The following is a 111,948-nucleotide window of genomic DNA, read 5'->3' as shown; positions in this document are numbered from 1 at the left end:
CAGCAGGTGAGCTTCGATGGAGCTGTCCACGACGGCGAGGTGTTTGCCGTTGTAGAGGGTGTCGAGCACGGTGACTTCCAGGGAAGCGCTGTTGGTGATCGCCGCTTCGCCGGGTTCCAGGTAGACCTGCACGTCGTACTTCTGCGAGAACGCCTTGAGACGCTGGCAGAAGGCGTCGATGGCATAGCCTTCACCGGTGAAGTGGATGCCGCCGCCGAGGCTGACCCAGTTGACCTTGTGCAGCAGCGCGCCGAAGCGTTCTTCGATGGTGTTCAGCATCTGGTCGAACAGGTTGAAGTCGCCGTTCTCGCAGTTGTTGTGGAACATGAAGCCGGAGATCTGTTCGATCACGCCTTCGATCTTCACCGGGTCCCATTCGCCCAGGCGGCTGAACGGACGCGCCGGGTCGGCCAGCAGGTAGTCGGAGCTGCTCACCTGCGGGTTGACGCGCAGGCCGCGGGTCTTGCCTTCGCTGCGTTCGGCAAAACGCTGCAGCTGGCTGATGGAGTTGAAGATGATCTTGTCGCAGTTATCAAGCATCTCTTCGATTTCGTCGTCGGCCCAGGCCACGCTGTAGGCGTGCGCCTCACCTTCGAACTTCTGGCGACCGAGCTTCAACTCATACAGCGACGACGAGGTAGTGCCGTCCATGTATTCCTGCATCAGGTCGAACACCGACCAGGTGGCAAAGCACTTGAGCGCCAGCAGGGCCTTGGCGCCGGACTGCTCGCGCACGTAAGCAATCTTCTGCATGTTGACCAGAAGCTTCTGTTTATCGATGAGGTAGTACGGCGTTTTGATCATTTTTGAGAGCCTGCGGTGGTGCCTGCCAAAAAAGGACACGCATTGTGCCCGCACTTGGATCGAATCGAAAGGTTAGCCGGCGGATTTTGCACGCCGGTTTTTCAAGCATAGCCCCGGAGTATGACTATCTAAGGATATGCACTGTCCCGGTGTGGGAGGGGGCTTGCTCCCGATAGCGGTGTGTCAGGCACCCTATTGGCGGGCTGATCCACCGCCATCGAGAGCAAGCCCCCTCCCACATTTTGGCCTGTGTGACTTTGCTTCACTGCCATCAAACCGTCATCTCCCCACCACCTTCCTGCCACATTCCGCCGTTACTGTCCTCGCCAATGAGATCGATCTCAAGCGAGTGACCATGACTGATTTGAAAGACGTCGCGCGACTGGCCGGCGTATCCCGCGCGACCGCCGCCCGCACTTTTGCCTCCCCCGACCAGGTGCGCCCGGCGACCCGTGAGCAGGTGTTCGCCGCCGCCCGTGAGTTGGGATTTAGGCCCAACCTGCTCGGGCGCCAACTGCGCCTGCAAACCACCCAGTTGATCGGCGTGGTAGTGCCCAACCTGCTCAACCCGGTGTTCGCCGAGCAGTTCCAGGCCATGGAGCGTGCCGCGCGGTTGCGTGGCTACAGCCTGGTGCTGGCGACCACCGACTACAGCAGCGAGCGCGAGTGCATTGTGGTGGAAGAACTGCTGCGCCAGCGCGTCGATGGCCTGGTGCTGACGGTCACCGATGCCGAAAGCAACAGCGTGCTCAGCAGCCTGAATACCGAAAAAACCCCGTTCGTGCTGGCCTATCACCAACCAAGCAACCCCAACTACAGCGCCGTGTCGGTGGACAACCGCGCGGGCATGGCCTTGGCCACGCGTTACCTGCTGGAGGCCGGTCATCGACGCATCAGCATGGTCGCCGGCCCCGCCTTGCAGTCCGACCGCGCACGCCTGCGCTACGCAGGTTATTGCGATGCGATGAAGGCACACGGCCTCAACAGCCGCGCGGTGATCGAAATGCCCGCGCATACCCAGGCCGACTTCGCCGCCATCCGGCCGTACCTCAACGGCCCCGACGCCCCCAGTGCGCTGGTGTGTTCCAACGATTTCCTGGCTATCAGCCTGATCGCCGAGCTGCGCCGCAATGCCTGGAATGTACCTGGGCAACTGTCGGTGATGGGCTTTGACGGCATCGCCCTCGGCACCCAGATGCACCCGACCTTGTGCAGCGTGGTGCAGCCCATCGCGCTGCTGGCCAGCACGGTGATCGACCAACTGCTGGCACAGATTGCCGGGAATGACCCGGTTTCCCATTGCCTGCCTTGCCATATCCGGCCGGGCGAAAGTACCCAACCGTTTGAGGAGTCCCTTGATGCGCGCATTCAGTAAAACCCTGGCAGCCGTGCTGCTGTGCGGTGTGGCCAGCCTGGCCCAGGCCGCCGACACGGCTATTTGCTACAACTGCCCGCCGGACTGGGCCGACTGGGGCACCCAGCTCAAGGCCATCGCCGCCGACACGGGTGTGCAGGTGCCGCTGGACAACAAGAACTCCGGCCAGTCCCTGGCGCAACTGGTGGCCGAAAAGGCCGCGCCGGTCGCGGACGTGGTGTATTACGGCGTGACCTTCGGCTTGCAGGCGCAAAAGGCCGGCGTGGTCGATGGCTACAAACCCAAGGGCTGGGAGCAGATCCCCGCCGGGTTGAAAGACCCCGCCGGCCAGTGGTTTGCGATCCACTCCGGCACCTTGGGCATCATGGTCAACGTCGATGCATTGGGTGGCCTGCCGGTGCCGCAAAGCTGGGCCGACCTGCTCAAGCCTGAATACAAAGGCATGGTCGGCTACCTGGACCCGTCCAGCGCCTTCGTCGGTTACGTCTCTGCCGTGGCGATCAACCGCGCAATGGGCGGCGACCTGGACAACTTTGCACCGGCCATCGACTACTTCCAGAAACTGGCGAAAAACGCGCCTATCGTGCCCAAGCAGACCGCTTATGCGCGGGTGCTGTCCGGCGAGTTGCCCATCCTGGTGGACTACGATTTCAACGCCTACCGCGCCCGCTACAAAGATAACGCCAACGTCGCCTTCGTGATTCCCACGGAAGGCAGCATCAGCGTGCCTTATGTGATGAGCCTGGTGGCCAACGCGCCGCACCGCGCCAATGGCGAGAAGGTGCTGGACTTCGTGCTGTCGGACCAAGGCCAGGCACTCTGGGCCAAGGCTTACTTGCGCCCGGTACGCCCGGTGACCATGCCGGCCGACGTCGCCGCGCAGTTCCTGCCCGACAGCGATTACGCCCGCGCCGGTGTGGTGGACTATCAGAAAATGGCCGCTGTGCAGGAAGCCTTCGCCGCCCGTTACCTGAACGAGGTCAAGTAAGTGGCTGCATCGGCAAAACAGGCGGCCTGGGCGCTGGCCCCGGCCTTTGCGGTGCTGTTCGCATTCTGGCTGTTGCCGCTGGCGCACTTGATGGTGCTCGGCGCCGAAAGCCGCGACAGCCACGGCAGCGGCTATTGGCAGGTGCTCAGTAGCGCGCAGTATCTGGGCAGCCTGGCGCAGACCTGCGTGCTGGCCATCGTCGTGACGTTCACCGCGTTGTTGATCGGCGGCATCAGCGGCGTGTTCCTTGCGCGCCAGCAGTTTTTCGGGCGTTCGGCGTTGGTGGCCTTGCTCACGTTTCCCCTGGCGTTTCCGGGGGTGGTGGTGGGCTTCCTGGTGATCCTGTTGGCCGGGCGCCAGGGGCTGCTGGCGTCACTGGGCCTGCAGTTGGCCGGTGAGCGCTGGATCTTTGCCTACTCGCTGGCCGGGCTGTTTGTCGGCTACCTGTACTTCTCGATTCCCCGGGTGATCCTCACGGTGATGGCCGCGTGCGAAAGCCTCGACCGCAGCCTGGAAGAGGCCGCGCATTCGCTGGGAGCAGGGCACTGGCGGGTGGTCTGCGACGTGATCGTGCCGGGCCTGGCGCCGGCGTTGGCGTCCTGCGGCGCGATCTGCTTCGCCACGTCCATGGGCGCCTTCGGCACCGCGTTCACCTTGGGCACGCGCCTGAATGTAACGCCGGTGGCGATCTACAATGTATTCACCAACTACGCCAACTTTGCCGTCGCCGCCGCGTTGTCGGTGGTGCTCGGCGCGCTGACCTGGGCGGTGCTGTTGCTCACGCGACGCCTGGTGAAAAATGCGGGGACTGTCTTGTGAAGCGCTCATCGCTGTTTGTGGTTCAACTGCTGTTCACCTTGCTGGTGTGCGCGTTCATGTTGGTGCCGGTGCTGATGTCGTTGCTGGCCGGGTTGACGCGCAATTTCTTCGTCGGCCTGTCCAGCGGCCTGACCTTCGACTGGCTGATCCAGGTATGGCAGGCCTATTCGCCCACCGTATGGCTGTCGTTGCAACTGGCGCTGGCGTGCGCGGTGTGTGTCTGCGTGATCGGCGTGCCGGCGGCGTATGCGCTGGTGCGCATGAACAACCGCTTCAGCCGTGCCTTCGAAGAACTGATGGTGTTGCCGGTGGCGATGCCGGGACTGGCCAGTGCGCTGGCGTTGCTGCTCACCTACGGCCAGTTCGGCACGTTTCGCAGCAGCTGGTTGTTCATCCTGGTGGGCCATGTGTTGTTCACCTTGCCGTTCCTGGCACGTCCGGTGATGGCGGTGATGCAACGCCAGCAACTGCCGGTGCTGGAAGAGGCGGCGGCCAGTCTGGGCGCCGGGCCGATCAAGCGCTTTTTCAGCGTGGTGGTGCCCAACTGCCGGGCGGGGATTCTGGCCGGCGTGCTGATGGTGGTGACCTTGTCGTTGGGCGAATTCAACCTGACCTGGATGCTCCACACACCCATGACCAAGACATTGCCCGTGGGCCTGGCCGACAGCTACGCCTCGGCGCGCCTGGAAATCGCCAGCGCCTACACCCTTATCTTTTTGCTGATGATCGTGCCGCTGCTGATTGCGTTGCAGGCCATCAGCGCTCGTTTGTCCCGTGGAGAGCGTCGATGACCGCTATCACTATCCGCCTGCAAGGCTGTCGCAAGGCGTTCGCCGATGGCACCGTGGCTGTGCATGACCTGAACCTGACCGTCGAAGGCGGTGAAACCCTGGCGATCCTCGGCCCGTCCGGCTGCGGCAAGACCACCACCTTGCGCCTGATTGCCGGCCTGGAACGCCCGGATGTGGGCCAGGTTTTTTTCGGCACCGACGACGTCACCCGCCTGCCCATCGAGCGCCGCGACGTGGGCATGGTGTTCCAGAACTACGCGCTGTTTCCCAACCTCGATGTGGCCGGCAATATCGTCTACGGCTTGAAGATTCGCGGCATGGCGCCGCTGGCGCGGAACAAGCGTTGCGAGGAACTGCTGGAGCTGGTGGGCCTGCAAAATCACGGCAAGCGCAGCATCCACGAATTGTCCGGTGGCCAGCGTCAACGCGTGGCCTTGGCCCGTGCCTTGGCGCCGCGCCCCAAAGTGCTGTTGCTGGATGAACCGCTGGCGGCCCTCGATGCGCAATTGCGCGAACGCTTGCGCAGCGAATTGAATGAACTGCTGCGCGGCCTCGGTATCACCTCGGTATTTGTCACCCACGATCAGGGCGAAGCCATGGCCCTGGGCGATCGTATCCTGGTGATGGAGCACGGCCGCGTCGCGCAACTGGCCAGCCCACGGGAGATCTACCAGAAACCGGCCAATGCGTTCGTCGCCGGTTTTGTCGGCAACCTCAATGCCTTTGCCGTCAGCTCGCGAACCGCCCATGGCCTGAAAGTCTGCGGCGGCGAGTTGCCGTGGCAGGCCGCCGACGTGCCCAACACCGTGTACTGCCGCCCCGAACACCTGCGGGTGATGGAGAGCGAAGGGCACTTGCACGGCCATCTATTGGCGCAGTTTTTCCAGGGCGCCCAAAGCCGCCTGCTGGTGGACGTAGGCGGCCCGCAACCGCTGCTGGTGGACAGCAGCGACAACCACCTGTACGCCGTCGGCGCGCCGATTGCCCTGGCGATTGCGCCGCAAATGTTGTTCACCCTGAATGCGTGAGAGTTTGCTTGTGAATCGTCCGTTTCTTGTTGCGCAAATCAGCGACCTGCACCTTAAAGCCGGCCAGCGCCTGACGTATGGGGTGGTGGATACCTTGGGCGCGCTGCGCCGTGCCGTCGACCATTTGAACGCCAGCCAACCCCGGCCCGATATCGTGGTGGTCAGCGGTGACCTGGTGGACTTCGGTCGCGCCGATGAATACGCCGTGCTGCACCCTGAACTCGCGCGCCTGCACATGCCGTGCTACCTGGTGCCGGGCAACCACGACACACGCGCTCCGTTGCTCGAGGCATTCCGTGATCACGCCTATTTGCCGTTGTCGGCAGAGGGGCCGTTGGACTGGGTGGTGGACGAGCATCCGCTGCGTTTGATCGGCCTGGACTCGACTATCCCGGGAGGGCACGGCGGCCAGCTACTGGACAGCCAATTGCACTGGTTGGACGCGCAACTGGCACGACGGCCGGACGCGCCCACGTTGCTGATCCTGCACCATCCGCCGTTTATCAGCGGCATCGGCCATATGGACCGCGAAGCCTTTATCAACGCCGCCGCACTGGAGCGCGTCGTGGCGCGCCACCCGCAAGTGGAACGCCTGCTGTGCGGGCACCTGCACCGGCCGATGCAGCGACGCTTTGGCGGCAGCTTGAGTTGTGTGTGCCCCGGCACCTCCCATCAGATTGTGCTGGACCTGCAAGACGCCGCGCCCGCGCATTTCAACCTGGAACCGGCGGGGTATTTGTTGCATCGCTGGGATGCGCAACACGGCTTGATCAGCCACAACGGTGTGTTCGGGGATTACCCTGGACCGTATCCGTTTTATGACGCTCATGGATTGATTGACTGAGGTTTACGGAGGTTTCACTTCACTCAACTAGCTAACAACTAAGCAACTGAACAACCGTTAACGCCCCGGTCAACGTCACGTTTGGCCGACGGCATCCTGCTGCCCATTTTTTGCGCCCGGAACTTGGATTCCGCGCCGGAGTTCGTCCTGATGAAAGCCACGTTGAATGTATTAACTGTATTGACCGGCGGCCTGGGCATTGCCCTGAGCCCCTTGGCGTCTGCTGACTTTTTGAGCGACAGCAAAGCCAACTTGAGCATGCGTAACTTCTACTTCAATAACGACAACCGCGACGGCACGGCGGCACCGTCGAAGACCGAAGAGTGGGGCCAGGCCTTTATCCTCAACTACCAGTCGGGCTTCACCGACGGCACCGTCGGCTTTGGCCTGGACGCCATCGGTATGCTCGGCGTGACCCTCGACAGCAGCGCCGCGCGCCATGTCGGCAGCTCGATGATCCCCACCGAAGACGGCAAGGCCACGGACAACTGGGCCCGTGGCGGTGCCACCGCCAAGGCGCGCTTTGCCAAGACCGAAGCGCGCTACGGCTACCAGCGCCCGAACCTGCCGATCCTGGTGAGCAACGACGGCCGCCTGTTGCCGCAGTCGTTCGAAGGCGGGCAAGTCACCAGCAAGGACATCGACAACCTGACCCTGGTCGGCGGCCAGCTTGAGCACACCACCGGTCGCGGCTCCAGCGACCGCAGTGGCCTGGCAGCGGCGGGCGGTACCCAGGAAAGCAATAAATTCACCTACGCCGGTGCGGACTACCAGCTGACCAAGGACCTGATGGTCCAGTACTACTACGCCAACCTCGAAGACTATTACCAACAACACTTCGCTGGACTGATACATGTATTGCCGCTGGGCGAATACGGCTCATTGAAAACCGACCTGCGCTACTTCAATACCCGCTCCGACGGCAAAAACAGCAGTGCTGCCGGCCGTGCCGAAGGCTACAAGCTCGGCGGCTATACCAAGAACGGCAACGGTGAAATCGACAACAACACCTGGAGCGCTGCGTTCATCTACTCCCTGGGTCCGCACGCGATCACCGCCGGCTACCAGCAAGTCTCGGACGACAGCAACTTCGCCCAACTCAACCAGGGCGGCCTGGTGAACAAAGGCGAGGGCGGTGCCAGCCTGTATCTCTACACCGACCGTACCGTGCAGACCTTCATCCAGGCCGGCGAACGCACCGCCTTTGCCCAGTACGCCTACGACTTCGCGTCGCTGGGTGTACCGGGCCTTAAGGCCTCGGTGATGTACCTCAAGGGCGAGCACATCCTCACCACCAGCGGCAACGATGCCAGCGAGTGGGAGCGGGACATCTCGTTGGATTACGTGGTGCAGAGCGGCACATTCAAGAACGTCGGGTTCGGCTGGCGTAACGGCGTGTCACGCAGTGAAGTGGCGCGGGACCAGGACCAGAATCGGGTGTTTGTGAGTTATTCGATTCCGTTGATGTAGTACCGCTGAGCCCCTCACCTCTGTAGGAGCTCGCTCCTACAGGGGGCCGAGTGGGCGCTCAGTGATAGTGCGTGCGTCGCGGTGTCATCGCTGATCTGATGAAAACCGCAGCGCAGATAAAATGCTGCGGCTTCGGGTGTATCGGTAGATAAACGCACATCTTGGAATTTCACTGCGGCGCAATCCAGCAATGCTTGCACCAGAGCCTTACCCACGTTTCGCCCTCGCATTTCGGGAGTAACGTATACCCGGCGCAGTCGGCCCACTGTTGAGCCGGCGTAGGGATCACGGGAAACGCCGCCGACTGCAATCAGTTGCTTCTGGCAAAACACGCCCAAAAGGTACTCGCCCGGTTGCTCGAACCGATTGGCGCCTGCTTCCCACTCTGTGATCAGGCGCGTCAGGAACCTGAACCCTTCGGCAATGGCCTGCGCTTCCAACGTGTGGATCTCGTCTGGGAGTTCTTCCAGTCTACGTATCGAAAGGTCTTCGCTGGAGGGCTTCATAGGGACTCTTTGTGTAGGCCTTGAGCGTTGTTGCGATCTCATAGCTGATTGCGTTGCAGAGGCAACTGCCTTGGGTAATGACATCCCTGTCGGGACCTATCCGAAGTAGCGTGGCTGGCACTGTAGCTGTGGCGAGGCTGGTTTTGATCAAGGGTACTCATTTGAAGATTTGTTTAAGCGCATGGTAAGCGCAGTAGATGGGTGCGAACAGCAATGGATTGATCTATTCATTGCTCACAACATGAGTAGAACTTGTGATCGTCAGGAATAAAATGAGTTTGTCTCACTATGGGTGTATGTCGACAATGGCTGCCATATCTATCGACACTGGAGTTGTAAGTCATGGCAGTCGCTCATTCCCTCGGATTTCCGCGCATTGGACGCGATCGTGAACTGAAAAAAGCGCAGGAAGCGTTCTGGAAGGGCGAGCTTGACGAAGCCGGTCTGCGTGCGGTCGGCCGTGAACTGCGCAAGGCCCACTGGGATCTGCAAAAGCAGGCGGGCATTGAGCTGCTGCCTGCCGGTGATTTCGCCTGGTACGACCAGGTGCTGACCCACTCGCTGATGTTCGGCGTGATTCCCGAACGTTTTCGTCCGACCGATGGCCATGCCACCCTCGACACCCTGTTCGGCATGGCCCGTGGCGTCAGCGACAGCTGCTGCGGCGGTGCCCACGCCCAGGAAATGACCAAGTGGTTCGATACCAACTACCACTACCTGGTGCCTGAATTCAGTGCCGACCAGCAATTCCACCTGGGTTGGGAGCAATTATTCGAAGAGGTGCAGGAAGCCCTCGACCTGGGTCACACCGTCAAGCCGGTGGTGATCGGCCCGCTGACCTACCTGTGGCTGGGCAAGGCCAAGGGCGCTGACTTCGACAAGCTCGACCTGCTTGAGCGCCTGCTGCCGTTGTACGGCCAGATCTTCCAACGCCTGGCCGACCTCGGCGTGGAATGGGTGCAGATCGACGAGCCGATCCTGGTCCTCGACCTGCCGCAGGACTGGAAAAACGCCTTTGAGCGGGCCTACAACCTGATCCAGCGCGACCCACTGAAAAAGCTGGTGGCGACCTACTTCGGTGGCCTGGAAGAGAACCTGGGCCTGGCCGCAAACCTGCCGGTGGATGGCCTGCACATCGACCTGGTGCGTGCGCCGGAGCAGTACCCGACCATCCTTGACCGCCTGCCGGCGTACAAGGTGCTGTCCCTGGGCGTGGTCAACGGCCGTAACGTGTGGCGTTGCGACCTCGAAAACGCCCTGGCCACTTTGCAGCACGCCCATGAGAAATTGGGCGATCGCCTGTGGGTGGCGCCGTCCTGCTCCTTGCTGCACAGCCCGGTGGACCTGGGCCGTGAAGACCAGTTGGATGCCGAGCTGAAAAGCTGGCTGGCGTTCGCCGTGCAAAAATGCGCTGAAGTGGCGGTGCTGGCGCAAGCGGTTAACCAGCCCGAAGCGCCCAACGTCCTCGCCGCCCTGGCTGAAAGCCGCGCCGTGCAGGCGGCCCGCGCTGCCTCTGCGCGTATCCACAAGCCTGCGGTACAAGCGCGTGTGGCGGCGATTACCCGCAAGGACAGCCAGCGCCAGTCGCCGTTTACCCAGCGCATCGAGAAACAACGTGCGGGCCTGAAGCTGCCGCTGTTCCCGACCACCACCATCGGTTCGTTCCCGCAGACCGCCTCAATCCGCTTGGCGCGCCAGTCCTACAAGCAAGGCAAGTTGAGCCAGGCCGAATACGTCGAAGCCATGCACAGCGAGATTCGTCACGCCGTCGAGGTGCAGGAAAACCTCGGCCTGGACGTGCTGGTGCACGGTGAAGCCGAGCGCAACGACATGGTCGAGTACTTCGCCGAGCAGTTGGACGGCTACGTGTTCACCCGCTTTGGCTGGGTGCAGAGCTACGGTTCGCGTTGCGTGAAGCCGGCGGTGATCTTCGGCGACCTGAGCCGCCCGAAGGCGATGACGGTGGAGTGGATCCGCTACGCCCAGGGCCTGACCCGCAGGGTGATGAAGGGCATGCTGACCGGCCCTGTGACCATGCTGATGTGGTCGTTCCCGCGTGAAGACGTGAGCCGCGAAGTGCAGGCCCGCCAACTGGCCCTGGCGATTCGCGACGAAGTGGTCGACCTGGAAGCCGCCGGCATTCATATCGTACAAATTGACGAAGCCGCGTTCCGCGAAGGCCTGCCGTTGCGCCAGGCGCAGTGGCAAGGGTACCTGGACTGGGCCACCGAAGTGTTCCGCCTGTGCGCCTCGGGAGTGCGCGATGAAACCCAGATCCACACGCACATGTGCTACAGCGAGTTCAACGATGTGATCGAGTCCATCGCCGCCATGGATGCCGACGTGATCACCATCGAAACCTCGCGCTCGGACATGGAGTTGCTGGACGCGTTCGAAGCCTTCGCCTACCCCAACGACATCGGCCCGGGCGTCTACGACATCCACTCGCCACGGGTGCCGGATGCCTCGGAAATGGCCAACCTGCTGCGCAAGGCCGCCCAGCGGATTCCCGCCGAGCGCTTGTGGGTGAACCCGGATTGCGGGTTGAAGACACGCGGATGGCCGGAGACGGAGGCGGCGTTGATTCACATGGTCACTGCAGCTCGCCAGCTACGCGCTGAGTTGGCTTGATATCGTAAAAAATGTGGGAGGGGGCAAGTCGTATCGTCGCACCGCCCCTCCCATATTTAGTCCATGTCAGATCAGAGGTATTTGAGCCAGGTAATATCGCGCCGCCGCGCTTTGAGCCCGGCGAACCAGCGCACCGGCGGGTAGAGCGCCAGGGGCAACACCAACGCCACCAGCCACACCGCACTGATATTCTCGAAGCCAAAGTAGTTGCCATGGTTCAGGCCAAACAGCGCAACACACGCGACATACAGCACTTTCAGCACATAAAGATGCAGCAGATAAAAGAACATCGGCGCCGCACCAAACACCGCCAATACGCCGATCCAGCGTCGATGCCCCACGCGTTCAAACGCCAGCAACAGCAACAGCCCAATCCCCAGGGTCAGCGCCAGGAACAGCAGCGAAGGCGGGTACTTGGTGACGTTGAAAAAGCTCATCAGCGTCTGCACGCCGCTGTCATACACCTGCCAGGGCTTCTCGCCGTAGCCATTGAGCGCACGCAACAGCACAAACCCCACCAACGCACTCATACCGCCGACCAGCAAATAGCGCTGGCGCACGGCAGGCAGCGTGGCATTGGCAAACCACGGTCCCAGGCCGTAACCCAGGGCAATCACGCCGATCCACGGCAGTACCGGGTAGGTCGTGCGCAGGCGCAGGGTGTCGGACACGTCAATCCAACTGCGTTCATGCAGGATCGTCCACGGAGTATGCAGCGCCGAGCCTGGATCGAAGTGCAACCCATCCAGCAGGTTGTGCCCGCCGATGATCACCAGCGCCAGCCCGATCAACAGCAGGCGCGGCAACCACACCAGGGCGGCGAGGGCGAGCATGCTAATGCCAATCGCCCAGATCACCTGGAGGTAGATCACACTGGGCGGCAGTTGGAAGGTCCAGGCGAAGTTGACCAGGGTGAATTCCAGCACTACCAGGAAAAGCCCGCGCTTGAACAGGAACGCCGACACATCGCGCCGGCCCTGGTATTTCTGGCCGTATAAAAACGCGGACAAGCCCGTGAGCAACACAAACACCGGCGCGCACAGGTGGGCGAGGGTGCGGCTTATGAACAGTGCGGGCTCGGTGCTGTCGATGCTCATCGGGTCGCTGACTTGCCGATGCAGCAGGAAGGTTTCGCGCACGTGGTCGAGTAGCATGAACAGGATCACCAGGCCGCGAAGGGCGTCGATGGAGAGCAGGCGTTGGCGCAGGGGAACGGCATCGGTCATGGGCAGGATCACAGGGCAGGGCGGAAAGTTGGCGTTATCCTATAACATTAATTTGCGCGTTGCCGTGCTTCGTTGTCCAGACTAGAATGCGATCAATTCTTAATTACTCCTTGGCCTCGGCGCCGGTGACTTGCATGTCGTCCCCCCTCAAACTGCCTATCAAGGACCTGTACTGCGAACACCACGGATGGTTGTATCGCTGGCTTGACCGCAAGCTGGGCAATGCCAGCGACGCGGCCGACCTGGCCCACGACACCTTCATGCGCCTGCTGACTCGTCAGGGCAGCGTGGGTTTTGGCAGCGAGCCGCGCGCTTTGCTCACCCATATCGCCAAGGGACTGATGATCGACAGCTGGCGGCGCCAGGAAGTCGAACGGGCCTACCTCGAGACCATCGCCCACCTGCCCGAGCAGCAAGTACCGTCGCCGGAAACCTGCTGGTTGATCCTCGAAGCGCTGTACCGCATCGAAGCCATGTTGCGCGATCTGCCCGAGAAAACCCGCCAGGCCTTCCTGATGTCGCAGATCGACGGTCTCACCTACCAGCAGGTCGCTGACGAATTGAAGGTGTCGCTGGCCTCGGTCAAGCGCTACATGCGCGATGCGTTCCTCGCATGCCTGAGCGTGGCATGAACCCGTCGATCGACCCGCTGATCCTCGGTGAAGCCGCCGACTGGATGGTGCAACTGCAATCTGGCAGCGCCACCGACGAGGATCGCCGTGCCATCGCCCAATGGCAGTGCCGCAGTGCCCAGCACGCCCAGGCCTGGCAACGGGCGGAGGCGATCCTCGGCGATTTCAACAGTGTGCCCGGCGCGATTGCCGGGGACACCCTCAAGCGCATTGGCCGTAAGAGATCCTTCGGCCGGCGCCAGGCCCTCGGGCTGTTGCTGCTGGCGGGGCCGGCAAGCTGGCTGGCCTTGCAGCACAAGCCCTGGCAGGCATGGACCGCCGACCAGCACACCGCCATCGGCGAACAACGCAACCTTACGCTACCGGATGGCACGCGGCTGCTGATCAACACCGCCAGCTCGCTGAATATCGCCTACACCGACAACGTGCGGCGTATCGAGTTGTTGCAAGGCGAAGTCATGATCACCACGGCCCAGGACCCTGCGCCGACTCATCGTCCGTTTATCGTGCAGACCCGCCACGGCACCGCCCGCGCACTGGGCACGCATTTCAGTGTGCGGGTCGGTGAGCAGAGCAGCCGCGTGGCGGTGGTCGACGGGGCGGTGGAAATGCTGCCGCAGCATGCCAGCCGTGGGCTGATTCTCAAGGCCGGCGAGCAGAGCGCGTTCGGCAGCGACAGCGTGGCGGCGCTGGCGCCGCTGGATGTTGGCGCGCTGAGCTGGGAGAACGGCATGTTGCTGGCGCAGCAGATGCGCCTGGCGGATTTGCTTGAGGAGTTGGGCCGCTACCGGCATGGCGTGTTGCGCTGCGACGCCAGTGTGGCCGGGCTGAGCGTGTCCGGCGCGTTCCCGTTGCGTGACACCGATGCCAGCCTGCGTCTTTTGCAGGAAACCCTGCCGGTAACCATCAGCAGCTTGACCGGCTACTGGGTAACGATTGAGCCACGCTGAAATTTTTACCCGTTCGCTGATACCTTTTTCGTTGTCGCCCGGTGTAGGGGAGAACCCTCAACTTTGCACCGTGCCGACAGGAATGCCCATGACCTTCACACCACACCCCATCCGCCCTTTGAAGGCATTGACCCTGGCTGTCGCGCTGGCGGCCATTGCGCCGCTGCACAGCGCCATGGCTGACGAGGCGGCGACCAGCGCGGCGCGCAGCTACCAGATCGCGCCTGGGCCATTGGGTAATGTATTGGCGCAGTTTGCGGCGCTGTCGGGCGTGCCGTTGTCGTTTGACGCCACGTTGCTCAATGATCAGCGGAGCACAGGTTTGCAGGGCAGCTACACCGCACAATCGGGCTTTATGCAGTTGCTGCAAGGGAGCGGCTATACGCTGCAAAGCGCCGGCAGCAATGGCTACACCGTCGTGCCACAGGCCACTGGCGACGCGCTGGAGCTGGGCGCCACCACCATCAGCGGTGAAGGCGGGGCGCAGGCGGATACTTACGGCGGCGGGCAGGTGGCGCGTTCGGCACGGCTCGGCGTGTTGGGCAATCGCTCGATCAGTGATGTGCCGTTCAGCGTGGTCAGCTACACCGCCAAGACCATCGCCGACCAGCAGGCACGCACCGTCGGGGATGTGCTGCTCAACGACGCCTCGGTGCGCCAGTCATCCGGCTTCGGCAACTTCTCCCAGGTGTTCACCATCCGTGGCCTGCCCTTAAACACCGATGACATTGCCTTCAACGGCCTGTACGGCGTGCTGCCCCGGCAAATCATCACCACCGAGGCGCTGGAGCGCGTCGAGTTGTTCAAAGGCCCCAATGCCTTCGTCAATGGTGTATCGCCCGCTGGCAGCGGCATTGGCGGCAGCGTCAACCTGGTGCCCAAGCGTGCCGAAGACATCGCCACCCGCAGCGTCACCCTCGACACCACCACCGACGGGCAGTCCGGTGGTCACCTTGATCTGGGCCAACGCTTTGGCGAGGACAACCGCTTCGGCGCGCGGGTCAACCTGGCCAGGCATGGCGGCGACACAGCCATCGATGATGAATTCAAAAGCTCGCAACTGGTGGCCGTGGCCCTGGATTACCGTGGCGATCGCCTGCGCCTGTCCACTGACTTCGGCTATCAGAAAGAGCGCATCAACAACGGCCGTTCCGTGGTCTACCCCAACGGCACCCAGGTACCCAAGGCGCCGTCGGCCAAGAATAACTATGCGCAGGACTGGAGTTGGTCGGAGCTGGAGGACACCTACGGCATGTTCAATGCCGAGTACGACCTGAATGAAACCTGGACGGTCTATGTCGGTGGCGGTGCCAAGCACACACGCGAGAATGGTCAGTATTCGTCGTTGTATGTGGGCAACGATGGCAGCGGTCGCGTAGGCTTTTTGTACTCGCCCCATGATGAAGACAACAAGAGCGCCATGGCCGGCCTGAACGGGCATTTCAACACGGGGCCGGTGACCCATCGGGTCAACTTCGGTTTGTCCGGTATTTGGGGTGAGCAGCGTTCAGCATTTGAGGCGATCCAGCAGGGCACCCGTCGGCCGGGCAATCTGTACAACCCGACCCAGGTACCACGCCCGACCGTGACTTACTTTGGCAGCGATATCCACGACCCGCGCATCGTCGGTAAGAATCGCATCAAGAGTGCCGCCGTTTCGGACACGCTGGGTTTCATTGATGATCGCGTGTTGTTGACCGTTGGCGTACGTCGCCAGACCATCGAAGTGGATGGCTGGAACACCACGAGCGGTGCGCGCACCGCAAACTATGGCGAGTCCATTACCACGCCGGTGTATGGGCTTGTGGTCAAGCCTTGGGAGCACGTGTCGTTCTATGCCAATCGGATTGAGGGGCTGGCCCAGGGACCCACGGTGCCGACGGCTGTCGACATCACCAACAGCGGCGACGTATTTCCACCCAGTCGCAGTAAACAGACAGAAGCCGGGGTCAAGCTCGATTGGGAAAACTACGGTGCGACCCTCGGCGTATACCGCATCGAACAGCCCAACAGCGCGACCAACAATAACCCCGGTAGTGTGACGCCGCAGTTTCCCAACGGTACGCGGACGTTCAATGTCGACGGCGAGCAAATCAACAAAGGCGTCGAACTCAACGTGTTCGGCGAACCCCTCGACGGCCTGCGTCTGTTGGCCGGCGCCACGTGGATGCACACCGAATTGCAGAACACCTCCAACGGTCTTAGCGACGGCAACCGTGCCGCCGGCGTGCCGCGTTTCCAGTATAACCTGGGGGCCGACTGGGACATCCCGGGCCTCCAGGGCGCCGCCGTCAACGCGCGGATGCTGCGTACCGGGGGGGAATACGTCAACGCCACCAACACCCTGAACATCCCGGCCTGGACCCGCGTCGATCTCGGCGCCCGCTACGGCTTCAAGGCTGATGACAAGTACATCACTTTGCGCGCCAATGTCGAAAACGTGGCGAACAAAGCGTACTGGGCGTCGGCGTCGACGGCCAATAACTACCTGACCCAGGGCGAGCCGCGTACGGTGAAGCTGTCGGCGACGGTGGACTTCTAAGCGGTAAACACGGTCCACTGTAGGCGCGAGCGTGCTCGCGCCTACAGGAGAATAAAATGAACACGCCACAGACCGTTATCGACTTCTGGAAAAGTGCCGGCCCCAAACGCTGGTTCGCCAAGGACGATGCCTTCGACGCCACCTTCCGCGAGACCTTCCACGCCACCCACCTGCAAGCCGCCCGGCGCGAGCTGGAAAGCTGGCTGGATTCAGCCGAAGGCGCCTTGGCCTTGCTGGTCCTGCTCGACCAATACCCACGCAATGCCTTTCGCGGCACGGCGCACATGTTCGCCACCGACCCGCTGGCACGCCTGTATGCCCAGCGCATGGTGGACGCCGGGCTCGACCAGCAGGTTGAGCCGGCATTGCGCGCGTTCTGTTATTTGCCGTTCGAACACTCGGAAGACCCAAGGGACCAGCAACGCTCCCTGATCCTCAACCAGCAGCTGGACGCCAACACTTACCGCTGGGCCAAGGAACACGCGCAGATCATCGAGCGCTTCGGGCGTTTCCCCCATCGTAATGCGGTGCTAGCCAGGGTCACCACGGATGAAGAACGCGCCTTTCTGGACAAGGGCGGGTTTGCCGGTTAACCCGCTATTCCGTCCAGGAATGCCCCCATAAAAACAGCGCATTGTCTTTCCCGCCGCACATCTCGTAGCGTAGGGCTTCACCCAAGGAGCCCCGCCATGAACCAGCCCCCGTTACGCCTCTACGTTGATTCGCTCTACACCAGCCCGTACGCGATGTCGGTGTTCGTTACCCTGCGGGAAAAAGGCCTGGCCTTCGACCTGGTCACCCTGGACCTGGATGCCGCGCAAAACCAGACGGCCGATTTTGCCCGGTTGTCCGTGACCCAGCGGGTGCCGACCTTGGTGGAAGGCGATTTTGCCTTGTCGGAATCCTCCGCGATTACCGAATACCTGGACCAGGCCTACCCCGAGACAGCCGTGTACCCGGCCGATCCAAAACAGCGGGCGAGGGCGCGACAGGTACAGGCGTGGCTGCGCAGTGACTTGCTGCCGATTCGCCAGGAGCGTTCGACCCTGGTGGTGTTTTATGGGCAGAAAATGCCGCCGTTGTCAGCCGACGCCCAAGGGGCAGCCCGGCGCTTGATCAGTGCGGCACAGGCGCTGTTGGCGGGCAACCCTTCGTACCTGTTCGGTGAGTGGTGCATTGCTGATGTGGACCTGGCGGTGATGCTCAATCGCCTGATCCTCAACGGTGACAGCGTACCCACCGAGCTGGTGGCCTATGCAGAACGCCAGTGGTGCCGGCCGTCTGTGCAGGAATGGGTCAACCTGCGACGTCCTGCGCTGTAGCGTTTGCAGTCATTTGCATGACGCGCCGGTCCAGGTCTTCCCAATCGGCCATGCCCAGCACTCGCGTGGTGTTCAAGCCGCGCAGGTAGCCGCGCAATTGTTGGGCACTGGCATAGGCCTGGTCTGGGTCGGCGCCCGGATTCTGCAGCACGTATTCATAGTCGGCCAGGTAATCGGCGACTCGCTCGCGAAACTCCGGCAAGACAGCTTCGCGAATACGGTCGAAGGTTTTCTGGTGGGGCTTCATGGCGGCTCCTTATAAATTTTATCGCGACACTATCGCTTCAGATAATAGTCACCATCACGCATTGCAAGTTCTGTTTTTGCAGGGAAAGCGCAAAATTGCTTCATCGAAACGCTGTTCAAGGAAATGCGTGATGAGGACGATTATTCAGCTTGGTTTAATGATTCTGATGCTCGGCACCGTGCTGGTGAATAATGCGGCCATCGCCGGTGAACTGCATACAGGCCATTTGCTACCTATCGTCGGTAGCGTAGACTCCCTGCAGCGTGCGCAATCGGTGGGCGTGTTGTTAAGCGATAACACCCGCGACAACCTCAGCTACCTTGAACGCTACCACGACATGGCCTTGAATGGCGCCAGGGATGCCCTTGACGGACGTATCCGCGAGGCGTTCGTCAACAGCTCCGACCCGGAACTGGCCATTGATTGGTTGATGAACTCGCTGCAGGGAACCTTTTTGTCGGTGACGGTCTACGACAACTTGGATGCCCTGGTGCAGGCTCGCCCCGACGTGGTGGTGATGCTCGATACCCATAACCAACTGCTGACCCCGCGCAACGATCAGGTCGAGGCGCGCTTTATCGCGCGGTTCTATGACGCGGACCTGCAATACATCGCCAAGGCCGAAGGCTCGGTGCACAGGCAGGTGCCCTCGGTGTGGGTGCACGACAAGGCCGCACCGGAGATTGCCGCGCGGATCGAGCAGCAGCGGGATGTGCAGCTCGATGCGTTGAAGCAGTTCGATGCCTCGCTCAAGGCGCTGGTTCGCGCGGGTTGATGTGAACCTTTATTTTTAGACTCAGGATTTTTTCATGCGCTCTTTTTTCGTACCGGTCGCTGCCTCGTTGCTGGCCGGTTGTGTTTCTGCTCCTAACAAGCCGACCCTGATCCTGCAAACCAGCAAGAGCCCCGAAGCCTATGTGCAATGCGTGCTCCCCAAGCTGGAAAAACACGGGATCACCTCGACCGTGACGCAGAACTCGCGCCACGCCAGGGTGGTGTTGACCAGCAAAATTGCTGCCGATGACGTGCTGGAAGTTTATAAGGCCGGGGACGGCGGCAAAGTGTTTTTGTATGAGCGCAAACCGCTGGCGTCGACCATCACGCCGTCGCGGCTTGAACAGGTTGCGCAGGACTGCAGATAACCAATGTGGGAGGGAGCAAGCCCCCTCCCACATTTGGATCTGCATAAGGCCTAAGGTCTGGCTTCGTTGCTGAAGTTGTTGACGGTTTTGACCAGCCCTTGAGCCGCCAGCGCCACCAACTCCCCACCTTTCTCCACCGTCGCCAGCGCCGGGTCCGAGCCCATGCGCCCGTCTGGGAAGCGTGCGCGGAAGTCCAGGGCTTCACGGATCGGCCCGGTGTTGGCGATTTGCGGGGAGTAGTCGGCCGACTTGATCGCGTCCGGGTACGCCCACTGCGTCACTGCGATCTCCGAAGGCGTCGCATGGCTGCCATGGCCCACCGGGAATTGGCGGTGCGCCAGGTCAGTGACGCCTTCCAGGTCCCACCAGTTCACCAGCTTCAACGCAAACCCGGCAGGGCGACGGCCGAAGCTCGCCTCGGCGTACAGCTCGGAAAACGCCGCTTCAATCGTGGCGATATTGCCACCGTGACCGTTCAGAAACAGGATCTTGTCGAAACCATGCCCGGCCAGCGAGCGCACCCAGTCGCCAATCGCAGCGATAAAGGTGGAAGGGCGCAGGGAAATGGTGCCGGGGAAGCCCAGGTGGTGCTGGGCCATGCCGATATTGAAGGTCGGGCCGATGAGGATGTCGGCGTGCTTTTGCGCCTCATGGGCGATGATTTCCGGGCACATCCAGTCGGTGCCCAGCAGGCCGGTGGGGCCGTGTTGTTCGTTGGAGCCGATGGGGATCACCACCGTGCGGCTGCGTTCCAGGAACTGCCCGATCTCGATCCAGGTCGATTGATGTAGAAGCATGCGAAGCTCTCTTTTATCTGTGGGGACAGGCTAACCGCCACGGATTGTACGACTACTCGCCACCTGTTGGGGTTTGCAATTGAGGTACGTCGAGGACTTCAACCAGCGTTGGTCGGGGTACCACGAAAACATGAACTGCCCGTCCTTGAGCTTGTCCACCACCTGGCGCGCCACCTGTGGACGCACGGCCGGGCAACCCTGGCTGCGGCCGATGCGGCCTTCGCGCTTGCTCCACAAGGGGCTGACGTAGTCGGCGGCGTGAATCACGATGGCGCGGTCGCGGGCCTGGTCGTTGAATCCCGGTTCCAGGCCGTCCATGCGCAGCGAATAGCCATGGGTGCCCAAGTAGCTTTCCTGGGTGCGGAACAGGCCCAGGCTGGATTGGTGGCTGCCTTCGAGGTTGGAGAACTGGGTGGCGAAGTTTTCCCCGGATTTGGCACCGTGGGCCACCAGGTCGCGCAGCACCAGGGTTTTCTTGCGCAGGTCGAAGATCCACAGCCGACGGGCGGTCGAAGGCTGGGAGTAGTCAATCACGGCCAGGCGCTCGGAGCGTTCTTCGCCATTATTGACCGCGCATTGCACGGCGTTCAGGGCGCTTTTCAGTACAGCGGGATTGAGTTCTGGAGCCGACCGCGCCAGGCTGCTATACAAGGAAGGAGGGTTGCCATTGGCGGCGAGCGCAGAATTGCTCAGTAAAGCCAGGCCCACGGTGGCCAAACCGAGGCGACACATAAAAGTCAGCATCTACAGTACATCTCCCCCGCTGTGGATTGGAGCAAAGTCATTGTTCAAAAAACACGCATGTTACTTGAGCATTTGCTTGCTCGTTGCACCATTGGTCGCGACAGCCGATGCGCTGCCGGTGCAGCCGTTGCTCGTTACGACCCCCGCGCCGCTTGACCTGGCTCCGGTGCAACAAGCCCTGGCGCAGTTGCCCAGTGTCTGTCCCGGCCTGGCATCGCAGATCGATGCGCCGGCCCTTGCGCGCCTGCAAGCGTTCTATCAGCAACAAGGCGATGCACCGTTGTGGGCGGATGAGACGCGCCGCCAAGCGCTCCAGACTCAGTTGCTGATGCTCGCCGACGACGGCCTGGACCCCACCCACTATAGTCTGCCTGCGGCGGATGCCACGGCCAACGTGTTGTGCAGCGACATCGGCAGCAGCCAGCACTACCTGCAAGCCCTGCAGGATCTGCACTACGGACGCCTGCAGCAATCGCGCTTCGAACCGCTGTGGCATTCGCAGCCGCCCACCCGTGACCCCAACACCGAAGTGCTGGCCCTCGCTGCCGTCGGCCTGCAGGACATGGCGCAAGCCTTTGACCAGGCACGCCCCAGCGCCGATCTTTACCGCAGCCTGCGCAACGCCTATTCCATGGTGCGTCTGCAACCCTTGCCCCATTGGGACCCGGTCGGCAGCGGCCCGTTATTGCGTCCCGGCATGGAAGACCCGCGCGTCCCGGAACTGGCCCGTCGGCTCCACAGCGGTGGCTACCTGCCCGTCGAACCCAAGGGCGCGGGCACACAATACGGTCCGGAACTGGTCACGGCGGTGAAAGCCTTCCAGCTCAGCCACTCCTTGCAATCGGACGGTGTGATCGGCGCCGGCACGGTGGCCGAACTCAATATCAGCCCGGCCATGCGCCGTGAACAACTGCGCATCAACCTCGAGCGTTTCCGCTGGCTGGCCCAGGACCTGGAGCCCGAAGGCGTGCTGGTCAACGTCGCCGCAGCGCAACTGAGCGTGTACCAGAGCGGCATCCCGGTGTGGCAAACCCGCCTGCAAGTGGGTCGCGCCGAACGCCAGACGCCGCTGCTCAAGTCTCGCATCACCCGGCTGACCCTCAACCCCACCTGGACCATCCCGCCCACCATCATGCGTGAGGACAAACTCCCGGCCATCCGGCTCAACCCCGAATACCTGCGCCAGCAAAACCTGCAAGTGCTCGACGCCGAAGGCAACCCGCTGGCGCCGGAAAATATCGACTGGGCGCGCCCCGGCAATATCCTGCTGCGCCAGGAAGCCGGCCCGCGCAACCCGCTGGGCAAGATCGTGATGCGCTTCCCCAACCCGTACTCGGTGTACCTGCACGACACCCCGAGCCAACCGCTGTTCACCAAAGGCCCACGGGCGTTCAGCTCCGGTTGCGTCAGGGTTGAACAACCGTTGCTGCTGCGCGACCTGCTGGTCAGCCCGGCTGAACGCGCGCGCACCGATGAACTGCTGGCCACCGGCGTGACCCATGAATTCCGGCTGGCCACCCCGGTGCCGGTGCTGTTGGGTTACTGGACGGTGCAGGTCGACGCCCAGGGTGACCTTGTGTACGCGCCGGATATTTATGGGCGCGACCTGGTGTTGATGAAGGCGATGGGGAGTGTCCTCTAGGGCATTGCCGTGTGGGCGACGATTAACGCGACGGCCTCGGTGGCTGTCACGGAGGCCGTGTCCAGGGTCAACACGGGTGGGTCCCAGCGCTCGTACTCGTGCGCCGACACCGACTGCCAAGTCGGCGGCGTCAACCCAGGAATGTCGCCCGTACGGCTTTCCACCCGGCGCTGGTGTTCCTGCGAGTCTGTGCACACCACCTGAATATTGATCAGCTCCACCTCTGCCTTCGCGGCCATTGCTGTCCAGGCTGCCCGACTTTCCTGCACCGGGTTCACGCAATCGGCGACGACCCTATGGCCCAACTGCAAGTTACTCAGCGCCAGCGCATTCGCCACGCCGTAACCGCTGGCACCGACATCACCCGCCAATACGCCCGCGTCGCGAATCGCCTGCTCGATCACATCGATGCGCAGGTAAACCGCACCGGTCTGGCGCGCCAACTCGCGGGCAATCGTGGTTTTGCCGGTGCCGGGCAGGCCGCTGAAGACGATAAGCATGCTTGACTCTCGATAAGGTTGGGTCGGTTCAGGGTATCCTCCAGTTCCCCCACCGGTCGACCCCAGGACAGTCCATGACCTTGCCGTTCACAAAGATGCACGCCCATGGCGACGACTTCATCATCATCGACCGCCGTGGCCTGGACGACCCTGTCACCCCCGAGGTCGCCCGCCGCCTGGGCAATCGCCACACCGGCATTGGCTTCAATCAACTGGCCGTGGTGCTCGACTGCGAAGACGCCGCCGCGCGCATCAAGTTCTGGAACCCCAACGGCACGCCGCTGCAAACCTGTGGCAGCGCCACGCGTGGAGTGGCCGACCGCTTGATGCATGAAACCCGCAGCGATTCGGTTGTGCTGCGCACTGACCGTGGCCTGCTGACCTGTGTGCGCGAGGCGGGGCGGCGGGTGTCGGTGGACATGGGCGCGCCGTCGCTGGACTGGTCGGCCGTGCCGCTGGCCGAGGCCATGGATACGTGTACGTTACCGCTGGCGGGCAACCCGGCGGCGTGCAGCATGGGCAACCCCCATTGCACGTTTTTTGTGGCCGACATCGACGCCATCGACCCGGCCGCCGTGGGCCCGGCGCTGGAAATTCACCCGCTGTTCCCGGCCAGGACCAATGTGCATTTCGTGCAGGTGCTCGACCGTGGGCATATCCGCCTGCGCATCTGGGAGCGTGGCGGCGGCGTGCCGCTGGGTTCCGGTTCGTGTTGTTGCGGCGCGGTGGTCAATGGCATCCGCCGTGGCTTGCTGGATGCCACGGTGCAGGTGGAGTGCGACGGCGGTACGGTCACTGTGCGCTGGGACGGGCAGGGCGGTGTGGTGTTGACGGGCAGCGTGGAGCCGATCATGCAGGGCAGTGCCTACCTGCTCTGAAACGTCACCGTAAAGGTGGTGCCGGCAGTGGCACAGGAACTCACCGCCACATCGCCGCCATGCACCTTGGCCAACTCCCGCACGATATACAGGCCCAGGCCCACGCTGCGCACGTCGCTTCCTTGGTCGGTGCCACGGGTCATGGGCTCGAACAGCCCGGCCAGCAAACCTGCCGGAATCGCCGTGCCGTGGTTGTGCACCGCCACTTCGCAAGCGCTGTCAGCCAGGCGCGAGGTGATGGTGATCGGCCGTTGCGGGTCACCATAGGCCACGCTGTTGGCCACCAGGTTGCCGATGATCTGCTGCACGCGATCGGCATCCAGGCAGGCGTCGCCACTGCCTTGTGCTTGATGCACCAGCGTTGCCTTGGGGAACGCCACACGCAGTTCGTCCACCGCGCGATGGATCACCTCATGCAGGTCCAGCGGCGCCGCCTTGATGGTGATGCCCTGGCCGACCCGTGCCTGGGTAAAGTCCAGCAGGTCGGCGATCATGCGTTGCGCGCGCTCGGAGGACTGGCCGATATGCCCCAGCAGTTGGCGCTCCTTGGGCGTACGTTCGCCACGGCTGAGAAAGTCCGAGGCCATGCGAATCGCCGTGAGCGGGTTTTTCAGATCATGGCTGACAATCGCCACCATCTGCTCGGCAAACAGGGCGCGACGCTGGGCGATGGCGTAGGCCTCGTTCAGTTCGGCCTGGGCTTGTTGCAGCGCGACTTCGGTGGCGGTTTTTTCCTGCAACAGCGCTTCGGCCAGGTTGCGTGCGTTGAGCAACTCGCGCTCGTACTTGTCGCGGTCGGTGGTGCCGAACAGCGCCAGGTCGTACACCACGACGCCGGCCTGTTCACGTTTGTTGCCGTTGAGCAGCACGGTCAGCTTGTGCCCATCGCGGTGCAGCAGGTCCAGCTTTACCTCGGTGACGCTGCCGTGCATGCGCAGCATCGGCGCCAGGTGGGTCTGGTGGAAGATCTTCCCGCCCATGCTCAGCAGGTCCTGGAAGCGCCGGCCTTGCAGCTCGGCGAGGCTGAACCCCAGCCAGTCGCTGAAGCGCGCGTTGGCCTGCTGGATCGTGCCATCTTCCGTGGTGACGGCCAGGGCGCAGGCGGCGCTGTCGAACAGATCAGCCGGCACGCGCTGCCATCCACGGCACCAGGAAGGCATCCATGGCCGCCGCGCAGGCCTGCGGCGCGCTCATGTGCGGGCAATGGCCGACGTTGTCCACCAGGCAATAGGTGCTGTTGGGCAGCACGCTGTGCAGGTATTCACCCACGGCCACCGGGGCGATCAGGTCGTCACTCGATTGCAGGATCAGCACCGGGGTGGGCAGGCCGATCACGTCCTGGCGGTTGTCCGACATAAAGGTCACTCGCGCAAACTGCTTGGCGATGTCCGGCTCGGTGCGGCAGAAACTCTCGGTCAACTCGTCGCTCAGCGCCGGTTGGCCGGGGGCGCCCATGATCACAGGGGCCATGGCGCTGGACCAGCCGAGGTAGTTGCTGTCGAGGGTGTCGAGCAGGTCGTCGATGTCGGCGCGCTTGAAACCGCCCACGTAGCCGTCGGCATCGATATAGCGAGGCGAGGGGCCGATCATCACGTGGGCGGCGACACGGCCGGGGGCCAGGCGGTCGGCGAGGGTGCCGATCATCGCACTGACCGAGTGCCCCACCAGGATCACCGGGCCCTCGGCAAAGGCGTCGATGATCTCGTTCAAGTCGCGGGCATAGCCGTCCAGCGTGCTGTACTTGGCCTTGTCAAAGGCGTTGAGGTCGGAGAGACCGGCGCCCGTCAGGTCATACAGCACCACGCGAAAACGCTCTTTGAACTGCGGCGCGAGGTAGTTCCACATGGCCTGGTTGCAGCCAAAACCATGGGAAAACACCAGGGTTGAGTGCCCGTCACCCATCACGTTGACGTTGTTGCGCTGGAGTAGGCCCATGGGGATCTCGAAATTATGGCGTATTGCTAGGTGTGCTGCAGTTTAGATAGTCGATGGCTTTGGGTCACGCCTTATAGCGCTGATAGGGTAAAGTCGGCGCCTTCAGGAAGAAACTTCAGGTAACAAACATGATGCGGTGGTTGCGGCAATCCGTCTTGATTCTGCTGGTATTGATGTCCACCGGCCTGTTTATCACCGCCCAGGCCGACACGTCGCCCATCGGCGTGGCCCTCGACCAGCGGGTGATCGACCTCACCAATACCCTCGACGCCGACACCACCACCCGCCTGAAAGACCAACTCGCCGCCCTCGAACAGCGCAAAGGCGCGCAGGTTGGCGTGTTGCTGGTGCCCACCACCGGTGGCGCGAGCATCGAGGACTACGCCAACCAACTATTCCGCGCCTGGAAACTGGGACGCAAGGACATCAACGACGGCATCCTGCTGGTGGTGGCCAAGGACGACCGCAAAGTGCGCATCGAGGTGGGCTATGGCCTGGAGGGCACGGTGACCGACCTGCTGGCCCATCGGATTATCGAAGAGCACATCACCCCGGCGTTTCGCCAGGGCGACTATGCCGGCGGTGTCGAGCAGGGCGTGAACGACCTGGTTGTCCTGGTGGATGGCGGTGACTTGCCGCAAGTGGCCGGGCACGGCGGCAGTCTTGAGGCGCTTGCGGTGTTGCTGGCGTTTGTGTGCGGTGCCGTCGGCGGCGTGCTGGTCGCGGCGCGCAAGCTGGGCTGGCGGGGGGCGCTGATCGCCACGGCAGCCGTTACCGTGGCGCTGGTGGCATTCGCCGGCGGCCGGGAATGGCCGATGTACCTGCTGGTACTGCCCTTGACCCTCCTGATCGGCGGCGCCACCTTCGGCGCCTTGTGGCTGGCGCGCACGGCGTTCTACTGCGTGATAGGGCTGTTGGCCTATATCGTCGGGGTGGTGATCGCCAACCGGTTCGTGGAGGTCAGTTATATCCATTGGCTGGTGTGGCCGTTTGGCGCGGCGTTGGTGCTGGGCTTGTGCCTCGGGTTGTTCTTCGTCATCAGGGCATCCTGGAAAAAGAGCCCGCGCTTTTTCCTCCTGCGTGCGCTGGCAGTCATGGCCATCTACGTCGCTGCGGGGACACTGTTGGGGCACGGGTATCAGGGCTGGATCGTGGCGATTCCAGTGGCCTCCTTTGTGGCGTTTATCGTGTTTGTGCAGAGCATTGCCAGTTCCGGCTCGGGGTCCGGTTCGGGCGGTGGCTCCGGTTCGGGTTCCAGTTGCTCCAGCTCCAGCAGCAGTTCCTCGGGGGGCGGTGGTTCCAGTGGCGGTGGCGGGGCGTCGGGGAGTTGGTAATCGGAGCTTGTTCTGCGTGACGCCAGGCTGCAAACGGCTGTCTGGCAAAGCCCGGAACGTTACAGCCGCTTGGACAGAAACACGCGACTGCTGCCTGCCGGTTCACAAGGGACCTCCCCGAACCGCACCCAACCATGCTTTTCATAAAACCCCGGGGCCTGAAAACTGAGGGTGTAGAGCACCGCGTTCGCGCAGCCGCGCCGCCGGGCTTCGTGCTCAAAGGCGTTCAGCAACCGGCTGCCGAGGCCCGTGCCGCGCAGGGTTTCGGGCAGATGGAACAGGTCGAGAAAGGCCATACCCAAGGTGGTTTTGCCGGTAATGCCGCCGACGATCTGCCGGGTGTCGGGGTCTTTGATCAATACCGTCAGTGGCAGGCGGTCGTTGTAGCCGGCAATACCTTCGTTGAACGCCGCGAGGCCGTTGCCGAGAATGCGCTCGGCGTCGGGGTTGGGTTGGTCGCTGATTTCTATAAGCGCTGCGGTCATCGCGAAACCCTCCGGTGGTTAAAGCGTCATCACCATCTCATGCCACGCCATGCCGCCATGATCCGAGGGTGAAGGGCGCACATAGGTGTAGCCCATGCGGGTGTACAACGGCACATGCTGTTCCTTGCACATCAGGTGAATCGTGCGCTTGTCCATCGCGCGCATGCGCTGCACGAACTCGGTCATCAACACCTTGGAATACCCCTTGCCCTGATGCGCCGGGTCGACCACCACCGACATGATCACCACATTCGGCGCCTCGGCCGAATGCCCCACCAGTTCCTTGAACGCCTCGTCCGACATCACCACTTCATGGGCGCAGCCGCCGTTGATAAAACCCACCACCTCGCCCTCGGCCTCCAGGATCAAAAAGCCTTGCGGGTATAGCGCAATGCGGGTGGCGATCTTTTCCAGGGTCGCGGCTTCGTCGCCCTCGTAGGCGGTGATTTCAATCGCGTAGCAACGGGCAGCGTCGGCGGGGAGGGCGTTGCGTAAGGTGAGGGCGGGCATGGGCGTTTCCTGGGGCGTTGAGCGAAAGGCCACATCATAACGGCCTCGCTGGGACTCTGCGCAGAACACAGATCGAAATTGTGGGAGGGGGCTTGCCCCCGATGGCGGCGTGTCAGTTAACCCATTTATAACTGACCCACCGCTATCGGGGGCAAGCCCCCTCCCACAGTTTTGTCCGCGCCAGGCTTGGTGGTGGGTGCTGTTTCCGATGCATGTTGGTCAGGGCCATCGAGGTCAAGAGGCAGTGTGGAGCCCGCCAAAGCGGGCTTCCTCACCGCTCAAGTCACATCAACTCACCGCAGGCGAATCAAACCCTCGCCGCTCGATCACCGTAAACACATCCGCCACATCCTGGACCATGATCCGGGCGGTATTGGCGACGGTGTTGATGTCGTGCTCGGCATAGTCGGACACGTTGGAACAGGCCATCAGGTGCAGATAGGCGAGGGCGGCGTTGAGACGCTCACTGGCGCAGGCATGCAGCTCGCTGAGTGGGGCGTCGCTGTCGATCAGCAGCACGGGGTAGTCGGTTGCGGTTTGGGACATGGGGGTGAAGCGGCGGGGCGGGTGTTGAGTTGTCATGGTAATAATCCTCAAGAAAGAATAATTGCCACCGTTTTGCTGCGAAACAAAGGGGGTGGCAGCTGTGCGCGGGTTCGCAGACCGGGGATTATTACCAGAACCCGGCAGACCCGAAGGTCTCCCACGCACAACCGCCATAAAACGAGAGGCAGCCGTGAATCGGCTGCGTCGGGTTTGACGGTACTGGTAATAATTGTGAGGGCTGCGAAACCCTGTCGCTGACCAAAGCCGGCGACGGGGCGAACTATAAAGTGCCGTCAGCCGAGGTGCAACCGACTGGCAGAACGACTGCATCGGCCTAAGGGATTGATAAGATTAAACTGCCAAAGCGGGAGCAAACGCCCTCACCTCCGTTATTCATTCACCCCGGCGGGCAATGAAAACCCATGAAGGAAGGACCCCATGCTGGAAATAAAACGCGCCACCCCCACCGACGCCAACGCCGCTTTTGACATCCGCCGCGCAGCCATCCGTAGCCAATGCATCGGCGCCTACGCCGCCGAACACATGGCGCTCTGGACCCGTGGCAAGGCCGAGGACGGCTACAGCGCGCTGATGGAAAAACCGTTCTACCTGGGCTGGCTGAACGGTGAGCCGATCGCTACCGGCATGCTTGACCCGGCCAACCACGAAGTCGGCGCGCTGTTCGTGTTGCCCGCATTCACCGGACGCGGGCATGGCAAGGCGATGCTGGATCACCTTGAGCAGGTCGCACGGGAACTGGCGATTGAAGAGGTGGTGCTGGACGCGACGTTGAATGCCGCGAGTTTTTATCGCGCGTGTGGCTACGTGGGGGATGAGCAGGCGATTTACCACTCGCCGTCGGGGTTGCAGTTGGCGTGCATTCCGATGAAAAAGCAGATTGGTTGAAACGGTGTACTGGCCAAAAAGCGCTATTTGCTTGTTACGCAATAATCTGCTCCGCCCGTCACCCTCAAAGTCTGGTCAATAACCGGCGATGTTATAGTCCCGGCGCTTTTTTACCTTTTGATCGCGCCGGGAGGCCCCAGGAGACTCCGCATGAACCTCTACACTGCAGGCTACGAAGGACTGTCTATCGACGCATTCATCGCGCGACTCAAGCAGGCTGGGATCGACAAGGTGCTGGATGTGCGTGAATACCCGCTGTCGCGAAAAAAAGGCTTCTCCAAAAATGCCTTTGCCCAATGCCTGGCTGCGGAGGGGATCGCCTATGAGCACATCCGGCCGCTCGGCTGCCCGAAGCCCATACGCAGGCAATTCAAGGAAGACGGTAATTGGGCCACCTATGCGCGTGAGTTCAGGGCTTATATCCGCACCCAAGGCACGGTGTTGAGCGAGCTGCTTTGCAGTGCGGCTGAACAGCGGGTCTGCATGGTCTGCTATGAGGCGGACGCAAGTTTTTGCCATCGCAGTTTGATTGCCGAAGCCGCGCAGGAAGTGGAGCCGTCGCTGGAAGCTCAGCATCTGTCGGTCAAAACAACGCTATTTGTTGATCGTCTTCGTTCTGTCGCTTAGGCGGATAGATCAAGCTTACGATCAGCCACTGTTTGGGAAAACGATGGATCGTGCCCATCAACAGCATGAGGTCTTTGTCGGGTAGATCGGTTTCCAGCTTGTGCCGAAAGGGGGCCTCCCAACCTTTTGCGCCGTGTTTGCGATACACGTTTCTGAAGAGTTGACTGGCTTCCCAGTCGACAATTTTGTGGATATGGGTTTTCAGTTCACCGTCGACCAAACACTCATAAACGTAATGAAAGTCGAAGGGCACTTTCTCCAGGCGCTTGATGCTGGCGTGTTCCTGCTCTTCAAACAGGCTGGGTTGGCGTTGCATCGATTGCAGCTTGTCAATTTCCTCTGGGGTCCATTCTGTAGAGGCTGATTTCTGGATGCGTAATGCTGCGATGCGTGCCGGCCTGATCAGGCCTAGCGTGACGTTATGCTCAATCCTGGCCTTTTCCAGTGCGTCAAAATTTTCATAAACCATCAGTCTGTCCAGCAATACTCGTCTTTCGTACCAATCGCCTGCGGGCAGGGTCCTGCCCACACAAATACTGTCCACGCCGATCTTATGGCTTTCTGGTCTGCGGTCCGCCGGGCTGCGTTCTATAGAGGCTTCGATCCATTGCCACTTGGCAAACTGCTGATCACTGGTCACCAAGCGAAACGGTACGGGATACAACCGTATGAGATTGCCGTCCTCATCCATCCCCGCAACGCAGGATGTTTCGGCATATTTTGCGCTCGGGGAAGGGTAGGTTTTGCACAGGATCAAGATTCGAACTTTGCGTTTCATGGGGGCCATATCCAGAAGTCTTTTCTGAACTGTATCCAGGCATCGGAAAGCTGCCAGACAGACTTGTAACGGCGCATGCACACATGACAAAGCACTTCGATTCCTGATGCTACACCGCCACCCGTGCCGATAAGTCAGCTCCCGCCGGGGATCTCCATCAGTGACGCAAATGCGCGCGCAAGCTCCCGATCACCTGCTCAACCGACAGCCCTTTGATCACCGGCGGCATCAGGCTTTCACCCAACTCCCGCCACACAAACAGCGTCAGTTCCGCGCCATCGGTGAGCGTTTTTGCCAGGTCCTGCGAACCCAAATCCTGCAACCGCCGATAACGCTCATCCCGCCAGAATGCTTCCTCCACCCAGTCATACACCGGGATGAAATGAAAGTGCAGCGGGAACCCCGGCATATGCCCATAGCGGCTGATATACAACCACTTGGGCTTGAGTTGCGCTTCCATGGCGCGCTGGGTTTTTGCCAGCAGTCCACCCAATTCGGCTAACGCTGCCTCCGGCATATCGGCGAGGGAATCAATCGGCGCCTTGGCGCCCAGCATCAGGTAACCCGGCAGCTTCGACGTCAGGTGATGGTTGAGCAGCCAGTGCTCGGTCTCAAACAGGATGTAGGCGGGGTCGATCTGCATCAGCACGCGTCCTTGGGAGCAGGGTGGGCAGGATAACAAGCACGCTAGCCTGTATCCCACAAAACCACGGGATCTGTGTCTATCGCGCACGTTGTCGGGTGGATAGCCTCAGGCCACGTTAACTGACGACCGAGCAAACCATGGAACTCACCGCTGTCCCGTTTGGCATCACCGACTGGTCCACCGTCGAACCCGAGCTTCACCCCGGCGTTACCGGCAGTGCCTCATGGCGCACCCGCCACTTCGGCACCACCCGCGTGCGCAGGGTCGATTACAGCCCCGGTTACCTGGCCGATCACTGGTGCACGCGCGGGCATGTGCTGCTGTGCCTGGAAGGCGAGTTGCACACAGAGTTGGAAGACGGCCGCCAGTTCACGCTGACGGCCGGGATGAGTTACCAGGTGGGCAATGACATGGAGGGGCATCGTTCATCCACTGCCACGGGGGCCAAGCTGTTTATTGTGGATTAAACCTGCAAACCCTTCGAAAACATGGGGACTTTCTCTATCGCAGTGGCAATCTAATGGCTACACTCTGCGCCGGGGCCTGCCCCTGCTGGCGCCTAACGCAGCGTAAGTCGTTTAAATCGTACGCTGCCTAAGGGCCAACCCATGATCGACCGTTTCATGCTCTTGCTGGTGCCCGCCTCATTGGCGGTGTGCACCTCCTTCGCAGTGGCCGCTGATAGCGAGCCGCTGTCGCCACGCTTTGACATCACCCGCTTTGAAGTGCGCGGCAATACGCTGCTGCCGGCCAGTGCGCTGGCGCAAACGGTGGCGCCGTTCGAGGGGGCCCAACGCGACTTCAGCGACGTGGCCAAGGCCCAGGAGGCGCTCGAAGACACCTTCCATCGGCTCGGCTATCCCCTAGTGCGCGTCGACTTGCCCGAGCAGGAATTGAATGGCGGCGTGGTGATACTGGATGTGGTGCAGGTACGGATTGGCCAGGTGACAGTCGCCGGTAACCGGCATTTCAGCACCGCCAACGTGCGCCAGTCGCTGCCGGCGCTGCAGGAAGGCACCTCGCCTGACCTGGCGGCGGTGTCCAAGAGCCTCAAGTTGGCCAACGAGAACCCGGCCAAGCAGACCGTGATGAAGCTCAAGAGCAGCGCCGCCAGCGATACGGTGGACGCCGAACTGCAGGTGAGCGATGAGTCACCGTGGAACGCGGCCCTCAACCTGGATAACAGCGGCTCGAAGGAAACCGGGCGGACCTACATCGGCGCCGTGCTGCAAAACGCCAATATGTTCGGCCGCGACCAGGTGATGAGCCTGCAATACACCACCACGGTGGAGAAGCCCGAGCGGGTCAGTGTCTACGGCCTGGGCTACCACCTGCCGCTGTATGCGCTGGGCGACTCCTTGGACTTGTTCACCAGCTACTCGGACGTCGACAGCGGCACCGTGACGGCCGGCATCTTCGACCTGGCCGTGAGCGGCCGTGGCACGATCTTCGGCACGCGCTACAACCACAACCTGGCGACGGTGGGCAATTACCAATCCAAGCTGGTCTATGGCGTCGACTACAAGGCCTATAAAAGCAGCCTGGAACTGTTCGATGTGCAACTGGGCAACGACATTACCGTGCACCCCATCAGCCTGGGGTATCAGGGCACCTGGGTGCGGGTGGATGGCGACGCGAACATCGGCCTGTCGCTGTTGCACAACATTCCAGGCGGGTCCAAGGGGCAGCAGCGCGATTTCGACCTGGCGCGCGCCCATGCGCGGGATGACTACACAGCGTTGCGGTTCGCGACGAGCATCACGCAGATCCTGCCGGCCGCCTGGCAGTTGCGCGCGGCGTTGAACGGCCAGTACACCAAGGATGCCCTGGTGCCCGGCGAGCAGTTTGGCGCCGGCGGGGCGGCGTCGGTGCGCGGCTTCCGTGAACGCGAGGTGAGCAACGACTCGGGTGTGGTCGGCAACCTCGAAGCCTACACGCCGCCGCTGTGCCTGGGCGGCAGCTGGCAGTGCCGTGCCCTGGCGTTCTATGACGCCGGTTACCTGACCCGTAACAACGCACTGCCCGGCGAGTTCGAGCACATCAGCCTGAGCAGCACCGGCTTAGGCGTGCGCCTGATCTACCGGCGCAACCTCAATCTGCAAATGGATTACGGCCATGCCTTGCACGCCGAAGCCAGTGAAACCCAGCGCGGCGATGATCGCCTGCATGTCCGTCTCAGCCTGGCCTTTTGAGGGTGCCATGACATTCAAACTTACCTTGATGGCGCTCTCCCTGGTGATGGCAACCAGCGCGGCGGCGGCCCCGGTCAACCCGGTGATCGTCAACGGCCAGGTGACATTCACCCAGGATGGCAACACCCTGAGCGTCACCAACAGCCCCAATGCAATCATCAACTGGTCGAGCTTTTCCATCGCCCAGGGCGAGCTGGTGCGTTTTCTGCAACAGAGCAGCAACAGCAGCGTGCTCAACCGCATCACCGGCCAGGACCCCAGCGTGATCCTCGGCACCTTGCAGTCCAACGGGCGGGTGTTCCTGATCAACCCCAACGGCATCGTGTTTGGTGCCGGTGCGCAGATCAATGTCGGCGGCCTGGTGGCGTCGAGCCTGGCGATTTCCAACGCGGACTTCCTCTCGGGCAACCGACGTTTCTCCGCTGACGGGCCGGCTGGCCAGGTCAGCAACCAGGGCGCGATTACCACGCCGTCGGGGGGCCAGGTGTACCTGATCGCGCCGGACGTGAACAACACCGGCATCATCACCACGCCCCAGGGCGAAACCGTGCTGGCGGCGGGGCACTCGGTGCAGTTGGTGGACTCCACTAATCCGGGCATGCACGTGGTGGTGTCGGCGGAACAGGACCAGGCGCTGAACCTGGGTACCGTGATCGCCCAGGGCGGCAACATTGGTATCTACGGCGCGCTTGTCAACCAGCGCGGCACGCTGAACGCCAACAGTGCCGTGGTCGGCGCCAACGGCAAGGTGGTGCTCAAGTCCAGCCGCACCACCTTGCTCGAAGCCGGTAGCAGCACCACCGCCATGGGCGTTGATTGCGGCGGCGACATCCAGGTGCTGGGCGAGCAGGTCGGCGTAATGGGCAATGCGCGCATCGATGCCAGCGGCCAACGCGGCGGTGGCCGGGTGCTGATTGGCGGTGACTACCAGGGCAAGAACCCGGCCGTCCTGAATGCCAAACAAAGTTATGTGAGCCAGGAGGCGCGAATTTCCGCCGACGCCCTGGCCAGTGGCGACGGCGGCAAGATCATCGTGTGGGGCACTGACACCGCGCGCGTCTACGGCACGCTGTCGGCCCGCGGCGGGGCGGCCTCGGGCAAGGGCGGCCTGGTCGAGACGTCCGGGCATTTCCTCGATGTGGCGGGTGCACGGGTCGACACGCGCGCGGCCAACGGCACAGCGGGCTTCTGGCAGTTGGACCCGGCGAATATCCTGGTCACCTCGTTCCTGTCCGGCCCTTCGGCGTCCCTGGGGGACGTGGCGGCCTTCGCCAATGCGCCGGGCACAGACAGTGAAATCGATGCCGACCTGCTGTCCAACGCGACCTCCAATGTGTTGCTGCAAGCCACCCACGACATCACGTTCTACACAGGCGTCAACAACACCAACACTGGTGTCGGCCTTACGGCCCAGGCGGGCAACGACATCCATGTCAATTCGCTGATCCAGTTCAGTGGGGATATCACCCTGGCCGCCAACCATGACGGTGCGGGCACGGCCAGCGGCAGAGGGAGGGTGTTTACCGAGGGGCAGCCAACTGCTGGCGGTCGCTTGACGATCACTGACGTCGACCGGCCGCCGGTCGAGAATCCGGTGCCTGTCGCAGTGCCGCCCCGCTCAGATATGTGTACGTTGGCGCCGAACTCGGCGTTGTGCCAGGTGCTGTCGCCGCCGACGACGAATAAGCCGGTCAAACCGGTGTATCAGGCTGCGACTGAGGTCATTGCCACGATCAATAAAACGTCGCCCGGCATTTCGGGCGATAGCTTCCCGACATATGGACAAATCGATAATTCCTCAGAAACCAAGGAAGTCGCTACTAATACTCAGGACGGTAAAGAAAATGCGCCCAAAAAAATGTACTGCAATTAACGCGCTGCTGGTGCTGACACTGCTGAGTGCAGCGACCTGGGTTCAGGCCGCCCCCGTGGCCGGTACCGTGATTCATCTGAGCGGGCCGTTGTTCGTCAAGAAGCTCGACGGCAGCATGCGCGTACTGGGTGAGCAGTCGGGGGTGGAAGTCGGCGATACCTTGTCGACCCAGGGTAAGGGCTACGCGCAAGTGCGCCTGGGCGACGACAGCTTGTTGACCTTGCAACCGGGGACCGTGCTCAGCGTGGACGCGTTTGCCTACGACGTGAATACGCCTGGCGCTGATGCCGCAGTGTTCACCCTGAAACAGGGCGGGTTGCGCTCCGATGGCGGGTTGCTGGGCAAGCGCAGCCAGGATCGCTCGACGTTGATCACGCCCGGCGGCCGGATCGGCCTGCAATCGGCCAGCGTGGTGGTGTTTTACCAGCCGGCGGCAGTCGTGGCGACGCGTGCTTCGTCCCGGCTGAACAGCCTGGCGGCGGGGTTGGCGTCATCGGCCGGGCAGGCTGATGCTTCTAACACGGCCTTTGTCGCTGCGGTTTCGGCGCGCTATGTGTATCGCCTGGCTGATGTCCTGGCCTCGGTCGAGTCATGGGCGGCGCAAGGCAAAGCGTCGCTTGCGGCGGTAGTGCCTGCGTTTATGTCAGGGTCTTCCAGTGTGCCGGTGCTGCCGCCAGGTTTGTACGTGGAGGTTATCGACGGTCAGGTCATCTTGGCTAACAAGGGCGGTATGCAGGGTTTCAACGCCGGCCAGTTTGGATTTACGCAAAGCATCGCGACTCCTCCGGGGCTATTACCGAAGAACCCTGGTCTTCCGTTCACTGTGCCGGCCTCATTCTTTTCTAACGTGCCGAAGGCCAATACGGGCAGCGGATCGAGTGCGGTTGAGTGCCAGGTGCGCTAAGCCGGGTGGACCCCGGCGAGCCCATCAATGCATCTTGCTATGGTCCATGCCATCCAGCCCACGCGCCTTGGCCTGGACCTCAACGGTCTGCTTCTCGCCCTTGGCGTCCTGCACCGTCAGGGTCAGCGGCACCTGGTCGCCTTCCTTGATCTGACCGGTCAGGCCCATCAGCATCACGTGGTAACCGTCCGGGTCAAGCTTGACCGCCTTGCCCGCCGGCAGGGCCACCGAGTCCACCGGGCCCATGCGCATCACGTCGTCCTTCATGCTCATCTCATGGATCTGCACGTCCTTGGCCACCGGTGAGGCCACGCTGAGCAGCTTGCTGTCGCTGTCGGCGGTCACGGTCATGAACGCGCCGCTGGACGGTTGGCCCGGCACCGAGGCGCGCACCCAGGCGTCGGTCACTTGCACCTGGGCACTGGCGTGGGCGGCGAGGCCCAGCAGGGTCAGGCCAAAGGAGAAGCGCTTGAGGTGTTGAACGGCAGTCATTAGCAGACCTCCATGACGGTGAGCAGGTCTTCTGCGCACTCTTTAGCGGTAAGGGATGCCTGCAAACCCAGGCGCAGGTTGCCACGGGTGTCGAAGACAAAACTGGTGGCCGTATGGGACAGGGTGTAGGTGTCGCCGGCGGGGATCTTTTCATAAAAGATCCCGAATTCCTTGGCGGCCACGGCGATTTCTTCCGGGGTGCCGTACAGCGCTTCAAAGCTGGGGTCGAAGGCCTTGACGTACTTGTCGAGAATCTCCGGCGTGTCGCGTTCCGGGTCCAGGGTGATAAAGATCACCTGCATGATCTCGCCGTCACGGCCCATCAGCTTCTTGGCCTGGGCGGCGCGGGCGAGGGTGGTCGGGCACACGGCCGGGCACTGGGTGAAACCGAAGAACACCACCGGCATCAGGCCACGGTAGGAACTGAGGGTGACGGTGTCGCCCTCGGTGTTCTTGAGCTTGAAGGTGCGGCCCATGATCTTGTCGCTCAAGTCCTTGCCGTACTTGAAGTTCAATCTGGGGCTGTTGTCACAACCGGCCAGCAGGCCCAGACCCAACAGGCCCATGCCGGTCAGGACCTTGCGGCGGGTGAATAACGTACTCATCAACGGTGCATCCTGTGAAACGCCCGCATTGCGCGAAATCAACTCGGCAGGCTTTGAATAGGAGTAAACGAGGAGGGCGCCAAGTCTACCAACCCTGGCCAGCCCGCGTAATCTGCGACGTTCTGCCACAGGGGCACACCGAATTTCATCCTTTTGCGGCGCTGGTGGTAGAGTCGCCGCCATGAAATCGAGCCGCCCCGACCGTTCCCTGATCGTCTGGACCCTGTACTTCTGCGTGCTGATGAACCTGTTCGTGTGCGGTTTGGGCCATGGCCAGATGATGGGCCAACAGCTCAATGGGATCGGTGGCGCGTTCTGCGCGGTGGACGGCAAACAGGCGCCACTTTCCGACAAAGGGCTGGGCGCGCCGTCTTCCAGTAACATCTCGAACTACTTTGCCTGCCCGGTGTGCAACGCGGTGACCGTCGCGCTGGTGTTCCTGATCGGCCTGGCCTGGTTGCTGGGCCTGGGGCAAACCCCACGCCCGGCCCATGAGCGGCGCAACAAGGCGCCGCCGCGTTATTCCTGGCCCTCGGCCAACCCCCGCGCCTCTCCCGCATTCTGACGTGTGCCTTGGGCCTCCTGTGACCAGGGGGCGTTCTATCGTCACGACTGTGAGTGCGCTTTATGAACCATCACTTGCCTGCAGGCGCCAGCCGCCTGGTCAGCCAGGCGTCCCGTCGCCCGCGCGTGGAACCGGCACGGCCGGACTACCCAAGCAATGCCCGCTGCTTTGTGCACCTGGATGCACGCCTGTTGCCGTATTGGCACACCGTGTTCGACATCTGTCCGACGCTGCTCAAGCTCGACCCGCCCGAAGGCCTGAACCTGTTTCGCAGCTTCATGACCTGGGCCTATCGCAACCAGCCGGCCCAGGACTGGACCTGGCACCTGAACGTGTGCCGTTGGCTGCTGGCGTCGCCGTATCGCGGGCGGATTGATGAAGAACCCATCGAAACCTTCATGGCCGCCGCGGCGGCGCGTTGGATCAGTACGGATGACAGCCAGGCCCAGGGGGTGGTCCTGGCCTGGCAAGGCTTGACGGTGTTCGATTGGAAGGGCGCGCGCATTCTCGCCGCTGAACAACAGGCACTCCCTGTCACGGAATGGGATTTTGCCTGGTGTCCGCTCGCCTCCTCAGGTGTATTCCAGGGCTGGTTGCCGGTGCCTTGAGCGCTGCACAGTGGATCGGGATTGTTACGTAAACCGCAAAAGTGATTGACGGTTTCAGCGGCTGTTTCCCCAAGGCCCAAGGCTATACCGTGCGCGCACCCGTTGAGTGCAGCACCACCCGACCGACAAACAACAGGGTTGGGCTGTAACGGGGTCGCCTCAATCACTTCACGGAGCCTTCATGAAACACACCACGTGCCTGGCGCTCGCCGTCTCCCTCGGCGCCGCGCAGCAGGCGGCTGCATCGGGTTTTATCGATGACAGCAAAGCCACCCTCGACCTGCGCAATTTCTATTACAACCAGGACACCCGTAACACCAGGGCGCCGTCGGACAAGGAGTGGGGCCAGGCCTTCATGTTCAACTACCAGTCCGGTTTCACCGATGGCCTGGTGGGCTTCGGCCTGGACCTGCAAGCGCTGTATGGCCTGCGCCTGGACGCCTCTGGGCGCGCCGGCAAGGTCGGTGAAGGCAACACCCCCGGCAGCGTCTTCCCGTTGTCCGATGGCAAGGCTGCCAATGACTTCAGCAAGACCGGCGCCACCGGCAAGGTGCGCATCTCAAAAACCCAGCTCAAGGTCGGCACCTTGGTGCCGAAGATGCCGGTGCTGATGTCCGAAGACGGCCGCTTGTTGCCGCAGACGTTCCGTGGCTATCAGGTCGACTCCAAGGACCTTAAGGACTTCAACCTGATCGCCGGCAAAATGGAGCAGGTGCTCGACCGTAACTCCAGCAACGGCCAGGGCATGTCGATCGCCGGTGCCAACGACCCGGCCAAGGGCACGTTCAGCAATCAGTTCTACTACGGCGGGGTGGATTACGCCCTGAGCAAGCAACTGCAAGTGCAGTACTACTACGCGACCCTGGAGAATTTCTACCAACAACATTTTTTCGGCCTGGTGCACAACTGGCAGTTGCCGGTGGGGCAGCTCAAGACCGATCTGCGTTACTTCTACAGCACCGCCGACGGCAAGAACGGCAGCGCCGCCGGGCGCGGTGAAGGCTATGTGAGTTCCGGGTATTACGCGCCCGGCGTCAACTCGGGCAAGGTCGACAACCGCCTGTGGAGCGCGATGTTGACCTATGGCGTGTACGGGCATTCCGTTGGCCTGGGGTATCAGAAAACCACCGGTGAAAGTGACTTCCCCCACATCAACCAGGGCCAGGGTCGTTCGCTGTACCTGATCACCAATGCCCAGTCGCTGAAGTTCGTCAACGCCGGCGAACAGGCCACGGTGGGTAACTACACCTATGACTTTACCGGCCTGGGCATTCCGGGCCTGAAGTCGAGCGTGACCTATATCCACGGCAGCAACATCCGTGCGGCGCGCCGCGACAACAGCGAGTGGGAGCGCGATTTGCGTGTCGACTACGTGATCCCCACGGGTACGTTCAAGGGCCTGGGCCTGACTTGGCGCAGCGCTGTGCTGCGCGGCAATGACACCGCCGACAAGGATGAGACGCGGCTGATCGTCAGCTACAGCCTGCCGTTGCTGTAAGCCAGGCAGGAGCAACGCTTGATCGGCATCAAGGCCGCCCCGTGCGCCAGCCCGCACACTGGACTCCCGACGGCCGGTCCCTCCGCGAGGCTCCCATGCTCTACCTCCTGTTGTTATTGGCCCATCTGTTCGCCGCGTTGATTTTTATCGGCACGGTGTTCTTCGAAGTACTGATCCTGGGGCACCTGCACCAGCACTTGCCGATTCGGGTGATGGTGCAGGTGGAGCAGGGTGTCGCCCGACGGGCTCGGGTGTTGATGCCGTGGGTGTTGCTGGTGCTGTTCGGCGCCGGGCTCGGCATGGTCTGGCTGCGTTACCTGCCGGCGTTGTCGGCACCTTTGGCGTCCTCGTTCGGCACGTTGCTGGGCCTCAAGTTGATCCTGGCCGCCAGTGTGCTGCTGCACTTTCTGGTCACCATGGCGCGGATGCGCTGGGGCAAGGTCAGTGCGCGCTACAGCCGCTTCATTCACCTGAGCCTGTTCGCGCACATGGTCGCCATTGTGCTGCTGGCCAAGGGCATGTTTTACCTGAGCTGGTAACGACCTTGATGCACATCAAGGTGCGCGCAGCGGTCGCACCGGACAATGGACCACCGCCGCCCGCTCCGGAGTCCGTCATGCGCACCCATATTCATCCCACCCGCTTTCGTCAGGATCAGGGCGTGTTGGACCTGGCCTGCCAGACGGACACGCGCCGCTTCCATGCCGGCGTCGGTTCCCTCGACCTGCTGCGCGCCCTGCGCGACAGCCGCCAGCGCCAGCGGCCCCTGGCGTTGAACCTGCATTGGCCGGCAGCTGACGCCGGCACCGACTACCTGCACAGCCTCGCCCAGGAAATCCAGTTGATCGGCTGCCAGCTCGGCCCGCGCCAACCGGTCGAACACTTTCACCTGCGCGGCACAACGCCGACGATCGAGCAGGTGCGCACGTTGCTGGAACACCTGCACAGCCGCTTCAACTTTTTCGACCACGACCGTGGCGACTACCGTATCGACCTCGACCCCTGGCACATGGACTGGGCGACCCTGGGCCTGCTGCGCGAACAGGGGTTCAACCACGCCAGCATCGGCGTGCCGGACGCCCGCCGCGATGACCCGCTGTGCCAGGCGCGGTACCAGGACCCGGCGCCCATCGAGTCGCTGGTGGATGCGGCGCGTACCTTCGGCTTTCGCTCGGTGAACATCGACCTCGGCTACGGCCATGCCTGGCAGACGCCGGCCAGTTTCGAGCTGAAACTGGCCAGCCTGATTGCCCTGGAGCCCGACCGCCTGCAACTGTTCGATTACGCCCAGCCACCGGTGCGTTACCAGGGCCGACAACCTCAGGCGTTTTGCAGCGCGGCGGATAAGAGCGCGATGCGCCGCAGCGGCTTTGAGCGCCTGGCCGCCGCGGGGTATCACTACATCGGCCTGGGGCAGTTCGCCCGCGCCGATGATGACCTCAAACAGGCCCAGGAGCGCGGTCGCCTCAGCCGTAACTGCGAAGGCTTTACCCTGCACGGTTATTGCGACCACATCGGCTTTGGTCTGGGCGCCATCAGCCAGATCGACACATTGTGTGCGCAGAACACGGCGGTCCTGCCGCACTACCGTGAGCAGTTGGCCAGTGGTCAACCGGCCACGTGCCGAGGCTGGTTTCGCGAGGCGGCCGACCCGGTGCGCCTGCATGTCGCCGAACGCCTGGCCTGTGACCTGGAACTGAATATCCAGGCGGTGGAGCGGCGTTACGGCCTGGTATTCAGGCGTTATTTCGCCAACCTCTGGCCGCTGCTGGAGGCCTTGCACCGCGACGGGCTGCTCGAGTTGTCGCCTACGTTTATCTGGCTGCTGCCCGCGGGCCTGCCCCAGGTGGATGCCATCTGCGCATTGTTCGAACGGGCGGCGCTCGCCACGCCCGTCAGCGCCAACGACGAGGTGATCGACCATGACGGCGTTTGAATTCGACCGTGCCCTGGTGCACAAATACGACCGCCCGGGGCCGCGCTACACCTCATACCCGACCGCGCCGCAGTTCAACAGCGCGTTTGCCCTGGACGACTATCACCAGGCCGTGCGCGCCAGTCACCAACTCGCCGCGCCCAAGGCGTTGTCGGTGTACATCCACATTCCGTTCTGCCAGAGCCTTTGCTACTACTGCGGCTGCCACAAGATCATCACCCGCAAGACCCATCGCGCCGTCGAGTATGTGGCGTACCTCAAGCGCGAGATCCAGATGCAGGGCGCGCTGTTCGAGCGCTCGCGACGCCTGACCCAATTGCACCTGGGCGGCGGCACACCGACCTATCTGGACGATGCGCAACTGGCCGAACTGATGGCCTGCCTGGCGGACAACTTCAGCCTGGATGACAGCGACGCCCATGAGTTCTCCATCGAGGTCGACCCGCGCACCATCAGCGTCGAGCGCATCAACACCCTGCGCCGGCTGGGCTTCAATCGCCTGAGCTTCGGCGTGCAGGACTTCGACCCCGACGTACAGGCCGCCGTGAATCGCGTGCAAAGCGAAGCGCAGATCCTGCAACTGGTGGCCGCGGCCCGCGAGGCCCGCTTCAAATCGGTGAGTGTCGACCTGATCTACGGCCTGCCCCTGCAAACCGTGGCCAGCTTCGACGTGACCCTGAGCAAGCTGATTGCCCTGCGCCCCGACCGGGTGGCCGCCTACAGCTACGCGCACCTGCCAAGCCAGATCCGCGCCCAGCGCATGATCCGCCCCGAAGACATGCCACCCCCGGCACGCAAGCTGGAACTGCTGGAACTGACTATCCGCCGTCTTACCGAGGCCGGGTATGTCTACATCGGCATGGACCATTTCGCCCTGCCCGACGATGAACTGGCACTGGCCCGCGTCAATGGCAGCCTGCAACGCAACTTTCAGGGTTACTCCACCCATGCCGATTGCGACCTGATTGGCCTGGGCGTGTCGGCCATCGGCAAGGTCGGCGACAGCTACAGCCAGAGCGTCAAGGAGCTGTCCCAGTACTATGCGCGCATCGATGCGGGCATGCTGCCGGTGCAACGCGGTTACCGGCTCAACCCCGACGACGTACTGCGTCGCGAGGTGATCAATGGCCTGATGTGCGACGGCCGCGTCGATGTCGCCCAGGTCGAAGCGGCCCATGGCATTCGTTTCAACGACTATTTTGCCCAAGCGTTGACGCAGTTGGACGAGCAAGTGGCGGACGGGCTGTTGCTGGTCCAGGACGACGCGCTGCAACTGCTGCCCAAAGGTCAACTGATGGTGCGCAGCGTGGCCATGGCCTTCGACGCTTACCTGGGCGGCGCACACAAAGGCCAATTCTCCCGCACCGTCTGACCCACCACGCAGCCCGGTAGCAGTGTGTCAGCCAACACCTCTACCAACCCGGCCACCGCCATCGAAGCCTCGCTAGAGCTCGACATCTCCCACAGGGACCCGCGGTGGTCCCGAGATCCATAGCCGGGCCACTTTCTACCTGCCAACTGCGATCAAAATGTGGGAGGGGGCTTGCTCCCGATAGCGGTGGGTCAGCCAGCACCTCTATCAACTGTGCCGCCGCCATCGAAGCCTCGCTAAAGCTCGACATCTCCCACAGGGGACCCGCGGTGCTCCCGAGATCTATAGCCTGGTCACTTTCTACCTGCCAACTGCGATCAAAATGTGGGAGGGAGCTTGCTCCCGATAGCGGTGGGGCAGCCAGCACCTCTATCAACTGTGCCACCGCCATCGAAGCCTCGCTAAAGCTCGACATCTCCCACAGGGGACCCGCGGTGTTCTCGAGATATATAGCCGGGTCACTTTCTACCTGCCAACTGCGATCAAAATGTGGGAGGGGGCTTGCTCCCGATAGCGGTGGGTCAGCCAGCACCTCTATCAACTGTGCCACCGCCATCGAAGCCTCGCTAAAGCTCGACATCTCCCACAGGGGACCCGCGGTGCTCTCGAGATCTATAGCCGGGTCACTTTCTACCTGCCAACCACGATCAAATGTGGGAGGGGCGGTGCGACGATTCGACTTGCTCCCGATAGCAGTGGGTCAGCCAGCACCTCTATCAACTGTGCCGCCGCCATCGAAGCCTCGCTAAAGCTCGACATCTCCCACAGGGGACCCGCGGTGCTCTCGAGATATATAGCCGGGCCACTTTCTACCTGCCAACTGCGATCAAAATGTGGGAGGGGGCTTGCTCCCGATAGCGGTGGGTCAGCCAGCACCTCTATCAACTGTGCCGCCGTCATCGAAGCCTCGCTAAAGCTCGACATCTCCCACAGGGGACCCGCGGTGCTCTCGAGATCTATAGCCGGGCCACTTTCTACCTGCCAGCCGCGATCAAAATGTGGGAGGGGGCTTGCTCCCGATAGCAGTGGGTCAGCCAGCACCTCTATCAACTGTGCCGCCGTCATCGAAGCCTCGCTAAAGCTCGACATCTCCCACAGGGGGACCCGCAGTGCTCTCGAGATCTATAGCCGGGTCACTTTCTACCTGCCAGCCGCGATCAAAATGTGGGAGGGGCGGTGCGACGATTCGACTTGCTCCCGATAGCGGTGGGTCAGCCAGCACCTCTATCAACTGTGCCGCCGCTATCGAAGCCTCGCTAAAGCTCGACATCTCCCACAGGGATCAGCGGTGCTCCCGAGATCTATAGCCGGGCCACTTTCTACCTGCCAACCGCGATCAAAATGTGGGAGGGGGCTTGCTCCCGATGAGGGAGTGTCAGTCACTTATTTTTTAACTGACCCGGCGCTATCGGGGGCAAGCCCCCTCCCACATTTGGACTGCAGTGTGCCTGTCAAATATCAAACAATTGGAGCCCATCCCATGGCCTTTACCCTTGAATTGGAAGAGTGGGTCGGCAGTGCCTGGCACCGCTTTATTGCCCGACGCGCCAGCGTCGATTTTCCGCACGCGCGGGTCGATCTGGTCGACCGCCAGCACAGCCTGGCCGTATTGTTCCGCGCCTTGGGTGGTGCCAGCGGGATCGCCCTCGAAGCCTCCAGCGAACGCGACCTGCTGCTGCGCCGCAACCTGTTGATGCGCATCGCCGGCACCTGCAAGCACGCGGCCTCCTGCGATGGCAATCGTCTGCGCCTGCCGTCGAGCCTGGCGGTGTACCCCACCGTCGCGTTGAACCTGGAGTTGTACCGCTGGCTGGCGCTGTTGGCCGCCCATGCAGGCCCCATGACCCATTGGGCCCGGGACAACCAACGCTGCACCTGGACCTGCCGCCCGCCGACGTCGATGACATCCCCCTCGGCGAGGGCATCAAGCTGCCCGAGTGGGACTACCGCCAACAATGCCTGCAACCTGGTTTCGTCAATCTGCAACTGATGCAGCCACGTGCCGATGCACCGCAACCGTTACCGGCCCGATTACTCGGCCCGGCCCAGCGCCTGCGCCGTCAATTCCAGCAACTGCGCACCGACCGCCAATGGCTGCGCCAGCAACCTCAAGGCGCGGAACTGGACCTGCAAGCCTGGGTGGATTTCCACGTGCAACGCCAACACGGCGCCTGCACCGAACGCGGCTTGTACCAGGAGCAGCGTCACACACGACGAGACCTGGCATGCCTGCTGCTGGCGGACCTGTCGATGTCCACCGACGCGCATTTGAACGACGAGCAAAAGGTCATCGACGTGATCCGCGACAGCCTGTTGCTGTTTGGTGAAAGCCTGGCCGGGTTGGGAGATGCGTTTGCGCTGTATGGCTTCTCGTCCCTGCGCCGCCATCAGGTGCGCCTGCAACAGCTCAAGACGTTCGAGCAAGCCTATGACGACCGCACGCGTGGCTGTATCCAGGCGCTCAAACCGGGTTACTACACGCGCATGGGCGCCGCTATTCGCCAAGCCACCCACCTGCTGGGGGCGTGCAAACAGCGGCGCAAGTTGTTGTTGCTACTGACTGATGGCAAACCCAATGACCTGGATCTGTATGAGGGCCGCTACGGGGTTGAAGACACCCGTCAGGCAGTGGTCGAGGCGCGGCGCCAGGGCCTGATTCCGTTCTGCATCACCATCGACAAACAGGCCGGGGACTACTTGCCCTACATGTTCGGTGCTCATGGCTACACCCTGATCCGTCAACCGGAGCAGTTGCCGCTGCGGTTGCCCCAGCTGTACCGGCAACTGACCGAGGGTCAGTAGAAGTCGCGCGGCAACCAGAAGAACATCGCGATGCAAAACAGCGTCAGGCTCAGGCAGAACCACTGGAAGCGCCGCAAGCGAAGGGCCTGTACGCCGGCGTCCGAGGCGGGCAGGGCCATGCCGCAATCCGTGCACTGCTCATGCTTGTCGGCATTGCGCTGTTGGCAGTACAGGCAGGTTTTCACTCGAATTGCTCCAGGCGCAGCCGGTCCAGAATGGCGATCTGGCGCCCGTCCTGGGTGATGATCTTTTCATCGATCAGGCGCCGGATAATCCGCGAAAAGGTCTCCGGCTGGATCGACAGGTGCCCGGCAATCAACTGCTTGGCCATGGGCAGTTCGAACGTGGCGTCGGTGCTGTGCAGGCGCATCAGTTGGGTCAGCAGGTAGCGCACCACGCGGTGGGTGGCGTTTTTCAGTGACAGGGTTTCGATCTCGTTGACCCGCTGGTGCAAGCGCACGCACAACGTGCCGAGCAGGGCGAAGGTCAGGCGGCTGTTGCTGTGCAGCAGGCGCATGTAGGTGGCGTTGGACAAACGGTACAACTGGGTGGGGCACACCGCTTCGGCGCAGGCCACGTAGTTGGGAGTGTCCATCAGCATCATGGCTTCGGCGAAGGTCTGGCGCTCGCCGATCACTTCGAAGACCTTCTCCTGGCCGTCGGGGGTCAAGCGGTAGATCTTCACCGCACCGGCAATCACGAAGTAAAACGCATCGGCCGGTTCGCCTTGGCGGAACAGCGGCTCGCCCTTGTCGATACTCAGCAACTGGCTGTTGCCCATCAGCTCGTTGAGTTCTTCGTCGTTCAGCGGTTCGAACAGGTGATGGCTGCGCAGGATCTGGTGGTGCACGCGATGCAGCACCATGCCCGGTTCCTTGAACAGCAGCGGGGCGTTCACACCAACACCAGCGAAAGCCCGCTGGCGGCGGCCAGCATGGAGCCGAGAATCACAAACCAGGCGAGGGGGACATAGGCGTTTTTCATCATGGCTCCGGGGTGCGGTGTGGATATAGGCGCGAGGGTAATCCCTTGCCCCCGATAGCGACTTGATCTACGACAAGGGCAATGCACGCCCATCGGCGCAAGATTGCCGCAGTCCTGAAGGGAGACCGTGTTATGCAAGTGCTCGATCGGCGCAAGGCAATGTCGATTACCCCGTTGTTTCGCCTGGCCTTCCGGCCATTCTTCCTCGGCGCCTGTGTATTGGCGGCGCTGGCAATCCCCTTGTGGCTGCTGGCCCTGGGCGGGCACCTCGGCACCTGGCAACCCGCCGGCGGCTGGCTGGCCTGGCATCGGCATGAACTGCTGTTCGGCTTTTGCCTGGCGATCATCGCCGGCTTCCTGCTCACGGCAGTGCAGACCTGGACCGGCCGCCCAGGCATCAGCGGCAATGCCCTGGCGCTGCTTGCCGGTGTGTGGCTGGCCGCGCGCCTGGGGTGGCTGTTCAACCTGCACTGGCCGCTGCTGGCGGTGCTGGAGCTGACCTTCCCCCTGGCCGTGGCCGGCGTGATGGGCTGGACCCTGTGGCAGGTACGCCAGAAGCGCAACTACCCGATCGTGCTGGTGCTGGCGCTGCTGACCGTGGCCGATGCGCTGTCGCTGTATGGCTTGCTGCGCAATGACCCAGGCCTGCAACGCCAGGCGGTGCTCACCGGCCTGTGGCTGGTGGCGGCGATGATGGGCTTGATCGGCGGGCGGGTGATTCCGTTTTTCACCCAGCGCGGTCTGGGCCGGGTCGAGGCGGTCAAACCCTGGCCATGGCTGGACCGGGCGTTGCTCGGGGCTTCGCTGCTGGTCGCCGTGCTGTATGCCGCCGGGCCTGCGCTGGCCGCCAACCCAGGGATCGGCCTGCTGTTCGCCGCCCTTGGACTGGGGCACTTATTGCGCCTGGTGCGCTGGCATGATCGCGGGCTGTGGCGGGTGCCGTTGCTCTGGTCGTTGCACCTGGCGTACGCCTGGCTCGCTGTGGCCTGCCTGGGCATGGCGCTGTGGCACTTCGGCGCGCCCCTCAATCCCAGCCTGGCCGTGCATGCATTGACCATCGGCGCCATGGCCGGACTGATCCTGGCGATGATCGCCCGCGTCAGTCTGGGCCACACCGGCCGCCCGTTGCAGCCGCCCGCAGGGATGACCCTGGCCTTTGGGCTGCTGAACCTGGCATGTGTGTGCCGGGTGGTGCTGGTACTGCTGTTGCCGATGGCCGCGTTGTGGCTGGCGGGTGTGTGCTGGACCGTCGGGCTCGGCCTGTACCTGTGGCGGTATGGCCCGATGCTGTGGCAGGCACGGGTCGATGGGCATCCAGGCTAGGAGGACGTCATGCTTTATTCCACCTTGTTGATCGTGCATCTGCTGGCGGCGATTGCGTTTATCGGCACGCTGTTTTTCGAAGTGGTGATCTGGCACAGAGCCCGTGAGGAACTGGCCTGGTCCGCGCAGTTCACCTCCGACCACGCCATTGCACGGCGTTCGCGCCAGGTACTGCACGGCGTGGTGGTGTTGCTGTACGGCGCGGGCATCGGCCTGGCCTGGCACTATCGCGGGCTGTTGGCGGTACCTTGGGCCAGCCATTTCGCGGCGCTGCTGAGCCTGAAAATCCTGCTGGCCCTGAGCATCATCGGCCATTACCTGTGGCTGGCGTACCTGCTGAGTCACCAGCGCTTGAGCCCGAGGCGTGCGACGTGGATTCGTCGCAGCATCCTGGGGCATATGGTCGTGATCGTGATCGTGGCCAAGCTGATGTTGCGTTGATCAGGCAGGCGGATGTGGTCGCGCAGGTGTTGCTGCGGTAATGGAGCGAGATTCAGGGCAGGCTGATAGGTATCTGATGTATAGAGATCAAATGTGGGAGGGGCGGTGCGACGATTCGACTTGCTCCTGATGGCGTCCTTCGGGTCGACCATTTTTTTGGGGTGGGCCGAGTGCATATCCGTTGCTGCGGTAACGGCCACTTAGGGTTCCGCTCTTACAGCGGGTCACTTTTGGAAAAGAGCCCCAAAAGTAACCAAAAGGGCTCTTGCCCCAACACTCGGCACCTCGCTTAGGCTCGGTGTGCCCTCACTCCGGCTTGAATCCGTGGGCCGCCGTCATGGGCCATCCTTGGCCCAGGACGGCTAACCCGGCGTCCTGCCGGGTTACCCACGGATTCAAGCCTGCGTTCGGCCAGCGTGTTTGACGGGGCGCCTAGGATCAAGATCAAAAGCCAGAGCCAGAGCCAGAGCCAGAGCCAGAGCCAGAGCCAGAGCCAGAGCAACAGCAACAGCAACGCGATCCGTTGTGTAGCCCCCCACACCTCAAGCAATCACATGCGGCGTCATGCCACGGGCGAATGTTGATCGTGGTCAAGGGATAACGGCGCGGTAGTTCCCACACTGTGGCGAACTTTCTGGAGGACCGCGTCATGCCCCTGTCTCTTGCGCAATTGCGCCGCAACTACACCCTTTATGGCCTGCGTGATGACTTGGTGCAGGACGATCCCTTGGTGCTGTTCGGCCAGTGGCTGGATCAGGCGCGTAAAACCGAGGTGCCTCCGGCGGAGGCCAATAGCATGGCGCTGGCCACCGTGGACAGCCAGGGCCATGCGCATTGCCGCATCCTGCTGCTCAAGGGGTTCAGTGCCGAGGGCTTTTTCTTTTTTGGGCATTACCAGAGTGCCAAGGGCGAGGAGTTGGCGAGCAACCCTCATGCGGCCATGACGTTTTTCTGGCCGGGGCTGGAGCGTCAGGTGCGTATCGAAGGCCCGGTGGTGCGGGCGGAGGCGCAGTTGTCGGACGATTATTTCGATGCGCGCCCGGCTGCCAGTCAATTGGGTGCCTGGGCCTCGCCGCAAAGCCAGCCCCTTAGCCATCGCAGCGAGTTGGAAAGCCGCCTGCGTGACGTCACCGAGCGTTTCGCCGGGCAGCAACCGCCGCGGCCCGAGCATTGGGGCGGCTACCGCCTGCAACCGCAGCGCATCGAGTTCTGGCAGGGCCGGCCCGACCGTCTGCATGACCGTCTCGACTACCGCCTGCATGCCGGCACGTGGCAGCGCACGCGCCTGGCCCCCTGAACGAGATACCTCCTTGGAGGAATAGGCCCTGCGCCCGTTGCGGCGCAGGCTGACGGCAACTTTCTTCACGCCTGGAGCCTTGATCATGGCCCATTTGAAACAACGCACTTTCGTGCCCCTGAACATCGCCGTGCTGACCATCAGTGACACCCGTACCCTCGACACCGACACCTCCGGCCAGACCCTGGTGGACCGCCTCGAAAGTGCCGGGCATGTGCTCATCGACCGTGGCCTGGTGATCGACGACGTCTACCAGATTCGTGCGCAAGTCTCGCTGTGGATCGCCGACCCCGAGGTGCAAGTGGTGCTGATGACCGGCGGCACCGGTTTCACTGCCCGTGACAACACGCCACAGGCGGTGTTGCCGTTGCTGGACAAACATGTCGAAGGCTTCGGTGAGCTGTTCCGCCAGGTGTCCCTGGCCGAGATCGGCACCTCCACCTTGCAGTCCCGCGCGTTGGCCGGCATCAGCAACGGCGTGCTGGTGTGCTGCATGCCGGGCTCGCCGGGCGCGTGTCGCACCGGCTGGGACCAGATCCTGGCGGGGCAGTTGGACAGCCGCACCGGCCCGTGCAATTTCGTGCCGCACCTCAAGCCCCAGCCCGAGCAAATCCTGCAAGCCTGCGAGTCGCGTTCATGAGTGCCTCGGTGTGTGACAGCGGCCACCTGATGCCGGTGGACGAGGCCATCGCCACGCTGCTGGCCCAGGCGCCGCCACCGCCGAGCACCCAGGTGATTGGCCTGGAGCAGGCGCTGGGGCGAGTGGTCGCTGAAGAGTTGTTCTCTCCCCTGGATTTGCCCGGTTTCGACAACAGCGCCATGGACGGCTACGCCCTGCGCGCCGAGGACGTGCCGGCCGAAGGCGGCTACCTGATGCTCGCCGGGCGCATTGCGGCGGGGCAGCACAGCAAGGTGAGCGTGCAGGCCGGGCAGGCCGTGCGCATCTTTACCGGTGCGCCGCTACCGCCTGGTGCTGACACGGTGGTGCCCCAGGAGCGTTGCCGCCTGTACGGCCAGCGCATCTGGTGCCCGCCGGTACGTCTCGGCGAACATGTGCGCAAGCAGGGTGAAGAGCTGCAGCGCGGGCAGACCCTGATTGCCGTCGGCAAGCGCCTGCGCGCCCAGGACATCGGCTTGCTCGCCTCGGCCGGCATCCCTCGGTTGAAAGTCTATCGCCCGCTGCGGGTGTGCCTGCTCAGCAGCGGCAACGAGCTGCGTGATCCGGGCGAGGCGCTGGTGCCGGGGCAGATCTACAACAGCAACCGCTATGCCCTGGCCGCGTTATTGCGTGGCTGGGGCGTGGACGTGCACGACTACGGCGTGATGGCGGATGAACTGGCCGCCAGCCGTGATGCGCTGGCCCTGGCCTCATCCGAGTGCGACCTGTTGCTGACCTCTGCGGGTGTGTCGGTGGGGGAGGAGGACCATCTCAAGCAGGTCATCGAAGAACTCGGCCGCGTGGACTTCTGGCGGCTGGCGATTCAGCCCGGCAAGCCCCTGGCGTTTGGCGAAGTGGCGGGCAAACCGTGGCTGGGCCTGCCCGGTAACCCGTCGGCGGCGCTGATCACCGCGTTGGTGGTGGTGCGTCCGTTCCTGCTGCGCGCCCAAGGTATGGAGCGGGTGCTGCCGGTGCCGATCCAGGTGCCGGCCGCGTTTGAATGGCTCAAACCCAATAAGCGCCGCCAGTACCTGCGCGCACGCCTGAGCCCCGGCGAAGACGGGCAACTGCGCGCCGTGCTGCACCCCCAGCAAAGCTCGGCGATGCTGACCGCCGCCTGTTGGGCCGATGGCCTGGTGATCGTCGAGCGTGAGCATCAGGTGCTCAAGGATGAACCGGTGCCGTTTGTGTCTTTCGCTGAATTTCTCTGAGGAGCCCCCATGCAACTGGTCTGCCCGGCAGGCAACCTGCCTGCGCTCAAAGCCGCCGTGCGCCAAGGCGCCGATGCGGTGTATGTCGGTTTTCGCGATGACACCAATGCCCGGCATTTCGCCGGGTTGAACATGGACGACAAACAGTTCGACGGTGCCGTCGCCTTTATTCGCCAGCACCAGCGCAAGCTGTACGTGGCGGTCAATACTTACCCGCAACCGAAGATCTGGGCACGCTGGCAACGCGCCGTCGACCGCGCGGCGGACCACGGCGTGGACGCCCTGATCGCCGCCGACCCCGGCGTGCTTGACTACGCCAGTCGCCAGCATCCGCACATGGCCTTGCACCTGTCGGTACAGGGGTCGGCCACCCACGCGGCGGCGCTGAAGTTCTATGCCGAGCGCTACGGCATTCGCCGCGCGGTATTGCCCCGTGTGCTGTCCCTGGCCCAGGTCAAACAGGTGGCGGCGAGCAGCCCGGTGCCCATCGAAGTGTTCGGTTTTGGCAGCCTGTGCATCATGGCCGAGGGGCGTTGCCACTTGTCTTCCTACATCACCGGCGAGTCGCCCAACCTGTGCGGCGTGTGCTCGCCGGCCAAGGCGGTACGCTGGAGCGAAGATGCCGAGGGCTTGAGCGCGCGCCTGAGCGACGTGCTGATCGACCGCTACACGCCCGACGAACCCGCCGGCTATCCGACCCTGTGCAAGGGCCGCTTCCTGGTCGGCGGCAAGCGCTTCCATGCCCTTGAAGAACCCACCAGCCTCGACACCCTCGACCTGGTGCCGGAGCTCAGCGCCATCGGTGTCGAAGCGGTCAAGATTGAAGGCCGGCAACGCAGCCCGGCGTATGTGGAACAAGTCACCCGGGTCTGGCGCGCCGCGCTCGACGCCCACCGCAGCGCGCCGGCCAGCTTTGTGGTCAAGGACCAATGGCGCCAGGTGCTGGCCGGGTTATCCGAAGGCAGCCAGACCACACTCGGCGCCTACCATCGTGCATGGCAGTGAGGAGACACAGATGAAACTCAGCCTGGGACCGGTGCTGTTTTATTGGGATAAGGAACACCTGGGGCGCTTTTACTCGGACATGGCCGGCTTGCCTCTGGACGTGATTTACCTGGGCGAAACCGTGTGCGCCAAACGCCGCGCGTTTTCCCTGGACCATTGGTTGGGTCTGGGCCGGGAGCTGCAAACCTACAGCTCGGCGCAGATCGTGTTGTCGAGCCTGACCCTGATCGAAGCCGCCTCCGAACTCTCGAGCCTGCGCCGCCTGTGTGACAACGGCGAGTTGCTGGTGGAGGCCAATGACATGGGCGCGGTGCAGATGCTGATTGAGCGCAAACTGCCCTTTGTCGGCGGCCCGGCGCTCAACCTCTACAACGGTCACGCGCTGGTGCAACTGCTCGACGCGGGCATGCAACGCTGGGTGCCGCCGGTGGAATGCTCCCAGGGCCTGATCGGCGACGTGCTGGAACAGGTGCGCGAATTGGGCCGGCCATTGCCCGAAGTGGAGATATTCGCCTACGGCCATTTGCCCCTGGCCTACTCGGCGCGTTGCTTCACCGCCCGTGCAGAGAACCGCCCCAAGGACGACTGCCAGTTCTGCTGCATCAACTACCCCGACGGCATGGCGCTGACCAGCCAGGAAGGGCAGGCGTTGTTCACCTTGAATGGCATTCAGACCATGTCGGCCGACGTTACCAACCTGCTGGCCGATTACCCCGGCCTGGTGTCCTGTGGTGCGAACCTGTTGCGCCTGAGCCCCCGGGCCGAAGGCATGGTCGAGGTGGTGCGCGCCTTCGACCACGTGCGCCAGGGCGCCACGCCGCCGCTGTATGTCGATGGCTGCAACGGCTACTGGCACGGCCAGGCGGGTATGTTGCGGGTTGAGGAGGTGGGGCTGTGTTGAGTCGTAAACAATGGCTGCTCAAGGGGGCCGACCGGTTGTTGCCGTTGATCCGCCGCGTGCCGTTTGGCGTGCAGCGCCTGGCCTTGCAGCAAGCCCTCAACCGCTGCCTGGCCGAGCCCCTGCGCGACGGTGGGTTTGACCTGCTGCGTGGGCGTTGGATGTGTTTGCGTATTCCTGACCTGGGGTTGTGCTGGTACCTGACCTTGGCGCGGGACGGGTTGCGGATTGCGCAAAAGGCCGAGGCGCAGGTAAGCATCAGTGGCAACTGGCGGGAGTTCTTGTTGCTCGCCAGCCGGCAGGAAGATCCGGATACGTTGTTCTTTCGGCGCCGGTTGGTGATTGAGGGGGATACGGAGTTGGGGTTGGGGTTGAAGAATTTGATCGACAGTTTGGACCCGGATGTGTTGCCGCCTTGGTTGTGGCGGAACTTGGAGCGGGCGGGGCGGGGGGTGGTGGTTTGATCGGTTTGTTTGGGCCGGACTCGGTCAAAAATATGGGAGGGGGCTTGCCCCCGATGAGGGCGTGTCAGTCACTTATTTGCTAACTGACCCGACGCCATCGGGGGCACTGAATCAACCAGCCTGGTAACCCATCAACTGTTCTTCGCACACGATCCGAATGGTGCGCCGCTGCACCTCGATCAACCCGCCTTCCACCAGCCGGTGCAGGATCCTTGAAAAGGTCTCCGGCTGGATCCCCAGCTTCGACGCCACCAGGCGCTTGGGCACTTGCAGCACCACCTCGCCACTCAGCGCATCGCGCTCCTGGAACAGGAAGTTGATCACCCGGCGGCTGGCGTTGGCCAGGGTCAGGGTGTCGATGTCCTTGAGGCGTTGGTGCAGGTGGATGCTCATGCTGGCGAGGATTGCCAGGCAAATTTTCGGCTGGTCTTCCAGGGCCCGGCGGTAGTGCTGGCCTTCGATGCTGACCAGCACGCTGTCTTTGAGCGCTGTGGCGCTCACCGGATAGGCCTTGGCCTGGGTGAACAGCAGCGCTTCGGCAAAGGTCTGGCCGGGCTGGATGACTTCCACCAGGTGTTCCTGGCCTTCACCCGTGACCCGATGCAACTTGATCTGGCCGCTGACCAGCAGGAAAAAACGCTCAGCCGCGTCGCCCTGATGCATCAAGGGCGCATGGCCGGGCAGGCGCTTGAGATTGGCCAGGGTGCAGACGTCCTGGAAGGTTTTTTCCGGGAGCTGGCTGAACAGGTGATGGCGACGCAGGGTCAGGACGATGTGGGGATGGGTGAGCATGTTTGGGCCTCCGCAATGGGGTAGCGTAGGGGGCTTGGCGCGGGGTTGATATGCCTCTGTGGGGGTACCTCTTGCGGGGTTTGTGTGAAAAATGTGAGAGGGGGCTTGCCCCCGATGAGGGAGTGTCAGTCACTTATTTTTTAACTGACCCGGCGCTATCGGGGGCAAGGCCCCCTCCCACATTTGGATCTCCATATATCAGATGGGCCTCGGTCTGCTTTTGCTCTGCTTTTGCTCTGCTTTTGCTCTGTTTTTGCTCTGGCTTTTGATCTTGATCCTGGGCGCCCCGTCAAACACGCTGGCCGAACGCAGGCTTGAATCCGTGGGTAACCCGGCAGGACGCCGGGTTAGCCGTCCTGGGCCAAGGATGGCCCATGACGGCGGCCCACGGATTCAAGCCGGAGTGAGGGCACACCGAGCCTAGGCGAGGTGCCGAGTGTTGGGGCAAGAGCCCTTTTGGTTACTTTTGGGGCTCTTTTCCAAAAGTGACCCGCCGTAAGGGCGGAACCCTAAGCCGCCGTTACCTAAATAACGGATATGTACTCAATCCCCCCAAAAACCTCACCCCGCCTGCCGCAAATGCTCCATCGCCCAAACCGCCGCCTCCACCCGCGACCGCAACCCCAACTTATGCAGCAAATTCTTCACATGCACCTTCACCGTCCCTTCGGTAATCCCCAACTTATGCCCGATCACCTTGTTGCTGTACCCACTGGCAATCGTCCTCAGCACCTGCCGTTCCCGCTCGGTCAACTCCACCGCCGCATGGGGTTGCGGCGAGCGCAGCGCCTGGGCCAGCACCCGCGTCAACCCGGGGCTGATCACCAGCGCGCCATGCAACGCATCACGGATGTACGTCACTACCAGTTCCGGCTCCATGTCCTTGAGCAGATAGCCATTGGCATCCAGCCGCAACGCATCACGAATATCGTCTTCAGCGTCGGACACGGTAAACAGCAACACCTTGCCGCCATAGTTCATGGCCCGCAGGCGGCGCAGGGTTTCGAGGCCGTTCATGTGCGGCATGTTGTTGTCCAGCAGCACCAGGTCCGGTTGCAGCGCGTCGATCTGGTCCAGGGCTTCCTGGCCGTTGCCGGCTTCGCCGACCACGTGCAGGTCGTCTTCCAGTTCAAGCATCTGGCGCATGCCGTGGCGCATCATCGGGTGGTCGTCGACCAGCAGGATACGGTGGCGAGTGGCTGTGTTCATGCGTGGGTGCCTTGTAGGGGTTGCCCGAGAAATTCCGGGTGAAAGCGCAGTTGCACCCGCGTGCCTTGGGGCTCGCGGGGGCTGATGTCGAGGTGGCCGTGCAGGCTGCGGGCGCGCTCGTCCATGATGGTCAGGCCGTGGTGTTCACGTCTGTCGACCTCTTCGCAAAAGCCACGGCCGTCGTCTTCGATGCTCAGGCTCACGGTCTCGCCCTCTTGGCGCAGTTGCAGCCAGGCGTTTTGCGCATGGGCATGGCGCAGGCAGTTGGACAGCGCCTCGCGGGTGATTTGCAACATGTGGATCTGTTCACTGGCCGACAGCTGGAAGGCCAGGGCGTCCACATGCAGGTGCACCTGGAATTCGCCACGCCGCGAAAACTCCTCGGCGGTGTCCTGCAGTTCCTGCACCAGCCCGGCATCGTGGATTTGCAGGCGGAACGTGGTGAGCAATTCGCGCAGTTGGCGGTAGGCGTTGTTCAGCCCCTCGCGCAGTTCGGCCGTGACGGTGGCCAGGGTCTCCACCGGTTCGCCACGGCGGATCAGGGTTTGCATGCGGCTGACTTGCAGCTTCATGTACGACAGCGCCTGGGCCAGGGAATCGTGCAGTTCGCGGGCGATGATGGTGCGTTCGTCGAGCAGCAGCAGGCGGTGGTCCTGTTCACGCTGGCGCTTGAGCGACAGCGAGGTGCCGATCAGGTTGGCCAGGGCCTGGATCAGTTGTTTTTCCCAATCCTGGGGGGGATGTCCATCGTCGAAGTGGGCCTTGAGTTCGCCCAGTTCCGAGCCCTGGTTGCTGATGCTGAACACCTGCGGGAGCGCCACTTTGTGTTTCTGGCACGTCGCGCAATCACCGATGGCGCAGACGTTGCGGCTATCCCCACCATGCAGCGAGAGCATCTGCTGGGCCGGCGCGAGGAAGTGCCCTTGCAGGCACAGCGACAGGCGCAGCCCCGGCAGGCGTTTCTGGAAGCGCCGGATCAATTCATCCAGGCCCTCGGCATTCGCCAGGCGCGTGGCCAGGCTGCGGCTGCTCTGGTAGAGCAGTTCGAGGGCGGCGTTGGCTTGTTGCAGGTTGAGGGTTTTCTGCCGCACCTGGCTCTCCAGGGTGCTGTGGGATTGTTCAATGGTCTCGGCCATGGCGTTGAAGCTCAGGGCCAGTTGCCCCAACTCGTCTTCGGAGCGGTGGTTGACCCGGGTCTTGAAGTCGCCGTCACGAAAGCGCCGGGTCGCGTGCACCAGTTCTTCCAGGGGGTTGACCACGCCGTACTGCAATTCATACAGGCCGATCAGCAGGATGATCAGCGTGCTGAACAGTGCCAGCCCCTGGATACCCTGCTGCCAGCCTTGTTTCTGTTCGCTCTGTTGCTGCAACAGGCTGACGAACTGGTTGAGTTGATCGACAAAACCTGGCGCGCTGGCCTGGAACAGCACCGCATCGCCGCGTGCCAGGGCCGGGTGCAGGTCATCGTTCCAGCGCTGCTGGATCTGTTGGTAGCTCTGGAGCAGGGCGCTGCGCGGGCCGTCTTCGAGCACCGCCTTGAGCGATTGGCTGTCGAGGCGCCCTTGCAGGCTGTGGATGATGGTGTCGATCTCGTCGGCCGGGGCACCGGCGGCGAGTTTCCAGCTGAGGTGGTAGGTCTCCATGCGCACCGAACCGGCGGTGTTGATGGCGGCCGCGTCGCCCTGGCTGAACCAGGCGATCAAGCCGGCGCTCAAGGAACTGGCGAGGGCGAGGATGGCGATCAGGATCACCGCCAGCCCGGCGCGAGCGGGCAGGGAGCTGCGCAGCCAGTTAAACATGGTGGCGTAAGTGAAGGGGGTTGGAAGCCTGCATGGCGGCACCTGCAAAGGGAAAAGGGCTGAAAAACCGCAATCCCTGGCGCACTACCTCTAAAGAATTGCCGGCCAACCCTCCCACGGGAAAATACCGGCACAAGAGACCAATCCATTGATAAATAAAGACTTTCTCTTGTTATTGGGACTACCTCCTTAGAGGTATGTGGGGCCAGCATAGCCCCATACCCCCCAGGCGGACGTTGATCTGGGTCAAGTTCCACGGGGGTGCCGCCCCTAACCTGCGCCCATGAAATCACTTTCTGGAGCGCATACCGTGACTCAACCCCGTATGAGACAGGGCCTGGTGCTGGGCATGAGCACCCTGGCCTTCACCGTCTGCTTTATGGTGTGGATGATGTTCGCCGTGTTGGGCGTACCCATCAAAGAGCTGTTGCAACTCAACGAAACCCAGTTCGGCCTGTTGGCCGCCACGCCGGTGTTGACCGGTTCCCTGGTGCGCTTGCCCCTGGGCCTGCTGACTGATCGCTTCGGCGGGCGCATCGTGTTCTTCCTGTTGATGCTCGCCTGTGTGCTGCCGCTGTACCTGATCACCTACGCCACCGCCTATTGGCAGTTCCTGGTGCTGGGCCTGTTCGTCGGCCTGGCCGGCGGTTCGTTTTCGGTGGGCATCGCTTACGTCGCCAAGTGGTTCGACAAAGAGAACCAGGGCTTTGCCATGGGCGTGTTCGGCGCCGGCAACGCGGGCGCCGCCGTCACCAAGTTTCTGGCCCCGGCGCTGATCGCCCTCGGCACCTGGCACCTGGTGCCCAAGGTGTTCGGCGCGATCCTGTTTATCACCGCGCTGCTGTTCTGGTTCCTTACCAGCGAGAACAAGGCGCACCGCAGTGCCGGCGGCGCCACCCTGCGCCAGCAGTTGCTGTGCCTGAAAGACCCGGCCGTGTGGCGCTACTGCCAGTACTACTCGATTGTGTTCGGCGGCTATGTGGCCCTGGCGCTGTGGATGACCAAGTACTACGTGCAGGAATACGGCTTCAGCCTGCAAAGCGCCGCGTTGCTGGCCGCGTGTTTCTCCCTGCCGGGCGGCGTGCTGCGTGCGGTGGGCGGCTGGATGTCCGACCGCTGGGGCGCCCAGAGCGTGACCTGGTGGGTGCTGTGGGTGAGCTGGATCTGCCTGTTCCTGCTCAGCTACCCGCAGACCCAATTGCAGGTGCAGACCGTCAACGGTCCCCTGGATTTCCACATCGGCCTCAACGCCACCCTGTTCACCGTGCTGCTGTTCGTGATGGGCATCGCCTTCGCGTTCGGCAAGGCCTCGGTGTTCAAGTACATCGCCAATGACTACCCACAGAACATGGGCGCGGTGTCCGGCATCGTCGGCCTGGCCGGTGGCCTGGGCGGCTTTGTGCTGCCGATCCTGTTTGGCGCCCTGGTGGACCTCACCGGCGTGCGCTCGTCCTGCTTCATGTTGATGTACGGCGTGGTCTGGGTGTCCCTGACCTGGATGTACTTCGGCGAAATGCGCAAGCAACCGCTGTTGGGCAAAACCGCCCAACCTCTCCAAGGAGAATGAACATGTCCATCGCGCAAAAGCCCGGCTCGGGGCCGGTGATCCACGACTGGCGCCCTGAAGACCCTGCGTTTTGGGGCGCCAGCGGCAAGAAGACCGCGACCCGCAACCTGTGGATCTCGATCCCTGCGCTGTTGCTGGCCTTCGCCGTGTGGATGGTGTGGAGCACGGTGATCGTGCGCCTGAACGCCATCGGCTTTACGTTCACCACCGACCAGCTGTTCTGGCTGGCAGCGTTGCCTGGCTTGTCCGGTGCCACCTTGCGGGTGTTCTACTCGTTCATGGTGCCGATCTTCGGCGGCCGCCGCTGGACCGCCCTGAGCACCGCGTCGCTGCTGCTGCCGTCGCTGTGGATGGGCTTTGCGGTGCAAGACCCCAACACACCCTACAGCGTGTTTGTACTGATCGCGCTGCTGTGCGGTTTCGGCGGCGGCAACTTCGCCTCGAGCATGTCCAACATCAGCTTCTTCTACCCCAAGTCGCAGCAAGGCACGGCCCTGGGCCTGAACGCCGGCCTCGGCAACCTGGGGGTGTCGGTGATGCAGTTCTGCGTCCCGCTGGTAATCACGTTCGGCGTGTTCGGCCTGGTGGGCGGTCAACCGCAAACCTTGCCGGATGGCAGTCAACTGTGGCTGCAGAACGCCGGTTTTATCTGGGTGCCGTTTATCCTCACCGTCACCGTGGCGGCCTGGTTCGGCATGAATGACCTGTCCAGCGCCCGTGCTTCGTTCAGCGAGCAGGCGGTGATCTTCAAGCGCAAGCACAACTGGCTGATGTGCTGGTTGTACCTGGCGACTTTCGGCTCATTCATCGGCTTTTCGGCGGCGTTCCCGCTGCTGATCAAGACCTCGTTCCCTGACGTGGTGGCACTGAAATTCGCCTTCCTCGGCCCACTGGTCGGTGCCCTGGTGCGCCCACTCGGCGGCTGGCTGGCGGACAAAATGGGCGGCGCACGGGTGACCTTGTGGAACTTCGTGCTGATGATCGTGATGGTGTTCGGCGTGCTGCACTTTTTGCCGGTGAACGGGCAGGGCGGCAGCTTCTACGGTTTCCTCGGCATGTTCATGCTGCTGTTCATCACCACCGGCGTCGGCAACGGCTCCACCTTCCGCATGATCCCGGTGATCTTCCGCACCCAGCACGAGAAGGCCAGTGCCGGTAAATCCGCCGCCGAGCGCGAGCAGGCGATCAAGGATGCCGGCAAGGAATCCGCCGCCGTGCTGGGCTTCAGCTCGGCCATGGGCGCCTTCGGTGCGTTCTTCATTCCCAAGTCCTTCGGCACGTCCATGGCCGCCACCGGCAGCCCGGCGATGGCCTTCTACATGTTTGTCGGTTTCTACCTGAGCTGCATCGTCGTGACCTGGTGGTGGTACGCCCGCAAAGGCTGCGCCACACCCTGCTGATCGACCACGAATTCGCGGGGCAACGCACCCCACGGCACGCCTGATGAGGAAAGCATCATGAGTCACTTATTGGATCAACTGCGGTTCTTCAACCGCAAGCAAAACGAATTCTCCGACGGTCACGGCGAGACCCGCAAGGAGTCCCGCGACTGGGAAAACGTCTACCGCTCGCGCTGGCAGTACGACAAGATCGTGCGCTCCACCCACGGCGTGAACTGCACCGGCTCGTGCTCGTGGAAGATCTACGTGAAGAACGGCCTGATCACCTGGGAAACCCAGCAGACCGACTACCCGCGCACCCGCAACGACCTGCCCAATCATGAGCCGCGCGGCTGCCCACGGGGTGCCAGTTACAGCTGGTACATCTACAGCGCCAACCGCCTCAAGTACCCGAAGATCCGCAAGCCGCTGCTCAAGCTGTGGCGTGACGCGCGCCAGACCCTGTCGCCGGTCGAGGCGTGGGCGAGCATCGTCGAGGACAAGGTCAAGGCCGACTCCTACAAGAGCAAACGCGGTATGGGCGGTTTCATTCGCTCGAACTGGGAGGAGGTCAACGAGATCATCGCCGCCTCCAACGTCTACACCATCAAGCAGTACGGCCCGGACCGCATCGTCGGCTTCTCGCCGATCCCGGCCATGTCGATGGTCAGCTACGCGGCGGGTTCGCGTTACCTGTCGCTGATCGGCGGCGTGTGCCTGAGCTTCTACGATTGGTACTGCGACCTGCCACCGGCCTCGCCGATGGTGTGGGGCGAGCAGACCGACGTGCCGGAATCGGCCGACTGGTACAACTCCAACTACATCATCGCCTGGGGGTCCAACGTTCCGCAGACCCGTACCCCGGACGCGCACTTCTTCACCGAGGTGCGCTACAAGGGCACCAAGACCGTGGCCATCACCCCGGACTATTCGGAAGTGGCCAAGCTCACCGACCTGTGGCTCAACCCCAAGCAGGGCACCGACGCCGCGTTGGCCCAGGCCTTCAACCATGTGATCTTCAAGGAATTTCACCTGGATAAACCGAGCGCCTACTTCACCGACTACGCCAAGCGCTTTACCGACTTGCCGGTGCTGGTGATGCTCAAGCCGATGACCGGGTTCGCGCCCGGCGCCGGCTTCCAGCCTGACCGCTTCCTGCGTGCCTCGGACCTCACCGGCAACCTCGGCCAGGACAACAACCCGGAATGGAAAACCATCGCCCTCGACGAGAGCGGTGAACTGGTGTCGCCACAAGGGTCCATCGGCTACCGCTGGGGCGAGAAGGGCAAGTGGAACATCCTCGCGAAGGAGGGCGGTGAAGGCCGCGCCATCGACCTGAAACTCAGCCTGATCGGTGACGACGTCGCCGAAGTGGCCTTCCCGTATTTTGCCGGCGAAGCCCACGAGCACTTCCAGCACGTGGCCGGCGATGCCGTGCAGTTCCGCCGCGTGCCGGTGCACAGCGTGACCCTGGACGACGGCAGCGTGGCCAAAGTGGCGACGGTGTTCGACTTGTCCGCCGCCAACCTGGCCATCGACCGTGGCCTGGGCGGCCAGAACGTGGCCAAGGACTACGACGACGCCAGCGTACCGGGCACCCCGGCGTGGCAGGAAGCGATCACCGGCGTCAGCCGCGAGAAAGCCATCCAGATCGCCCGTGAGTTCGCCGACAACGCCGACAAGACCAAGGGCCGTTCGATGATCATCGTCGGCGCGGCGATGAACCACTGGTACCACATGGACATGAACTACCGCGGGCTGATCAATATGCTCATGCTCTGCGGTTGCGTCGGCCAGACCGGCGGCGGCTGGGCCCACTACGTCGGCCAGGAAAAACTGCGCCCGCAATGCGGCTGGCTGCCCCTGGCCTTCGGCCTCGACTGGAACCGCCCACCACGCCAGATGAACGGCACCAGCTTCTTCTACGGCCACAGCTCGCAATGGCGCCACGAGAAGATGAGCATGCACGACGTGCTCTCGCCCCTGGCCGACAAGTCGCAGTTCCCGGAACACGCCCTGGACTACAACATCCGCGCCGAACGCGCCGGCTGGTTGCCGAGTGCGCCACAGCTCAACACCAACCCGCTGCACATTTGCCGTGATGCGGCCGCCGCCGGCATGACGCCGAAAGACTACGTGGTCAAGTCCTGGCAGGACGGCAGCCTGCGCTTTGCCTGCGAACAGCCGGACAGTCCGGTGAACTTCCCGCGCAACATGTTTATCTGGCGCTCCAACCTGCTCGGTTCCTCGGGCAAGGGCCATGAGTACATGCTCAAGTACCTGTTGGGCACCAAGAACGGCGTGATGAACGAAGACATCGGCCACAGCACCGAATGCAAGCCCACCGAGGCCGAATGGGTCGAGGACGGCGCCATCGGCAAGCTTGACCTGGTGACCACCCTGGACTTCCGCATGTCCTCAACCTGCGTGTACTCCGACATCGTCTTGCCGACTGCCACCTGGTACGAAAAAGACGACATGAACACCTCGGACATGCACCCGTTCATTCACCCGTTGTCGGCGGCCATCGACCCTGCGTGGGAGTCGCGCTCCGACTGGGAAATCTACAAGGGCATCGCCAAGGCGTTCTCGGCCATGTCGGTCGGCCACCTGGGCGTGGAGCAAGACCTGGTCACCGTACCGTTGATGCACGACAGCGTCGGCGAACTGGCCCAGCCGTTTGGCGGCACCGACTGGAAAAGCGCCGGTGTGGCGCCGGTTCCGGGCAAGAACGCGCCGAACATGGCGGTGGTGGAACGGGACTACCCGAACATCTACAAGCAGTTCTCGTCGCTGGGCCCGATGCTGGAAAAACTCGGCAACGGCGGCAAGGGCATCAACTGGAACACCGATGAAGAGGTCGAGTTCCTCGGCGAGCTGAACCATCACGAAAGCGATGCGGGTATCAGCCACGGCCGGCCGAAAATCGACACGGCCATCGACGCCGCCGAAGTGATCCTGTCCCTGGCCCCGGAAACCAACGGCAAGGTCGCCTTGAAAGCCTGGGCCGCGCTGTCGGAATTCACCGGCATCGACCACAGCCACCTGGCGATCTCCAAGGCCCACGAAGCGATTCGCTTCCGCGACATCCAGGCGCAGCCGCGCAAGATCATCTCCAGCCCGACCTGGTCAGGCCTGGAAGACGAGCACGTGAGCTACAACGCCGGCTACACCAACGTCCATGAAAACATCCCATGGCGCACCATCACCGGCCGCCAGCAGTTCTACCAGGATCACCCGTGGATGCAGGCGTTCGGCGAGCAGCTGATGAGCTACCGGCCACCAGTCAACACCCGCACCATCGAAGGCGTGAAGGGCAAGCGCAGCAATGGCGAGACCGAGATCGTGCTGAACTGGATCACCCCGCACCAGAAGTGGGGCATCCACAGCACCTACAGCGACAACCTGCTGATGCTCACCCTGAGCCGTGGCGGACCGATCGTGTGGCTCTCGGAAATCGACGCCAAGCGCGCCGGCATCGAAGACAACGACTGGATCGAATGCTTCAACGTCAACGGCGCATTGACCGCTCGTGCGGTGGTCAGCCAGCGCGTCAAGGAAGGCATGGTGATGATGTACCACGCCCAGGAACGCATCGTGAACGTGCCGGGTTCGGAAACCACCAAGACCCGTGGCGGCCACCATAACTCGGTGACCCGCGTGGTGCTCAAGCCGACCCACATGATCGGCGGCTATGCCCAGCAGGCCTACGGTTTCAACTACTACGGCACGGTCGGTTGCAACCGCGATGAGTTTGTCGTGGTGCGCAAGATGGCCAAGGTCGACTGGCTCGATGGCTCCAGCGGTGATGATTTGCCGCGCCCATTGCCGACTGACATCGAGGAGAACTGAGATGAAAATTCGCTCACAGATCGGCATGGTCCTCAACCTGGACAAATGCATCGGCTGCCACACCTGTTCCATCACCTGCAAAAACGTGTGGACCAGCCGTGAAGGCATGGAATACGCCTGGTTCAACAACGTCGAGTCCAAGCCCGGCATCGGCTACCCCAAGGAGTGGGAAAACCAGGACAAGTGGAAGGGCGGCTGGGTGCGCAACGCCAACGGCTCGATCAACCCACGCATCGGCGGCAAGTTCCGCGTGTTGGCGAACATCTTCGCCAACCCCGACCTGCCAAGCCTGGACGACTACTACGAGCCGTTCGACTTCGACTATCAGCACTTGCACACCGCGCCATTGGGCGAGCACCAGCCGACCGCACGCCCGCGTTCGCTGGTGTCCGGCAAGCGCATGGAAAAGATCGAGTGGGGCCCGAACTGGGAGGAAATCCTCGGCACCGAATTCGCCAAGCGCCGCAAGGACAAGAACTTCGACCAGATCCAGGCCGACATTTATGGCGAGTACGAAAACACCTTCATGATGTACCTGCCGCGCCTGTGTGAGCACTGCCTCAACCCGGCGTGTGCGGCATCGTGCCCGAGCGGTGCGATCTACAAGCGTGAAGAAGACGGCATCGTGCTGATCGACCAGGAGAAGTGCCGGGGCTGGCGCATGTGCATCAGCGGCTGCCCGTACAAGAAAATCTACTTCAATTGGAAGAGCGGCAAGTCCGAGAAGTGCATCTTCTGCTACCCGCGTATCGAAGCCGGTATGCCGACCGTGTGCGCCGAAACCTGCGTGGGTCGGATTCGCTACCTCGGTGTGTTGCTGTACGACGCCGACCGCATCAGCGAAGTGGCAAGCACCGCCAACGAGCAGGACCTGTACGAGAAGCAACTGGAAATCTTCCTCGACCCGAATGACCCGGCGGTGATTCGCCAGGCCCTGGCCGATGGCGTGCCGCAGTCGGTGATCGACTCGGCCCAGCGTTCGCCGGTGTACAAAATGGCCGTCGACTGGAAGTTGGCGCTGCCGCTGCACCCGGAATACCGCACCTTGCCGATGGTCTGGTACGTGCCGCCGCTGTCACCGATCCAGAACGCCGCTGCTGCCGGCACCGTGGGCATGAACGGGGTGATCCCGGATGTGGATAGCCTGCGTATTCCGCTGCGTTACCTGGCGAATATGCTCACCGCCGGCGATGAAAAACCGGTCAAGCGTGCACTCAAGCGCCTGTTGGCGATGCGCGCCTACAAACGCTCCCAGCAAGTCGATGGCGTGCAGGACCTGCAAGTGCTCGAAGACGTCGGCCTGAGCGTTGAACAGGTGGAAGAGATGTACCGCTACCTGGCCATTGCCAACTACGAAGATCGCTTCGTGGTACCGAGCGCCCACCGTGAAGACGCCATGAGCGACGCGTTCGCCGAACGTTCCGGGTGTGGTTTCAGCTTCGGCAGCGGTTGCAGCGGCAGCTCCGACACCAACATGTTCGGCGCCAAGAAAGCCAACCGCCGTGACGTGCTGAAAACCGTCCAGATCTGGGAGGACTGAGCCATGCGCATTCTTAAAGTGATTTCGTTGCTGCTGGACTATCCCACTGAAACCTTGGTGAACGGCCGCGACGAACTGGAACAGGCGATTCTCGAATCGCGGGAAATCAGCCCCAAGCAGCGCGGTGCGTTGTTCGAGCTGCTGGAACTGATCTGCGCCAATGACCTGATGGACGGCCAGGAACACTACGGCGCGCTGTTTGGCCGGGGGCGTTCGCTGTCGCTGTTGTTGTTCGAACACGTGCACGGCGAGTCCCGCGACCGCGGTCAGGCCATGGTCGACATGATGGCCCAGTACGAAGAAGCCGGCTTCGCCATTGGCGTCAAGGAGCTGCCGGACTACATCCCGTTGTACCTGGAGTTCCTGTCCACCCGCGAAGACATCGAGGCCCGCGAGGGCCTGGCGGATGTGGCGCACCTGTTGGCCTTGCTCGCTGCGCGTCTGGACGAGCGTGAGAGCGGCTATGCCGGTTGCTTCCGTGCGCTGTTGCAGATTGCCGGCGCCGAGCCGCACCAGGCCGTGGCCGAACTGCGCGCCCAGGTCGCCGCCGAACCGCGCGACGACTCCCTCGAAGCCCTGGACAAAATCTGGGAAGAGGAAGCGGTGGACTTTATGCAGGCTGAGCAACAGGACCGCTGCAGTTCAATGCCGAGCAGTCCGGGCAAGGCCCGCGAAGAAAGCGCGGTGCCGTTGCACTGGGTGGATTTTCAGCAAGAAGGCCGGGCCGCAGCGCCCGCCGGGGAGGTGGGTAATGTCTAAGTGGAATTTGCTGGTATTCGGGGTGTACCCCTATGTGGCCCTGGCGATCTGCCTGTTGGGCAGTTGGGCGCGGTTCGACCTGTCGCAGTACACCTGGAAGGCCGGATCCAGCCAGATGCTCAACAACCGGGGCATGCGCGTGGCGAGCAACTTCTTCCACATCGGCGTGCTGTTCGTGCTGGCCGGGCATTTTGTCGGCCTGCTGACCCCGGCGTCGGTCTACCACCATGTGATCAGCACTGAGAACAAGCAGTTGCTGGCGATGGTCTCGGGTGGCTTCTTCGGACTGCTGTGCCTGGTGGGCTTGCTGATGCTGGTCAAGCGCCGCCTGGGTGACCCGCGCGTGCGGGCTACCTCGAGCCCGTCGGACATCCTGATCCTGCTGGTGCTGCTGGCGCAGCTGGTGCTGGGCTTGCTGACCATCGTCGCGTCCACCGGGCATATGGACGGCTCGGTGATGGTGATGCTCGCCGACTGGGCGCAGAACGTGGTGCTGTTGCGGCCGGTGGAAGCGGCCGAGTCGATTGCGCCGGTGTCGCTGATCTACAAGGCCCACGTGGCGCTGGGCTTGACCCTGTTTGTGCTGTTCCCGTTTACCCGCTTGGTGCACATGGTCAGCGCGCCTATCTGGTACCTGGGGCGTCGTTATCAAATCGTGCGGCAGAAGTACTGAGGAGAACGTCATGAGTACAGGATGCGGATGTGGTGGCGGTAACGGCGGCAGCGGTGGTTGCGGCTCGTCGGCCAAAGAACCGGTGGTGGCCGAGGGTGTGGCCCAGGCTTCTTTCGAGGAGATCAAGGCGCCGGAGTTGATCGCCAGCAGTGAACAGGAATGGCCGATCATCAGCGTCAACGGCGTGGCGGTCACGCCCGAGGCCATGGCCCTGGAGTTGCAGTACCACCCGGCCGACAGCCGCGAGGAAGCGGTGTACCTGGCCGCCCGCGCGCTGGTGATCCGCGAGCTGTTGCAACAGCGGATCGCCGAGCTGGGCCTGGCGGTGGAGATCGCCGCCGGCGAGAACGAAGAAGAAGCCGCCACGCGCCTGCTGCTGGAGCGTGAGGTGACGGTGCCCGACTGCGACGAGGCGACCTGTGTGCGCTACTTCGAGAACAACCGCGGGCGCTTTCACAGCGCGCCGTTGCTGGCGGCGCGGCACATCCTGCTCGAATGCGCGCCGGACGACGCCGAGGCGCGCCACCTGGCGCGCACCCAGGCCGAAGTCCTGCTGCTGAGCCTGGAAGAACAACCGGGCCAATTTGCCGAACTGGCGCTCAAGTACTCGGCTTGCCCGTCCAAGGCCCAGGGCGGTTCATTGGGCCAGGTGAGCAAAGGCCAGACCGTGCCCGAGCTGGAGCGCCAGCTGTTCACCCTGGCCCCAGGCCTGGCCGCCAAGCCGCTGGAGAGCCGTTACGGCTGGCATGTGATCAGTGTCGACCAACGTATCGAAGGCCAGCCGTTGCCGTATGAAGCGGTAGCCGTCGCGATTCGCACCCAGTTGCAGCAAGGGGTGTGGCAGAAAGCATTGGTGCAGTACCTGCAAACCCTGATCGGCGCAGCGGACATCCGTGGCATCGCGCTGCAGGGCGCCGACTCACCGTTGGTGCAGTGACATGAGCCTGGTGGATGGGGTGGGCCGTTCGATCGATTACCTGCGCTTGTCGGTGACCGACCGTTGCGATTTTCGCTGTGTGTACTGCATGGCGAAAAACATGACATTCCTGCCGCGCCAGCAGGTGCTGACCCTGGAAGAACTGGAACGCCTTGCCGCGCTGTTTGTGGGGCAGGGCGTACGCAAGATCCGCCTGACCGGGGGCGAGCCCCTGATTCGCCCGGGCATTGTCGGCTTGTGCCGCAACATCGCGGCGCTGCCGGGCTTGCGTGAACTGGTGATGACCAGCAATGGCTCGCAGTTGGCGCGACTGGCGCGGCCGTTGGTGGAGGCGGGGGTCAAGCGCATGAACATCAGCCTTGACAGCCTGGATACGCAGCGCTTTCGCGCAATTACCCGCAACGGTGATCTGCGCCAGGTGCTGGACGGTATCGAGGCCGCGCGGGAGGCGGGGTTCGAGCGGGTCAAGCTCAGCTGCGTGGTGATGAAGGGGCGCAATTTTGACGAGGTCCCGGCGTTGGTGCGGTATGCCATTGACCATGGTGTCGACATCAGTTTTATCGAGGAAATGCCCCTGGGGGACGTCGGGCGGTCGCGGGGGGAGACGTTCTGCTCCAGCGATGAAGTACGGGCGGTGATTGCCCGTGAGCATGGGCTGATCGATAGCACCGAGAACAGCGGAGGGCCAGCGCGGTATGTGCGATTGGCGGGGCACCCTGGGACCCGGGTGGGGTTTATTTCGCCTAATTCGCATAATTTCTGTGGCAGTTGTAATCGGGTACGAATGACAGTGGAAGGGCAGTTGCTGTTGTGCCTGGGGCAGGAGGATGCGCTGGATTTTCGCGCTTTGTTACGGCGCTATCCGTTGGCGGATGGGCCGTTGGTTGAGGCGCTGCACAGGGGGTTGAAGGGCAAGCCGTTGCGGCATGATTTCAGTGGGGCGGGGGAGGTGCAGGTGGTGCGGTTTATGAATATGAGTGGGGGGTGAGTGCATACCCATTACTTCGGCCTGCCGGGTTAGCTACGCTCCAAAGCTTGTGTTCGGCCAGCGTGTTTGACGGGGCGATTTGAGATCAAAAGCCAAAGCGCGGCGGCCTTAGAGCCGACCGCAGTTGTGTCTGGTGTACTCGGTAAAAAATGTGGGAGGGGGCTTGCCCCCGATGAGGGAGTGTCAGTCACTTATTTTTTACTGACCCGGCGCTATCGGGGGCAAGCCCCCTCCCACATTTGGATCTCCATATATCAGATGGACTTCGGTCTGCTTTTGCTCTGCTTTTGCTCTGGCTTTTGATCTTGATCCTGGGCGCCCCGTCAAACACGCTGGCCGAACGCAGGCTTGAATCCGTGGGTAACCCGGCAGGACGCCGGGTTAGCCGTCCTGGGCCAAGGATGGCCCATGACGGCGGCCCACGGATTCAAGCCGGAGTGAGGGCACACCGAGCCTAGGCGAGGTGCCGAGTGTTGGGGCAAGAGCCCTTTGGTTACTTTGGGGCTCTTTTCCAAAGTGACCCGCCGTAAGGGCGGAACCCTAAGCCGCCGTTACCCAAATAACGGATATACCCCCAATCAAAAAACCTTGACCCCGATCAAGGGACCCCCACCCCATTCTCCGTAACCTCACTGCATCTTGTGTCTTAAAGCCTAAAAACATCTATATGTAGTGCCTGGAGCCCGGAAAATGCAAAACACGCTCACCCCGTTGGTCAGCACCCGCCTACACAAACGCGACGGCAGCCTGGTCCCCTTCAACGCCGAAAAAATCCACCACGCCCTGATCGCCGCCGGCACCGCCACCGGCGAGTACCAGGAGGCCGACGTCGACCTGTTACTGGGCGCCGTCCTGGCCCGCCTGAGGGGCATCGAACACCTGGACGTCGAACAAATCCAGGACAGCGTCGAACGCGTACTGATGGACGCCGGCTACTTCCTCTCCATGCGCGCCTATATCGTCTACCGCGAACAACACGGCCGCCTGCGTCGCGACCGCAAGACCCTGGTGGAAGTCGCCACCTCGATGAACGAATACCTCGACCGCGAAGACTGGCGCGTGCAAGCCAATGCCAACCAGGGCTACTCCCTGGGTGGGCTGGTGTTGAACGTGTCGGGCAAGGTCACCGCCAACTATTGGCTCGACGAGGTCTACAGCCAGCAGATCGGTCGCGCGCACCGCGAGGCGGATTTGCATATCCATGACCTGGACATGCTCGCCGGTTATTGCGCCGGCTGGTCGCTGCGTTCACTGCTGCACGAAGGCCTTAATGGTGTGCCGGGCCGTGTCGAAGCGGGGCCGCCCAAGCACTTGAGCAGCGCCCTGGGGCAGATGGTCAACTTCCTCGGCACCCTGCAAAACGAATGGGCCGGCGCCCAGGCGTTCAGTTCGTTCGATACCTACCTGGCGCCCTATGTGCGCAAGGATCAACTGAGCTACGCCGAGGTGCGCCAGGCGGTGCAGGAGTTTATCTACAACCTCAACGTACCGTCGCGCTGGGGCACCCAGACGCCGTTTACCAACCTGACCTTCGACTGGGTGTGCCCGGAAGATCTGCGCGAGCAGGTGCCGGTGATCGGGGGTGAGGAAATGCCGTTTGCCTATGGCGACCTGCAAGCGGAAATGGAGCTGATCAACCGCGCCTATATCGAAGTGATGCAGGCCGGCGATGCCAAGGGCCGGGTGTTCACCTTCCCGATTCCCACCTACAACATTACCCACGACTTCCCTTGGGACAGCGAGAACGCCGACCGTCTGTTCGAGATGACCGCGCGCTACGGCCTGCCGTATTTCCAGAACTTCCTCAATTCCGATATGCAACCCAACCAGGTGCGCTCGATGTGCTGCCGCCTGCAACTGGACGTGCGCGAGCTGCTCAAGCGCGGCGGGGGGTTGTTCGGTTCGGCGGAGCAGACCGGCAGCCTCGGCGTGGTGACGATCAACTGCGCGCGCCTGGGTTACCTGTTCAAGGGCGACACCTCAGGCCTGTTGCAACGCCTGGACAGCCTGATGGACATGGCCATGGAAAGCCTGGAGGTCAAGCGCAAGGTGATCCAGCACCATATGGACGCCGGCTTGTACCCGTACACCAAGCGTTACCTCGGCACCTTGCGCAATCACTTCTCCACCATCGGCCTCAACGGCATGCACGAGATGCTGCGCAATTTCACCGGCGACGAGCAGGGCATGCACACCGAAGAGGGCCGCGCGTTTGCCCTCAAGCTGCTCGACCATGTACGCGCCACCTTGCTGCGCTTCCAGGAAGACACCGGCCACCTCTACAACCTCGAAGCCACGCCGGCGGAAGGCACCACCTACCGCTTCGCCAAGGAAGACCGCAAGCGCTATCCGGACATCCTGCAGGCCGGCAGCGACGTCGCGCCGTACTACACCAACTCCTCGCAATTGCCGGTGGGCTTTACCCAAGACCCCTTCGAAGCCCTGGAGCTGCAAGACGAACTGCAATGCAAATACACCGGCGGCACCGTGTTGCACCTGTACATGGCCGAGCAGATTTCCTCGGCCCAGGCCTGCAAGCAACTGGTGCGCAAGGCGTTGGGGCGTTTCCGCCTGCCGTACCTGACGATCACCCCGACGTTCTCGATCTGCCCGGTGCACGGCTACCTCGCCGGTGAGCATGAGTTCTGTCCCAAGTGCGATGAAGTGCTGGCACTTGCCGCTGCGCATTGAACCGATCTTCCAACCCGCAAGGAGATTCACCATGCAAACATCCCAGCCACAACGTCAGCGCTGCGAAGTCTGGACCCGGGTGATGGGCTATCACCGGCCCGTGTCGGCGTTCAATCCCGGCAAACAATCCGAGCACAAGGAACGGGTGCATTTCACTGAAACGGCCGCCGTGGCCGGGCGCCAATGAGTCGAGCGCTACGGATCGGGGGCCTGGTGCCCCTGACCACCCTCGACTACCCCGGCATGCTCGCCTGTGTGCTGTTTTGCCAGGGCTGTGCCTGGCGCTGTCGTTACTGCCACAACCCGGACCTGATCCCACCGCGCGGCAGCACGGAGGTGGATTGGCGCCGGGTGTTGCTGTTTTTGCAGCGGCGCAAGGACCTGCTCGACGCCGTGGTGTTCAGTGGTGGCGAGCCGACCTTGCAGGAAGGCTTGCCGGCGGCCATGGATGAAGTGCGGGCGATGGGCTTTCGCGTCGGCCTGCACAGTGCCGGGATCAAGCCGGCAGGATTTGCCAATGCGTTGCGCCATGCCGACTGGGTCGGTTTTGACGTCAAGGCGCTGGCCGAGGATTGCCAGTTGATTACCCAGGTCAGGAACAGCGGTGCCGCCAACTGGCGCAGCCTCGACACCCTGTTGGCCAGCGGTGTGGAATACGAGTGCCGCACCACGGTGCATTGGCATTTGATCGACCCCCCTCGGTTGTTGTTGCTGGCCCAGCGTTTGCAAGCCAACGGTGTGCAACGCTTTGCGGTGCAAATGGTGCGCACGGCCAGCATGCTCGATGCGCAATTGTCGAGCTCACCGGCACAGGCCGCATTGCCGGAGTTATGGGGCCGATTGCGCGAATTGTTTCCTGCTTTTGTATTGCGAGGGTGATGCGTGCCCTCAGCGGATTTTTATAGATGCTGCCCATGACGGGCAGGTTTTCATCAGGGAATAGCACAATGAAGCAATTAACCACGGCACAACGCATTGTCATCGGTTTCGCGATTGCGCCGTTGGCGCTGGCCGGCTTGGTGTTTTACGCCCTTCACGACCTGGCAACCCTCAAGCAGCAATCCGAGCAGATCGTGCAGCAGGACTGGCCCAGGATCGCGCCGATCATGGTGATTGCCACCGGGGTGCGCGATAACGGGCGCAACACCCGCGACCTGCTGATCGACCAGGACAACCAACAGGCCCAGGCCTCCATCGGCACCACGCGCGAACGCATCACCCAGGCGTTCGCTACCCTTGAGCCGCTGCTCGACACCGCTGAAGGCAAGGCGGCCTATGCCACCTTGAAAACCCACCGTGAGGCCTACGTGGCGGCCTTCACCCAGGTGCAGGCGCTGATCCGACAGGGCGCGCGCGAGCAGGGCCTGGCCCAGCTCAAGCAACAGGTGATGCCCGCCGAGTTGGAAGTGTTCAAGAGCCTGGATGCGTTGATGGCCATGCAGGGGCGGCTGTTCGCCGAGCGCCAGCAGGCGGCGCAAATCCTCTATGACGAGGCCCGACGCAATATGCTCGGGCTGTTCCTGCTGTGCCTGGCCCTGGTGGTGGCGGCGGCGGTGATCGTCACGCGCAGCGTCACCCGGCCGCTGGGCGGCGAGCCGGATGAAGTGGCGCGGGTGTTGAGCCACATCGCCGAGGGTGACCTGACCATCGAGGTGCCGTTGGGCAACAGTATCGACGGCAGTGTGATGCGCAATCTGCATCAGATGCAGCAGAACCTTAACCAGATGGTCCGGCATATCGCGGCGTCGGTGGACGGCGTGGCCAGTTCGTCGGAAGAGTTGAGCGCGGTCAGCAGCCAGACCAGCAGCAGCCTGCAGTTGCAGGGCCAGGAAATCGAACAGGCCGCCACCGCGGTGAATGAAATGACTGCCGCCGTCGACGAAGTGGCACGCAATGCCGTGAGCACCAGCGAAGCCTCGCGCCTGTCGGAGCAGACCGCCCAGCGTGGACAGGCGCAGGTGCAGGAAACCGTGGCGTCGATCAACACCTTGGCCACCGGTGTGGTGGAAACCTCGGAGCGTATCCAGCAACTGGCCGGCCGCGTGCAAGACATCAGCAGCGTGCTCGAAGTGATCCGCAGCATTGCCGACCAGACCAACCTGTTGGCGTTGAACGCGGCCATCGAAGCGGCCCGCGCCGGGGATGCCGGGCGAGGGTTTGCGGTGGTCGCCGATGAAGTGCGCGCACTGGCCCATCGCACCCAGACCTCGACCCATGAGATCGAGCAGATGATCGGCAATATCCGCCAGGACACCGAACACGCCGTGGCCGCCATGCACAGCAGCAGTGAACGGGTACAGGCGACCTTGAACGTGGCGCAACGCTCGGGAGAGGCGCTGGACGAAATCACCCGGTCGATCTCGCAGATCAACGAACGCAATATGATGATTGCCAGCGCCACCGAAGAACAGGCATTGGTGGCGCGGGAAGTGGATCGCAACCTGGTGGGCATTCGCAACCTGTCGCAGCAGGTGTTGCAGGGCGCGATACACACCGAAACGGCAGGGCATGACCTGGCCGGGATGGCGGGGACGCTGCATCAGACGGTGGCGCGGTTCAAGGTGTAACTTCGGCTGGTGCGGTCAAAACTGTGGGAGGGGGCTTGCCCCCGATGAGGGTGGGTCAGTGATACTTGGGTTGACTGACTCACCGCTATCGGGGGCAAGCTCCCTCCCACATTAGGATCTCCATATATCAGATGGACCTCGGTCTGCTTTTGCTCTGGCTTTTGATCTTGATCCTAGGCGCCCCGTTAACCACGCTGGCCGAACGCAGGCTTGAATCCGTGGGTAACCCGGCAGGACGCCGGGTTAGCCGTCCTGGGCCAGGGATGGCCCATGACGGCGGCCCACGGATTCAAGCCGGAGTGAGGGCATACCGAGCCTAGGCGAGGTACCGAGTGGTGGGGCAAGAGCCCTTTGGTTACTTTGGGGCTCTTTTCCAAAGTGACCCGCCGTAAGGGCGGAACCCTAAGCAGCCGTGACCGCAACAATGGATATGTACTTATTCCAACCCCAACGACATGGTCGGCCCGAAGGCCGCCACGGGAGCAAGCGCCCGCGCCACAGATACCCATGCTCATCGGGGGCAAGCCCCCTCCCACATCTGGATCGGTGTGCATCAGCCAGCCCACCCCCAGAACTGCAACCACCAGCCACACCCCACCAGCCCATTACTCAGCAGTACGCACAACCACCCGAGGCAACGGCGCCGGGTTTCCAGCTCCTGGAGCTGCCGCCACCCCAACCACAAGCACCAGCCAATCGCGGCGCTCAGCATCAGTGTGCGCGCCGGTTGCACCCACGCCAATGCCAACCCTTCATAACGCAACAACTTCACCGTCGTCGCCGACAGCCCCAGGAACAGCCCTGCACCACCCAGGGGCGTGAGCGTCAGTGCCAAGGGCCGAAACAGTGCGCGATCTCCGGCCACATACGCGGCCAGGCGCAGCAGCAGCCAGCAGCCACCGCCGATCAGCAGTGCGCTGCCACCCAGGTACAGCACGATGCACAGGCCATCGAGCCAGCTGAAGCTGTCGTTGAGTTGTGGGTAGTGGGTGAGCAGCCACCAGGGCGCGTTGTCTTGCAGCAGCCATACCCAGTCGCGGCTCACCAGCCATTCGGCGAGTGTCTGTTTCAGCGCGATAAACCACGGGCTTACGGTCCACTGGAACGCGCCCATGGCCAGGCCGATCACGCCAAACAGCAGCAGGCGCGTATCCCATGGCGAGCCGGGTTGGCGCGGTGCCTGCAGAATCTCTTGATTGCACGAGCGGGCGATAAGTTGCACCGCGCCGCGTTGCCCGCTGCAACGGCCACAGGCGTGGCAGTCGCTGGCGCCTTGCAGGCGGCGGATGTCCAGGAGTGGCGCGCAGTTGGGCAGAGGCAGGCGCGGGGCGCTGTTGGCTTTCCAGCGTTGTTCATCCACGGCGAAATGCAGCGGCGCCATGCGGGCGAGCAGGGCGAACACGCCGCTCACCGGGCACAGGTAACGGCACCACACGCGCTTGCCGCGCACGAATAACAGGCCGACCACCACCGCCGCCAACGTCGAGCCGCCCAGGATCAGCAACGCCGCCTGGGCGTAGTCGTACACACTGATCAACTGGCCGTAGAGCGTGGTGAGGCAAAAGCCCAGGGTCGGCCAGCCGCCCCAACGCAGCCAGCGCGGTATGCCCAGGCCGCGCCCGTGCTGGCTGGCCCATTCGCTCAGTGAACCTTCCGGGCACAGCACACCGCACCACAGGCGCCCGAACAGCACCATCGACAGCAACACGAACGGCCACCAGATCCCCCAGAAGATAAATTGCGCGAGCAGCGTCAGGTTGTTCACCACACGCGCCTGGCTATCCGGCAACGGCAGCAGGGTGGGCAGCACCAGCAATACGGCGTAGACCAGCACCACCGCCCATTGCATGGCACGGATCAGCCGGGCATGGCGGCGCATGCCATCGCCCAGTTGCTGCAGCCAACTCATGCCGCGTGCCGGGCGCGACGCAGGCCGTTGCCCACCCAGAGCCAGTAGCCGAGCAGTACCAACACGGTGATAAGGCTGGGGGCCGCGCGGTAGCCGGCAAAGTCGGCCAGCAGTGCGCCGAGGCCATGGCTGTCACTGAGCAGTGCGCTGCTGTCCCAGCGGCTGTCACCGAAGGCGGCGTAGGCCCACTCGGGCATGTCCATGCCCAGCAGTTGCCCGCTGATGCGATCCACGGCCGCCACCAGCAATGCACCGCCGAGCAGCAACAGCAGCGCCTCGCTGAGGGCGAAAAACAGTGACCAGGAGATAAAGCGCCGACTGCCGCGCAACAGCAGCACGGTGAGCCCTGCCAATGCCAGGCCGAGCACGCCGCCGACGGCGAACAGGCCTTGCGCCTCCTCGTGCAGGCGCGCCCCGGCACCATACAAAAACACCACGGTTTCACTGCCTTCGCGGCTCACCGCCAGCAGCGCCAGTAACAGCACGCCCCAGCCGCCCTGGCGCGCCAGGCGCTCATCGGCTTCGCGTACCAGGGTGTGTTTGAGCGTGGCCGCGTTGCGGTGCATCCAGAACACCATCTGCACCATCAAGCCGCTGGCCAACAGGGTCAGCGCCGCTTGCAGCCACTCGCCCTGTGGACCGGTCATGGTGTCACCGGCCCACAGCATCAAACCGGCCAGACCGGCCGAACACAACAACCCCAGCAGCACCCCGGCCCAGAGGAAGTGGGCCAGTTGCGCATGGCCGGCCTGGCGGCTGATCCAGGCCTGCAGAATGCCGATCACCAGCAGGGCCTCGACGCTTTCACGCCAGACAATAAACATCGATTGGTTCATCAACGGCTCCTATTCGGCGAGGATGCTGCCTTCGGGCAACTGTGGGTTGAACTCGTCGAAGAACGGGTACAACCCCGGCTTGAGCGGGTGGATCACCACAAAGGTGGTCACCCCCGCAGACAACACCTTCTCCACCCGCAGGGGCGTGCTTTCGAATTCGGCCGGGCCTTGGCCGATGTTCTTGAGCACGATCTTGAAACGCTCATCGGCCTTGACCACCAGTTGTGGCGGGTCGAAATGGCCGTCCTGCAGGCTCAACTCATAGGTGGGCAACGGCGCCGCCATCGCCGCGCCGCTCAGCAGCAGGCCGCCCAGCAACAGGGCGCGGCGCATCAATAGCCGCCTTTTTTGCCGATGCCGGCGTAGACGAATTCGTAGTGCACCTCGCAGCGTTCGAACCACGGGGCGACCCCGGTTTCCTTGTCGGTATGACGACCCAGGGAGTGATGGCCGGTGGGCGGTAACACGCTGAAGGTAAGGGTGTATTTGCCGGGGCCTTGCAGCTTGACGTTATCGCCATAGTGCGGCCCGTCATTGGCGACCATGGCGTGGAAATCACCGCTGATGGGGGTGTCGCTGCCTTGTTTCTTCAGGGTGAAAGACAGGTTGAGGTAGGGCACGAAACTGCCTTCCTGAAACCCTTGGGCATTGTCCGCCGTGGCGCGTACGTCGGCCTCCAGGTGCACATCGGAATCGGCCGTGGCGCGCATCATGCCGGCGGGTGCCATCTCGATCGGTTGCAGGTACACCGCGCCGATTTCCAGGCCGGGGCAGTGTTGCGGTTCGCCGATGGGGTACTCCTTGGCAAACACCACGGAGGTGCTCAGCAGCAGGGCAAGGGACAACAAAGAAGGGCTACGCATCGAGGCTTCCTGACGGGTGAGGAGAGAGAACCCGAGTCTAGGAAGGTCAGCCGTAAATAATAATGATTCCTGTCAAGTTTCGAGGATATTTCATCTTGGCCAGGCTTGATGCCGGTCAAGGTTGTACAGGTTTTATCGGGGTAGGTTGCTGGGAGTGTTCGTCGCCAGGGAGTCCACGCATGGCCAAGCCTTTTCCGCTGCATCCCAAGCATCCTGAACGTATCTGTTGGGGCTGTGATCGCTACTGTGCCGCCACCGACCTGGCGTGCGGCAATGGCGCCGACCGCACCATGTACCCGGCCGAGATGATCGGGGACGACTGGTACGAGCATGGCGACTGGGGGCTTGCACCCGAGCCGCCGGTTGCGGATGAACCGTCAGCTGCCTGAGCGGGGTTTTTCCTTGCCGTCTTTATGGGTGTCAGCCGGCCTGGCGGGTTTGCTCGGCGGTTTGGCGGTATCCTTGGTTTTTTTGTCGCTGTCGGAAGGGCTGCTGGGGTAGGTCCCCGGTGGCAGGGCGGAGCCGGCGGCGCCGTCGCCACTCAAGGCGTTGGAGGCAGGTTCAGGGTTATCGCCAAAGGCGGCGAGGGCGGGGCCGGTGAGCAGGGCTGACAGGCCGACGATAAGCACAATCCGTTGGGACGATCTGGTCTTCATGACGCTATCCCCTATCGTGTGGATGTATCAAGAGCCTGGATCAATTCCAGGCTCTTGTCATGCCTCGATCAAGCCGCCATAGGCTTGCTCGACTGCAACTTTTTATGCGCCGCTTTCATGGCTTCCATTTCAGCGCCCAACTCTTCAAGCAGCGCCTTGCCCAGCAGCTTTTTAGCCTGCGGGAACATCTCGGTTTCCTCTTCTTCGATATGGTGCTCCAGCAATTCCTTGACCACTTTGACGCGGCCGGAAAACTCGGTGGTCGAAGGTTCGGTTTGCTTCAGGTCGGGCAGTACCAGGGCGTCGACGGTGCGATGCTCTTCCTTGGCCTCGTGGTACATGATGTCCTGTTCCTTGCCGCCAGCCTTCCTGAATGCCGGGTAGAGGATTTCTTCTTCCAGCTTGGTGTGCAGGCTGATTTCCGCTTCCAGCTTGGCCAGCAATTCAGTGCGTTTTTTAACCCCGCGTTCAGTGGACTCACTCAGTTGAGTCAACAGGGCCTTCACGCGTTCGTGGTCGGCTTTGAGCAGGTCAATGGCATTCATCGGTGACACCTCACGGGAATTTCAGGGCGTGTCGACATGCACGCCTCGTCCAGTCGACAGGTGCATCAGGTGTACCAACTTGAGCAGTTTTTAAATTATTCGTTAATTCAACAGGTTATATGTGATCAGGGGGGCGATTGTCGTGCAGGTTGCATGGTCGGCGCTGCGGCGCGTTGCATTCCACAACGTCGGAAAATTTAAATGAACCCTCGCGGCCGATGCTTGACCTAATGCATACGACCTAGGAGGTGAAGCATGGAAATTCAATATATCTGGATCGGCTTGGCGGTGATTCTGCTGCTGTTGGAGTTGTGGGCGATCAATATCGTCCTGCGCAGCACCGGTGGTTGGGAGAGCAAGGGCTTGTGGTTGGTGATCCTGATCTTTGTGCCGTTGTTTGGCTTGATTGCGTGGGCGATGTTCGGGCCCAAGCGTGAGATGCCGGAGCAGCGTAAAAGCTGAAGGGCTTGGGGAAAGAAAAACAGGCGCCGAGAGGCGCCTGTTTACGTTCAACAGTGACCGTTCAACCGGCGACAGCCTTGGCAATCGCTTCGTTGAACGCCGGCAAATCATCCGGCGTACGCGACGTGATCAACGTCCAGCCATTGGCCTGGCATTGCTTGACCTCGGCATCCACCCATCCAGCCGCGCCGGCGTTTTCCAGGTCGATGCGCACGCTCTTATAGGAGGTCAGGGTCTTGCCCTTGATCACGCCGGCATCGATCAGCGTCCATGGGCCGTGGCAGATCGCGGCGATGGTTTTACCGGCGTCGGCGAAGTCCTTGATCAGGCGCAGCGCCGCCGCATCCTGGCGCAGGGTATCGGCATTGACGGTACCGCCAGGGATGACCAGGGCGTCAAAGTCGCCGCTGACGACGTCCGACAGCTGCACCTCGGACTCCACTGTTTTGTCTTTCTCGGTGTCGCCGACGAAGGTCTGGGTGGTGCCGCCTTTGCTGGAAGCGTGGGTCACCGTGGCGCCGTAGCCGCGCAAGGCGTCCAGGGGTTTGAGCAGCTCGTCGCGCTCGATACCGGTGTTGGAGGTGATGACCAGAATCTTCTTGCCGTTGAGTTGCGAGCTCATGATCGAATGTCTCCTTGCGTCAGTAATGAATTAATGGTCGTGCTTGGCTTGCAGCTCCTTGGCCATTTTTAAATGGGCCTCGAGGGTTGGCAGCGTCTTGGCAGCGAAGGCTTTGAGCTCGGCATTGTCCGAGGACGCCGCTTCCTTCTTGAACAGTTCGACGGTTTTTTCATGAGCGTCGACCTGGTTGTTGGCGTAGGCCTTGTCAAACGATTCGTCACGCAGTTCCAGGATGGCTTTCTTGGCCTTGTCGGTCAGGGCGGCGTCATCCGGCACTTCGATGTCGAGTTTTTTTGCCAGCGCCACCAGTTCCTGATTGGCCTTGGTATGGTCGGTGACCATGTGCTGGGCAAAGGTCTTCACGTCGGCCGAGCTGCTTTTTTCGAGTGCCAGTTTGCCGGCTTCCACCTCGGTGATACCGCCTTGGGCTGCGTCATCGACGAAGCTGTTGGAGGTGGCGGCCATGGCGGTGGACATTGCGCCGGCAACCAGTACGAAAGTCAGGCCCATTTGTTTCATCAGCAGAGTGGTCATGATGGAGCTCCTTGAAGGTGGCGGGATGCCGTTACCTGACTGTTGAGCCGAGGCCTGGGCAAAAGGTTTAAATTTTTTTGTTCCTGTTTTTCTGCGGCAATTTCCTTGAACTATCGAAATTCACAGGCCTCTGCTGCATAAGTGTCCGCCGCTTTCGCGGGCCTTCAATTGCCAGGAGATTTCACCGTGACTGACGCCAAGACTGCCGACAAAACCCCAGACCCCATCAGTTCTGAGCAGGCGCAAAAAGGTACTGATAAAGCTGCCAAAGGCCAGACCCTGGAACGCCCGAATCCAAAGACCGAAACCGTCGATAAAGTGTTGACGCCCACCTCGATCAAAGACACTGAACGCCAGACCGATGCCATCAACGAGCAGGCCGCCAAGGCCGAGCGCAAGCTGGGCCACTGAACATGGCCCGTGCCATTACTGCGGCGGAACTGGGTATCGAGCTAAAGCCGGAGGATGACAGCAGCCTGTTCAAGTGGTTTGTCGCCAGCTTCCTGATGGGCAAGCGCATCCAGGCCCCCATCGCGGCACAGGCGTACAAGGCGATCGTTGAGGAAGAGGGGCGTGATACTGCGCGCAAGCTGCAACATTGCACCTCCCGAGAGCTGGTCTCCATGCTCGGGCGTGCTCACTACGTGCGGTACGACGAAAGCACCGCGCAGCGCCTGCTGGACCTGAGTGCCAAGCTCAACGCCGAGTACGCCGGCAAGATCAGCCACATTCGCAGTGCCAGCGAAAACCGCCAGGCGTTCGAAAAACGCCTGGGGGAATTTGACGGCGTGGGGCCCAAGACCATCGAGATTTTTATGCGCGATGCGGCCAAGGTGCTGTCGTGGTGAGCAGGCTTGTTGTGGCTATCGAGCTTGTCGTGGTGAGCGAGCTTTTTTTGTGGCGAGCGGGCTTGCCCCGCGTTGGGCTGCGAAGCGGCCCTGAAACCTGCCACCGCGTTTAGGCAGGATAGTGGCGGTGACCTTATGTGGGGCCGCTACGCGCCCCAACGCGGGGCAAGCCCGCTCGCCACAATAAACTTGCTGGCCACAACAAGTCTGCCAGTCACAAAAGCCAATCCGCCACACAGCTATTTGATGCCCTGCTGCTACTCGACCTCCACCCGCAACACCTCCAACCCTAACTGCTCATACGCCTCCACACTCGGCACATGCCACTCCGTGATCAACGTGTGAATACGGTTGCACGGCGCCACCACAAACGGTTCCACCGCACCGAGTTTGTCCGCCAGGGTCACCGCCACCACATGGGACGCGCTGTCGAGCAGGGCCTGTTTGACCGCGACCTCGTCAAAATGCAGCGAGCTGATGCCCACTTGCGGATGCAGTGCGCACACCCCGGTAAACAGCAGGTCGGCCTTGATACTCTGGATCAGGCGCACGCTTTCCTGGCCGCTGGTAGACAAGGTGGCCGGGTTGAGTTGGCCGCCGGCGAGAATCACTTTTACATCGCGATGGTCGGCCAGGGCGATGGCGATCATCGGTGACGGCGTGACGACGGTCAGGCGGATCGAGCGCGGCAATGACTGGGCGATCTGCAACGTGGTGGAGCCGGAATCGAACAGCACAATCTGGCCGTCCTGCACCTGGTCAGCGGCGAGTTGTGCAAGTTGACGCTTGGCTTCATTGGTCTCGCCGACCCGGGTGAAGAAGTCCTTGCCGGTATCCTTGGGCCGGGGCAGGGCGCCACCGTGCACGCGCTGCAACAGGCCGGCGGCGGCGAGTTCGCCGAGGTCGCGGCGGATGGTGTCCTGGGACACGGCGAAGTGTTCCACCAGTTCCGAGGCGGTGACTTTGCCGTCGCGTTCCAGCAATAACAGGATCTTTTGTTTGCGCAGGGAAGGCAGGTCGATGGCTTGATGGGTGTTATGCATGTTTGTGCGCTTTTTTGCGGGTTTGTGCGAGATTAGTCCGCAGTCGATATAAACGCAATGGCTGGTTGCCCACCCGAGGGGCGGTTACTCTTTGTGCTCAGTTCAGGGAGAGGTGACCTAGATGTCGTTGATTACAACCATCGAAGATTTACGCAAGCTGGCGCAAAAGCGTGTGCCACGGATGTTCTACGATTACGCCGATTCCGGGTCCTGGACTGAGAGCACCTACCGGGCCAATGAAAGCGATTTTGCCCGGATCAAATTCCGCCAGCGCGTGGCGCGCAATATCGATGAACGCTCGATCCGAGCCAGCATGATCGGCCAGGACATGGCCATGCCGGTGGCCCTCGCACCTACGGGCCTGGCCGGCATGCAGCATGCCGATGGCGAGATTCTTACCGCCCGCGCCGCCGCTGCGTTTGGCCTGCGCTACACCTTGTCGACCATGAGTATCTGCTCCCTCGAAGACATCGCCGAGCAGGTCGGCAAGCCGTTCTGGTTCCAGCTGTATGTGATGCGCGACCGCGCGTTTGTCGAGCAATTGATCGAACGTGCCAAGGCGGCCGGTGTGGATGCACTGGTGCTGACCCTGGACCTGCAGATCCTCGGGCAACGCCACAAGGACTTGATCAACGGCCTGTCGGCACCGCCCAAGCTGACCTTGCCGAACATCCTTAACATGGCCACCAAGCCGCGGTGGGTGATGGGCATGCTCGGCACCCAACGGCGTGGCTTCGGCAATATCGTCGGGCATGTGAAGGGTGTGGCGGACATGAGTTCGCTGTCATCGTGGACCGCCCAGCAATTCGACCCGCGCCTGAGCTGGGACGATGTGGAATGGATCAAGCAGCGCTGGGGCGGCAAGCTGATCATCAAGGGCATCCTCGATGTTGAGGACGCGCGCCTGGCCGCCAATTCCGGTGCCGACGCACTGGTGGTGAGCAACCACGGTGGCCGCCAGTTGGATGGTGCGCCGTCGAGCATCAGCCAGTTGCCGGCGATTGTCGACGCGGTGGGTGAGCGGATTGAAGTGTGGCTGGACGGCGGCATTCGCTCCGGTCAGGACGTGCTCAAGGCGATGGCACTCGGCGCCAAAGGCACCATGATCGGTCGCCCGCATTTGTATGGCTTGGGCGCGATGGGCGAAGCGGGGGTGACCAAGGCGCTTGACATCATCGCCCGTGAGCTGGACGTAACGATGGCACTGTGTGGCTATAACGATATACGCGATGTGAATCGCGAGATTTTGCTGCCGGGTACATTCCCCGAAACCGTTTAGTGAGCAAAAAAATCGTAAAAAAATAAAAAGAGTTGTCCACGAAAACCGTGGGTATCTCTGTGGATAACTTTGCGAACGCCCGGCAGGGTTGGCGATTTAACCAAAGGTTAATATTTGACCAACTGCCGGCCATGTCCAGTATGGGCAGGGTTTGCGCTTGACAGCCAAGCGCGAACCCAGTGCCGAAAAGCAGATTTATGACTCGTTGTTATGACCTGGAGTGTGGGTGACCACCTGTGCTGGCATCTTCGCTTGCATCAGGTTATTGAGTGCCTGGCGATAGCTGCCACCGGCCAGGCTCATGCTGTTGTTATGGCTGGCACCCGGCACCAATAAGAGGCGTTTGGGTTGCCGGGCCGCTTCAAATAGTTGCTCGCTGAAACGCGGCGGCACGTAGCGGTCGTCCAGGCCATGGACCACCAGCAGCGGCATGTGAATGTCGGCGATCTTGTCGATGGAGTCGAACTTCTGCGACAGCAGCCAGCGCACCGGCAACGATGTATTGGCTACCGCTGCGGCCACATCGGCCAGGGAGGTGAAGGTGGACTCGATCACCAGCCCACGCACTGGCAGCGGCGTTTGCCGGCCCAGCTCCGCCGCCAGGTCGATGGCCACCGCGCCGCCGAGTGAGTGCCCGTAGATCAGGCGTTTGCCGGGGTCCGGTTGCAGCACCTGGAAACGTTCCCAGGCGATGCGTGCATCTTCATACACCGTGGTTTCCGACGGCAGTTCGCCATGGCTCTGGCCGAAACCGCGATAGTCGATGGCCAGCACCGAGTAACCCAGGGCGTGCAATTGCTCGATGCGAAACAGCTGCCCGGTGAGGTTCCAGCGTACGCCGTGCAAGTAGAGGATCGCCGGCGCGTCCTTGTTGGCTGCCGGGTACCACCAGCCATGAATGTTCTGCCCCGATTTGAAACTGGCGGGCTTGAGTTCGAATTCCTGCACCGCCTTGGGCAAACCGCTGTACCAACTGGCGGTGCCGGGCTCGATGCGAAACACCAGCTCGCGCTCCTTGTGTTGCAGCACCGCGCAGCCCACTGGCAGGCCGACGATCAACAGGGCCATGCACAGCAGGGGAAACCAGCGCAGGCTCAGGCGCGATAGAAAACGAGAGGGCATGAAGATTCCAGGGCAAAGGTGAAGTGGGCGTTTTACCAGATGGCCTACACCGGCAGGTATAAATTCGACGGCCGCCCACGGCGATTGCTTGCAAAGTGTTACAGCATTGAACAACCCGTACACCGGTTGTTAGGGTAGGCGGCCGAACAGGAGAGCAAGCACATGGATTTCACAGGTAAAACCGCCATCGTCACCGGCGGTGCGCGCGGGTTGGGACTCAGTTATGCACGGGCACTGGCCCTGGGCGGTGCCCGGGTGGTGATCAGCGATATCGGCGCTGACAAGGTGGGTGCCGGCAACGATGCCTCGGTGGTCAAGGCGGCGGCAGAAGCCTTGCAGGCCGAAGGGCTGGCGGTGATCGGGCATGGCGGTGACTTGTCCACCCACGAGGGCTGCCGGCAACTGGTTGCATATGCCGTCGAGGCCTTCGGTCAACTCGATATCCTGATTCACAATGCCGGTTGGGTGGGTTACCAGAACATCCAGGACCTGGATGCCGCGTTCCTGCAGCGGGCCATGGACATCAACCTCTACGCGCCACTTTGGTTGTGCAAACACGCCTGGCCGCATCTGCTGCGTTCAACCGCGCCACGCATTATCCTCACCACCTCCGACCGCGCCATGTACGCACAATACGAGCAGACCGGCCTGGTGGCCTACAGCGCCGGCAAGATGGCGCAACTGGGGATCATGAACGCGCTTAGCCATGAGGGCGCCGAGGCCGGCATCCGGGTCAATGCGATTTCGCCGGTGGCCAAGACGCGGATGTGGGGCGTGACCGAGGAACCCGACGAGCTCAAGCCTGATTGGGTAACCCCAGGCGTGTTGTTCCTCGCCTCCACACAGTGCGAGGACACCGGCTACGTCCTGCGGGCCAGCAACGGTCAATTCACCGCAACGCGCTTCACTGAGAATCCTGGTGTGGATTACCCGCGCAACCTGGCGCGGATCCACGCCGGCAGTGCTGAAGAAGTTGCGGCCGCGTGGCCTCGCATCAAACAAGCGTGAACCCCGATCACCCCTTTGGAAAAGAGCCAGCCATGGACAACAGCCCCGTTCGCATCACCGCCGAAGAGACTCTCTCGGACAACTGGTACCTGCTGAAAAAATACAGCTTCGACCTGCGTCGCCGCGACGGCAGTTGGCAAGCCCAGACCCGCGAGGTGTATGACCGCGGCAATGGCGCGACCATCCTGCTGTACAACCGTGAGCAACGCACGGTGTTGCTGATTCGCCAGTTCCGCATGCCCACCTTCGTCAATGACTACCCCGGTTACCTGATTGAAGCGGCTGCGGGGTTGCTGGACAACGCCAGCCCTGAAGAGCGCATTCGCCTGGAGGCGGAGGAGGAAACCGGTTATCGCGTCGGGCATGTGGAGAAGATCTATGCGGCGTTCATGAGCCCGGGGTCGGTCACTGAGCGGATTCATTTTTTTCTCGGCGAATACCAGCCAGGAGACCGGGTCGGCAGTGGCGGCGGCCTGGAAGAGGAGGGCGAGGACATCGAGGTGCTGGAGCTGGGTTTCGAGCAGGCACTGGCCATGGTGCAGAGCGGCGAGATCGCCGACGGCAAGACCATCATGCTGTTGCAGCACCTGGAGTTGCGCATGCTGAAAGAAGGCTGGTGACACCCTTCCAGCGCCCCGCTTAAACAGCACGTATATCCAATTTTCCCAACGCTGGCCCCGGCAAACTCCCCTCATCGCTGACATTTCAAGGCAGAGGGGCATCCCATGGACCCAGCACCACAGACAGGGCCCGACGAAATCGTCACCCTGGTCGTGAAACACCTGATCAAGGCAGGCCGCGAAGCCGACTACGAAGCCTGGCTACGCCGTACCGTGCGCATCGCCGGCGAGCGTCCCGGCCACCTCGGTGTCGACGTAGTGCGCAGTAAACAGAACGGCCTGGCGCTGTTCACCTGCGTATTGCGCTACCGCTCCACCGCTGACCTGGAAACCTGGCTCAATTCCCCCGAGCGCAACACCCTGATCGCCGAAGCCACGCCGATGCTGGCCGACGGCGACAAGACCGAAATCGGTGCGGTCAACGAATTCTGGTTCACGCCCCTGGCTGACAGCGCCGCCAAGCCGCCGCGCTGGAAGCAGGCGGTGGTCACCCTGTGCGTGATCCTGCCGCTGACCTTGTTGGTGCCGATCGTGTGGGGTCCGATCCTCGGCCTGCACCCGTTCCTGTCCAACTATGTGGTCGCGACCTTCCTGGTCACCGTGACCATCGTCCTGCTGGTGGTCTACCTGCTGATGCCGGCCGCCACTCGCCTGTTCGCTCCCTGGCTTGAAGCCTCTGTAAAGGAAACCCTATGAACGCCGATCTGATTCTGTTCAATGGCCAGTTCCACACCGTGGACCGTGAAAACCCGCGGGCAACCGCCGTCGCCATCCGCGAGGGACGCTTTGTTGCCGTCGGCACCGATGGCGAGGCCATGGCCCTGCGTGGCAGCGGTACCCAGGTCATCGACCTCAAGGGCCGCACCGTGATCCCCGGCCTCAATGACTCGCACCTGCACCTGATCCGTGGCGGGCTCAACTACAACCTCGAGCTGCGCTGGGAAGGCGTGCCGTCCCTGGCCGATGCCCTGCGCATGCTCAAGGAGCAGGCCGACCGTACCCCTACGCCGCAATGGGTGCGGGTGGTGGGTGGTTGGAATGAATTCCAGTTCGCCGAAAAACGCATGCCCACCTTGGAAGAACTCAACCAGGCCGCACCGGACACCCCGGTGTTCGTGCTGCACCTGTATGACCGCGCCTTGCTCAACCGCGCCGCCCTGCGCGTGGCCGGCTACACCAAGGACACGCCAAACCCGCCGGGTGGCGAGATCGTGCGCGACAGCAACGGCAACCCCACCGGCATGCTGGTGGCGCGACCCAACGCGATGATCCTCTACTCGACCTTGGCCAAAGGCCCGAAACTGCCGCTGGAATACCAGGTCAACTCCACCCGCCAGTTCATGCGTGAACTCAATCGCCTCGGCCTGACCAGCGCCATCGATGCCGGCGGTGGTTTCCAGAACTACCCCGATGACTACGCGGTGATCGAGCAACTGGCCAAGGATCAACAGCTGACGGTGCGCATCGCCTACAACCTGTTCACCCAGAAGCCCAAGGAAGAACTCAGCGACTTCAAGAACTGGACCGGCAGCGTCACCCTGCACCAGGGCGATGACTACCTGCGTCACAACGGCGCCGGCGAGATGCTGGTGTTCTCCGCCGCCGACTTCGAAGACTTCCTCGAACCCCGTCCCGACCTGCCGCTGACCATGGAGCAGGAGCTGGAACCGGTGGTGCGCCATCTGGTGGAACAGCGCTGGCCGTTCCGCCTGCATGCCACGTATGACGAGTCCATCTCGCGCATGCTCGATGTGTTCGAGAAGGTCAACCGCGACATCCCGTTCAATGGCTTGCCGTGGTTCTTCGACCATGCCGAAACCATCACCCCGAAGAATATCGAGCGGGTCCGCGCCCTCGGTGGCGGCATTGCGATCCAGGACCGCATGGCGTTCCAGGGCGAATATTTTGTCGAGCGCTACGGCGCCAAGGCTGCCGAAGCCACGCCACCGATCAAGCGCATGCTGGCCGAAGGCGTGCCGGTAGGGGCGGGCACCGATGCCACGCGGGTCTCGAGCTACAACCCGTGGACCTCGCTGTACTGGATGGTCAGCGGCCGCACCGTCGGCGGCCTGGAGTTGCACGCCGAAGGCCTGCCGCGCCTCACCGCGCTGGAGCTGTTCACCCATGGCAGCGCCTGGTTCTCCTCCGAGCAGGGCAAGAAAGGCCAGATCAAGGTCGGCCAATTGGCGGACGTGGCGGCGCTGTCGGCGGACTTTTTCAGCGTCGATGAAGAAGCCATCAAGTGGATCGAATCCGTGCTCACTGTCGTGGGCGGCAAGGTGGTCTACGGCGCCGGCGACTTTGAAGACTTCGCACCGCCACGCGTGCCGGTGCTGCCGGACTGGTCGCCGGTGGTCAAGGTGCCGGGGCACTGGCGCCCGAGTTCGTCTTTGCAAGCTCAAGTACACCAATGCAGCGGCCCGTGCGGCGTGCATTCCCACAGCCACGAAAAAGCGCGCCTTTCCAGCGTGCCGGTCAGCGACTTCCAGGGGTTCTGGGGCGCGTTTGGCTGCTCGTGCTTTGCCTTCTGATTTCACTACCCAAAGGAGTTACCCCATGACTTACTCGCGCTTGAACAAAGATGACGCCGTTGTCCTGTTGGTCGATCACCAGACCGGCCTGATCTCACTGGTGCAGGATTTCTCCCCTAACGAATTCAAGAACAACGTACTGGCCCTGGCCGACGTGGCGAAGTTCTTCAACCTGCCGACCATCCTGACCACCAGTTTTGAAGGCGGTCCTAACGGCCCACTGGTGCCGGAACTCAAGGAGCTGTTCCCGGACGCGCCGTACATCGCCCGTCCTGGCCAGATCAACGCCTGGGACAACGAAGATTTCGTCAAGGCGGTCAAGGCTACCGGTCGTAAGCAGATCATCATTGCTGGCGTGGTGACGGATGTGTGCGTAGCGTTCCCGACCCTGTGCGCCCTCGACGAAGGCTTCGAGGTGTTCGTGGTCACCGACGCCTCCGGCACCTTCAACGAAACCGTACAGCAGGCCGCCTGGGCCCGTATGACCGCCGCAGGTGCGCAACTGGTGAACTGGTTCGCCGTGGCCTGCGAGCTGCAAGTGGACTGGCGCAACGACATGGAAGGCCTGGCCAACCTGCTGTCGCCGCGCATTCCCAACTACCGCAACCTGATGAACAGCTACTCGGCGTTCACTGCCAAGTAACCGGTTTTCAAGCCTTTAGGTGATCAATGTGGGAGGGGGCTTGCCCCCGATAGCGGTGTATCAGTCAAAGCTATTGAGACTGACACACCGCAATCGGGGGCAAGTCCCCTCCCACATTTGATTTGTGATGTTGCGACCATCCAGTTATAAATCTCCAAACTGTCCACCGAGAAGCGACAATGAACCCCTTCGAAGACATGCGCCTGTTCTGCCAGGTCATGGAATCCGGCAGCTTCACCGCCGCCGCCGAACAGCTGGGCCTGTCCAAGCAATTTGTCAGCCGCCGCCTGATCCAGCTGGAAGACCGCCTCGGCGTGCGCCTGCTCAACCGCTCCACGCGCCGCCTGGATATCACGCCCCTGGGCCAGAGTTACTACGAATCCGCCTTGCGCCTGCTCGGTGAAGTCGAGCAAGTGGAGCAGGGCATCGCCGGCCAGAACAGCGAACCGCGCGGCACCCTGCGCCTCAGCGCGCCGTTGTCGTTTGCCATGGCCCATCTGGGTTGCCTGTTGCCGCTGTTTTTGCAGCGCCATCCGCTGGTCTCGGTGGAGGTCGACCTCAGCGACCGTCCCGTGGACCTGATCGGCGAAGGCTACGACCTGGTGCTGCGGATCGGCACCCTGGAAGACTCCACCCTGATCGCCCGCCGTATCGCCAGCATCCCGCGCGTGTATTGCGCCAGTCCCGACTACCTGGCCCTGCGCGGCACCCCGCAAAAACCCGAGGACCTTGCCGAGCACGACTGCCTGCCCTACGGCCATGGCCGCCAGGTGCAATGGCGCTTCAAGGGCAAGTTGCAGGCGCTGCCGGTCAGCGGCCGCATGCGTGTAAACAACGGCGACCTGTTGCGCGACACCGCCATCGCGGGGCTGGGCGTGACCTACTTGCCGACCTTTATCGTCGGCGACGCCTTGAAGGACGGGCGCCTGGTCACCGTCCTCGATGACTTTGCCCCCGAAGCCCTGACCCTGTCGGCGGTGTATCCCCAGCATCGGCAAAGCTCACGGCCGGTGCAGGCGCTGGTGGAGTTTTTGCGCGAACGCCTGGCTAGCGGCTGTTGAACAGCTGGCGAATCAGGTTCGGGGTGCTGCCGGTCCAGCGTTTGAATGAGCGCCGGAAGTTCGCCGCATCGTTGAAGTTCAGGTACGCCGCCACCTCATCATTGCTGTAGCCCTTGACCTGGTACAAGTGCAATGCCACCTGCTTGCGCACCCGGTCCACCTGCTGTTGAAAACCGGTGTCGTGCTTGTGCAACTTGCGCTTGAGGGTCGCCGGGCTCATGGCGAAGGCCTGTGCCGCCTGTTCCAGGCTGGGCGGCTGGCGCACCTGGTCGCGCAGGTACTCGTAGAGGCAGTCGAGAAAACTGCCGGCAAAGCCCAACTGCTCAATCTGCTCGCGGGCTTGGCGGCGTGCAACCTGGCCGGCCGTGGCCGAGGCACCAGGCCAGGTGCGGGTGAGGTATTCACGCGGGATGCTCATCATGTCCAGCGGGCGCTCGAAGCGCGTGCTCTCGCCCAGGTGCACCCAGTACTGCTCGATATAACGCGGTTCGGCATGGCTGAAACTGCACGTCCACGGCAGGCGCTCGCCGCTGAGCCATTGGCTCATGGCAACCAGCGAGGTCATGCTGGCTTCCAGCAGGAAACGCCAGTGCTCGCCGGCGCCGCAACTGTCCAGCCAGTACAGGTAGGCATGGTGCTCATCCAGCTCCAGTTGCAGGGTGGCCAACGGGCTGAGCAGCACCTGTTGCTGGATCAGTATCTCCAGGGCCTGGTGCAGGTTCTGCGCATGGCCAAGGGCGTGGCTGGCGGCACCGTAATAGCCCGGTAGCAGGCGCTGGCCAAACAGGAAGCTGCTGTCGTCGGCGTCCAGTAACTTGCGGCTGTTGCCGATCAAGCCGAAAAACTGCTGCGGGCTCAGGTGCGCGGTGCCGGCCAGGATGTCCTCGTGAAACAGCCCGGTGCCGCGCAGCAGGCGATGGCTGTCGATGTCGCGGGACAAGGCCAGGTCGATCAACGTGGCGGGTTGGTAATGCCCTGGGATAAAGCGGCTGTCGGCTTCATACCAGCTGGTTTTCACGGCCATCTCAGGCACTTTTCGCAAGCGGTTGCTTGGCCCTGGCCAATGCCAGGTTCAGGCGCTTGAGCAAGTCCTGAGGCGGCTCTTCAAGGGCCATGACCACGGCGGTGGTCGCGGCCAGTTGCAGGCGTTCGCCTTGTTGCCGGGTCTTGTGGGCCAGGCCGAGCACCGCTTGCTGCAACTCCAGCGCCAGCTCCTTGGCCTGGCGTTCGCCGGTATTGGGCAGCAGCACCACAAAGCGATCGCCGGCCAGGCGGCACAGCAGGTCCTGGCGGCGCAGGTTGAGCAGCAGCAAATGGCTGAGCGCCTGCAACACCGCGTCGCCCTCGGCATGCCCGTAGGCCTGGTTGATGGCGGCGAAGTTGTCCAAGTCCAGGGCCAGCAGCGACAGCGGTTGTTGCTGGTCGCGGCTGTCTTGCAGGCTGTCGGCCAATTGGCGCTTGAGGTAGTCGGCGCCGGCCAGCGGCGTGAGTTTGTCGAACAGTCGATGCTCACGGAACAGCCGCTCGCGTTTTTCCATCTGCGCGCTGATCGCCAGTTGTTCGCGGTGCCAGTGGTAGATGCCGATGGTCAGCAGGATCATGCCCACCGGCATCGGCCCGGACTCGAGCCAATGGTCCCAGGTGATGCTGTCGGGCAGGCGGATAAATTCGTCGAGGCTGTCGATCCACCAGGAGAAAAAGATGCACGACAGGCCCAGCGCCAGGTAATTGGTGACGCGCCCGGCGGGGCGGCTCTTGAGCACCAGGCCCAGCCACACCAGGGCGAGCAGGGCGGAACCGCCTTCGCCGAAGATATCCAGCCACACCCATTCGCTGACGCTTTTCAACTCGCCACAGGCCAGGTTCAGGATCAGCCCGAGGTTGGCGGCGATCAGCAGCAACGAGAGTTTCCAGCGGTGGGGCTTGAGCACGGAAAACATGGCCGCGGGTCCTTGGGCAAATGAGCGATGGGCGCCAGCACAGCAGATGGATGTGACCGTTGGATGACGGTGGAGGAGGGTCGAATCAGCTCAGCTCAAACACACTGGAGATGAAAAAATGTGGGAGGGGGCTTGCTCCCGATAGCGGTGGATCAGTAGAGAAACAGGTGACTGACCCACCCCTATCGGGAGCAAGTCCCCTCCCACATTCGATCTGCTGAGGTCATTTCAGCTCATTTCAAACCGGAAATCGGCTAAACCCCTCGGTTTATGGGCCTGCCACAGACCTTCTGTCACAGAACCGTCATCCCCCACCCCTAGCTTGCCCTCCCAGTTGCCGGGCCCCTTGCCTGGCGCCAACGGATTCTTGGGGAGGATTGCATGTACAAGCGCACCGGGCTCGTCAGCTTTACGCTTACCGCCTTGGCCCTGGCGATGGCCAGTGAACGGTTGAGCGCCGCCGAAGCGAGCGCCACCGAGCATGTCGAAGTGATCGGCCAGGCTGCCGCCATCGACCAGGCACTCAAGGAGCAACGCAGCGCCGACAGCATCAAGAGCGTGGTGCATGCCGACGGCGTGGCCCAGTTGCCGGATCAGAACGTCGCCGAAGCGGCGCAGCGCCTGCCGGGCATCAGTGTCGAGCGCGACCAGGGCGAAGGGCGTTTTGTCAGCGTGCGCGGCCTGGGCCCGGACCTCAACAGCGTGACCATCAACGGCACCCTGGTGCCCGCCCCGGAAAGCGCGCGCCGCGCCGTGGCCCTCGATGTGCTGCCCTCGGAGCTGGTGCAGTCGCTGTCGGTGATCAAGACCCTCACCCCGGACATGGACGCCAACTCCCTCGGCGGCACCGTCGATGTGCAAAGCCTCTCGGCCTTTGACCATAAAGGCCTGTTCTATACCGGCAGCAGCGAAGCCAGCTACGACAAGAACACCCGCCAGACCAGCCCGAAATTCTCCGGCGCCGCCAGTAACCGTTTCAGCCTCGGCGACGGCATCGACAACTTCGGCGTCGCCGCAGCGCTGAGCTGGCAAAAGCGCGACTTCGGCTCGGACAACGTCGAAACCGGCGGCGCCTGGGACTTTACGGACGGCGCGCGGCTCAACGAGTTCGAACAACGCGACTACGACATCAGTCGCGAGCGCGCCGGCGGTGGCCTGAACTTCGACTACAAGCCCGACGACCTCAGCAGCTACTACCTGCGCACCCTCTACAGCCGCTACACCGACACCGAAACCCGCAACTCCACCAGCATCGAGTTTGCCGACCCCCAGGCCCCGGGCCAACTGGGCGATGCCGAGGGCAAGCGCAAGCTGAAAAACCGTGAGGAAACCCAGGAAATTCAATCCTATGTGTTCGGCGGCGAACGCATGCTCGGCCTGTGGACCTTAAGCGGCCAGGCCGGCTACAGCCAGTCCAGCGAAGACAGCCCGGCGCATATCGCCGGCGCCACCTTCGACGGCGGTGACTTTGCCAACAGCGGTTTCTACGACAAGGACAAACCCCGCCCGATCATCGGCAGCGGCTTCTACGACGCCAGCAACTTCAGCCTCGACAAGGTTGATTGGGAAAAACAGAACACCCAGGACACCGAGAAAAACCTGCGCCTGGACCTGGCCCGCGACTATGACCTGAGCGGCTATGCGTCCCAGGTCAAGTTCGGTGGCAAGGTCAGCCGTCGCAACAAGGACAACGACCTGGAAGCCTGGGTCTACGAAGACCTCGACACCCTCGGTTTCAGCGCCGACCAGCTCAACCTCACCCGGTTCCAGAAGGGCAGCGTCGACTATCGCCTGGGCAACTACGGCCCCGGCATCAGCCCCGGCGCCATCAAGCAGCTGATCGGCAGCCTCAACCCGGCGGACTTCTATGACCAGACCGAATCGCGGGTCAACGACTTCACCATCCGCGAGGACATCAACGCCGGCTATCTGATGAACACCCTCGACATCGACGACTGGCGCTTTATCGCCGGGCTGCGCTACGAAGGTACCGAGTTCGAAGCCAAGGGCACCGGCGCCACCGATGGCGTGTTCACCCCCACCGAGACCAAGCGCCGCTATCATCATTGGCTGCCGGGCCTGCATGCGCGCTACAAGATCGACAAGAACACCCAGGTGCGCGCGGCCTGGACCAAGTCGGTGGTGCGCCCGACGTTCGGCCAGTTGGCGCCGGGTTTTGTGATCGACGATGACGAAGCCACCTTCGGCAACCCGGACCTCAAGCCCCTGGAATCGAGCAACCTTGACTTGGGTATCGAGCACTTCATGGGCCGTGCCGGCACCGTGTCGGCGTTCGTGTTCTACAAGGACATCAAGAACTTCGTCTACAACACCGACCTCGCCGGCACCGGCGCCTGGACCAATTTCTCCGAGGCTCACACCTACGCCAACGGCGACAGCGCCAAGCTCTACGGCCTGGAACTGGCCTACTCACAGAAGTTTGACTGGCTGCCGGCGCCGTGGAACGGTTTGCTGGTCGGCGCCAACAGCACCTTCAGCCGCTCCAGCGCCGATATCGAAGGCTTCGACGCCGCCAGCGGCACGAATCGCAAGCGCAACATCAGCCTGCCCAACCAGTCGGACACCGTCGGCAACCTGATGCTCGGCTGGGAGGACGACAAGCTCAGCCTGCGCCTGTCGGCCAACTACAAGTCGGCCTACCTGTATGAACTGGCCTCGATCAACGACAAGGCCCACGACCTGCACGTCGACGCGCAGACCTTCGTCGACTTCAGCGCGCGCTACTCACTGACCAAGAACCTGAAGGTCAGCTTCGAGGCCCAGAACCTTACCGATGAGTCGTACTTCGTCTACACCGGCCACCGCAGCTACAACGGCCAATACGAAGAGTACGGCCCCACCTACAAAGTGGGCCTGACCTTCACTCATTTTTGAATTCAACACATGCCAAATGTGGGAGGGGGCTTGCTCCCGATGGCGGTAGGTCAGATACAAATTTATTGACTGGTACACCGCTATCGGGAGCAAGTCGCGCCGCCCCTTCCACATTGGATCTCTATTGCTTCCGAAGGATTTGCTTGTTCATGAGAATTTCCAAGCTGTACCTGCTGATTGCCCTGGTCACCAGCGGCAATGCGTTCGCCGCCGACCTGGCGCTGACCCCGTGGGCACCCAGCCTGAAGGCCCAAGCCGTGGCCTTCCTGCCCAACGCCACCGAGCGCGTGGCTGCCAGCACCCGCGACGGCCTGCAACTGCTCGACAGCAAGGGCGCCGAGCTGGCGCGTTTCAAAGGTAATTTCAGCAGCCTCGACACCCGCGCCGCAGGTGCCCAGGTGCTGGTCGCCAGCCTCGACAACGACCGCCAACAGGCGCTGCTGATCAGCCTGGACAGCGCCGGCAAAAACTGGGGCAAGCCGCTGTACCTGCCGACCCGCGACTACCCGGTGAACGGCCTGTGCCTGTACCGCGACGCAGCGGCCAACCTGTTTGTGTTCCTGGTGGGCGAAGAGGGCAAGGGCGAGCAATGGCTGGTGGGCAACGGCTCGACGCTGCTCACCGATCCCCAGCGCGTACGCGGTTTGCCGCTGCCGCCGTCGGCGCAGTTCTGCCAGGTGGACGATGCCACCCAGCAGTTGCTGGTGAATGAAGAGAATGTCGGCTGGTGGGCCTACCCGGCGCACCCGGAAGCCGAGGTGAAACGCACGCCGGTGGCGCTGTTCGACACTCCCAAGCGCGAAGCCGGGGCCATGGCGTTGGTACCCGGTGGCGTGGTTGCGCTGGACCCGAAGACCGCCCGGTTACACCTGTTCCAGCACACCGGCGAGCGCTGGGTGGAGCAATCGAGCCTGGGCCTGCCGGGCCTGAAAGAACCGGAACAATTGGCGATCAATGGCCGCCAGCTGCTGGTACGCGATGACGACAGCGGCACGCTCTACCAGGCCAGGCTCGACTGGCAGGCCACACCCGTCGCGGCGGCTGCGGTGCTGCCGGAAGTCGCGGCCTTGCGCCAGAGCGACCCGGTCGGCCGCCAGGGCGATGCGGCGGATGACCCGGCGATCTGGATTCACCCGGAAACACCGGCCAACAGCCGTGTGCTCGGCACCAACAAGAAACAGGGCCTGCTGGCCTACGACCTCGACGGCAAGCTGTTGCAGGAGCTGGCGGTGGGCCGCCTGAACAATGTGGACGTGCGCCCCAACTTCAAGCTCGGCGCGCAAACGGTCGACCTGGCGGTGGCGAGCAATCGCGACCACAACAGCCTGAGTCTGTTCAGCATCGACCGCCGTAGCGGCGAGCTGCGTGAGGCCGGTGAAGTGCCCACGCCGCTCAAGGAAATCTACGGTATCTGCCTGTTCCAGCCCGCCAGCGGCGAGATCTACGCGATTGCCAACGGCAAGGACGGCACCTTCCTGCAATACCGCCTCAGTGCGCCGGACGGCCGTGTGCACGGCGAGCTGGTGCGCCAGTTCAAGGTCGATAGCCAACCCGAAGGCTGTGTGGCCGACGACCAGCGCCAGCGCCTGTTTATCGGTGAGGAGGACGTCGGCGTATGGGCGGTGGATGCGCGCGCCGATCAACCGGCGACGCTCACCAGCGTGATCAAGGTCGGCCCGCAATTGCATGCGGATGTCGAGGGCCTGGCGCTGTACCAGAGCGATAAACATGACTACCTGGTGATCTCAAGCCAAGGCAATGACAGCTACCTGGTGGTGGATGCCGAACCGCCGTTTGCCGTGCACGGCGGCTTCCGTGTCGGCTTGAACGCCGCCGCCGGTATCGACGGCGCGTCGGAAACCGATGGCCTGGAAGTCACCGCCATCAACCTCGGCGGGCCATGGAGCCAAGGCATGCTGGTGGTGCAGGACGGGCGCAAGCGCATGCCCGAGCAAACCCAGAACTTCAAGTTCGTGCCCTGGGCCGAGGTCACCCGCGCATTGAAATTGCCGTGAACCGTCATCAACCGGTCATCACTTTTTAATCGAATGGGAGATTCACTATGCACGCGACGATGGAACATATGACGATCTGGGGTTTGATCAGCGACGCCAGCCTGTTGGTCAAGGCTGTCATGGTCACCTTGCTGTTGGCGTCCTTGCTCAGTTGGTACCTGATTATCCAGCGCGGCAGTGTGTTGCGCCGCCTGGAACGGCAGTTGAATACGTTTGTGCAGCGCTTTCGCGTCGCGCCGGATTTGCAGGCACTGTCCCGTGAGATCCAGCAGGCGGGCGAGGGCGGCATTGCGCCGATCTTTATCGCAGGGGTCCAGGAATACCAGCACCTGCACAGCCATGACCCGGCGGTGCTTGAAGGCGTGGAGCGGGCCTTGCAGGTGGCGATTACCGAGCAGGAAATCGAGCTGGAAAAGGGCCTGCAATTTCTGGCGACCGTGGGTTCGGTCAGCCCTTATATCGGCCTGTTCGGCACGGTGTGGGGCATCATGAATTCCTTTATCGGTCTTTCCCAGGTGCAACAGGCGACGTTGTCCACCGTAGCGCCGGGCATCGCCGAAGCCTTGATCGCCACGGCCATCGGCCTGTTTGCGGCGATCCCGGCGGTGATCGCCTATAACCGCTTCGCGGCGCGCGGCCAGACTCTGCTCACCCGTTACTACGCCTTCGGCAACGAGCTGCAAGTGCGCCTGCACCGCACCCTGCGCGGTACGTCGATCAACCTGGCCGCCGCCGCCTGAAAGGAGCAACTCCCATGTTAGTCAGGCCGCAACGCAAGCACGGGCCCAAGGCCGAGATGAACGTGGTGCCGTATATCGACGTGATGCTGGTGCTGCTGGTGATCTTCATGGTCACCGCGCCGATGCTGACCCAGGGCGTGAAGATCGACCTGCCCAAGGTCGCCGCCGAGGCGTTGGCTACCGACACCCGCCAGCAGATCCTCACGCTGTCGGTAAAGGCCGACGGTGGCTACTACTGGAACCTCGGCGGCGAACTCGATACCCAACACCAGACCGACAGCGCCGTGAGCCTGGATGAAATGGGCGCCAAGGTCATGCAGGTGGTGGCGGCGCGCAGCGACACCCAGGTCTATATCCGCGCCGACGACAACGCCGGTTACGGCCGTGTGGTCGCGGCCATGGCGGTGTTACAGAAGGGTGGAGTCAGCAACCTGGGGCTGGTGACCGAGGCCCCGCAATGACGGCGATGATCATGCACAGTCCCTCCCTGACGATGGCGCCCCGGGATGCTTCCGGGATTTGGAGAAACAGCCTCGCCGCCAGCCTGGCGGTGGCGCTGCACGTCGGCGTGCTGGCCGCGTTGATGCTGGGCTGGTCGACGGAGAAGCCTGTGGTGGATGCCCCTCGGGTGATGCACACGCAGTTGGTCATGCTGCCACCGGCGCCAGCGCCCGAGCCTGAACCGGTGGTGGCTGCACCCGCACCGCCGGAGCCGGTGGTGATGCCGGTGCCGGTGCCGACAAAGCCCACGGTAGACCCGCAGGTCCAGGCGCAAAAACTCGAGAAAGCCGCCCTGGCGCGTAAACGCGTCGAAGACAAGAAAATCGAGCAGCAGCAGGAACGCCTGGCCAGCGAACAACGCAACCGCGAGCTGGAACAACAACGCCTCAATCAGCAACGCCTGGCCGCTGAAAAAGCCCGGGTTGCCACACCCGCGCCAGCCCCGGCCCCCGCCTTCGACAGCCGCCAATACCAACCCCTGAGCAAGGAGGCACCGGACTATCCCGAGCGCGCCCTGGACAAGAACATCGAAGGCGACTGCACCTTGGAGTACAGCGTCAACACCCAAGGCCGCGTGGAAAACCCCAAGGTGCTGGACGGCTGCCACCCATTGTTTATCCGGCCGTCACTGGCGGCGGCGAACACTTTCCGCTACCAGCCGAGGATCGTTGATGGCAAGGCCGTGGCCGTACCGGCAGTGCGCAACACCTTCCACTACCGCATCAAATGATATTTCCCCGTCGACCCAATGCCAGTCAGTTAAGGCATTTTGTAGGAGCGAGCTTGCTCGCTCCTACAGGAGGCGATGTACGCTTAACTGACTGGCATTAGGGCATGCCCCCTCCCACATGGATTTTGTGGTGTTTGGTCAGGCGACTTTCTGCTCGCGTTCAGCAATCAGCTGTCGGGTGAGGGGGATCAACCGCCTGCCATAGTCGATTGCATCATTGAGCGGATCAAACCCACGAATCAGGAAGGTGGTGATGCCGAGGTCGTAATAGTCGACCAGCGCCCATGCTCGTCCACGGTAGGGGCCGCGACAGCCTGTGTAAAATGCCGTTTGGTTCTAACCTAACTATTAAAATATAGAATCATGTTTGTATGCAGTGATCAGTAAATTGCATTTTGAAGGCGTTGCTGACGTTAGATAACGTTGTGTTTTTTTCGGGCCTGAGGTCTGATGAGCGCCGAAAACGGCACCTCGAAGGTTAGGCAGTGATGCGGGCAGAACTTGCGCAATATGGCGGCATTACGGTCATGATTCCGGCCGCACTGGTGATTGCTGTCTGGTTAAGGTATTCCACGCCGTGGGCATTGCGGGCCTGGATAATAACGCTGGGTATTACTTATTCGATCGTGGCGGCCAGCAAGTTGCTGTTTAAAGGTTGGGGCTTATCCTTCCAGCACTTGGATATTGCTGTAATAAGTGGCCATGCCATGAACACCTGTTTGATGGTCACGGTGGCAACGAGTGTGCTGGCCCGCCAGTTCAACTTGGCCTGGCGTTGGCCGGCGGCGTTGGCGGGATCAGTGATAAGTATCGGGTTCAGTGCTTATTGTGTCGCGCCTTATATACATCCGCTGAATGAAGCCCTGGCCGGTGCCGCATTGGGGGCGACAGCCGCCATTGTGTTTCTGTGGCGTGTTGATGCCGCACCCATCAAGGTATCCCCAGCGTTCATCGGCGGCGGGCTGGTGTTTTTGCTGGTCTGTGCGCTGGTGCCCAAGTACAACGCGGAGTTGCTGCTCAACCGCGTCGCGGTGATCCTGTCAGGTGCCGACCAGGCCCATCAAGAGCCTGCCTGGCGGCTGGAAACGGCGCACAGGAAGGCCGAGTAAGTCGCCAGGTCCAGCGCCAGGTTGCTTTCCACCATCAGCGCGAGCAAGGTCGTCTGCGCGTTGAAGCGTTGCGCATTGCCACGGCGCCGCGCGCGTTTCATCTGCTGGAACAGCGCATGGGTAATCTGCTGGGGGGAACTGCCTCGCAGCTGGTCCAGCCAGCGGCCGATGGCCCGGGTGTTGCGCTGGTACTGCGCGCCCAGCACCGGCTCGGCAAACCCCTCGAATATCCCCGTCAGCCGGCGCAGCGCATAGCCGCGTCTCAAGCCTGCCCACAGGTTCATGGCCGCTCCTCGGTGCCGCAGATATTGGCCAGCAGTTCAGCGGTCTTGACCTGCATGAACTGGCTGTCGCCGCGACTTTCCACGCACAGGCACACGGACAGCGGATCACTGACCTGCAACTTGAAACGCCAGTCGGCGAAGACCATGGAAAATCCGGCGCCGGAGGCATCGCTGTCCAGTGAGTTATCGGCATACAGCACCTGGATGCGCTCGATGACATGGGTTGAGTCATGCACTTCCACGTGAATATTTCCCGAAGAAGGAAATAGGCCAATACGTTCTACCAATAACTTTGACGTGTTCATGGCCGTCTCCTATCTGGTGCATTCAAATGGCACTTTATTATGAGGCGATGAAAAAATACCGGAATGTTATTTTTAGTCGGGTAATGCGGTGGTTGTTATTTTTTGTCTTGCGCGATAGATGGTCTCTGTTTGTAGGCTGTGGTCATAATTACTCGGTAGTTAGTTGCCGGTTATTAAATAAGGTCGTCCCTTTTGCCGAAGAATAAGTGTGCGGTGCGTGGGAGGTTGCCTTGTTCAAAAAGATATTGATTGTGTGCATCGGCAACATCTGCCGCAGCCCTACGGCGGAACACTTGCTGGGTGCCGCGCTTACGTCCTCCGAGATCACGGTGAGTTCCGCCGGCTTGGCGGCGTTGCGTGACCATCCGCTGGAGCCGATGGCCGGGCAAGTGTTGCAGGAGCATGGGCACGTCCCCCGGGCGCACAAGGCGCGGCAACTCAGCGTTGAAGCGGTGAGTGAGGCCGACCTGATCCTGGTGATGGAACAACGGCACATCGACGGCGTGCTCAACCTCGCCCCCGAGGCGCGGGGCAAGGTGTTCCTGTTGGGCAAGTGGCAGCACGATCGCGAGATCACCGACCCCTATCGCCAGGGCAAGCCCGCCTTTGTGCAGGCCTATGCCTTGATCGAACAGGCCGCACAGGCCTGGGCCCAGCGCCTGGCGCGCTGACGCTCCCTCTTTAAACGATTGCAAGGACGAAGACGCGATTTATGCATTCACCCCAGAACGCTTCCCCTGAAAGCCCTCACCGTGACGAGATCGATGTGCTCGGCATGCTTGGCACCCTGGTCGATCACAAATGGCTGATCGCAGGGATCACCGGCACCTGCATGGTGATCGGCGCCGCCTACGCGATTCTGTCGGCGCCGGTGTTCCAGGCGAATGCGTTGATCCAGGTGGAACCGAAGAAGAACGACATGCTCGGTTTCTCCGACGTCAGCAGCCTGCTGGGCAAGGAATCGCCGGCGGTGACCGAGATCGAGCTGATCAAATCGCGCACCATCATTGGCAAGACCGTCGATACCCTGGCGCTGGATATCACCATCACGCCTCAGCATTTTCCGTTGATCGGTGGCTTCCTCGCGCGGCGTTATGCGCCTGAACACAAGGGCGATATTGCGCCACCGCTGTTCGGTTTCAGCCGCTACTCGGCGGGTGGCGAGTCCCTGGTGCTGAGCAGCTTGAACCTGCCGACGGCGTTGCTCGGAACCAAGCTGGTACTGGTGGCCGGCGAAGCCCAGGCCTACACGTTATTTGATGAGGACGGCGTCGAGATCGCCTCGGGTCGCGTCGGCGTGCCGTTTGCCGCCGAGGGTGTCGAGGTGCTGGTCAAGGAGCTGCGGGCCAATCCGGGCGCGCATTTCAAGATCGTGCGCAAGTCGCGCCTGGACGCGGTGGCCGACTACCAGGACCTGCTCACCGTGATCGAGCGCGGCAAGGAGTCGGGGATCATCAGCCTGTCCCTGGAGAGCACGCGCCCGGCCCTGGCGGTGCGGACGCTGAATGAAATCTCCAACCTGTATGTGAAGCAGAACGTCGACCGCACCTCGGCCGAGGCGGCGCAGAGCCTGTCGTTTCTCAATGACCAGTTGCCCCAGGTGCGTCGCGACCTGGAGAAGGCCGAGAACGCCTTGAACCGCTTCCAGACCCGCAGCAAATCCATCGACATCAGCCTCGAAGCCAAGGCCATGCTCGACCAGGTGGTGGCCCTGGACACCGGCATCTCCGAGCTCAAGCTGCAACAGGCCGAGATGGACCGCAAGTTCACCCCCCAGCACCCGGCTTATCGTGCCTTGATCGCCAAACTGGCAGAGCTCAACGCCAAGCAGGCGCAGATGACCAAGCGCGTCGAAGGCTTGCCCACGACCCAGCAGGAATTGCTCAGCCTGACCCGCGACGTGCAAGTGGGCACCGAGATCTACACCCAGTTGCTCAACCGCTCCCAGGAGCTGGACGTGATGCGCGCCGGCACCGTGGGCAACGTGCGCCTGATCGACAGTGCCGATGTCAACCTGGCCAAGCCCGTGGAGCCGCGCAAGGTCATCGTGGTGCTGCTGGCGATGCTGCTCGGCGGCATGCTTTCGGTGGGCATCGTGCTGGTGCGCAGCCTGCTCAACCGTGGCCTGGAAAGCCCGGATGACATCGAGAAACTCGGCCTGCCGGTGTACGCCTCGATCCCCTTCAGCCTCTTGCAAAAGGCCGAGGAAACCAACGCCGCCAAGGGCCGCTCCGCCGCGCCGTCGCTGCTGGCGCTCAACCATCCCCATGACCTGGTGATGGAAGCCATGCGCAGCCTGCGCACCAGCCTGCACTTCGCCATGCTCGAAGCCAAGAACAACCGCCTGATGATCACCGGCCCGAGCCCCGAAGTGGGCAAGACGTTTGTCTCGGCCAACCTGGCGGCGATTGTCGCGCAGTCGGGCCAGCGCGTGCTGCTGATCGATGCCGACATGCGCAAGGGCTACTTGCACAAGATGCTTGGCAAGGCGGTGGAGGCGGGGTTGTCCGACCTGCTTGCCAAGCGCTGTGATCTGCAGGAAGCGATTCACCCCACGGCAGTGGAGCGTTTCGACTTCATTGGCCGTGGGCAGATCCCGCCCAACCCGTCGGAACTGTTGATGCACCCCAACTTTGCTGCGTTGCTGGCCGAAGTCAGTGAGCGCTATGACCTGGTGATCATCGACACGCCGCCGTTGCTGGCGGTGACCGACGCCGCGATTGTCGGGCGCCAGGCCGGCACCAGCCTGATGGTTACGCGTTTTGGGGTGAACTCGGCGAAGGAAATCGAGTTGACCCTGCGCCGCTTCCATCAGAACGGCATCGAGCTCAAAGGCGCGATCTTCAATGGTGTGGAAAAACGCCGGTCCGCCAGCTACGGCTATGGCGACTACGGCTACTACAGCTACGCCTATCAGTCCGACAAGGCCTGATGACCATGAGCAAAGTGCTTGAAATGCCGCGTTCGTTGTCGCGACGGTTTCGCCTCAACGTGCTGAGCTACGGCTACACCCAACTGGTGACGCTGGCGGCGCAACTGGTGCTGGTGCCGTTCTTCCTGCACGCCTGGGGCACCGGGCGCTATGCCGATTGGCTGGTGCTCACCGGTATTCCGTCGATGCTCAGCCTGCTGGACCTGGGGGTGGCCCAGGCGTCGGCCACCAGCGCCACGTTGCGCGCCAGCCAGGGCGATGTGCCGGGGGCGCGGCGCAGTGTGCAGACCGCGCTGGCCTTTACCCTGGCGGTGGTTGCGCTGGTGCTGGTATTCGCCCTGACCCTGGGCCAGTGGCTCGACTGGGTGTCACTGCTCGGGCTCAAGACACTGACACCCGAGCAGGCCAGCCTTGTGGTGCTGTTCATGTCCGGCTACCTGTGCACGCGCTTGCTGGGTGGGCCGATCGACGCCTGGTTTCGCACCATAGACAGAACGGTCGGCGGCGTCTTCATCATGGCCAACCGCAGAACCCTGGACATTGTGCTGTCCATCGTCGTGCTGCTGCTCGGCGGCTCCGAACTGCAATTGGCCCAGGGCATGTTCCTAAGCCAGGTGCTGTTCCTGGTGCTGGTGACCCTGTTTGTGCGGCGGATTTCACCCTGGCCTTTGCTGGGGCTGGCGTCGGCGTCCTGGGCCGAGTTTCGCGGTATCTGGAAACCGGCGCTGGGCAGCGCGGCGATCCCGCTGGCACAGGCGATCACCCTGCAAGGCGGCCTGCAAGTGCTCAACCAGATCGCTGGCCCGGCGGTGGTGGTGGGTTACACCATGGCGCGCACCTTGATGCGCCTGATCATCCAGTTAGGCATCACCTGCAGCAACGCCCTGACCCCGGAGATCTCACGGCTGGCCGGGCGCGGCGAGTTCGAACAGGCGCGACGCTTTACCCAGCGCGCCAGCTCCCTGGTACTGGGCCTGTGCCTGCTGGTGTATGCCGCCGGGATCTGGGCCGGGCCGCAGATCATCCTGCTGTGGAGCCATGGCCTGGTGCAGGTCGATCGCCTGTCATTGGCGCTGATCGGCTCCCATACGATTTTGAATGTGGCCTGGTTCATCCTCGCGGCGATGCTGATCTCCACCAACCGCCACACCCGCACTTCGGTGATCTACGCCTTGAGCAGCGTCGCGGCCTTGCTGCTGTGGCTGGCGTGCAAGGAACGTATCGATCCGCTGCTGGGCGCGTCGCTGTTGTTGTCGCTGCCGGAACTGGTGGTGTTGGTGTACCTGCGGGTGATTCGCGTGGGGGAGGTGGGCCCATGATGCTGTCCCAGGCGCGCCTGACCCTCTACTTGCCACTGACGTTCTTCGCCTTGCCCCTGGCGCTGAGCAACAACCTCTCGCAACCCTTGGCGCTGCTGCTGTTGCTGCCGTTCGTGGTGTACGCGGCGCGTGGCTTTACCCGCGCGCTGCCATTGCTGGCGCTGGTGGTCGCGTCCAGCGTGTTGCAGGTATTGGTGAGCAGTGGGGCGAAGATCTCGCTGTACCAGTTCCTGCGTTCCGGTATTCCGTTTTTCTATTTTGTGCTGCTGTTGGCCGGGTACAGCTATGTGTTGGCCAATGTGGAAAAAATCGCGCTGGCCCATAGCGTCAACTACCGGCGCATCCTCGAACGCATCATCTATATCTTCGCCCTTGGCCAGTTACTGCAGGTCAGCCTGTACGGCGTGGGTATCGACCTGACCAACGCCGCGTCCAAGTCCAGCGACGAAGTCGGGCGGATCATGTTGTTCCCCACCAGCTCGGCGGTGCTGCTGTTTTTCTATGCCTGTTGCCAGCGCAGGGTCGGCTTGATGCTGATCCTCGCGGTCACGCTGCTGGCCGCCGGTTCCAAGACCATCCTTGCGGCGATGGCGGTGATGATCCTGTTGTCGGCGATTACCCAGCGCAAGCTCAAATCATTGGCGGTGCTGGTGGTGGCCATCGCTGCGCTGGGCACGCTGACGTTCTATGCCAGTCCCTTGGCGGTGTCCCGCTTTGCCACTTACCTGTTTGAGGAGAAGGGCGAGGACGTGACCCGAGCGTTCGAGATCGCCCATGCCAAGGAATCGTTTCTCGACAACCCCGCCACGGTGTTCCTGGGCAATGGCCTGGCCAAGCAATTGACTCCCGGCGTGCCCACCAATGACGAGCGCTGGTTCGAGAACTCCAAGTTCGATATCGAGAACGGCTACTGGGGCGTGACCGCCAAACTGGGCGTGGTCGGCGTGGCGCTGTTTTGCCTGCTGTTCAGCAGACTGCCGCGCAACCCGGTATCGCTGGCCGTGGTGGCGATCCTGCTGATTTTCTCGTTCAAGACCAGCTACCAGTTCTTCACCACCTTCGATGGCAGCTACTTGCTGGTGTGGTCGATGTTCATCGGCCTGCTCAACAAGGTTGCGCCTGCACGCCAGGCTGTTTACCCAAATTACTTACTGAAACAGGCTGGATCATGAACGCACCTGCAAGCCCTATCAGGGCCGGGATACTGACGTACCACTTCAGCGAAAACTTCGGCGCGGTGCTGCAAGCCTATGCCTTGCAGCGCTGGCTGCAGCAACAGGGCTTGCAGGTGAGCCTGATCAACTACCACCCGGCCTACGTGGAGGATGGCAGCGAGGTTCGCCAGCTGTTCAACCCACGCCAGCTCAAGGCCAACCTCAAGGCCCTGTACCTTAAGGCCCTGGCGTTGAAAACCCGGGTGCTGGGGCCCAATGCCCAGTCGCGCCAGTTCCAGGCGTTCAAGACGCGCTTCCTGAATATCCAGGCGTCGCGCTATGTCCATGCCGACCAGCTCAACCAGGCGGTGGCCGGCCAGCAGTTGCTGGTGGCCGGCAGTGACCAGATCTGGAACCCTTCGGGCCAGACCGGCCTCGATCCGGCGTACTTCCTGGCCTTTGATTGCGACAAGGCGATCCGGCGCATTTCCTATGCCGCGAGTTTCGGCAAGGAGTACCTGGAGCCGCAGTACCACGCCGAAGCCGAGGGCCTGCTCAAGCAACTGTCGGCGATCAGCGTGCGCGAGGAGAGCGGAGTCAGCATCGTGCAACAGGTCTCGGGGCTGGCTGCCCAGTGTGTGCCGGACCCGACGCTGTTACACCGCGACTATTCGGCGCTGCTCGCCACGTCCACCCAGACCCGCACCGGCCACGTGTTCTGCTATGCGCTGCGCACCGGCGTGGGCGTGCGCGAAGTGGCCCAGGCGCTGTCGCGGCAGGTGGCCGGGCCGATTGTCTCGCCGTACAACGCTCACCGGCGCTGGCGGCAGATCGGCGAGACCGTGCAGATGGGCCCGCAGGATTGGCTCAAGTTGCTCAAGGGGAGTGCCTACGTGGTGACCAACTCCTTCCACGCCACGGTGTTCGCGATCATTTTCGAGAAGCCGTTTATCGCCGTGGGGTTGCCGGGCAACAAGGCCTCGCTGAATGCCCGTGTGCGCAACCTGCTGGAGAAGCTGGAACTGTCGCAACGCTTCCTGCCGGCAGACAATGCCGACCAGGTGCAGGCCTTGATCGCGGCGCCCATCGACTGGGTGGCGGTGCGGGCCCGGCGCCAGGCCCTGCAACAGGTGGGCGAGCGCTACCTGTTGGAACAACTGGCGGCGATCCGGCCATGAGCGACTTCGCGCAACTCAAGTACGTCGATACGTTGCCGCGCAGCAACAAGGCGCGGCGCCTGTTGTGGGGCATCGTCTACCAGCTGCTGTTTCGCCCCACGCCGCGCTGGATGCTGCACAACTGGCGGCGTTGGCTGTTGCGCTGCTTTGGCGCCAAGGTCGGCGTGGGCTGCCGCATCGCGCCCACGTGCAGCATCTGGGCGCCGTGGAACCTGGAGATCGGCGACTACACCGCCATCGGCGATGGGGTCGATGTGTACGCCATGGCCAAAATCACGTTGGGCTCCAAAGTCACCATCAGCCAGCGCAGCTTCCTGTGCACCGGCAGCCACGACACCCGCAGTCTGCTGCGGCCCCTGGTGACCCGCGAGATCGTGATCAAGGACCACGTGTGGGTCGCCGCCGAGGCCTTTATCCACCCCGGTTGTGTGCTGGAGGAGGGCTGCGTGGTCGGCGCGCGCTCGGTGGTCACGGCAAGCCTGCCCGCCTGGATGATTTGCGTCGGTGCGCCATGCCGGCCCCTCAAAACGAGAGACATCGCACTATGAAGCAGGTGAAACGCATGATGGATAAGGCATGGAAGTTGATGTATTTCGTCAGCGAGTTTTTTCGCGACATGCTCACGTTTATTCGCCACAACGGTTACTCGCCGCTGGAAAGCCGCAACAAGAAGCTGTTCTACAAAATCCTCATCGAAACCCACACCGTGGAAAAAGGCCTGTCCCTCAAGGAACCCAAGCCGCTGTTCGGCAAGGACAAGATTAACGGCATCATCCATATGCTCAACGACTACGACCGCACGTATTCGGCGTTGCCGGTGGAGATGGCCCTTGGCGCCTTCCAGGGCTACCTCGACCTGCACCGCACCCTCGGTATCAGCGACGATTTTGTGTTTTACCTGGATGCCTATGTAGAGCACCTCAAGCGCGACGGTACCGCCGGCAGCGGCGGCATCAAGCACGCGGCGACGTGGCTGGGCAACGGCGGGCTGGATGCCAAGGCGTTCCTGCAATCGCGCTCCAGCTGCCGCATGTTCCAGGCCGGCAAGATCGACAGTGGCCTGCTGACGTCCCTGGTGGAATTGGCGCAGTCGTCACCCTCGCAATGCAACCGTCAGTCATCGCGGGTGCATGTGTATCAGGACCGCGCGGTGATCGCGCAGTTGCTTGAACTGCAAGGCGGCTCGCGCGGGTTTGCGCAGTCGGTGGACAACCTGTTTGTGGTCACGTCCGAAGTCACCGCCTGGGGCGGCGCGGGGCAGCGCAACCAGCTATACGTCGACGGTGCGTTGTTTTCCATGGGCCTGCTGCTGGCCTGCCACGCCAATGGCCTGGGCGCGTGCCCGCTGAACCTGGCGATCCTCAATTCGGTGGAAAAGAAGATCCGTGGCATCGGCGCCATCCCGGCCAGCGAGCGGTTGATCATGATGATCGCCGTGGGACTGCCCCTGGAAAGCCACTTCCGGGCCGCGCGTTCACCGCGCCGGCTCACCACCGAAGTCCTGCAGATGCACGGTGGCTGATATGAAGCGCGAAACCGTCAGTGTGATCATCCTTACCTACAACGAAAGCCTGCATATCGCCCGGGCCATCGAGTCGGTACGGGCCTTCAGCGACGAAGTGCTGGTGGTCGATTCGTTTTCCACCGACGACACCTGCGACATCGCCCGGCGCCATGGCGCGCTGGTGGTGCAGCATGTATTCGTCAACCAGGCCAAGCAGTTCCAGTGGGCGCTGGATCACCTGCCGATTACCGGCAACTGGACGATGCGCCTGGATGCCGACGAAATCATCGAGGCCGACCTTGCCGCCGCGATCAATACCCGACTGCCGACCCTGGCTCGCGACATCACCGGCATCAACTTCAAGCGCAAGCATATCTTCATGGGGCGTTGGGTGCGCCATGGCGGCCGCTATCCGTTGAAAATGCTGCGGCTGTGGCGCACCGGGCAGGGGCGCGTTGAGGACCGTTGGATGGACGAGCACATCTCGGTCGCCGAGGGCCGCACCATCACCCTCGAAGGCGGGTTTGCCGACCATAACCTGCATGACCTGACCTTCTTCACCCACAAGCACAACCAGTACGCCACCCGCGAAGCGATTGAAGTGCTTAACGCGCGGCTGGGGCTGTTTGCGATACGCGATGAACTGCATGCCGGGCAGAGTTCGTTCCAGGCCAAGGCCAAGCGCCTGGTCAAGAATCGCGTGTACAACCGCGTGCCGTTCACCCTCAGTTCCACCGCGTATTTCCTGTGGCGCTACATCATCCAGCTGGGGTTTCTCGATGGCCGCAGTGGCCTGGTCTATCACCTGCTCCAGGGCTATTGGTACCGCTTTCTGGTGGGCGCCAAAGTGCTCGAACTGGAAACCGCGATTGCGCACTTAAACGATAAGGAAGCCATTGTCCGGGAACTCTCAAAGTTGACCGGACATAACTTGAACCTGCCCACACCGAAGTAACTGAGCGTTTTTAACAAACACCCAAGTTTGGGTGTCGGCCTTCGCTCGCCTATCAATTGGGAGACAGACATGAATAAAGTCGCGCTTATTACCGGGATCACCGGTCAGGATGGCTCGTACCTGGCAGAGCTGCTGCTGGAAAAAGGCTATACCGTGCACGGCCTCAAGCGACGTTCTTCGTCGTTCAATACCCAGCGCATCGATCATATTTACCAGGACCCGCAGGCCCTGCATAAAAACCTGATCCTGCACTATGGCGACCTGGCGGACTCGTCGAAC

111 protein-coding genes and 2 pseudogenes (2 of these 113 only partly in view) are annotated in these 111,948 nt (G+C 62.4%); 77 read left to right on the top strand and 36 right to left on the bottom strand.

Annotated elements, in window-relative coordinates:
• Positions 1 to 804: the 5' portion of a carboxynorspermidine decarboxylase gene (locus tag HDC32_RS04485; RefSeq protein WP_141155330.1), read on the bottom strand. The gene continues 294 nt to the left of window position 1, outside the view; 804 of the gene's 1,098 nt are visible here — the first part of the coding sequence; its start codon is at positions 802 to 804; the stop codon falls past the left edge of the window.
• A 355-nt stretch (positions 805 to 1,159) separates the two neighbouring features.
• Between HDC32_RS04485 and HDC32_RS04480 the strand changes: the two genes are divergently transcribed.
• The 7 genes from HDC32_RS04480 (at position 1,160) to HDC32_RS04450 (ending at position 8,119) form a co-directional block, all read left to right on the top strand.
• Positions 1,160 to 2,179, top strand: coding sequence for a LacI family DNA-binding transcriptional regulator (locus HDC32_RS04480; RefSeq protein WP_184742698.1), 1,020 nt, complete (start codon positions 1,160 to 1,162; stop codon positions 2,177 to 2,179).
• Positions 2,163 to 3,167 (top strand): ABC transporter substrate-binding protein, encoded by a 1,005-nt coding sequence (locus HDC32_RS04475; protein WP_184742696.1) that lies wholly within the window; start codon positions 2,163 to 2,165, stop codon positions 3,165 to 3,167. The genes HDC32_RS04480 and HDC32_RS04475 overlap by 17 nt, the downstream gene beginning before the upstream one ends.
• Complete coding sequence (locus tag HDC32_RS04470) at positions 3,168 to 3,986, top strand: iron ABC transporter permease (RefSeq protein ID WP_131699896.1); 819 nt, start codon at positions 3,168 to 3,170, stop codon at positions 3,984 to 3,986. It abuts the gene before it with no gap.
• Complete coding sequence (locus tag HDC32_RS04465; protein WP_184742694.1) at positions 3,983 to 4,777, top strand: ABC transporter permease subunit; 795 nt, start codon at positions 3,983 to 3,985, stop codon at positions 4,775 to 4,777. Before HDC32_RS04470 ends, HDC32_RS04465 begins: the two co-directional genes overlap by 4 nt.
• On the top strand, positions 4,774 to 5,805 hold the full coding sequence (locus tag HDC32_RS04460; protein ID WP_184742692.1) for an ABC transporter ATP-binding protein: 1,032 nt from the start codon (positions 4,774 to 4,776) through the stop codon (positions 5,803 to 5,805). The genes HDC32_RS04465 and HDC32_RS04460 overlap by 4 nt, the downstream gene beginning before the upstream one ends.
• Before the next feature lie 10 nt (positions 5,806 to 5,815).
• Positions 5,816 to 6,649 carry a phosphodiesterase gene (locus HDC32_RS04455; RefSeq protein WP_145338453.1) on the top strand — a complete coding sequence of 278 codons (834 nt, stop codon included), beginning with the start codon at positions 5,816 to 5,818 and terminating at the stop codon, positions 6,647 to 6,649.
• Positions 6,650 to 6,799: 150 nt separating this feature from the next.
• A complete protein-coding gene (locus HDC32_RS04450; RefSeq protein ID WP_184742690.1) occupies positions 6,800 to 8,119 on the top strand; it encodes an OprD family porin in 1,320 nt (439 codons plus the stop codon).
• 14 nt (positions 8,120 to 8,133) lie between these two features.
• Here the strand turns inward: HDC32_RS04450 and HDC32_RS04445 are convergent, their stop codons facing one another.
• On the bottom strand, positions 8,134 to 8,625 hold the full coding sequence (locus tag HDC32_RS04445; RefSeq protein WP_184742688.1) for a GNAT family N-acetyltransferase: 492 nt from the start codon (positions 8,623 to 8,625) through the stop codon (positions 8,134 to 8,136).
• A gap of 342 nt (positions 8,626 to 8,967) precedes the next feature.
• Here HDC32_RS04445 and metE point away from each other — a divergent pair, with 342 nt between their 5' ends.
• On the top strand, positions 8,968 to 11,256 hold the full coding sequence (gene metE, locus HDC32_RS04440; RefSeq protein WP_184742686.1) for a 5-methyltetrahydropteroyltriglutamate--homocysteine S-methyltransferase: 2,289 nt from the start codon (positions 8,968 to 8,970) through the stop codon (positions 11,254 to 11,256).
• A gap of 71 nt (positions 11,257 to 11,327) precedes the next feature.
• Here metE and HDC32_RS04435 read toward each other — a convergent pair whose 3' ends face one another.
• Positions 11,328 to 12,482 (bottom strand): DUF1624 domain-containing protein, encoded by a 1,155-nt coding sequence (locus HDC32_RS04435; protein WP_184742684.1) that lies wholly within the window; start codon positions 12,480 to 12,482, stop codon positions 11,328 to 11,330.
• A 134-nt stretch (positions 12,483 to 12,616) separates the two neighbouring features.
• Here HDC32_RS04435 and HDC32_RS04430 point away from each other — a divergent pair, with 134 nt between their 5' ends.
• The 5 genes from HDC32_RS04430 (at position 12,617) to yfcF (ending at position 17,928) form a co-directional block, all read left to right on the top strand.
• Positions 12,617 to 13,114: a sigma-70 family RNA polymerase sigma factor gene (locus tag HDC32_RS04430; protein ID WP_184742682.1), complete on the top strand. Its 498-nt coding sequence runs from the start codon at positions 12,617 to 12,619 to the stop codon at positions 13,112 to 13,114.
• Entirely contained in the window at positions 13,111 to 14,064 is a 954-nt protein-coding gene (locus tag HDC32_RS04425; protein ID WP_131699903.1) for a FecR domain-containing protein, read from the top strand. The genes HDC32_RS04430 and HDC32_RS04425 overlap by 4 nt, the downstream gene beginning before the upstream one ends.
• A gap of 88 nt (positions 14,065 to 14,152) precedes the next feature.
• Entirely contained in the window at positions 14,153 to 16,606 is a 2,454-nt protein-coding gene (locus tag HDC32_RS04420) for a TonB-dependent receptor (protein WP_184742680.1), read from the top strand.
• A gap of 56 nt (positions 16,607 to 16,662) precedes the next feature.
• Entirely contained in the window at positions 16,663 to 17,199 is a 537-nt protein-coding gene (locus tag HDC32_RS04415) for a DUF924 family protein (RefSeq protein ID WP_131699905.1), read from the top strand.
• A 96-nt stretch (positions 17,200 to 17,295) separates the two neighbouring features.
• A complete protein-coding gene (yfcF, locus tag HDC32_RS04410; protein WP_131699906.1) occupies positions 17,296 to 17,928 on the top strand; it encodes a glutathione transferase in 633 nt (210 codons plus the stop codon).
• On the opposite strand, the gene HDC32_RS04405 is transcribed toward yfcF, so the two are convergent.
• The gene (locus HDC32_RS04405; RefSeq protein ID WP_131699907.1) at positions 17,903 to 18,175 is read right to left on the bottom strand and encodes a hypothetical protein; all 273 of its coding nucleotides are present in this window, start codon (positions 18,173 to 18,175) and stop codon (positions 17,903 to 17,905) included. The genes yfcF and HDC32_RS04405 overlap by 26 nt on opposite strands.
• A 130-nt stretch (positions 18,176 to 18,305) precedes the next feature.
• Here HDC32_RS04405 and HDC32_RS04400 point away from each other — a divergent pair, with 130 nt between their 5' ends.
• Positions 18,306 to 18,950 (top strand): ATPase, encoded by a 645-nt coding sequence (locus tag HDC32_RS04400; protein ID WP_145338458.1) that lies wholly within the window; start codon positions 18,306 to 18,308, stop codon positions 18,948 to 18,950.
• Between the two features lie 34 nt (positions 18,951 to 18,984).
• Positions 18,985 to 19,317, top strand: coding sequence for a hypothetical protein (locus HDC32_RS04395; RefSeq protein ID WP_145338459.1), 333 nt, complete (start codon positions 18,985 to 18,987; stop codon positions 19,315 to 19,317).
• A 50-nt stretch (positions 19,318 to 19,367) separates the two neighbouring features.
• Here the strand turns inward: HDC32_RS04395 and HDC32_RS04390 are convergent, their stop codons facing one another.
• Together HDC32_RS04390 and HDC32_RS04385 are read right to left on the bottom strand one after the other, a co-directional pair.
• Positions 19,368 to 20,114 (bottom strand): creatininase family protein, encoded by a 747-nt coding sequence (locus HDC32_RS04390; RefSeq protein WP_131699910.1) that lies wholly within the window; start codon positions 20,112 to 20,114, stop codon positions 19,368 to 19,370.
• Between the two features lie 30 nt (positions 20,115 to 20,144).
• Positions 20,145 to 20,858 (bottom strand): murein L,D-transpeptidase catalytic domain family protein, encoded by a 714-nt coding sequence (locus HDC32_RS04385; RefSeq protein ID WP_131699911.1) that lies wholly within the window; start codon positions 20,856 to 20,858, stop codon positions 20,145 to 20,147.
• 40 nt (positions 20,859 to 20,898) lie between these two features.
• On the opposite strand from HDC32_RS04385, the gene HDC32_RS04380 reads away from it, so the two are divergent.
• Positions 20,899 to 22,500 (top strand): murein L,D-transpeptidase, encoded by a 1,602-nt coding sequence (locus tag HDC32_RS04380; protein WP_184742678.1) that lies wholly within the window; start codon positions 20,899 to 20,901, stop codon positions 22,498 to 22,500.
• Here HDC32_RS04380 and HDC32_RS04375 read toward each other — a convergent pair.
• A complete protein-coding gene (locus tag HDC32_RS04375; RefSeq protein WP_184742676.1) occupies positions 22,497 to 23,000 on the bottom strand; it encodes an AAA family ATPase in 504 nt (167 codons plus the stop codon). The genes HDC32_RS04380 and HDC32_RS04375 overlap by 4 nt on opposite strands.
• A 74-nt stretch (positions 23,001 to 23,074) precedes the next feature.
• Here HDC32_RS04375 and dapF point away from each other — a divergent pair, with 74 nt between their 5' ends.
• Positions 23,075 to 23,878, top strand: coding sequence for a diaminopimelate epimerase (gene dapF, locus HDC32_RS04370; protein ID WP_145338462.1), 804 nt, complete (start codon positions 23,075 to 23,077; stop codon positions 23,876 to 23,878).
• Here dapF and HDC32_RS04365 read toward each other — a convergent pair.
• Both HDC32_RS04365 and HDC32_RS04360 read right to left on the bottom strand, forming a co-directional pair.
• Positions 23,866 to 25,008, bottom strand: coding sequence for a PAS domain-containing sensor histidine kinase (locus tag HDC32_RS04365; RefSeq protein ID WP_145338463.1), 1,143 nt, complete (start codon positions 25,006 to 25,008; stop codon positions 23,866 to 23,868). The genes dapF and HDC32_RS04365 overlap by 13 nt on opposite strands.
• Positions 24,998 to 25,813 carry an alpha/beta fold hydrolase gene (locus tag HDC32_RS04360; protein ID WP_145338464.1) on the bottom strand — a complete coding sequence of 272 codons (816 nt, stop codon included), beginning with the start codon at positions 25,811 to 25,813 and terminating at the stop codon, positions 24,998 to 25,000. Before HDC32_RS04360 ends, HDC32_RS04365 begins: the two co-directional genes overlap by 11 nt.
• A gap of 128 nt (positions 25,814 to 25,941) precedes the next feature.
• Between HDC32_RS04360 and HDC32_RS04355 the strand changes: the two genes are divergently transcribed.
• Positions 25,942 to 27,147 (top strand): YgcG family protein, encoded by a 1,206-nt coding sequence (locus tag HDC32_RS04355; RefSeq protein ID WP_184742674.1) that lies wholly within the window; start codon positions 25,942 to 25,944, stop codon positions 27,145 to 27,147.
• 59 nt (positions 27,148 to 27,206) lie between these two features.
• Here HDC32_RS04355 and HDC32_RS04350 read toward each other — a convergent pair whose 3' ends face one another.
• The 3 genes from HDC32_RS04350 to HDC32_RS04340 all read right to left on the bottom strand — a co-directional run bounded on the left by HDC32_RS04350 (position 27,207) and on the right by HDC32_RS04340 (position 28,724).
• Positions 27,207 to 27,632, bottom strand: a complete 426-nt coding sequence (locus HDC32_RS04350; RefSeq protein ID WP_167656863.1) for a GNAT family N-acetyltransferase — start codon at positions 27,630 to 27,632, stop codon at positions 27,207 to 27,209.
• 18 nt (positions 27,633 to 27,650) lie between these two features.
• Positions 27,651 to 28,142, bottom strand: a complete 492-nt coding sequence (locus HDC32_RS04345; RefSeq protein WP_131699919.1) for a GNAT family N-acetyltransferase — start codon at positions 28,140 to 28,142, stop codon at positions 27,651 to 27,653.
• A gap of 288 nt (positions 28,143 to 28,430) precedes the next feature.
• A complete protein-coding gene (locus HDC32_RS04340; RefSeq protein ID WP_131699920.1) occupies positions 28,431 to 28,724 on the bottom strand; it encodes a fructose-bisphosphate aldolase in 294 nt (97 codons plus the stop codon).
• Between the two features lie 402 nt (positions 28,725 to 29,126).
• Between HDC32_RS04340 and HDC32_RS04335 the strand changes: the two genes are divergently transcribed.
• Entirely contained in the window at positions 29,127 to 29,594 is a 468-nt protein-coding gene (locus tag HDC32_RS04335; protein WP_184742672.1) for a GNAT family N-acetyltransferase, read from the top strand.
• 150 nt (positions 29,595 to 29,744) lie between these two features.
• Positions 29,745 to 30,221 (top strand): DUF488 family protein, encoded by a 477-nt coding sequence (locus HDC32_RS04330; RefSeq protein WP_145338468.1) that lies wholly within the window; start codon positions 29,745 to 29,747, stop codon positions 30,219 to 30,221.
• On the opposite strand, the gene HDC32_RS04325 is transcribed toward HDC32_RS04330, so the two are convergent.
• Positions 30,178 to 30,999 (bottom strand): hypothetical protein, encoded by an 822-nt coding sequence (locus tag HDC32_RS04325; protein WP_259244831.1) that lies wholly within the window; start codon positions 30,997 to 30,999, stop codon positions 30,178 to 30,180. The two genes, HDC32_RS04330 and HDC32_RS04325, sit on opposite strands and share 44 nt — an antisense overlap.
• Before the next feature lie 157 nt (positions 31,000 to 31,156).
• Positions 31,157 to 31,642 (bottom strand): HIT family protein, encoded by a 486-nt coding sequence (locus tag HDC32_RS04320; RefSeq protein WP_184742668.1) that lies wholly within the window; start codon positions 31,640 to 31,642, stop codon positions 31,157 to 31,159.
• Between the two features lie 140 nt (positions 31,643 to 31,782).
• On the opposite strand from HDC32_RS04320, the gene HDC32_RS04315 reads away from it, so the two are divergent.
• The 4 genes from HDC32_RS04315 to HDC32_RS04300 all read left to right on the top strand — a co-directional run bounded on the left by HDC32_RS04315 (position 31,783) and on the right by HDC32_RS04300 (position 36,614).
• A complete protein-coding gene (locus HDC32_RS04315) occupies positions 31,783 to 32,112 on the top strand; it encodes a DHCW motif cupin fold protein (RefSeq protein ID WP_131699925.1) in 330 nt (109 codons plus the stop codon).
• Positions 32,113 to 32,253: 141 nt separating this feature from the next.
• Positions 32,254 to 33,837, top strand: a complete 1,584-nt coding sequence (locus HDC32_RS04310; protein ID WP_131699926.1) for a ShlB/FhaC/HecB family hemolysin secretion/activation protein — start codon at positions 32,254 to 32,256, stop codon at positions 33,835 to 33,837.
• Positions 33,838 to 33,844: 7 nt separating this feature from the next.
• A complete protein-coding gene (locus tag HDC32_RS04305) occupies positions 33,845 to 35,710 on the top strand; it encodes a filamentous hemagglutinin N-terminal domain-containing protein (RefSeq protein ID WP_184742666.1) in 1,866 nt (621 codons plus the stop codon).
• Positions 35,682 to 36,614: a hypothetical protein gene (locus HDC32_RS04300; RefSeq protein ID WP_184742664.1), complete on the top strand. Its 933-nt coding sequence runs from the start codon at positions 35,682 to 35,684 to the stop codon at positions 36,612 to 36,614. The genes HDC32_RS04305 and HDC32_RS04300 overlap by 29 nt, the downstream gene beginning before the upstream one ends.
• 24 nt (positions 36,615 to 36,638) lie before the next feature.
• On the opposite strand, the gene HDC32_RS04295 is transcribed toward HDC32_RS04300, so the two are convergent.
• Positions 36,639 to 37,106: a copper chaperone PCu(A)C gene (locus HDC32_RS04295; RefSeq protein ID WP_184742662.1), complete on the bottom strand. Its 468-nt coding sequence runs from the start codon at positions 37,104 to 37,106 to the stop codon at positions 36,639 to 36,641.
• On the bottom strand, positions 37,106 to 37,711 hold the full coding sequence (locus tag HDC32_RS04290) for an SCO family protein (RefSeq protein ID WP_131699929.1): 606 nt from the start codon (positions 37,709 to 37,711) through the stop codon (positions 37,106 to 37,108). The genes HDC32_RS04295 and HDC32_RS04290 overlap by 1 nt, the downstream gene beginning before the upstream one ends.
• Before the next feature lie 181 nt (positions 37,712 to 37,892).
• Between HDC32_RS04290 and HDC32_RS04285 the strand changes: the two genes are divergently transcribed.
• The 7 genes and pseudogenes from HDC32_RS04285 to HDC32_RS04255 all read left to right on the top strand — a co-directional run bounded on the left by HDC32_RS04285 (position 37,893) and on the right by HDC32_RS04255 (position 46,492).
• Entirely contained in the window at positions 37,893 to 38,276 is a 384-nt protein-coding gene (locus tag HDC32_RS04285) for a DUF2946 domain-containing protein (RefSeq protein WP_131699930.1), read from the top strand.
• Between the two features lie 62 nt (positions 38,277 to 38,338).
• Positions 38,339 to 38,884 carry a putative natural product biosynthesis protein gene (locus HDC32_RS04280; RefSeq protein WP_131699931.1) on the top strand — a complete coding sequence of 182 codons (546 nt, stop codon included), beginning with the start codon at positions 38,339 to 38,341 and terminating at the stop codon, positions 38,882 to 38,884.
• A 181-nt stretch (positions 38,885 to 39,065) separates the two neighbouring features.
• Positions 39,066 to 40,382 carry an OprD family outer membrane porin gene (locus HDC32_RS04275; RefSeq protein WP_184742661.1) on the top strand — a complete coding sequence of 439 codons (1,317 nt, stop codon included), beginning with the start codon at positions 39,066 to 39,068 and terminating at the stop codon, positions 40,380 to 40,382.
• A 95-nt stretch (positions 40,383 to 40,477) separates the two neighbouring features.
• Positions 40,478 to 40,921, top strand: coding sequence for a hypothetical protein (locus HDC32_RS04270; protein ID WP_184742659.1), 444 nt, complete (start codon positions 40,478 to 40,480; stop codon positions 40,919 to 40,921).
• Positions 40,922 to 40,998: 77 nt separating this feature from the next.
• Positions 40,999 to 42,318, top strand: coding sequence for a coproporphyrinogen III oxidase (locus HDC32_RS04265; protein WP_184742657.1), 1,320 nt, complete (start codon positions 40,999 to 41,001; stop codon positions 42,316 to 42,318).
• The gene (gene hemN, locus HDC32_RS04260; protein ID WP_167656874.1) at positions 42,305 to 43,690 is read left to right on the top strand and encodes an oxygen-independent coproporphyrinogen III oxidase; all 1,386 of its coding nucleotides are present in this window, start codon (positions 42,305 to 42,307) and stop codon (positions 43,688 to 43,690) included. The genes HDC32_RS04265 and hemN overlap by 14 nt, the downstream gene beginning before the upstream one ends.
• A gap of 1,480 nt (positions 43,691 to 45,170) precedes the next feature.
• Positions 45,171 to 46,492 (top strand): annotated as a pseudogene (locus tag HDC32_RS04255) (nitric oxide reductase activation protein NorD).
• Here the strand turns inward: HDC32_RS04255 and HDC32_RS04250 are convergent.
• Entirely contained in the window at positions 46,486 to 46,677 is a 192-nt protein-coding gene (locus HDC32_RS04250) for a protein DnrP (RefSeq protein ID WP_090403099.1), read from the bottom strand. The pseudogene HDC32_RS04255 and the gene HDC32_RS04250 sit on opposite strands and share 7 nt — an antisense overlap.
• A complete protein-coding gene (locus HDC32_RS04245; protein WP_053134436.1) occupies positions 46,674 to 47,357 on the bottom strand; it encodes a Crp/Fnr family transcriptional regulator in 684 nt (227 codons plus the stop codon). The genes HDC32_RS04250 and HDC32_RS04245 overlap by 4 nt, the downstream gene beginning before the upstream one ends.
• Before the next feature lie 251 nt (positions 47,358 to 47,608).
• Here HDC32_RS04245 and HDC32_RS04240 point away from each other — a divergent pair, with 251 nt between their 5' ends.
• The 8 genes from HDC32_RS04240 to HDC32_RS04205 all read left to right on the top strand — a co-directional run bounded on the left by HDC32_RS04240 (position 47,609) and on the right by HDC32_RS04205 (position 54,773).
• Positions 47,609 to 48,799, top strand: coding sequence for an NnrS family protein (locus tag HDC32_RS04240; RefSeq protein ID WP_184742655.1), 1,191 nt, complete (start codon positions 47,609 to 47,611; stop codon positions 48,797 to 48,799).
• Between the two features lie 9 nt (positions 48,800 to 48,808).
• Entirely contained in the window at positions 48,809 to 49,240 is a 432-nt protein-coding gene (locus HDC32_RS04235) for a hypothetical protein (protein ID WP_145338880.1), read from the top strand.
• Positions 49,241 to 49,889: 649 nt separating this feature from the next.
• Positions 49,890 to 50,537: a pyridoxamine 5'-phosphate oxidase gene (gene pdxH / locus HDC32_RS04230; RefSeq protein WP_131699953.1), complete on the top strand. Its 648-nt coding sequence runs from the start codon at positions 49,890 to 49,892 to the stop codon at positions 50,535 to 50,537.
• An 85-nt stretch (positions 50,538 to 50,622) separates the two neighbouring features.
• The gene (moaB, locus tag HDC32_RS04225; RefSeq protein ID WP_145338879.1) at positions 50,623 to 51,177 is read left to right on the top strand and encodes a molybdenum cofactor biosynthesis protein B; all 555 of its coding nucleotides are present in this window, start codon (positions 50,623 to 50,625) and stop codon (positions 51,175 to 51,177) included.
• The gene (gene glp / locus HDC32_RS04220; RefSeq protein ID WP_184742653.1) at positions 51,174 to 52,406 is read left to right on the top strand and encodes a gephyrin-like molybdotransferase Glp; all 1,233 of its coding nucleotides are present in this window, start codon (positions 51,174 to 51,176) and stop codon (positions 52,404 to 52,406) included. The genes moaB and glp overlap by 4 nt, the downstream gene beginning before the upstream one ends.
• 9 nt (positions 52,407 to 52,415) lie before the next feature.
• Complete coding sequence (locus tag HDC32_RS04215) at positions 52,416 to 53,411, top strand: peptidase U32 family protein (protein ID WP_131699956.1); 996 nt, start codon at positions 52,416 to 52,418, stop codon at positions 53,409 to 53,411.
• Positions 53,412 to 53,421: 10 nt separating this feature from the next.
• Positions 53,422 to 54,312 carry a U32 family peptidase gene (locus tag HDC32_RS04210; RefSeq protein ID WP_167657062.1) on the top strand — a complete coding sequence of 297 codons (891 nt, stop codon included), beginning with the start codon at positions 53,422 to 53,424 and terminating at the stop codon, positions 54,310 to 54,312.
• Positions 54,306 to 54,773, top strand: a complete 468-nt coding sequence (locus tag HDC32_RS04205) for an SCP2 domain-containing protein (RefSeq protein ID WP_131699958.1) — start codon at positions 54,306 to 54,308, stop codon at positions 54,771 to 54,773. The genes HDC32_RS04210 and HDC32_RS04205 overlap by 7 nt, the downstream gene beginning before the upstream one ends.
• A gap of 111 nt (positions 54,774 to 54,884) precedes the next feature.
• Here the strand turns inward: HDC32_RS04205 and HDC32_RS04200 are convergent, their stop codons facing one another.
• The 3 genes from HDC32_RS04200 to HDC32_RS04190 form a co-directional block, all read right to left on the bottom strand.
• A complete protein-coding gene (locus HDC32_RS04200) occupies positions 54,885 to 55,565 on the bottom strand; it encodes a Crp/Fnr family transcriptional regulator (protein WP_131699959.1) in 681 nt (226 codons plus the stop codon).
• Positions 55,566 to 56,126: 561 nt separating this feature from the next.
• Positions 56,127 to 56,774 carry a two-component system response regulator NarL gene (gene narL / locus HDC32_RS04195; RefSeq protein ID WP_145338841.1) on the bottom strand — a complete coding sequence of 216 codons (648 nt, stop codon included), beginning with the start codon at positions 56,772 to 56,774 and terminating at the stop codon, positions 56,127 to 56,129.
• Positions 56,771 to 58,573, bottom strand: a complete 1,803-nt coding sequence (locus HDC32_RS04190; RefSeq protein ID WP_167657064.1) for a HAMP domain-containing protein — start codon at positions 58,571 to 58,573, stop codon at positions 56,771 to 56,773. The genes narL and HDC32_RS04190 overlap by 4 nt, the downstream gene beginning before the upstream one ends.
• Before the next feature lie 325 nt (positions 58,574 to 58,898).
• Here HDC32_RS04190 and HDC32_RS04185 point away from each other — a divergent pair, with 325 nt between their 5' ends.
• The 12 genes from HDC32_RS04185 to HDC32_RS04130 all read left to right on the top strand — a co-directional run bounded on the left by HDC32_RS04185 (position 58,899) and on the right by HDC32_RS04130 (position 75,526).
• The gene (locus HDC32_RS04185; protein WP_205885947.1) at positions 58,899 to 60,140 is read left to right on the top strand and encodes a nitrate/nitrite transporter; all 1,242 of its coding nucleotides are present in this window, start codon (positions 58,899 to 58,901) and stop codon (positions 60,138 to 60,140) included.
• A 2-nt stretch (positions 60,141 to 60,142) separates the two neighbouring features.
• Positions 60,143 to 61,540: a NarK family nitrate/nitrite MFS transporter gene (locus tag HDC32_RS04180; protein ID WP_145338838.1), complete on the top strand. Its 1,398-nt coding sequence runs from the start codon at positions 60,143 to 60,145 to the stop codon at positions 61,538 to 61,540.
• 57 nt (positions 61,541 to 61,597) lie between these two features.
• Positions 61,598 to 65,371: a nitrate reductase subunit alpha gene (locus HDC32_RS04175; protein WP_184742651.1), complete on the top strand. Its 3,774-nt coding sequence runs from the start codon at positions 61,598 to 61,600 to the stop codon at positions 65,369 to 65,371.
• Position 65,372: 1 nt separating this feature from the next.
• Positions 65,373 to 66,911, top strand: a complete 1,539-nt coding sequence (narH, locus tag HDC32_RS04170; protein ID WP_027607174.1) for a nitrate reductase subunit beta — start codon at positions 65,373 to 65,375, stop codon at positions 66,909 to 66,911.
• 3 nt (positions 66,912 to 66,914) lie between these two features.
• Positions 66,915 to 67,670 (top strand): nitrate reductase molybdenum cofactor assembly chaperone, encoded by a 756-nt coding sequence (narJ, locus tag HDC32_RS04165; RefSeq protein ID WP_145338837.1) that lies wholly within the window; start codon positions 66,915 to 66,917, stop codon positions 67,668 to 67,670.
• Positions 67,663 to 68,343, top strand: a complete 681-nt coding sequence (gene narI, locus HDC32_RS04160; protein WP_131699965.1) for a respiratory nitrate reductase subunit gamma — start codon at positions 67,663 to 67,665, stop codon at positions 68,341 to 68,343. Before narJ ends, narI begins: the two co-directional genes overlap by 8 nt.
• A 10-nt stretch (positions 68,344 to 68,353) precedes the next feature.
• The gene (locus HDC32_RS04155; protein ID WP_131699966.1) at positions 68,354 to 69,280 is read left to right on the top strand and encodes a peptidylprolyl isomerase; all 927 of its coding nucleotides are present in this window, start codon (positions 68,354 to 68,356) and stop codon (positions 69,278 to 69,280) included.
• Between the two features lies 1 nt (position 69,281).
• Entirely contained in the window at positions 69,282 to 70,268 is a 987-nt protein-coding gene (moaA, locus tag HDC32_RS04150) for a GTP 3',8-cyclase MoaA (RefSeq protein ID WP_184742649.1), read from the top strand.
• A gap of 690 nt (positions 70,269 to 70,958) precedes the next feature.
• On the top strand, positions 70,959 to 72,959 hold the full coding sequence (locus tag HDC32_RS04145; protein ID WP_184742647.1) for a ribonucleoside triphosphate reductase: 2,001 nt from the start codon (positions 70,959 to 70,961) through the stop codon (positions 72,957 to 72,959).
• A gap of 31 nt (positions 72,960 to 72,990) precedes the next feature.
• Entirely contained in the window at positions 72,991 to 73,146 is a 156-nt protein-coding gene (gene nrdD / locus HDC32_RS04140) for an anaerobic ribonucleoside-triphosphate reductase (RefSeq protein ID WP_027607168.1), read from the top strand.
• Positions 73,143 to 73,838, top strand: coding sequence for an anaerobic ribonucleoside-triphosphate reductase activating protein (locus HDC32_RS04135; protein ID WP_145338834.1), 696 nt, complete (start codon positions 73,143 to 73,145; stop codon positions 73,836 to 73,838). The genes nrdD and HDC32_RS04135 overlap by 4 nt, the downstream gene beginning before the upstream one ends.
• A gap of 68 nt (positions 73,839 to 73,906) precedes the next feature.
• Positions 73,907 to 75,526, top strand: a complete 1,620-nt coding sequence (locus tag HDC32_RS04130) for a methyl-accepting chemotaxis protein (protein ID WP_184742645.1) — start codon at positions 73,907 to 73,909, stop codon at positions 75,524 to 75,526.
• Positions 75,527 to 76,079: 553 nt separating this feature from the next.
• Here HDC32_RS04130 and HDC32_RS04125 read toward each other — a convergent pair.
• The 4 genes from HDC32_RS04125 to HDC32_RS04110 are packed head-to-tail and all read right to left on the bottom strand — an operon-like array spanning position 76,080 to position 79,134.
• The gene (locus HDC32_RS04125) at positions 76,080 to 77,435 is read right to left on the bottom strand and encodes a 4Fe-4S binding protein (RefSeq protein ID WP_184742643.1); all 1,356 of its coding nucleotides are present in this window, start codon (positions 77,433 to 77,435) and stop codon (positions 76,080 to 76,082) included.
• Positions 77,432 to 78,271, bottom strand: a complete 840-nt coding sequence (locus tag HDC32_RS04120; RefSeq protein ID WP_184742641.1) for an FTR1 family protein — start codon at positions 78,269 to 78,271, stop codon at positions 77,432 to 77,434. The genes HDC32_RS04125 and HDC32_RS04120 overlap by 4 nt, the downstream gene beginning before the upstream one ends.
• A 9-nt stretch (positions 78,272 to 78,280) precedes the next feature.
• Complete coding sequence (locus tag HDC32_RS04115) at positions 78,281 to 78,604, bottom strand: cupredoxin domain-containing protein (protein WP_131699213.1); 324 nt, start codon at positions 78,602 to 78,604, stop codon at positions 78,281 to 78,283.
• On the bottom strand, positions 78,604 to 79,134 hold the full coding sequence (locus HDC32_RS04110) for an iron transporter (protein WP_131699214.1): 531 nt from the start codon (positions 79,132 to 79,134) through the stop codon (positions 78,604 to 78,606). The genes HDC32_RS04115 and HDC32_RS04110 overlap by 1 nt, the downstream gene beginning before the upstream one ends.
• Positions 79,135 to 79,313: 179 nt before the next feature.
• Between HDC32_RS04110 and HDC32_RS04105 the strand changes: the two genes are divergently transcribed.
• The gene (locus HDC32_RS04105) at positions 79,314 to 79,523 is read left to right on the top strand and encodes a DUF3079 domain-containing protein (RefSeq protein ID WP_184742639.1); all 210 of its coding nucleotides are present in this window, start codon (positions 79,314 to 79,316) and stop codon (positions 79,521 to 79,523) included.
• On the opposite strand, the gene HDC32_RS04100 is transcribed toward HDC32_RS04105, so the two are convergent.
• Both HDC32_RS04100 and HDC32_RS04095 read right to left on the bottom strand, forming a co-directional pair.
• Complete coding sequence (locus tag HDC32_RS04100) at positions 79,512 to 79,790, bottom strand: hypothetical protein (protein ID WP_184742637.1); 279 nt, start codon at positions 79,788 to 79,790, stop codon at positions 79,512 to 79,514. The genes HDC32_RS04105 and HDC32_RS04100 overlap by 12 nt on opposite strands.
• A gap of 68 nt (positions 79,791 to 79,858) precedes the next feature.
• Positions 79,859 to 80,335, bottom strand: coding sequence for a hemerythrin domain-containing protein (locus HDC32_RS04095; protein WP_145337455.1), 477 nt, complete (start codon positions 80,333 to 80,335; stop codon positions 79,859 to 79,861).
• 255 nt (positions 80,336 to 80,590) lie between these two features.
• Between HDC32_RS04095 and HDC32_RS04090 the strand changes: the two genes are divergently transcribed.
• Entirely contained in the window at positions 80,591 to 80,797 is a 207-nt protein-coding gene (locus HDC32_RS04090) for a PLDc N-terminal domain-containing protein (protein ID WP_028616597.1), read from the top strand.
• Positions 80,798 to 80,858: 61 nt separating this feature from the next.
• On the opposite strand, the gene HDC32_RS04085 is transcribed toward HDC32_RS04090, so the two are convergent.
• Positions 80,859 to 81,419 carry a type 1 glutamine amidotransferase domain-containing protein gene (locus HDC32_RS04085; protein WP_131699217.1) on the bottom strand — a complete coding sequence of 187 codons (561 nt, stop codon included), beginning with the start codon at positions 81,417 to 81,419 and terminating at the stop codon, positions 80,859 to 80,861.
• 30 nt (positions 81,420 to 81,449) lie between these two features.
• Positions 81,450 to 81,953, bottom strand: a complete 504-nt coding sequence (locus tag HDC32_RS04080) for a DUF4142 domain-containing protein (RefSeq protein ID WP_131699218.1) — start codon at positions 81,951 to 81,953, stop codon at positions 81,450 to 81,452.
• A gap of 186 nt (positions 81,954 to 82,139) precedes the next feature.
• Here HDC32_RS04080 and HDC32_RS04075 point away from each other — a divergent pair, with 186 nt between their 5' ends.
• Both HDC32_RS04075 and HDC32_RS04070 read left to right on the top strand, forming a co-directional pair.
• Positions 82,140 to 82,364, top strand: coding sequence for a hypothetical protein (locus tag HDC32_RS04075; protein ID WP_131699219.1), 225 nt, complete (start codon positions 82,140 to 82,142; stop codon positions 82,362 to 82,364).
• A 2-nt stretch (positions 82,365 to 82,366) separates the two neighbouring features.
• Positions 82,367 to 82,801 carry a DNA methylase gene (locus tag HDC32_RS04070; RefSeq protein WP_184742635.1) on the top strand — a complete coding sequence of 145 codons (435 nt, stop codon included), beginning with the start codon at positions 82,367 to 82,369 and terminating at the stop codon, positions 82,799 to 82,801.
• 257 nt (positions 82,802 to 83,058) lie between these two features.
• Here the strand turns inward: HDC32_RS04070 and HDC32_RS04065 are convergent, their stop codons facing one another.
• Positions 83,059 to 83,844 carry a DeoR/GlpR family DNA-binding transcription regulator gene (locus HDC32_RS04065; RefSeq protein ID WP_145337460.1) on the bottom strand — a complete coding sequence of 262 codons (786 nt, stop codon included), beginning with the start codon at positions 83,842 to 83,844 and terminating at the stop codon, positions 83,059 to 83,061.
• A 121-nt stretch (positions 83,845 to 83,965) separates the two neighbouring features.
• Here HDC32_RS04065 and HDC32_RS04060 point away from each other — a divergent pair, with 121 nt between their 5' ends.
• Complete coding sequence (locus tag HDC32_RS04060; protein WP_184742633.1) at positions 83,966 to 85,123, top strand: alpha-hydroxy acid oxidase; 1,158 nt, start codon at positions 83,966 to 83,968, stop codon at positions 85,121 to 85,123.
• Between the two features lie 195 nt (positions 85,124 to 85,318).
• On the opposite strand, the gene HDC32_RS04055 is transcribed toward HDC32_RS04060, so the two are convergent.
• Positions 85,319 to 86,245: an alpha/beta hydrolase gene (locus tag HDC32_RS04055; RefSeq protein WP_131699223.1), complete on the bottom strand. Its 927-nt coding sequence runs from the start codon at positions 86,243 to 86,245 to the stop codon at positions 85,319 to 85,321.
• 162 nt (positions 86,246 to 86,407) lie between these two features.
• On the opposite strand from HDC32_RS04055, the gene HDC32_RS04050 reads away from it, so the two are divergent.
• The 6 genes from HDC32_RS04050 to HDC32_RS04025 all read left to right on the top strand — a co-directional run bounded on the left by HDC32_RS04050 (position 86,408) and on the right by HDC32_RS04025 (position 92,108).
• Entirely contained in the window at positions 86,408 to 87,253 is an 846-nt protein-coding gene (locus HDC32_RS04050; protein WP_184742632.1) for an SDR family NAD(P)-dependent oxidoreductase, read from the top strand.
• Positions 87,254 to 87,285: 32 nt separating this feature from the next.
• Positions 87,286 to 87,873, top strand: a complete 588-nt coding sequence (locus tag HDC32_RS04045; protein ID WP_131699225.1) for an NUDIX domain-containing protein — start codon at positions 87,286 to 87,288, stop codon at positions 87,871 to 87,873.
• Between the two features lie 105 nt (positions 87,874 to 87,978).
• A complete protein-coding gene (locus tag HDC32_RS04040; RefSeq protein ID WP_131699226.1) occupies positions 87,979 to 88,569 on the top strand; it encodes an antibiotic biosynthesis monooxygenase in 591 nt (196 codons plus the stop codon).
• Complete coding sequence (locus HDC32_RS04035; RefSeq protein ID WP_184742630.1) at positions 88,566 to 90,404, top strand: amidohydrolase; 1,839 nt, start codon at positions 88,566 to 88,568, stop codon at positions 90,402 to 90,404. Before HDC32_RS04040 ends, HDC32_RS04035 begins: the two co-directional genes overlap by 4 nt.
• Before the next feature lie 25 nt (positions 90,405 to 90,429).
• Positions 90,430 to 91,047, top strand: a complete 618-nt coding sequence (gene ycaC / locus HDC32_RS04030; protein ID WP_131699228.1) for an isochorismate family cysteine hydrolase YcaC — start codon at positions 90,430 to 90,432, stop codon at positions 91,045 to 91,047.
• 179 nt (positions 91,048 to 91,226) lie between these two features.
• Positions 91,227 to 92,108 (top strand): LysR family transcriptional regulator, encoded by an 882-nt coding sequence (locus HDC32_RS04025; protein ID WP_184742628.1) that lies wholly within the window; start codon positions 91,227 to 91,229, stop codon positions 92,106 to 92,108.
• Here the strand turns inward: HDC32_RS04025 and HDC32_RS04020 are convergent.
• Both HDC32_RS04020 and HDC32_RS04015 read right to left on the bottom strand, forming a co-directional pair.
• Positions 92,095 to 93,132, bottom strand: coding sequence for an AraC family transcriptional regulator (locus HDC32_RS04020; protein WP_184742626.1), 1,038 nt, complete (start codon positions 93,130 to 93,132; stop codon positions 92,095 to 92,097). The genes HDC32_RS04025 and HDC32_RS04020 overlap by 14 nt on opposite strands.
• 1 nt (position 93,133) lies before the next feature.
• On the bottom strand, positions 93,134 to 94,048 hold the full coding sequence (locus tag HDC32_RS04015; RefSeq protein ID WP_145337467.1) for a GGDEF domain-containing protein: 915 nt from the start codon (positions 94,046 to 94,048) through the stop codon (positions 93,134 to 93,136).
• A gap of 381 nt (positions 94,049 to 94,429) precedes the next feature.
• Here HDC32_RS04015 and HDC32_RS04010 point away from each other — a divergent pair, with 381 nt between their 5' ends.
• From HDC32_RS04010 to HDC32_RS03990, 5 genes are all read left to right on the top strand, one after another.
• Positions 94,430 to 96,943 (top strand): TonB-dependent receptor, encoded by a 2,514-nt coding sequence (locus HDC32_RS04010; protein WP_184742624.1) that lies wholly within the window; start codon positions 94,430 to 94,432, stop codon positions 96,941 to 96,943.
• A gap of 149 nt (positions 96,944 to 97,092) precedes the next feature.
• A complete protein-coding gene (locus HDC32_RS04005) occupies positions 97,093 to 98,958 on the top strand; it encodes a phytase (RefSeq protein ID WP_184742622.1) in 1,866 nt (621 codons plus the stop codon).
• Positions 98,959 to 99,005: 47 nt separating this feature from the next.
• Positions 99,006 to 99,698: a protein TolQ gene (gene tolQ, locus HDC32_RS04000; RefSeq protein WP_167655772.1), complete on the top strand. Its 693-nt coding sequence runs from the start codon at positions 99,006 to 99,008 to the stop codon at positions 99,696 to 99,698.
• A 14-nt stretch (positions 99,699 to 99,712) separates the two neighbouring features.
• Positions 99,713 to 100,159, top strand: coding sequence for a protein TolR (gene tolR, locus HDC32_RS03995; protein WP_027607142.1), 447 nt, complete (start codon positions 99,713 to 99,715; stop codon positions 100,157 to 100,159).
• A complete protein-coding gene (locus tag HDC32_RS03990) occupies positions 100,156 to 100,929 on the top strand; it encodes an energy transducer TonB (RefSeq protein ID WP_184742620.1) in 774 nt (257 codons plus the stop codon). The genes tolR and HDC32_RS03990 overlap by 4 nt, the downstream gene beginning before the upstream one ends.
• A gap of 138 nt (positions 100,930 to 101,067) precedes the next feature.
• On the opposite strand, the pseudogene HDC32_RS03985 reads toward HDC32_RS03990, so the two are convergent.
• A pseudogene (locus HDC32_RS03985) lies at positions 101,068 to 101,217 on the bottom strand (alkanesulfonate monooxygenase); the annotation flags it as partial.
• A 200-nt stretch (positions 101,218 to 101,417) separates the two neighbouring features.
• On the opposite strand from HDC32_RS03985, the gene HDC32_RS03980 reads away from it, so the two are divergent.
• Positions 101,418 to 102,038 (top strand): hypothetical protein, encoded by a 621-nt coding sequence (locus tag HDC32_RS03980; RefSeq protein ID WP_260403599.1) that lies wholly within the window; start codon positions 101,418 to 101,420, stop codon positions 102,036 to 102,038.
• Here the strand turns inward: HDC32_RS03980 and HDC32_RS03975 are convergent.
• Entirely contained in the window at positions 101,990 to 102,322 is a 333-nt protein-coding gene (locus HDC32_RS03975) for a hypothetical protein (protein ID WP_145337473.1), read from the bottom strand. The two genes, HDC32_RS03980 and HDC32_RS03975, sit on opposite strands and share 49 nt — an antisense overlap.
• Positions 102,319 to 102,627: a phosphomannomutase gene (locus tag HDC32_RS31985; RefSeq protein ID WP_256663551.1), complete on the bottom strand. Its 309-nt coding sequence runs from the start codon at positions 102,625 to 102,627 to the stop codon at positions 102,319 to 102,321. Before HDC32_RS31985 ends, HDC32_RS03975 begins: the two co-directional genes overlap by 4 nt.
• 230 nt (positions 102,628 to 102,857) lie before the next feature.
• On the opposite strand from HDC32_RS31985, the gene HDC32_RS03965 reads away from it, so the two are divergent.
• The 9 genes from HDC32_RS03965 to gmd all read left to right on the top strand — a co-directional run.
• Complete coding sequence (locus HDC32_RS03965; RefSeq protein WP_184742615.1) at positions 102,858 to 103,298, top strand: low molecular weight protein-tyrosine-phosphatase; 441 nt, start codon at positions 102,858 to 102,860, stop codon at positions 103,296 to 103,298.
• A gap of 41 nt (positions 103,299 to 103,339) precedes the next feature.
• On the top strand, positions 103,340 to 105,559 hold the full coding sequence (locus tag HDC32_RS03960) for a polysaccharide biosynthesis tyrosine autokinase (protein ID WP_184742613.1): 2,220 nt from the start codon (positions 103,340 to 103,342) through the stop codon (positions 105,557 to 105,559).
• Positions 105,560 to 105,564: 5 nt separating this feature from the next.
• Positions 105,565 to 106,878, top strand: coding sequence for a lipopolysaccharide biosynthesis protein (locus HDC32_RS03955; RefSeq protein ID WP_145337476.1), 1,314 nt, complete (start codon positions 105,565 to 105,567; stop codon positions 106,876 to 106,878).
• Positions 106,875 to 108,050: an O-antigen ligase family protein gene (locus tag HDC32_RS03950; RefSeq protein WP_184742611.1), complete on the top strand. Its 1,176-nt coding sequence runs from the start codon at positions 106,875 to 106,877 to the stop codon at positions 108,048 to 108,050. Before HDC32_RS03955 ends, HDC32_RS03950 begins: the two co-directional genes overlap by 4 nt.
• Positions 108,047 to 109,210, top strand: coding sequence for a polysaccharide pyruvyl transferase family protein (locus HDC32_RS03945; protein ID WP_184742609.1), 1,164 nt, complete (start codon positions 108,047 to 108,049; stop codon positions 109,208 to 109,210). The genes HDC32_RS03950 and HDC32_RS03945 overlap by 4 nt, the downstream gene beginning before the upstream one ends.
• Complete coding sequence (locus tag HDC32_RS03940; RefSeq protein WP_145337479.1) at positions 109,207 to 109,758, top strand: putative colanic acid biosynthesis acetyltransferase; 552 nt, start codon at positions 109,207 to 109,209, stop codon at positions 109,756 to 109,758. Before HDC32_RS03945 ends, HDC32_RS03940 begins: the two co-directional genes overlap by 4 nt.
• 14 nt (positions 109,759 to 109,772) lie before the next feature.
• Entirely contained in the window at positions 109,773 to 110,732 is a 960-nt protein-coding gene (locus HDC32_RS03935) for a nitroreductase family protein (RefSeq protein WP_184742608.1), read from the top strand.
• Position 110,733: 1 nt separating this feature from the next.
• On the top strand, positions 110,734 to 111,669 hold the full coding sequence (locus HDC32_RS03930) for a glycosyltransferase family 2 protein (RefSeq protein ID WP_145337481.1): 936 nt from the start codon (positions 110,734 to 110,736) through the stop codon (positions 111,667 to 111,669).
• A 69-nt stretch (positions 111,670 to 111,738) separates the two neighbouring features.
• Positions 111,739 to 111,948, top strand: the start of a protein-coding gene (gmd, locus tag HDC32_RS03925; protein WP_145337482.1) for a GDP-mannose 4,6-dehydratase. Its footprint extends 912 nt past the window's final position; 210 of the gene's 1,122 nt are visible here — the first part of the coding sequence; its start codon is at positions 111,739 to 111,741; the stop codon falls past the right edge of the window.

Source organism: Pseudomonas sp. JAI120, from assembly GCF_014207255.1.
In the GTDB taxonomy this organism is placed as follows: domain Bacteria; phylum Pseudomonadota; class Gammaproteobacteria; order Pseudomonadales; family Pseudomonadaceae; genus Aquipseudomonas.
The sequence above is the reverse complement of the archived record's forward strand: the minus strand, read 5'-3'. Positions and strand labels throughout refer to the sequence as shown.

Coding starts and splice junctions, on each gene's coding strand:
- HDC32_RS04480 (WP_184742698.1), top strand. CDS start 1,160: ATGACTGATTTGAAAGACGTCGCGCGACTGGCCGGCGTATCCCGCGCG.
- HDC32_RS04475 (WP_184742696.1), top strand. CDS start 2,163: ATGCGCGCATTCAGTAAAACCCTGGCAGCCGTGCTGCTGTGCGGTGTG.
- HDC32_RS04460 (WP_184742692.1), top strand. CDS start 4,774: ATGACCGCTATCACTATCCGCCTGCAAGGCTGTCGCAAGGCGTTCGCC.
- HDC32_RS04450 (WP_184742690.1), top strand. CDS start 6,800: ATGAAAGCCACGTTGAATGTATTAACTGTATTGACCGGCGGCCTGGGC.
- HDC32_RS04445 (WP_184742688.1), bottom strand. CDS start 8,625: ATGAAGCCCTCCAGCGAAGACCTTTCGATACGTAGACTGGAAGAACTC.
- metE (WP_184742686.1), top strand. CDS start 8,968: ATGGCAGTCGCTCATTCCCTCGGATTTCCGCGCATTGGACGCGATCGT.
- HDC32_RS04435 (WP_184742684.1), bottom strand. CDS start 12,482: ATGACCGATGCCGTTCCCCTGCGCCAACGCCTGCTCTCCATCGACGCC.
- HDC32_RS04430 (WP_184742682.1), top strand. CDS start 12,617: ATGTCGTCCCCCCTCAAACTGCCTATCAAGGACCTGTACTGCGAACAC.
- HDC32_RS04425 (WP_131699903.1), top strand. CDS start 13,111: ATGAACCCGTCGATCGACCCGCTGATCCTCGGTGAAGCCGCCGACTGG.
- HDC32_RS04420 (WP_184742680.1), top strand. CDS start 14,153: ATGACCTTCACACCACACCCCATCCGCCCTTTGAAGGCATTGACCCTG.
- HDC32_RS04415 (WP_131699905.1), top strand. CDS start 16,663: ATGAACACGCCACAGACCGTTATCGACTTCTGGAAAAGTGCCGGCCCC.
- yfcF (WP_131699906.1), top strand. CDS start 17,296: ATGAACCAGCCCCCGTTACGCCTCTACGTTGATTCGCTCTACACCAGC.
- HDC32_RS04405 (WP_131699907.1), bottom strand. CDS start 18,175: ATGAAGCCCCACCAGAAAACCTTCGACCGTATTCGCGAAGCTGTCTTG.
- HDC32_RS04400 (WP_145338458.1), top strand. CDS start 18,306: ATGAGGACGATTATTCAGCTTGGTTTAATGATTCTGATGCTCGGCACC.
- HDC32_RS04395 (WP_145338459.1), top strand. CDS start 18,985: ATGCGCTCTTTTTTCGTACCGGTCGCTGCCTCGTTGCTGGCCGGTTGT.
- HDC32_RS04390 (WP_131699910.1), bottom strand. CDS start 20,114: ATGCTTCTACATCAATCGACCTGGATCGAGATCGGGCAGTTCCTGGAA.
- HDC32_RS04385 (WP_131699911.1), bottom strand. CDS start 20,858: ATGCTGACTTTTATGTGTCGCCTCGGTTTGGCCACCGTGGGCCTGGCT.
- HDC32_RS04375 (WP_184742676.1), bottom strand. CDS start 23,000: ATGCTTATCGTCTTCAGCGGCCTGCCCGGCACCGGCAAAACCACGATT.
- dapF (WP_145338462.1), top strand. CDS start 23,075: ATGACCTTGCCGTTCACAAAGATGCACGCCCATGGCGACGACTTCATC.
- HDC32_RS04360 (WP_145338464.1), bottom strand. CDS start 25,813: ATGGGCCTACTCCAGCGCAACAACGTCAACGTGATGGGTGACGGGCAC.
- HDC32_RS04355 (WP_184742674.1), top strand. CDS start 25,942: ATGATGCGGTGGTTGCGGCAATCCGTCTTGATTCTGCTGGTATTGATG.
- HDC32_RS04350 (WP_167656863.1), bottom strand. CDS start 27,632: ATGACCGCAGCGCTTATAGAAATCAGCGACCAACCCAACCCCGACGCC.
- HDC32_RS04345 (WP_131699919.1), bottom strand. CDS start 28,142: ATGCCCGCCCTCACCTTACGCAACGCCCTCCCCGCCGACGCTGCCCGT.
- HDC32_RS04340 (WP_131699920.1), bottom strand. CDS start 28,724: ATGACAACTCAACACCCGCCCCGCCGCTTCACCCCCATGTCCCAAACC.
- HDC32_RS04335 (WP_184742672.1), top strand. CDS start 29,127: ATGCTGGAAATAAAACGCGCCACCCCCACCGACGCCAACGCCGCTTTT.
- HDC32_RS04330 (WP_145338468.1), top strand. CDS start 29,745: ATGAACCTCTACACTGCAGGCTACGAAGGACTGTCTATCGACGCATTC.
- HDC32_RS04325 (WP_259244831.1), bottom strand. CDS start 30,999: ATGAAACGCAAAGTTCGAATCTTGATCCTGTGCAAAACCTACCCTTCC.
- HDC32_RS04320 (WP_184742668.1), bottom strand. CDS start 31,642: ATGCAGATCGACCCCGCCTACATCCTGTTTGAGACCGAGCACTGGCTG.
- HDC32_RS04315 (WP_131699925.1), top strand. CDS start 31,783: ATGGAACTCACCGCTGTCCCGTTTGGCATCACCGACTGGTCCACCGTC.
- HDC32_RS04310 (WP_131699926.1), top strand. CDS start 32,254: ATGATCGACCGTTTCATGCTCTTGCTGGTGCCCGCCTCATTGGCGGTG.
- HDC32_RS04305 (WP_184742666.1), top strand. CDS start 33,845: ATGACATTCAAACTTACCTTGATGGCGCTCTCCCTGGTGATGGCAACC.
- HDC32_RS04300 (WP_184742664.1), top strand. CDS start 35,682: ATGCGCCCAAAAAAATGTACTGCAATTAACGCGCTGCTGGTGCTGACA.
- HDC32_RS04295 (WP_184742662.1), bottom strand. CDS start 37,106: ATGACTGCCGTTCAACACCTCAAGCGCTTCTCCTTTGGCCTGACCCTG.
- HDC32_RS04290 (WP_131699929.1), bottom strand. CDS start 37,711: ATGAGTACGTTATTCACCCGCCGCAAGGTCCTGACCGGCATGGGCCTG.
- HDC32_RS04285 (WP_131699930.1), top strand. CDS start 37,893: ATGAAATCGAGCCGCCCCGACCGTTCCCTGATCGTCTGGACCCTGTAC.
- HDC32_RS04280 (WP_131699931.1), top strand. CDS start 38,339: ATGAACCATCACTTGCCTGCAGGCGCCAGCCGCCTGGTCAGCCAGGCG.
- HDC32_RS04275 (WP_184742661.1), top strand. CDS start 39,066: ATGAAACACACCACGTGCCTGGCGCTCGCCGTCTCCCTCGGCGCCGCG.
- HDC32_RS04270 (WP_184742659.1), top strand. CDS start 40,478: ATGCTCTACCTCCTGTTGTTATTGGCCCATCTGTTCGCCGCGTTGATT.
- HDC32_RS04265 (WP_184742657.1), top strand. CDS start 40,999: ATGCGCACCCATATTCATCCCACCCGCTTTCGTCAGGATCAGGGCGTG.
- hemN (WP_167656874.1), top strand. CDS start 42,305: ATGACGGCGTTTGAATTCGACCGTGCCCTGGTGCACAAATACGACCGC.
- HDC32_RS04245 (WP_053134436.1), bottom strand. CDS start 47,357: ATGGTGCTGCATCGCGTGCACCACCAGATCCTGCGCAGCCATCACCTG.
- HDC32_RS04240 (WP_184742655.1), top strand. CDS start 47,609: ATGCAAGTGCTCGATCGGCGCAAGGCAATGTCGATTACCCCGTTGTTT.
- HDC32_RS04235 (WP_145338880.1), top strand. CDS start 48,809: ATGCTTTATTCCACCTTGTTGATCGTGCATCTGCTGGCGGCGATTGCG.
- pdxH (WP_131699953.1), top strand. CDS start 49,890: ATGCCCCTGTCTCTTGCGCAATTGCGCCGCAACTACACCCTTTATGGC.
- moaB (WP_145338879.1), top strand. CDS start 50,623: ATGGCCCATTTGAAACAACGCACTTTCGTGCCCCTGAACATCGCCGTG.
- glp (WP_184742653.1), top strand. CDS start 51,174: ATGAGTGCCTCGGTGTGTGACAGCGGCCACCTGATGCCGGTGGACGAG.
- HDC32_RS04215 (WP_131699956.1), top strand. CDS start 52,416: ATGCAACTGGTCTGCCCGGCAGGCAACCTGCCTGCGCTCAAAGCCGCC.
- HDC32_RS04210 (WP_167657062.1), top strand. CDS start 53,422: ATGAAACTCAGCCTGGGACCGGTGCTGTTTTATTGGGATAAGGAACAC.
- HDC32_RS04200 (WP_131699959.1), bottom strand. CDS start 55,565: ATGCTCACCCATCCCCACATCGTCCTGACCCTGCGTCGCCATCACCTG.
- narL (WP_145338841.1), bottom strand. CDS start 56,774: ATGAACACAGCCACTCGCCACCGTATCCTGCTGGTCGACGACCACCCG.
- HDC32_RS04190 (WP_167657064.1), bottom strand. CDS start 58,573: ATGTTTAACTGGCTGCGCAGCTCCCTGCCCGCTCGCGCCGGGCTGGCG.
- HDC32_RS04185 (WP_205885947.1), top strand. CDS start 58,899: ATGAGACAGGGCCTGGTGCTGGGCATGAGCACCCTGGCCTTCACCGTC.
- HDC32_RS04180 (WP_145338838.1), top strand. CDS start 60,143: ATGTCCATCGCGCAAAAGCCCGGCTCGGGGCCGGTGATCCACGACTGG.
- HDC32_RS04175 (WP_184742651.1), top strand. CDS start 61,598: ATGAGTCACTTATTGGATCAACTGCGGTTCTTCAACCGCAAGCAAAAC.
- narH (WP_027607174.1), top strand. CDS start 65,373: ATGAAAATTCGCTCACAGATCGGCATGGTCCTCAACCTGGACAAATGC.
- narJ (WP_145338837.1), top strand. CDS start 66,915: ATGCGCATTCTTAAAGTGATTTCGTTGCTGCTGGACTATCCCACTGAA.
- narI (WP_131699965.1), top strand. CDS start 67,663: ATGTCTAAGTGGAATTTGCTGGTATTCGGGGTGTACCCCTATGTGGCC.
- HDC32_RS04155 (WP_131699966.1), top strand. CDS start 68,354: ATGAGTACAGGATGCGGATGTGGTGGCGGTAACGGCGGCAGCGGTGGT.
- moaA (WP_184742649.1), top strand. CDS start 69,282: ATGAGCCTGGTGGATGGGGTGGGCCGTTCGATCGATTACCTGCGCTTG.
- HDC32_RS04145 (WP_184742647.1), top strand. CDS start 70,959: ATGCAAAACACGCTCACCCCGTTGGTCAGCACCCGCCTACACAAACGC.
- nrdD (WP_027607168.1), top strand. CDS start 72,991: ATGCAAACATCCCAGCCACAACGTCAGCGCTGCGAAGTCTGGACCCGG.
- HDC32_RS04135 (WP_145338834.1), top strand. CDS start 73,143: ATGAGTCGAGCGCTACGGATCGGGGGCCTGGTGCCCCTGACCACCCTC.
- HDC32_RS04130 (WP_184742645.1), top strand. CDS start 73,907: ATGAAGCAATTAACCACGGCACAACGCATTGTCATCGGTTTCGCGATT.
- HDC32_RS04125 (WP_184742643.1), bottom strand. CDS start 77,435: ATGAGTTGGCTGCAGCAACTGGGCGATGGCATGCGCCGCCATGCCCGG.
- HDC32_RS04120 (WP_184742641.1), bottom strand. CDS start 78,271: ATGAACCAATCGATGTTTATTGTCTGGCGTGAAAGCGTCGAGGCCCTG.
- HDC32_RS04115 (WP_131699213.1), bottom strand. CDS start 78,604: ATGCGCCGCGCCCTGTTGCTGGGCGGCCTGCTGCTGAGCGGCGCGGCG.
- HDC32_RS04110 (WP_131699214.1), bottom strand. CDS start 79,134: ATGCGTAGCCCTTCTTTGTTGTCCCTTGCCCTGCTGCTGAGCACCTCC.
- HDC32_RS04105 (WP_184742639.1), top strand. CDS start 79,314: ATGGCCAAGCCTTTTCCGCTGCATCCCAAGCATCCTGAACGTATCTGT.
- HDC32_RS04100 (WP_184742637.1), bottom strand. CDS start 79,790: ATGAAGACCAGATCGTCCCAACGGATTGTGCTTATCGTCGGCCTGTCA.
- HDC32_RS04095 (WP_145337455.1), bottom strand. CDS start 80,335: ATGAATGCCATTGACCTGCTCAAAGCCGACCACGAACGCGTGAAGGCC.
- HDC32_RS04090 (WP_028616597.1), top strand. CDS start 80,591: ATGGAAATTCAATATATCTGGATCGGCTTGGCGGTGATTCTGCTGCTG.
- HDC32_RS04085 (WP_131699217.1), bottom strand. CDS start 81,419: ATGAGCTCGCAACTCAACGGCAAGAAGATTCTGGTCATCACCTCCAAC.
- HDC32_RS04080 (WP_131699218.1), bottom strand. CDS start 81,953: ATGACCACTCTGCTGATGAAACAAATGGGCCTGACTTTCGTACTGGTT.
- HDC32_RS04070 (WP_184742635.1), top strand. CDS start 82,367: ATGGCCCGTGCCATTACTGCGGCGGAACTGGGTATCGAGCTAAAGCCG.
- HDC32_RS04065 (WP_145337460.1), bottom strand. CDS start 83,844: ATGCATAACACCCATCAAGCCATCGACCTGCCTTCCCTGCGCAAACAA.
- HDC32_RS04060 (WP_184742633.1), top strand. CDS start 83,966: ATGTCGTTGATTACAACCATCGAAGATTTACGCAAGCTGGCGCAAAAG.
- HDC32_RS04055 (WP_131699223.1), bottom strand. CDS start 86,245: ATGCCCTCTCGTTTTCTATCGCGCCTGAGCCTGCGCTGGTTTCCCCTG.
- HDC32_RS04050 (WP_184742632.1), top strand. CDS start 86,408: ATGGATTTCACAGGTAAAACCGCCATCGTCACCGGCGGTGCGCGCGGG.
- HDC32_RS04045 (WP_131699225.1), top strand. CDS start 87,286: ATGGACAACAGCCCCGTTCGCATCACCGCCGAAGAGACTCTCTCGGAC.
- HDC32_RS04040 (WP_131699226.1), top strand. CDS start 87,979: ATGGACCCAGCACCACAGACAGGGCCCGACGAAATCGTCACCCTGGTC.
- HDC32_RS04035 (WP_184742630.1), top strand. CDS start 88,566: ATGAACGCCGATCTGATTCTGTTCAATGGCCAGTTCCACACCGTGGAC.
- ycaC (WP_131699228.1), top strand. CDS start 90,430: ATGACTTACTCGCGCTTGAACAAAGATGACGCCGTTGTCCTGTTGGTC.
- HDC32_RS04025 (WP_184742628.1), top strand. CDS start 91,227: ATGAACCCCTTCGAAGACATGCGCCTGTTCTGCCAGGTCATGGAATCC.
- HDC32_RS04020 (WP_184742626.1), bottom strand. CDS start 93,132: ATGGCCGTGAAAACCAGCTGGTATGAAGCCGACAGCCGCTTTATCCCA.
- HDC32_RS04015 (WP_145337467.1), bottom strand. CDS start 94,048: ATGTTTTCCGTGCTCAAGCCCCACCGCTGGAAACTCTCGTTGCTGCTG.
- HDC32_RS04010 (WP_184742624.1), top strand. CDS start 94,430: ATGTACAAGCGCACCGGGCTCGTCAGCTTTACGCTTACCGCCTTGGCC.
- HDC32_RS04005 (WP_184742622.1), top strand. CDS start 97,093: ATGAGAATTTCCAAGCTGTACCTGCTGATTGCCCTGGTCACCAGCGGC.
- tolQ (WP_167655772.1), top strand. CDS start 99,006: ATGCACGCGACGATGGAACATATGACGATCTGGGGTTTGATCAGCGAC.
- tolR (WP_027607142.1), top strand. CDS start 99,713: ATGTTAGTCAGGCCGCAACGCAAGCACGGGCCCAAGGCCGAGATGAAC.
- HDC32_RS03990 (WP_184742620.1), top strand. CDS start 100,156: ATGACGGCGATGATCATGCACAGTCCCTCCCTGACGATGGCGCCCCGG.
- HDC32_RS03980 (WP_260403599.1), top strand. CDS start 101,418: ATGCGGGCAGAACTTGCGCAATATGGCGGCATTACGGTCATGATTCCG.
- HDC32_RS03975 (WP_145337473.1), bottom strand. CDS start 102,322: ATGAACCTGTGGGCAGGCTTGAGACGCGGCTATGCGCTGCGCCGGCTG.
- HDC32_RS31985 (WP_256663551.1), bottom strand. CDS start 102,627: ATGAACACGTCAAAGTTATTGGTAGAACGTATTGGCCTATTTCCTTCT.
- HDC32_RS03960 (WP_184742613.1), top strand. CDS start 103,340: ATGCATTCACCCCAGAACGCTTCCCCTGAAAGCCCTCACCGTGACGAG.
- HDC32_RS03955 (WP_145337476.1), top strand. CDS start 105,565: ATGAGCAAAGTGCTTGAAATGCCGCGTTCGTTGTCGCGACGGTTTCGC.
- HDC32_RS03950 (WP_184742611.1), top strand. CDS start 106,875: ATGATGCTGTCCCAGGCGCGCCTGACCCTCTACTTGCCACTGACGTTC.
- HDC32_RS03945 (WP_184742609.1), top strand. CDS start 108,047: ATGAACGCACCTGCAAGCCCTATCAGGGCCGGGATACTGACGTACCAC.
- HDC32_RS03940 (WP_145337479.1), top strand. CDS start 109,207: ATGAGCGACTTCGCGCAACTCAAGTACGTCGATACGTTGCCGCGCAGC.
- HDC32_RS03935 (WP_184742608.1), top strand. CDS start 109,773: ATGATGGATAAGGCATGGAAGTTGATGTATTTCGTCAGCGAGTTTTTT.
- HDC32_RS03930 (WP_145337481.1), top strand. CDS start 110,734: ATGAAGCGCGAAACCGTCAGTGTGATCATCCTTACCTACAACGAAAGC.